The organism is Marivirga tractuosa DSM 4126, from assembly GCF_000183425.1.
GTDB classification, from domain to species: domain Bacteria; phylum Bacteroidota; class Bacteroidia; order Cytophagales; family Cyclobacteriaceae; genus Marivirga; species Marivirga tractuosa.
In genome coordinates, this window is the sequence record NC_014759.1 from 692055 (window position 1) to 807397 (window position 115343).

The 115343-nt window shown below is 35.1% G+C and carries 97 protein-coding genes and 2 tRNA genes (2 of these 99 cut by a window edge); 27 read left to right on the forward strand and 72 right to left on the reverse strand.

Translation table 11 applies throughout. From position 1 onward, the window contains the following. The 8 genes from FTRAC_RS19890 to FTRAC_RS02735 all read right to left on the reverse strand — a co-directional run. On the reverse strand, positions 1–3906 hold the 5' portion of the coding sequence (locus FTRAC_RS19890) for an Ig-like domain-containing protein (RefSeq protein WP_013452695.1). The gene continues 3357 nt to the left of window position 1, outside the view; only the first 3906 of its 7263 coding nucleotides appear in the window; it begins with the start codon at positions 3904–3906; its stop codon lies off the left edge, out of view. 39 nt (positions 3907–3945) lie between these two features. Continuing rightward, positions 3946–7173, reverse strand: coding sequence for an RHS repeat protein (locus tag FTRAC_RS02705; protein WP_013452696.1), 3228 nt, complete (start codon positions 7171–7173; stop codon positions 3946–3948). A 1-nt stretch (position 7174) separates the two neighbouring features. Then, entirely contained in the window at positions 7175–8401 is a 1227-nt protein-coding gene (locus tag FTRAC_RS02710; protein ID WP_041649449.1) for a hypothetical protein, read from the reverse strand. 551 nt (positions 8402–8952) lie between these two features. After that, a complete protein-coding gene (locus tag FTRAC_RS02715; RefSeq protein ID WP_013452698.1) occupies positions 8953–10209 on the reverse strand; it encodes a metallophosphoesterase in 1257 nt (418 codons plus the stop codon). A 72-nt stretch (positions 10210–10281) separates the two neighbouring features. Next, entirely contained in the window at positions 10282–13686 is a 3405-nt protein-coding gene (locus tag FTRAC_RS02720; RefSeq protein WP_013452699.1) for an efflux RND transporter permease subunit, read from the reverse strand. Between the two features lie 18 nt (positions 13687–13704). Beyond that, entirely contained in the window at positions 13705–14841 is a 1137-nt protein-coding gene (locus FTRAC_RS02725) for an efflux RND transporter periplasmic adaptor subunit (RefSeq protein ID WP_013452700.1), read from the reverse strand. A gap of 28 nt (positions 14842–14869) precedes the next feature. Then, positions 14870–16225, reverse strand: coding sequence for a TolC family protein (locus FTRAC_RS02730; RefSeq protein ID WP_041649451.1), 1356 nt, complete (start codon positions 16223–16225; stop codon positions 14870–14872). After that, a complete protein-coding gene (locus tag FTRAC_RS02735) occupies positions 16215–16829 on the reverse strand; it encodes a TetR/AcrR family transcriptional regulator (RefSeq protein ID WP_013452702.1) in 615 nt (204 codons plus the stop codon). The genes FTRAC_RS02730 and FTRAC_RS02735 overlap by 11 nt, the downstream gene beginning before the upstream one ends. Before the next feature lie 219 nt (positions 16830–17048). On the opposite strand from FTRAC_RS02735, the gene FTRAC_RS02740 reads away from it, so the two are divergent. The 9 genes from FTRAC_RS02740 (at position 17049) to pth (ending at position 26524) form a co-directional block, all read left to right on the forward strand. Next, complete coding sequence (locus FTRAC_RS02740; RefSeq protein WP_013452703.1) at positions 17049–17852, forward strand: alpha/beta fold hydrolase; 804 nt, start codon at positions 17049–17051, stop codon at positions 17850–17852. 203 nt (positions 17853–18055) lie between these two features. Next, positions 18056–21745: a phosphoribosylformylglycinamidine synthase gene (gene purL, locus FTRAC_RS02745; protein ID WP_013452704.1), complete on the forward strand. Its 3690-nt coding sequence runs from the start codon at positions 18056–18058 to the stop codon at positions 21743–21745. Positions 21746–21813: 68 nt separating this feature from the next. Beyond that, positions 21814–22371 (forward strand): DUF4136 domain-containing protein, encoded by a 558-nt coding sequence (locus tag FTRAC_RS02750; RefSeq protein WP_013452705.1) that lies wholly within the window; start codon positions 21814–21816, stop codon positions 22369–22371. A gap of 77 nt (positions 22372–22448) precedes the next feature. Further along, positions 22449–22521 (forward strand) — tRNA-Gln (locus tag FTRAC_RS02755). A 62-nt stretch (positions 22522–22583) separates the two neighbouring features. Beyond that, a complete protein-coding gene (locus tag FTRAC_RS02760) occupies positions 22584–23510 on the forward strand; it encodes a ribose-phosphate pyrophosphokinase (RefSeq protein ID WP_013452706.1) in 927 nt (308 codons plus the stop codon). A 33-nt stretch (positions 23511–23543) separates the two neighbouring features. Further along, on the forward strand, positions 23544–24188 hold the full coding sequence (locus FTRAC_RS02765; protein WP_013452707.1) for a 50S ribosomal protein L25/general stress protein Ctc: 645 nt from the start codon (positions 23544–23546) through the stop codon (positions 24186–24188). 152 nt (positions 24189–24340) lie between these two features. Then, entirely contained in the window at positions 24341–25072 is a 732-nt protein-coding gene (locus tag FTRAC_RS02770) for a pseudouridine synthase (RefSeq protein WP_013452708.1), read from the forward strand. After that, the gene (locus FTRAC_RS02775; protein ID WP_013452709.1) at positions 25062–25784 is read left to right on the forward strand and encodes an alpha/beta fold hydrolase; all 723 of its coding nucleotides are present in this window, start codon (positions 25062–25064) and stop codon (positions 25782–25784) included. Before FTRAC_RS02770 ends, FTRAC_RS02775 begins: the two co-directional genes overlap by 11 nt. Positions 25785–25963: 179 nt before the next feature. Then, positions 25964–26524: an aminoacyl-tRNA hydrolase gene (pth, locus tag FTRAC_RS02780; RefSeq protein ID WP_013452710.1), complete on the forward strand. Its 561-nt coding sequence runs from the start codon at positions 25964–25966 to the stop codon at positions 26522–26524. A 217-nt stretch (positions 26525–26741) separates the two neighbouring features. Here pth and FTRAC_RS02785 read toward each other — a convergent pair whose 3' ends face one another. Beyond that, positions 26742–29570, reverse strand: coding sequence for a M16 family metallopeptidase (locus FTRAC_RS02785; RefSeq protein WP_013452711.1), 2829 nt, complete (start codon positions 29568–29570; stop codon positions 26742–26744). A gap of 124 nt (positions 29571–29694) precedes the next feature. Between FTRAC_RS02785 and FTRAC_RS02790 the strand changes: the two genes are divergently transcribed. Next, positions 29695–30261 (forward strand): hypothetical protein, encoded by a 567-nt coding sequence (locus tag FTRAC_RS02790; protein ID WP_013452712.1) that lies wholly within the window; start codon positions 29695–29697, stop codon positions 30259–30261. 34 nt (positions 30262–30295) lie between these two features. On the opposite strand, the gene FTRAC_RS02795 is transcribed toward FTRAC_RS02790, so the two are convergent. Continuing rightward, positions 30296–32254 (reverse strand): M1 family metallopeptidase, encoded by a 1959-nt coding sequence (locus FTRAC_RS02795; protein ID WP_013452713.1) that lies wholly within the window; start codon positions 32252–32254, stop codon positions 30296–30298. Positions 32255–32489: 235 nt separating this feature from the next. Between FTRAC_RS02795 and FTRAC_RS02800 the strand changes: the two genes are divergently transcribed. Both FTRAC_RS02800 and FTRAC_RS02805 read left to right on the forward strand, forming a co-directional pair. Beyond that, positions 32490–33380, forward strand: a complete 891-nt coding sequence (locus FTRAC_RS02800) for a 3-hydroxybutyryl-CoA dehydrogenase (RefSeq protein ID WP_013452714.1) — start codon at positions 32490–32492, stop codon at positions 33378–33380. Next, positions 33380–33598 carry a DUF3820 family protein gene (locus FTRAC_RS02805; RefSeq protein WP_013452715.1) on the forward strand — a complete coding sequence of 73 codons (219 nt, stop codon included), beginning with the start codon at positions 33380–33382 and terminating at the stop codon, positions 33596–33598. The genes FTRAC_RS02800 and FTRAC_RS02805 overlap by 1 nt, the downstream gene beginning before the upstream one ends. A gap of 224 nt (positions 33599–33822) precedes the next feature. On the opposite strand, the gene FTRAC_RS02810 is transcribed toward FTRAC_RS02805, so the two are convergent. From FTRAC_RS02810 to FTRAC_RS02835, 6 genes are all read right to left on the reverse strand, one after another. Continuing rightward, positions 33823–34893 (reverse strand): IS110 family RNA-guided transposase, encoded by a 1071-nt coding sequence (locus FTRAC_RS02810; RefSeq protein ID WP_013452716.1) that lies wholly within the window; start codon positions 34891–34893, stop codon positions 33823–33825. Between the two features lie 320 nt (positions 34894–35213). After that, positions 35214–35594 (reverse strand): GxxExxY protein, encoded by a 381-nt coding sequence (locus FTRAC_RS02815; protein ID WP_013452717.1) that lies wholly within the window; start codon positions 35592–35594, stop codon positions 35214–35216. A 267-nt stretch (positions 35595–35861) separates the two neighbouring features. Next, on the reverse strand, positions 35862–36287 hold the full coding sequence (locus tag FTRAC_RS02820) for an exosortase F system-associated membrane protein (protein ID WP_013452718.1): 426 nt from the start codon (positions 36285–36287) through the stop codon (positions 35862–35864). Next, a complete protein-coding gene (gene xrtF / locus FTRAC_RS02825) occupies positions 36277–36801 on the reverse strand; it encodes an exosortase family protein XrtF (RefSeq protein ID WP_013452719.1) in 525 nt (174 codons plus the stop codon). Before xrtF ends, FTRAC_RS02820 begins: the two co-directional genes overlap by 11 nt. After that, on the reverse strand, positions 36798–37427 hold the full coding sequence (locus FTRAC_RS02830) for a NeuD/PglB/VioB family sugar acetyltransferase (RefSeq protein ID WP_013452720.1): 630 nt from the start codon (positions 37425–37427) through the stop codon (positions 36798–36800). The genes xrtF and FTRAC_RS02830 overlap by 4 nt, the downstream gene beginning before the upstream one ends. Continuing rightward, positions 37428–38030 (reverse strand): acetyltransferase, encoded by a 603-nt coding sequence (locus tag FTRAC_RS02835; protein WP_013452721.1) that lies wholly within the window; start codon positions 38028–38030, stop codon positions 37428–37430. A 458-nt stretch (positions 38031–38488) separates the two neighbouring features. Here FTRAC_RS02835 and FTRAC_RS02840 point away from each other — a divergent pair, with 458 nt between their 5' ends. Continuing rightward, positions 38489–38818, forward strand: a complete 330-nt coding sequence (locus FTRAC_RS02840; RefSeq protein WP_013452722.1) for a thioredoxin family protein — start codon at positions 38489–38491, stop codon at positions 38816–38818. Between the two features lie 457 nt (positions 38819–39275). On the opposite strand, the gene FTRAC_RS02845 is transcribed toward FTRAC_RS02840, so the two are convergent. Beyond that, positions 39276–41138 carry a M1 family metallopeptidase gene (locus tag FTRAC_RS02845; RefSeq protein ID WP_013452723.1) on the reverse strand — a complete coding sequence of 621 codons (1863 nt, stop codon included), beginning with the start codon at positions 41136–41138 and terminating at the stop codon, positions 39276–39278. A gap of 865 nt (positions 41139–42003) precedes the next feature. Between FTRAC_RS02845 and FTRAC_RS02850 the strand changes: the two genes are divergently transcribed. Together FTRAC_RS02850 and murA are read left to right on the forward strand one after the other, a co-directional pair. Further along, positions 42004–42645 carry a DUF4290 domain-containing protein gene (locus FTRAC_RS02850; protein ID WP_013452724.1) on the forward strand — a complete coding sequence of 214 codons (642 nt, stop codon included), beginning with the start codon at positions 42004–42006 and terminating at the stop codon, positions 42643–42645. Between the two features lie 3 nt (positions 42646–42648). Beyond that, positions 42649–43959 carry a UDP-N-acetylglucosamine 1-carboxyvinyltransferase gene (murA, locus tag FTRAC_RS02855; RefSeq protein WP_013452725.1) on the forward strand — a complete coding sequence of 437 codons (1311 nt, stop codon included), beginning with the start codon at positions 42649–42651 and terminating at the stop codon, positions 43957–43959. Between the two features lie 330 nt (positions 43960–44289). On the opposite strand, the gene FTRAC_RS02860 is transcribed toward murA, so the two are convergent. The 5 genes from FTRAC_RS02860 to FTRAC_RS02890 form a co-directional block, all read right to left on the reverse strand. Then, on the reverse strand, positions 44290–45051 hold the full coding sequence (locus FTRAC_RS02860) for a hypothetical protein (RefSeq protein ID WP_013452726.1): 762 nt from the start codon (positions 45049–45051) through the stop codon (positions 44290–44292). Between the two features lie 161 nt (positions 45052–45212). Next, a complete protein-coding gene (locus tag FTRAC_RS02865; protein ID WP_013452727.1) occupies positions 45213–45785 on the reverse strand; it encodes a hypothetical protein in 573 nt (190 codons plus the stop codon). Positions 45786–45788: 3 nt separating this feature from the next. After that, positions 45789–48794 carry a fibronectin type III domain-containing protein gene (locus FTRAC_RS02870; protein ID WP_013452728.1) on the reverse strand — a complete coding sequence of 1002 codons (3006 nt, stop codon included), beginning with the start codon at positions 48792–48794 and terminating at the stop codon, positions 45789–45791. 292 nt (positions 48795–49086) lie between these two features. Next, on the reverse strand, positions 49087–49488 hold the full coding sequence (locus FTRAC_RS02880) for a PIN domain-containing protein (protein ID WP_013452729.1): 402 nt from the start codon (positions 49486–49488) through the stop codon (positions 49087–49089). Between the two features lie 839 nt (positions 49489–50327). After that, positions 50328–50933, reverse strand: a complete 606-nt coding sequence (locus tag FTRAC_RS02890; protein ID WP_185094426.1) for a class I SAM-dependent methyltransferase — start codon at positions 50931–50933, stop codon at positions 50328–50330. Between the two features lie 470 nt (positions 50934–51403). On the opposite strand from FTRAC_RS02890, the gene FTRAC_RS02895 reads away from it, so the two are divergent. Further along, positions 51404–52036: an acetyltransferase gene (locus FTRAC_RS02895; RefSeq protein WP_013452732.1), complete on the forward strand. Its 633-nt coding sequence runs from the start codon at positions 51404–51406 to the stop codon at positions 52034–52036. 107 nt (positions 52037–52143) lie between these two features. Here FTRAC_RS02895 and FTRAC_RS02900 read toward each other — a convergent pair whose 3' ends face one another. The 29 genes from FTRAC_RS02900 to FTRAC_RS03040 all read right to left on the reverse strand — a co-directional run bounded on the left by FTRAC_RS02900 (position 52144) and on the right by FTRAC_RS03040 (position 82839). Beyond that, positions 52144–53292 (reverse strand): glycosyltransferase family 4 protein, encoded by a 1149-nt coding sequence (locus FTRAC_RS02900; protein ID WP_013452733.1) that lies wholly within the window; start codon positions 53290–53292, stop codon positions 52144–52146. Next, positions 53279–54469, reverse strand: coding sequence for a glycosyltransferase family 4 protein (locus tag FTRAC_RS02905; protein ID WP_013452734.1), 1191 nt, complete (start codon positions 54467–54469; stop codon positions 53279–53281). The genes FTRAC_RS02900 and FTRAC_RS02905 overlap by 14 nt, the downstream gene beginning before the upstream one ends. Continuing rightward, on the reverse strand, positions 54459–54815 hold the full coding sequence (locus tag FTRAC_RS02910) for an asparagine synthase-related protein (protein WP_041649461.1): 357 nt from the start codon (positions 54813–54815) through the stop codon (positions 54459–54461). Before FTRAC_RS02910 ends, FTRAC_RS02905 begins: the two co-directional genes overlap by 11 nt. Further along, entirely contained in the window at positions 54805–55911 is a 1107-nt protein-coding gene (locus tag FTRAC_RS19105) for a glycosyltransferase (RefSeq protein ID WP_013452735.1), read from the reverse strand. The genes FTRAC_RS02910 and FTRAC_RS19105 overlap by 11 nt, the downstream gene beginning before the upstream one ends. After that, positions 55904–56794, reverse strand: a complete 891-nt coding sequence (locus FTRAC_RS02920) for a sulfotransferase family protein (protein ID WP_013452736.1) — start codon at positions 56792–56794, stop codon at positions 55904–55906. Before FTRAC_RS02920 ends, FTRAC_RS19105 begins: the two co-directional genes overlap by 8 nt. Before the next feature lie 138 nt (positions 56795–56932). After that, a complete protein-coding gene (locus tag FTRAC_RS02925; RefSeq protein ID WP_013452737.1) occupies positions 56933–57733 on the reverse strand; it encodes an O-methyltransferase in 801 nt (266 codons plus the stop codon). 293 nt (positions 57734–58026) lie between these two features. Then, positions 58027–59445 (reverse strand): O-antigen polymerase, encoded by a 1419-nt coding sequence (locus FTRAC_RS02930; RefSeq protein WP_013452738.1) that lies wholly within the window; start codon positions 59443–59445, stop codon positions 58027–58029. Next, positions 59442–60575, reverse strand: a complete 1134-nt coding sequence (locus tag FTRAC_RS02935; RefSeq protein WP_013452739.1) for a glycosyltransferase family 4 protein — start codon at positions 60573–60575, stop codon at positions 59442–59444. Before FTRAC_RS02935 ends, FTRAC_RS02930 begins: the two co-directional genes overlap by 4 nt. Beyond that, on the reverse strand, positions 60568–61680 hold the full coding sequence (locus FTRAC_RS02940) for a glycosyltransferase (protein WP_013452740.1): 1113 nt from the start codon (positions 61678–61680) through the stop codon (positions 60568–60570). Before FTRAC_RS02940 ends, FTRAC_RS02935 begins: the two co-directional genes overlap by 8 nt. Then, positions 61677–62579 carry a sulfotransferase domain-containing protein gene (locus FTRAC_RS02945; RefSeq protein ID WP_013452741.1) on the reverse strand — a complete coding sequence of 301 codons (903 nt, stop codon included), beginning with the start codon at positions 62577–62579 and terminating at the stop codon, positions 61677–61679. The genes FTRAC_RS02940 and FTRAC_RS02945 overlap by 4 nt, the downstream gene beginning before the upstream one ends. 2 nt (positions 62580–62581) lie before the next feature. Further along, positions 62582–63049: a polysaccharide deacetylase family protein gene (locus FTRAC_RS02950; RefSeq protein WP_041649463.1), complete on the reverse strand. Its 468-nt coding sequence runs from the start codon at positions 63047–63049 to the stop codon at positions 62582–62584. An 86-nt stretch (positions 63050–63135) separates the two neighbouring features. Next, the gene (locus tag FTRAC_RS02955; RefSeq protein WP_041649465.1) at positions 63136–63438 is read right to left on the reverse strand and encodes a polysaccharide deacetylase family protein; all 303 of its coding nucleotides are present in this window, start codon (positions 63436–63438) and stop codon (positions 63136–63138) included. A 140-nt stretch (positions 63439–63578) separates the two neighbouring features. Then, positions 63579–64436, reverse strand: coding sequence for a glycosyltransferase family 2 protein (locus FTRAC_RS02960; protein WP_013452742.1), 858 nt, complete (start codon positions 64434–64436; stop codon positions 63579–63581). Next, the gene (locus FTRAC_RS02965) at positions 64436–65290 is read right to left on the reverse strand and encodes a glycosyltransferase family 2 protein (protein WP_013452743.1); all 855 of its coding nucleotides are present in this window, start codon (positions 65288–65290) and stop codon (positions 64436–64438) included. The genes FTRAC_RS02960 and FTRAC_RS02965 overlap by 1 nt, the downstream gene beginning before the upstream one ends. Further along, complete coding sequence (locus tag FTRAC_RS02970; protein WP_013452744.1) at positions 65283–66011, reverse strand: dTDP-4-amino-4,6-dideoxyglucose formyltransferase; 729 nt, start codon at positions 66009–66011, stop codon at positions 65283–65285. Before FTRAC_RS02970 ends, FTRAC_RS02965 begins: the two co-directional genes overlap by 8 nt. Position 66012: 1 nt before the next feature. Further along, positions 66013–67092, reverse strand: a complete 1080-nt coding sequence (locus FTRAC_RS02975) for a DegT/DnrJ/EryC1/StrS family aminotransferase (RefSeq protein ID WP_013452745.1) — start codon at positions 67090–67092, stop codon at positions 66013–66015. Then, positions 67089–67784 carry a sulfotransferase gene (locus tag FTRAC_RS02980; protein WP_013452746.1) on the reverse strand — a complete coding sequence of 232 codons (696 nt, stop codon included), beginning with the start codon at positions 67782–67784 and terminating at the stop codon, positions 67089–67091. The genes FTRAC_RS02975 and FTRAC_RS02980 overlap by 4 nt, the downstream gene beginning before the upstream one ends. Further along, positions 67785–69230 (reverse strand): lipopolysaccharide biosynthesis protein, encoded by a 1446-nt coding sequence (locus tag FTRAC_RS02985; protein WP_013452747.1) that lies wholly within the window; start codon positions 69228–69230, stop codon positions 67785–67787. Next, complete coding sequence (locus FTRAC_RS02990; RefSeq protein WP_013452748.1) at positions 69211–70146, reverse strand: hypothetical protein; 936 nt, start codon at positions 70144–70146, stop codon at positions 69211–69213. The genes FTRAC_RS02985 and FTRAC_RS02990 overlap by 20 nt, the downstream gene beginning before the upstream one ends. Before the next feature lie 2 nt (positions 70147–70148). Next, complete coding sequence (locus tag FTRAC_RS02995) at positions 70149–71597, reverse strand: MBOAT family O-acyltransferase (RefSeq protein WP_013452749.1); 1449 nt, start codon at positions 71595–71597, stop codon at positions 70149–70151. Positions 71598–72236: 639 nt separating this feature from the next. After that, on the reverse strand, positions 72237–72902 hold the full coding sequence (locus FTRAC_RS03000) for a hypothetical protein (protein ID WP_148230032.1): 666 nt from the start codon (positions 72900–72902) through the stop codon (positions 72237–72239). A 591-nt stretch (positions 72903–73493) separates the two neighbouring features. After that, positions 73494–74558: an NAD-dependent epimerase gene (locus FTRAC_RS03005; protein ID WP_013452751.1), complete on the reverse strand. Its 1065-nt coding sequence runs from the start codon at positions 74556–74558 to the stop codon at positions 73494–73496. A gap of 692 nt (positions 74559–75250) precedes the next feature. After that, positions 75251–75571, reverse strand: coding sequence for a type II toxin-antitoxin system RelE/ParE family toxin (locus tag FTRAC_RS03010; protein ID WP_013452752.1), 321 nt, complete (start codon positions 75569–75571; stop codon positions 75251–75253). Continuing rightward, positions 75571–75804, reverse strand: a complete 234-nt coding sequence (locus FTRAC_RS03015) for a hypothetical protein (RefSeq protein ID WP_013452753.1) — start codon at positions 75802–75804, stop codon at positions 75571–75573. Before FTRAC_RS03015 ends, FTRAC_RS03010 begins: the two co-directional genes overlap by 1 nt. Before the next feature lie 552 nt (positions 75805–76356). After that, positions 76357–76884: a hypothetical protein gene (locus tag FTRAC_RS03020; protein ID WP_013452754.1), complete on the reverse strand. Its 528-nt coding sequence runs from the start codon at positions 76882–76884 to the stop codon at positions 76357–76359. A 981-nt stretch (positions 76885–77865) separates the two neighbouring features. After that, positions 77866–80289, reverse strand: a complete 2424-nt coding sequence (locus tag FTRAC_RS03025; protein WP_013452756.1) for a GumC family protein — start codon at positions 80287–80289, stop codon at positions 77866–77868. Positions 80290–80295: 6 nt separating this feature from the next. Beyond that, positions 80296–81096 carry a polysaccharide biosynthesis/export family protein gene (locus FTRAC_RS03030; RefSeq protein ID WP_013452757.1) on the reverse strand — a complete coding sequence of 267 codons (801 nt, stop codon included), beginning with the start codon at positions 81094–81096 and terminating at the stop codon, positions 80296–80298. 499 nt (positions 81097–81595) lie between these two features. Further along, positions 81596–82432 carry an IS3 family transposase gene (locus FTRAC_RS03035; RefSeq protein WP_013452758.1) on the reverse strand — a complete coding sequence of 279 codons (837 nt, stop codon included), beginning with the start codon at positions 82430–82432 and terminating at the stop codon, positions 81596–81598. 8 nt (positions 82433–82440) lie between these two features. Further along, positions 82441–82839 (reverse strand): transposase, encoded by a 399-nt coding sequence (locus tag FTRAC_RS03040; RefSeq protein WP_013452759.1) that lies wholly within the window; start codon positions 82837–82839, stop codon positions 82441–82443. Positions 82840–83006: 167 nt separating this feature from the next. On the opposite strand from FTRAC_RS03040, the gene FTRAC_RS03045 reads away from it, so the two are divergent. Genes FTRAC_RS03045 through FTRAC_RS03055 form a run of 3 tightly spaced genes read left to right on the forward strand, consistent with a single transcriptional unit; the run spans position 83007 to position 85529 of the window. Continuing rightward, positions 83007–83396 (forward strand): rhodanese-like domain-containing protein, encoded by a 390-nt coding sequence (locus FTRAC_RS03045; protein WP_013452760.1) that lies wholly within the window; start codon positions 83007–83009, stop codon positions 83394–83396. Then, on the forward strand, positions 83393–84148 hold the full coding sequence (locus FTRAC_RS03050) for an EI24 domain-containing protein (protein WP_013452761.1): 756 nt from the start codon (positions 83393–83395) through the stop codon (positions 84146–84148). The genes FTRAC_RS03045 and FTRAC_RS03050 overlap by 4 nt, the downstream gene beginning before the upstream one ends. Positions 84149–84173: 25 nt before the next feature. Beyond that, on the forward strand, positions 84174–85529 hold the full coding sequence (locus FTRAC_RS03055; protein ID WP_013452762.1) for an NAD-dependent succinate-semialdehyde dehydrogenase: 1356 nt from the start codon (positions 84174–84176) through the stop codon (positions 85527–85529). A 308-nt stretch (positions 85530–85837) separates the two neighbouring features. On the opposite strand, the gene FTRAC_RS03060 is transcribed toward FTRAC_RS03055, so the two are convergent. From FTRAC_RS03060 to FTRAC_RS03070, 3 genes are all read right to left on the reverse strand, one after another. After that, positions 85838–86929, reverse strand: a complete 1092-nt coding sequence (locus tag FTRAC_RS03060; protein ID WP_013452763.1) for an MFS transporter — start codon at positions 86927–86929, stop codon at positions 85838–85840. Between the two features lie 589 nt (positions 86930–87518). After that, positions 87519–88820, reverse strand: coding sequence for an amidohydrolase family protein (locus FTRAC_RS03065; RefSeq protein ID WP_013452764.1), 1302 nt, complete (start codon positions 88818–88820; stop codon positions 87519–87521). A gap of 6 nt (positions 88821–88826) precedes the next feature. Next, the gene (locus tag FTRAC_RS03070; protein ID WP_013452765.1) at positions 88827–91850 is read right to left on the reverse strand and encodes an amidohydrolase family protein; all 3024 of its coding nucleotides are present in this window, start codon (positions 91848–91850) and stop codon (positions 88827–88829) included. 246 nt (positions 91851–92096) lie between these two features. On the opposite strand from FTRAC_RS03070, the gene FTRAC_RS19110 reads away from it, so the two are divergent. Continuing rightward, positions 92097–93671, forward strand: coding sequence for a GAF domain-containing protein (locus FTRAC_RS19110; RefSeq protein ID WP_013452766.1), 1575 nt, complete (start codon positions 92097–92099; stop codon positions 93669–93671). Here FTRAC_RS19110 and FTRAC_RS03080 read toward each other — a convergent pair. The 11 genes from FTRAC_RS03080 to FTRAC_RS03130 all read right to left on the reverse strand — a co-directional run bounded on the left by FTRAC_RS03080 (position 93668) and on the right by FTRAC_RS03130 (position 102573). Beyond that, on the reverse strand, positions 93668–94987 hold the full coding sequence (locus tag FTRAC_RS03080) for an MFS transporter (RefSeq protein ID WP_013452767.1): 1320 nt from the start codon (positions 94985–94987) through the stop codon (positions 93668–93670). The genes FTRAC_RS19110 and FTRAC_RS03080 overlap by 4 nt on opposite strands. 78 nt (positions 94988–95065) lie before the next feature. Next, on the reverse strand, positions 95066–95548 hold the full coding sequence (locus FTRAC_RS03085) for an ExbD/TolR family protein (RefSeq protein ID WP_013452768.1): 483 nt from the start codon (positions 95546–95548) through the stop codon (positions 95066–95068). Positions 95549–95551: 3 nt separating this feature from the next. Then, positions 95552–96118, reverse strand: a complete 567-nt coding sequence (locus FTRAC_RS03090) for an ExbD/TolR family protein (protein ID WP_013452769.1) — start codon at positions 96116–96118, stop codon at positions 95552–95554. Further along, positions 96118–96441 (reverse strand): hypothetical protein, encoded by a 324-nt coding sequence (locus FTRAC_RS03095; protein WP_013452770.1) that lies wholly within the window; start codon positions 96439–96441, stop codon positions 96118–96120. The genes FTRAC_RS03090 and FTRAC_RS03095 overlap by 1 nt, the downstream gene beginning before the upstream one ends. 24 nt (positions 96442–96465) lie before the next feature. Continuing rightward, entirely contained in the window at positions 96466–97329 is an 864-nt protein-coding gene (locus FTRAC_RS03100) for a MotA/TolQ/ExbB proton channel family protein (RefSeq protein WP_013452771.1), read from the reverse strand. 174 nt (positions 97330–97503) lie between these two features. After that, a tRNA-Ser gene (locus FTRAC_RS03105) sits at positions 97504–97590 on the reverse strand. Positions 97591–97780: 190 nt separating this feature from the next. Further along, on the reverse strand, positions 97781–98848 hold the full coding sequence (locus FTRAC_RS03110; RefSeq protein ID WP_013452772.1) for an asparaginase: 1068 nt from the start codon (positions 98846–98848) through the stop codon (positions 97781–97783). Between the two features lie 3 nt (positions 98849–98851). Continuing rightward, positions 98852–99607, reverse strand: coding sequence for a TatD family hydrolase (locus tag FTRAC_RS03115; RefSeq protein ID WP_013452773.1), 756 nt, complete (start codon positions 99605–99607; stop codon positions 98852–98854). Then, complete coding sequence (locus FTRAC_RS03120; protein ID WP_013452774.1) at positions 99604–100713, reverse strand: glycosyltransferase family 2 protein; 1110 nt, start codon at positions 100711–100713, stop codon at positions 99604–99606. The genes FTRAC_RS03115 and FTRAC_RS03120 overlap by 4 nt, the downstream gene beginning before the upstream one ends. Beyond that, a complete protein-coding gene (locus FTRAC_RS03125; protein ID WP_013452775.1) occupies positions 100710–101348 on the reverse strand; it encodes a polysaccharide deacetylase family protein in 639 nt (212 codons plus the stop codon). Before FTRAC_RS03125 ends, FTRAC_RS03120 begins: the two co-directional genes overlap by 4 nt. Next, positions 101341–102573: a PP2C family protein-serine/threonine phosphatase gene (locus FTRAC_RS03130; RefSeq protein WP_013452776.1), complete on the reverse strand. Its 1233-nt coding sequence runs from the start codon at positions 102571–102573 to the stop codon at positions 101341–101343. Before FTRAC_RS03130 ends, FTRAC_RS03125 begins: the two co-directional genes overlap by 8 nt. A 183-nt stretch (positions 102574–102756) precedes the next feature. Here FTRAC_RS03130 and FTRAC_RS03135 point away from each other — a divergent pair, with 183 nt between their 5' ends. Further along, positions 102757–105201, forward strand: coding sequence for a zinc-dependent metalloprotease (locus FTRAC_RS03135; RefSeq protein ID WP_013452777.1), 2445 nt, complete (start codon positions 102757–102759; stop codon positions 105199–105201). 82 nt (positions 105202–105283) lie between these two features. Beyond that, positions 105284–105712 carry a hypothetical protein gene (locus FTRAC_RS19115; protein ID WP_013452778.1) on the forward strand — a complete coding sequence of 143 codons (429 nt, stop codon included), beginning with the start codon at positions 105284–105286 and terminating at the stop codon, positions 105710–105712. Between the two features lie 11 nt (positions 105713–105723). On the opposite strand, the gene FTRAC_RS03145 is transcribed toward FTRAC_RS19115, so the two are convergent. The 6 genes from FTRAC_RS03145 to FTRAC_RS03170 form a co-directional block, all read right to left on the reverse strand. Beyond that, complete coding sequence (locus FTRAC_RS03145; RefSeq protein ID WP_013452779.1) at positions 105724–106059, reverse strand: YnfA family protein; 336 nt, start codon at positions 106057–106059, stop codon at positions 105724–105726. 5 nt (positions 106060–106064) lie between these two features. Continuing rightward, positions 106065–106427 carry a DUF3703 domain-containing protein gene (locus FTRAC_RS03150; RefSeq protein ID WP_013452780.1) on the reverse strand — a complete coding sequence of 121 codons (363 nt, stop codon included), beginning with the start codon at positions 106425–106427 and terminating at the stop codon, positions 106065–106067. An 11-nt stretch (positions 106428–106438) separates the two neighbouring features. Further along, positions 106439–106693: a hypothetical protein gene (locus FTRAC_RS03155; protein WP_013452781.1), complete on the reverse strand. Its 255-nt coding sequence runs from the start codon at positions 106691–106693 to the stop codon at positions 106439–106441. Then, a complete protein-coding gene (locus FTRAC_RS03160; protein WP_013452782.1) occupies positions 106674–107798 on the reverse strand; it encodes a glycosyltransferase in 1125 nt (374 codons plus the stop codon). The genes FTRAC_RS03155 and FTRAC_RS03160 overlap by 20 nt, the downstream gene beginning before the upstream one ends. Next, the gene (locus FTRAC_RS03165; RefSeq protein WP_185094427.1) at positions 107795–108670 is read right to left on the reverse strand and encodes a lysylphosphatidylglycerol synthase domain-containing protein; all 876 of its coding nucleotides are present in this window, start codon (positions 108668–108670) and stop codon (positions 107795–107797) included. Before FTRAC_RS03165 ends, FTRAC_RS03160 begins: the two co-directional genes overlap by 4 nt. Before the next feature lie 226 nt (positions 108671–108896). Beyond that, positions 108897–109484, reverse strand: a complete 588-nt coding sequence (locus tag FTRAC_RS03170) for a hypothetical protein (RefSeq protein WP_013452784.1) — start codon at positions 109482–109484, stop codon at positions 108897–108899. A gap of 141 nt (positions 109485–109625) precedes the next feature. Between FTRAC_RS03170 and FTRAC_RS03175 the strand changes: the two genes are divergently transcribed. Continuing rightward, complete coding sequence (locus tag FTRAC_RS03175) at positions 109626–110024, forward strand: hypothetical protein (protein WP_013452785.1); 399 nt, start codon at positions 109626–109628, stop codon at positions 110022–110024. Then, a complete protein-coding gene (locus tag FTRAC_RS03180) occupies positions 109996–110397 on the forward strand; it encodes a DoxX family protein (protein ID WP_013452786.1) in 402 nt (133 codons plus the stop codon). Before FTRAC_RS03175 ends, FTRAC_RS03180 begins: the two co-directional genes overlap by 29 nt. Here the strand turns inward: FTRAC_RS03180 and FTRAC_RS03185 are convergent. Continuing rightward, on the reverse strand, positions 110346–111188 hold the full coding sequence (locus FTRAC_RS03185) for an alpha/beta fold hydrolase (protein WP_013452787.1): 843 nt from the start codon (positions 111186–111188) through the stop codon (positions 110346–110348). The genes FTRAC_RS03180 and FTRAC_RS03185 overlap by 52 nt on opposite strands. A gap of 159 nt (positions 111189–111347) precedes the next feature. Between FTRAC_RS03185 and FTRAC_RS03190 the strand changes: the two genes are divergently transcribed. The 3 genes from FTRAC_RS03190 to FTRAC_RS03200 all read left to right on the forward strand — a co-directional run. Next, positions 111348–111761, forward strand: coding sequence for a hypothetical protein (locus FTRAC_RS03190; RefSeq protein ID WP_013452788.1), 414 nt, complete (start codon positions 111348–111350; stop codon positions 111759–111761). 42 nt (positions 111762–111803) lie between these two features. Continuing rightward, a complete protein-coding gene (locus tag FTRAC_RS03195) occupies positions 111804–113153 on the forward strand; it encodes an MATE family efflux transporter (protein ID WP_013452789.1) in 1350 nt (449 codons plus the stop codon). 123 nt (positions 113154–113276) lie between these two features. Next, positions 113277–115343, forward strand: the 5' portion of a protein-coding gene (locus FTRAC_RS03200; RefSeq protein WP_013452790.1) for a TonB-dependent receptor domain-containing protein. The gene runs 411 nt beyond the window's last position; the window shows 2067 of its 2478 coding nt (coding positions 1–2067); the start codon lies at positions 113277–113279; its stop codon lies beyond the right edge, outside the window.

A 115343-nucleotide genomic window follows, 5' to 3' on the forward strand; every position in this document is an offset into this window, starting at 1 on the left:
GGTATGAATCTCGACCAAGTCAAGATTCTTCGGTAGCGAGTTGGAGGTATACCCGTATTTGCTTCCGCCCAAGGTTTCAAAGGCATCATAGTTTTGAAGCCAGTCGCTTCCATTTAACAAATCCCTCAAATTAGGAATGGAATTATTGATTTCCGTTTCGCCAGTCATGATGGTTCGGTTGAGGGCATCGTATTTTGTAAAACTAAACAAATTGTCTTTAGCCTGTTCTCCATCTTGCGTTAGCACCAACCGGTCGCGATCGTCATAAATCATAACAACTGGTTCTGCTCCTGGTACCTTTTTCCATTCCATACGATCTCTGTTGTCATATTGGTACTGAAAAACAAACTGATCCAATAAATCGGATGGAAACTGACCTGTGCTTATGTCAAGCTGGTGAATGGCTTCTGGTGGAATGACAAATCGTAGGTTATCATAGACATCATAAGCATAATAGGTATCAAAGTTCATTCCGCTCGCAACATTTCTTTTTAACACGGTTTTGTTAGAAGCATCAGTAAAGGTGATACTCTGATTTCCGTTTTCATCGATCACTATTGTTTTTTGAAACACGCCACTGCCATATTCACCATCAACTAGCAATGAATTGCCATCAACATTAAATCTCATTACAGAATCACTTTCGGAGCTAATTTGGTATTCAGTAGCAACAGCCTTTGCACCCTCTTCTTTTGCCCAGTTTTCGCCAGGTGCATATTGCGCTACTGGGCGGTTTAACGGTGAATTTTCATAAACTGTCTCTGCGAAAGGTGCTGTTGTATTTGCAATCTCATTAGTACCACTTCCAGCATAAAAAGCATATTGGCTAGATTGTAAATAATCATTACCTGCCCCTCGTAAAGCCGTTGGATGTATCAAGCCATCTTTTTTATCGGCTGCATAAGGAAGAAATCTTTTATTCGGTCGTCCTAGCTCATCATACTCAACTGGTGAAATCAAGTCATTCTTATTAGGTGAGGCTTGAGTTGCCACAGTTTGTGTGGGTCTCCCTAATCCATCGAAATAGGAAATCTGTTCGTTTACTTCTCCAATTTCCTTAACTGATTCTCCTTCTTTCTTTGGAGTCTTGTAAATGATGGTTTGGACAAAATTTTCATTTTGTTGGGAAGCTAGATTGATAAAGTTAATTGGGTCGAGATTTAGAGTCGCTCCTGAGGCAGCGGTAATTTCCACATGGTATTCACCGATTGACTCCACAGTATATGAATTCGATGTAGCGCCATTTATGGCCTCCGCATCTTTGTACCATTGATAGCCTGAAAAGCCAGGATCTACGGTAAGTTCTCGGTCTTCTCCCCAAACAATATCCAATGTGCCCTCTACTGTCATTTCAGGATTAGCTAGAACAGAGAGTGTTTTGGTAGTGCTTGCAGAGCAGCCATCGGAGTTGGTGTAGGTATAAGTAACTGTAAAATCTCCTACACCACTTTGCGATATATCAAAGGAGTTATTATTTACATATGCCCCAGAATAAGTACCGCCTGCAGGAGATTCTCCTGTTGAGTTTAAACTCACTGAATTTTCAAATTTGTGAAAAGAAAGATTAGCACCAGCATCCACGCTAGGAATAGAATTAACATATGCATCAACCGCCACTCTGTCACTTTCACAACCCGTTGAAGTATTGAAGGTGCTTATATAGAAAGTCTGATTAGCTGAAAGACTTGGTGAGTAGCTAAGAGATTGCCTAAAATGTACTCCTCCGCTCATATCATTGTACCATCTTACAGTATTTCCACCTGAACCTGCAGTACCACTTAAGCTGACTATTCCTGATCCACATCTTGAATCTGAGTTCGGACTTGGAGCATTGGGTATAGTCCTAACAATAGCTCCTACACTCACACGAGCACTCTCACAACCAGTGTTTGTATTATAACTGCTTATATAATAGGTCTTAGAACTGCTTAAACTAGGATTATAGCTGGTTGATTGACGAAAATGGCTTCCGCCACTGGAGCTAGTATACCATCTAATCGTATTTCCATTTGAGCCTATTGCTCCTGCCAAAGAAAGTGTTCCAGCTCCACATCTTGCATCAGAGTAAGCAGTGGGTAGTGCAGGTATTGGATTTACAGTTGCTGAAATACTTACTCTTGAACTCTCGCATCCGGTACTGGTATTATAACTGCTTATATAATAAGTCTTAGAACTGCTTAAACTAGGACTATAGCTGGTTGATTGACGAAAATGGCTACCTCCACTAGAACTAGTATACCATCTAATCGTATTTCCATTTGAGCCTATTGTTCCTGATAATGAAACTGTTCCAGCTCCACATCTGGAAGAGGAAGACGCTGTTGGGGTGGAAGGTATAGAATTTACAGTAGCCGAAATACTAACCCTTGAACTTTCACAACCAGTACTTGTATTATAACTGCTTATATAATAAGTTTTAGAACTGCTTAAGCTAGGACTATAGCTGGTTGATTGACGAAAATGGCTGCCTCCACTGGAACTAGTGTACCATCTAATAGTATTTCCATTTGAACCTATGGATCCTGATAGTGAAACTGCTCCAGCTCCACATCTTGAAGCAGAGGAAGCAGTAGGCGTAGCTGGTATTGAATTTACAGTAGCTGAAATACTAACCCTTGAACTTTCACAACCAGTATTTGTATTATAACTACTTATATAGTAAGTTTTAGAACTACTTAAACTAGGACTATAGCTGGTCGATTGACGAAAATGGCTTCCTCCTTTCAATGCAGTGTACCACCTAATGGTATTCCCATTGCTACCAACAGACGCAGATAAAGAAAGAGTACCACTACCGCATCGTGAAACAGAATTTGCTGATGGCAGACTTGGTACCGTGTTAACTACCACAGAAACAACATTAGAGTATGCAGTTTTCCCGCAAGAAATAACTCTTCTTTGAAAGTCCTTTGACGATGATAGGGATGAAGCTTGATAATTTTTGTTTGTGGCACCACTAATATTACTCCAACTTCCTCCTGGAGACCTCATTCTCCATTGATATTGGTAAACACCATTTCCGTGAACCGCCTCTGATCCCGTAAACTGAGAAGGAGTTTCACCGCCACATATATTCTGAGATGTACTAATTGATCCTCCTTGAACCTGTGAGTATATTGTGGCCGTAACAGGCGTCCTACTAGCACTATAGCAGTTAAAAGCTGATTTGGCCTGAACATAATAAGTTTTAGTTGACGAAAAACTTGTGGTGTAAGACGATCCTGTATGAAAAGGAGTACCCGAAGTTGCAGATGTATACCATAAATCAGAACTACTAGTTGAAGAAAGGGTTACACTCCCTGGTTCACACCTAGATCGACTTGTGGTTGACGGAGCTGGTGGCACTTCATGATCCGGCCATGATAGATTTAGTATTGCAGCACTACTCCATCCAAAATCATTTTTCGCCCTTAAGTAATAATAATTTGTACCAGTACTAGGACTTACTATTCTTGTAGAACTGCTATTGCTAACAGATGTGCCATTAGAACTAGATTGCCAATACCATGTTTCACCGGACGATGGGCTACCAGAAAAACCAATATTTACTTGATCGCAAAGATACTCATTGATTTGAGGTGTATTAGGTGCTGAAGGGGCATATCCTCTAGCAACATTGAGCGTTACATGATTTGTTCTACCGACTCTCCAGGAAATACTTCCCGATCCTGCATTTGAATCCCATTGCACACTTACAGAGTTATAATTAGAATTGGAACCCACTACAGTTCCTCCTAAAACAAACCAATAACCAGATCCTAAATACAAATGGCATGAAGAACATGAATAAGATTCAGTGCTACCAGGCAATACTTTGTTGGGCCCTTGGATACTTGCTTCGGCCAAAAAAGAAACCAATAGTAAGCAAATACTTATTAAAATATATTTTAGGTAATTTTTTTTCATTTCACTATGCTTAATTTCTTGTAGATCATTTATAGCAGATCAGTTTGAGTCCCCCTCTTCTGACTTGTATTTGTAGGTCACTTTCTTTAATATATTCTCATCTGCATCTTTAACCATGATAAGATTACCAAATTCATCATAATCATAGGAAGTATCTCGTCCATTTGCATCTATGATTTTTTTAATTCTACCGAGTGTATCATATTCATATAATTTAACATCATACACTCCTTCCATACTATTAGGATCATTTAACATCGACATTGAAAAGTCAATAGGAAAGGCACTTTCAGCTACACCCGATAAGGTTACTTGATAATTTGACCAGCCAAAAGAATGCACCCGCCCATCCTTTGCTACATAAGAAGTAGGCAAGCCATTCGGATCATACGACAGGTATTTTAAAGAAACTTCGAAAGGAGAAGTACCTTTTGAAGTAAGAACCTCATCCAGTCTGTAGTTTGAATTGTATCGGAAAAGTTGTCTATTTAAAATCTCATTTTCTGAAATATTACTAACTTTTTTGTAGTATGGGACAATAATATTCCTTTGTTGATACATTTCCTGCAGAGTATCATAATCGGAAGCACTTAGAATGCCTTGAGCTTCATTAGTATCACTAAAATTATAGAAAAACTCTTTTTTTCTAGTCGTCCCATCAGGGTATTCAACCTCTTCTGAATCAATGACCTGGTGATCGGGATTCCAGTTATATGTAGTTGTAATTTCACTTTCTATCCCATCTTCAATTTTTTTCTGCATCTGTTGGTATACATATCCCCTGCCTGAATAAATAGAGTATAAATTTATAGAAAGAGGACAAGCACCCTCTTGACAATTCCCATATACACGAACTCCAGGGATTGAATTAGACTGTTGACCATCGTTTTGGTACATTATGAAAATAGGATCTCGAACATACCCTGAAGATTCTTGATAAGTTCCCATAAAAAATGATGAATCTTTTTTTAATAATGAAGAGTCATACTTAAATATATTTCTATTGAAAATTTTTCCTCTTAGATAATCCCTTGTGGTATGTGGTGACCCAGGCCAAACATCAATCCTCTCTCCTGTATTGGTAAGATGGAATGCCCCAAATTTTACATCCTTAAGAAATTCTGGTGAAGCATAAGAAGTAACAATTTTACCATTTTCAGCTTGATTAATACTTTCAGTTACTTCTGAATAGCCAACATTACCCCCCAAAGTGGTGAGCGTTGGCTCGTTAGAACTGTATGTTCTGACCCAAGTTGCTGGATATGAACTGCCAAAGTGATCCGATAAAAAAGCAAATCCATAAGTGGGAATAGATACCAAATAGCCACTGGAAGAACCATCCGTTCTTAAATAACTATACGAGCGTGTCACACAATCTATACTATCAGAACAATTTACCAAGGATGCAACACGACCACCACCAACTTCCTTTTCAAGGGTTTCAACCTGATTCTCCCAAGTGAAAAAAAGCTGAACCACATCGTCAAAACAGCTACCACCATTGGGGTCATTTATATCGGTTGGACTAATGGTGACATCGTACGTCCCAGGATGTAGAAGAATGTTGTTAATGGCAGAAAAATCGATTCTTTTTGTTTGTCCTGTACTAACATTCTCGAAATCAATAAAAACGTTACATTGTTCTGTTGGAAAATATGAAAGTGCTGTAACCACCAATTCTGTAAATGGTCTTTCAATTAAATCTATTGTGATGGAGGTGGTGATTTCATTCGGAGCATCTAAAGTAAATGCACGGTTTTGAGAAACCTTATCACTCTCTATTTCAGGATTTGAACATGTATTGGCTTCATATTCAAGTTCTGTATAACCTCCTGTGGGATATGTTATTTTAGTAAGTATGCCTGCTTTCCCAAATTCGAAATTGCTATCCCTATCTGCACTCCCATATTTGACAAAAGGCTTAGAGCTATGAGATAAATAGCCTGTAAGGTCTATATATTGTACTGGCTCAAGTGTTGTATTGTTAACTGCACCATTATAATACCCCCAATGGTCTCTTGCCTTTGAATATCGACTTGGTAAATACTTTGATTCTTCATATTCAAATTGATGTGGGTTCATCTCCTTCACACCATCACTTCCAATTTTGGTTACCTTATCTAACTTCAACCTCCATTTGTGATTACCATCATCAAGTGGCTGTGAATTAATAGAATAAGGAACATAACTACAAGGATCTGAAATTGGAACTGTACCATTTTCGGTAAAATATGAGTAGTCAAAATCATATGATTTTACTCTTTGACCATTATAGTCAATTTCAATTTTATCAAGAAATTTGGTGTTTTTAAAATCGCATCGATCTATAGAACTTTGAATAAGATTGACCTCATATCCCCGACTATCATAAATTCTAATAGGTTTTAGCTGTCTTACTTTTGTTCTGTTAACAGCAATTAATTCTAGAGCCTCTGACTGGCTATTTGTTCTTGTCTCACTAAAAATATCCACTATGGAGTTGGTGCCAACATCGTACGGATTACCATCTTCATCAGCGTATTCAATATTTATGTAGGCAGTACTATCATGGTTCGTAATCTGAGTCAAGTACCAAGAAGAGACTTTATATCGGTTATCAGGACTTGTTCCTGAAAGACTAGTGCTAATCATCTCCTCCATAGCAGAAAATTTATAACGAATACCTTCAGGATTAATAACAGTGAATTCAGTAAATCTGTGGAATCCATTTGTGCTATGTGTAAACTCAATTTTGTTATCAGAATACGGTATATGAAGTATAGACGGATCGTGATGATCTTTATAGATCATAAATGATCCACTTATACCAGGGGCACTATACCTGAAGAGATCAGGCTCCCCATCAATTAGTCCGTAATAAATATCATCAAAATAAGGTTTGTTTTGGATAGATAAAGCAGGAATATCTGGTTTGAGATAATATCCTTCTTGAAAATCATCCGGCCTGTTTCTAATCTCCCGTGACACAGCACCTCCCGCACTTAAAGCCCATCCTAAACCAACCCAAGAGGCTCGTTCCTGAACTTTCACTCCGTTATTAGCTACATAGCTTAATTTAATAGGGAGTGACAAATCTTTTACCTCGAAGTTAAATATATCTATTGAAATATCTGCTGAGCCTGAATAATTATTGATGTTGGATACTCCACTTCTGTGAAATGACATTGCCTCTGGAGTTGGAGGAGTAATATTAGGATCAGCACTTTGTGCCTGCAAAAAGCTAGGCAAATTAAATAATAATGTAAAAACTAGATACTTGTATTTCATATCAAAAAATTAAATTTATCCTGATGGTCCATCTGTTTTCAGGGGCATTACTAAAATCAGGCTCTATTAAATTATACAAAATTTGAGTTTGTCCCTTAATGTCTTTATATAGACCATATTGTAAAGCCAGCCCTACCCAAGCCCTCGACTTTTGTGGCGCTAAGTTATACCACGAACCTTCCTTGTTTTCAGCTGGTTTCTTATAAGGCAGTTCATGTTCTAAATGCAAGAAAAAATTTCTGTAGAAATTGAACTGATTGAATATTCTGTGAGATAACTCTTGATTTGGTAAAAATGTAAATGAACTGTCTATGTCCATTATTCTCATTTGATAACTTATTCCAATACCACCTACCCATCTTTCATGGAGCTTATAGCCTAATGAGGGAGCAATTTGTATGGAAATACCATTTTGAAATTTAGAGCTAAAATTCAAGCTGAACTGCCATGGCTTGGAGGGTTTATTGCTTATCTTCTTTAAAACTGGCCCCTTAGGATTCAAGAGATTAACTTTACTGTACTTCCCTTTGAGGTCCTTCATTTTCTCCATACCCGCTTGGACAGTTTCCACATTTTCACTTAAGACCTTGGCGACATTTTTTGATGAATTGATTTTCGATTTATCCCACTTTAAATCATCCATTTGCGAACGGGCATTATTAGCTGCCCCTTCCATTCTATCTAGTTCTTGAAGTTCATCTATATTATCTTTTGCTAACGTCCCTGCCTTTTTTTCAATATCCTCAATAGTTAATGAATCTAAGTTTTGCCTTAAATTTAGATTTGAATTAATAGTTGATTTATCTTTTAATATTTTTTCAGGTATGACTTTTATAGGTTCTAGCTCAATTTTATTTAAGTCTGGTAGTTTACTTAATGGGATATTTGGTACATCATGCGTTTGAGCATGATTTAGAATATTTTGATTCTCAAATATAATACTTGATCCTAGATCTGATCCTTTAGGAAGGACCTTATGAATATCGGTACGATGAATTAAGGTATCTGCTATTTTATTGTAGCTGGTTAATTGCTCTCTATCATAACTACTAACAGAATCCAATTTTTTACTAAAATCTCTACCAACAATCTGATTATCAATATTTTGAATCGATACTTTTGAATGCTGTATTTCTGAACTAATTACATTAAGGCTATCTTCAACAATTTCAATAATGTTTAAGGAATCAGATTGTTCTTGACCAAGCAAGCTTAGAGGACTTGTCATGCTTACCAGCGAGATCACAAAAAGTCGAATGAGTTTAAAGGTTTTGTCAGGTTTTGGTTTCAAAACGTTCTTAAATATTACATTATCCTACAAGGATAAAACAGGTAAATTTAAAAACAAATTATTTGTTATTATTTTTCATCCCTTTGTAATTATATTCTATTAATATTACTATATTTATTACAATAGTTATATACGAGAATTAGAAGTAAATTTGATCTGGATGATGAGACAAGGTAACAAGTTTTATATCAGTCTCATTTTGTCTTGCTGTATTTAACAACGAACAGAAATTTCGGTAGTGAAGTAATTTTTTGCAAGCCTTTTGTAAGGAATATCAATCCATGGTTGAGAAATTTGTTTACTGGGTATTATCATCTCTATATCCTTTCTTTAGCCCTACAACAGTTCAGATATTTTAAAAGCACAGAGTTTTATCTAGCAAAAAAAGTCCCTAATTAAGAATCTTATTTAATAAAAATAATGAAAGTGTATAAAAATACAAGGCTTAAGCGGCCGCTTAAGCCCTTTACGATAGAGTTATAGATAAATCACCCCTGCCTCAACTCCAAAATTGTAATCTCAGGTGGGATTCCAATCCTTCCAGGATAACCAAGATAGCCATATCCCCTATTCACATACAGACTTTGATTTCCTTCTTGGTAAAGTCCTGCCCATTGCTTGTAAACATATTGAGATGGACTCCATTTGAAGCCTGGGATTTCTATTCCAAACTGAAAACCGTGAGTGTGCCCGGCAAGCATCAAATCAATATCTGGATAGTCTTTTCTGATTTGGGCATCCCAATGGCTAGGGTCATGGGAAAGTAATATTTTGGTTGGTAAACCTTCGGTACCAGCATAAGCTTTGCTAATATCTCCATATTTGGCAAATCTTCCTGCTCCCCAGTTTTCTACTCCTAAAACTGCCAAAGGCTCTTTATCCACTGTCAGGATTCGGTTTTCATTGGTTAGTAAATCCCACCCCATGAGTTTATGAGCTTCTTTTAAATCCTGCAGGTTTTGAGCTTTTGCTTTTTCACTACTCCAGTTTTTATAATCACCATAATCATGATTCCCCAGGGTAGAATAAACTCCTAAATCAGCTTTCAACTTTGAAAAGATAGGGATATATTTCTCTACTTCCTTGGCTTCATTATTCACCAAATCACCTGTAAAAAAAACCATATCAGGTTTTTCGGCCATCAGCATATCTATTCCGCCTTCAACTGCTATTCTATTCCAAAAACTACCACTATGAATATCAGAGAGCTGAGCTATTTTCACTCCGTGCCAAGCTTTCGGTAAATTGGGTATCACAATTGATTTTCTTCGGATGCGGTAATCATGTGCTCCTGAGATTATTCCAAAACTCATAGCTGCCAAAGGCAGAGTACCTGCGACCAATGCAGACTTAGCAAAAAACTCAGATCTACTTATTTTTTCTCCCTCAATACCACTTTTTGAATTATTTAAAAGATCAGTGATCTTATAAAAACTCCATTGTCCGAATCGAATTACATCGCCAATCAATAGCACCAATAAGGCAATAGTTTTTGAAAGGTAATTCATAAATACCAGCACCAACATAAACTGCCGAGCCACACGCGAAAAGAAATCAGGATTTCCAAAATGGTATAGGAAAAAGCCCAATAGCGTGATTGCAGTAAACCCCCAATAAATACCATAAGCAATGTTTTTCCCTAATTGAGAGAAATTTTGCACTCCTATTTTCAGTGCTTGAAAGACATATAGGTCAATCAAAATGAAAATGACAGCAACTAGCGGTATGAGGATTAGTTTGGACATGTGGTGGAGTTGGAAGTTGGAGGTTAGAAGTTGGGAGCGGAAACTTCGAGCTTCCTACTCCCAACTTCTAACTTATCGCCCTATCCCAAATTTAGCATTTAATTGATTTGCAATAAGATACATAACAGGTACGATTACCAATGTTAAAAAGGTTGCGAATGTCAAACCAAATATTATAGTCCAACAAATCGGTTCCCAAAACATAACGGAATCTCCACCTAAATAAAAATCTGGATTGTAGCTGGTGAATAACTGTATAAAATCAAAATTGAATCCAATTGCCAAAGGAATTAAACCTAGAATGGTTGTGATAGCAGTCAACAATACTGGTCTCAAACGAGTTTTTCCCGCTAGCATCACTGCCTCTTTTACCATTTCATAAGTTAAACTTTCACCTTCTTCCAAATTCAACTTCTTATTGGCCTTACTGATTTCAATAAAGTCAATAAGAACGATAGCATTATTTACTACTATACCTGCCAGTGAAATAATCCCTATCATAGTCATTACAATTACAAAATCCATCTGGAAAGCAACCAGTCCTAAGAATACACCAATGGTACTGAAAATCACAGAACTCATGATAATAAATGGAGCTGTCAATCTATTGAACTGAGCCACTATAATTAAGAATATCAAGAATACGGCAAGCAATAAAGCTATGCTTAAAAACTCTAGTTCCTCAGCTTGTTCTTCCTGTTCACCTGTAAATTTAATTTCATAGCCTGCAGGAACTTCAAAGTCCTTCATGGCTGCTTTTAATTGATTATTGACATTAGTGGCATTATATCCATCTAAAATATTGGAATAAACCGTCACCACTCTATCCAATTCTTTACGATTAATAGAACCATACGTACTGGTATATTCCACATCTGCTACAGCACTAATCGGCACTTGATTAACTTTTCCTGAAGATTGATCTCTATAGGTTATCTTTTTATTAATCAATGCATTTACATCATAACGATATTCATCATTGTAGCGCAACTGGATTTCATAGTCATCTTCACCTTCTTTATATTTAGAGATTTCCTTTCCGAAAAGCCCTGTTCTGATTTCATTGGCGATAGTTGCAGTACTTAAACCAAACCTTCTAGCACTTTCTCGATCAATGTTGATGGTCAATTCTGGCTTCCCTACCTCTAAATCTGTTTTTAAATCTTCAATACCTCCAATATTTTGATTATTAATAAAAACAGTTAGGTCTTCCGTAATTTGAATTAACTTATCATAATCTTCCCCACTAATTTCGATATTAAGCGGCTTCCCAGTTGGTGGTCCTGCCTGATCTTTATCTACGGTAATAGAAACACCAGCATATTTATCTGCCACAGCCTCCCTTATCTCATTCATCACTTTTGTGGTTGAAATTCCATTTCTGTATTTGAATTCCACAAAATTGACCGTAATTCTGGCTTTATTTGGCGTATCGGATTGCCCCATAGCAGTCGGATCACTTGGGTCACTCGCCCCTTTTCCTACATTAGCCACAACTGATTCAACTATTTCAGAATAAGGTTCAATCACTTTTTGAACTTCTTTCTCAATTTTAGTAGAGAATTCATTAGTATGTTCCACATCAGTTCCAACCGGAAACTCTACAAACACATTGACATATTTTGGTTCGTTTTCAGGGAAGAATAAAACATTTGGGGTAAAAACTCCCAATAACATTACGGAACCAAACAATGCTACAACTGTCCCTCCTAGGAATAAATAAGGATTTCTTCCTTTTATCGCAAAAGCAAGTGTACGTGAATATAAGCCTTCAACCGCAGGTAAAAATCCTCTTTGAAATTTTCTAGAAAGTGGAGTAAGAATATAGGTGTTGATTAAACCTAATGCACCAAACAAAATTGCCAGATTACCTAGCGCATAAACTTTCAACAGAATAAAAATTGCTCCAATGGCAAATGAAATTCCAGCAATTCTCCAAACTCTTTTATAATTCAATCTACCGCCTTCATCTATTCTCATGAATGAAGCTATAAATACCGGATTTATAACCAAGGCCACAAACAAAGAGGAACCTAAAGTAATTATTAAAGTAATCGGCAAGTATTTCATAAACTCCCCAATTAAACCAGGCCAAAATGCTAATGGCAAGAAGGCTGCTAAAGTGGTAGCTGTGGATGAAATAATAGGCAAGGCTACTTCTCCTACTCCAATTTTAGTGGCTTTGATTGGAGAATATCCTTCTTCCATTAAACGATAAACATTTTCCACTACCACAATGCCATTATCAACCAACATTCCCAATGCCATAATTAAAGAGAATAATACAATCATATTAATCGTAATTCCTAAGGCACCTAAAATCATGAAAGCCATAAAAATTGACATCGGAATAGCAATCCCCACAAAAAGTGCATTTCGAGTTCCTAAGAAGAATAACAGCACTAATACCACCAATATAACACCAGAAATAATGTTATTTTCCAAGCTACTTACCTGATCTCTTGTTTGTTGCGATTGGTCATTTGTAATTGTAACCTCCAATCCATCAGGAAATACTTCTTGTTTGGCTTTTTCAATTACCTCGTTAATTTTTTCAGTTAATATCAGTAAGTTTTCACCACTTCTCTTTACCGCATCCACCATTACAACCGCCTCGTTATTTAATCGAGCATAACTTTGCTTTTCTTTATAATCAAACTCAATTTCAGCAATATCTTTCAGGTATACGATGTTAGCATTTTCATTTTTAATGATAAGGTTTTCCAATTGCTCAGGATTATCATATTCACCAGAAATTGAAACTGTTCTTCTGATTTTACCCATTTTAATATTACCACCTGACATGGTCATATTCTCTTGCTGAACCGCTGTTTCAATATCGTTAAAGCTAATTTTACGAGCTTCCATTTCCAGTGGATCTACCATAATCCGAACTTCCTTTTCGTCTACTCCTCTAATCTCTGCTTTAGACATTTCTGGAAATTTCTCCATTTCCTCTTCCAGATACTCTGCATAGGAATTTAAGGTCTCTACACTGTAATTACCTGAGAGATTAATATTCATAATTGGAAATTCCGATACATTAAGCTCAAATACATTCGGATCATCTTGCAAATCAGATGGCAACTCTGATTTTGCTTGATCCACTGCATCTTTTACTTCTTGTAAAGCCTCTTCAACATCTGTATCAGTAGTAAACTCAACTATAATTGTTGAGAAATCCTGTACTGAGGTTGATTTAATATTATCCACTGAAGAAATGGTGTTAATTTCTTTTTCAAGTGGTCGAGTAATTAATTTCTCCATATCAGCTGGAGAGTTTCCTGGGTGTGGCGTACCAATATAAATAGTGGGTTGAGCTATTTCAGGAAAATTCTCTTTTGGTAAATTTATATAAGAAAAAATACCTAACACCACTATTAAAAAAGCCAATACATATACAGTAGTTCGGTTGTTGACCGAAAGGGTGGTTAGTCCAAACTCCTTTTCTACTTTCTTTTTATTCTGATCGCTCATAAATATCTTTTTTCGGAATTATTGTGCAATACGAACTTCTATTCCATTAACAGCTTCTCGGTAACCTTCTGAAATAATCACATCCCCATTTTTAAGACCGTTTAAAATTTCAGTTCTATCATTATAAGTCTTTCCTCTTTCAACTCTTACTTTTTTAGCTTTCTTTTGATTACCCTTGTTTTCAACCACAAAAACAAAATCACCTACATTATCTTGTTGAACTACATAAGAAGGAACTACTATGGCTTCCTGATTTTCATAATCCACCAAAGTTAGACGTGCAAACTGGTTTGGTTTTAAATTATCAACGAATTCATTGACTTTCACTTCCAATTGAAAAGTTCTGTTTGCCGGATTTATGACATAGCTTACTGCACTCACTACTGTAGAGAATGATTTCTTTATAGAAGGCAGATATACCTCTACTGAATCACCCTGATCAAAATCATTAATATATTCTTCAGAAACATCCGCTTTAAGGTACATTTCTTCTTGGCTTACCATGCTTAGTACGGGCAAGCCTGGCTGCACCATTTCTCCCATATTAACATTCACATCATTAATTCTTCCATTAAAAGGAGCTTTTAGATAAGCCATATCCAATTGAGATTGAGCAGTAGCTAATTGTCTTTCTAGCGTTTCCTTTCTGTTTTTAGCTTCCAAATACTGCACTTCAGTTCCAATTTCTTGTTCCCAAAGGTTTTTTTGCTTTTTGTAAATAGTGGTAGCTAAATCTAAAGCCGTTTTTAATTCTTTAATACTATTTTCTGTAGTAGAAGCATCCAATTTTACCAATAGTTGATTCCGCTTTACCATATCTCCAGGCGAGACATTGATCTGTGTAACCCTTCCCATGGTTTCAGCTCCCATTGTAATATTTTTTCGAGATGCCACTTCACCTTGAACATTGATTTTATGTTTAAAATCTTGAGGTTTCACAACCGCTTGCTTTATTAATACAGATTGATCTGTTTTTTTAGCAAATTCTGGGTCAAGTTTGGCAATTTCTTCTTGCAACTCGTTTGCCTCAATTGTTTTTTCTTGAATATCTTTCTCTATTCTTTCTAGTTTTGACTTCAATTTCTCAACATCGGAATTTCCTCCGCAAGCTGCCATGAAAACCGTAAGTGCAATTATTAAAAGTGAATTTCTCATTTTTATAGTTATTCTCATTTTTATCAAATCAATACAATATTCCTAATGCTTTTTCTAATTCTATTTTGGCAATCACCGCATCGTAAAGTGAGCTATAATAATTGGTTTCAGCCTCTTTCTTGGAAGTTTCAGCATCCAATAATTCACGACTGCTTGCTAAGCCATTTTTATATTTAGTTTCAATTTGCTCGTAAACAGATTGCGCCAAAGCCATATTTTGCTTTTGTACATCCATACTTTCTTTGGCCGACTTCAGATCGTCTTTTGCTTTTTTGATTTCCATGTCAATGGAGCTTTTCAATTGCTCCTTCTGAATTTCAATTTGCTCAATCTGAATTCTGTTTTTTTCCATTTTGCTTGATCGATTTAATCCAGTAAACAAATTCCACTGTATGCTAATACCAACAGCTCCAAAACTCAACCAATTATTACTGAAGTCAAATAATTCACTGGTGCCATTTACTCCCGAGTTCCATCCATAACTAAAATTTGCGTGTAACTTAGGAAGGTGGGTGGCTTTATTATTTCTCAAATCCAAATTGGCCAAATCTTGGTTAACTTGCAGGATAGAGAATTCACTTCTCTCTCTATAATCGAAATTTTCAGATTTATTCAAGTATTCCTCTGCCTCGAGGGTTAGGTTTGATATGCTACCAGAGAGTTCCAAAGGTGAGTTAATAGGCATTCCCATTTGAAATTTTAACATATCCATGGAAACGTCAAAGCTCCTTTTAGCCTTGTTATTTTCTGTCTGAATATTATTGTAATTCACATTGATTCTATCTACATCAATTTTCTCTGCAAATCCATTTTCATATAAGACTTTCGTTTCCTTGAGTACTCTTTCTAATTGCTCTTGATTAGCATCCAGCAATTTCAAACGCTCCTCGGTAATCAATACCAAATAGTAAGCTTTTGTAATAGCTTCCACGGTTTCCACCTCCGATTGATTAGATTCCTTTTGTCTTAATTCTCTTAAGGTTTTGGCTGCTTGAAGACCCACGAAGTAAGAGCCATCAAACAGAAGTTGCGAAACAGAAAAAGCAGCATTACCATCATATTCGGGACTAAATTGAACAGGGGTAAAACCTGGCTCAGGATTTCCTAAAATTTCATTGGGTAAAAATGCCTTTTGCACTTCATAATTATAATTCATCCCACTTTGAAACTTTACTTGCGGAAGACCCATAGATCGTGTTTCTCCTACTTGAGTCTCTGCAATGGCTTCTTCCATTCTCGTAGTTTTCAAATTTCGATTATTTTCCAATGCGTAATTCACACATTCTTCCAAACTCATAGGTTTGGTAATTTCCTCTTGCGCCAATATGCTAATAGGCATAAAAAAGGCAACTGCACAAAAAATTCTGATTTTGTTAAGCTTCATGCTCTTCATTTAAATATTGATTATATTTTTCTTTTCCTTTTTCAGTTAATATTCCATGAATAAAATGATCAAACAACTGTTCGTGAACTTCCTTGAAATCGAATTTATCCCTTGGGAAAACTTCATTATTAAAAGCCAATTGAACTTGTTCAATTCTTTGAATAATTAGAATTTCAGTATTAATTTCTTTTCTGAAATAGCCAGTGGAGATTCCATTTTCAATGATTTGACTCATTCTATCCTTCATAAAAGTGTTTTTAAACTCCAAAAACCTTTTATACGCCTTGGGGAAATAACGCTGTAAATCATAAAGAACCGTTGGATTTATTGCCTCTATCTGTACCTTCATACATTTTGAAATTCTATAAATAGATTCTATTGCGTCTTTACTGTTCTCTAAAACATTTTCTATTTCCTTGCGGTGGTCTGAAAAATGTTCATGAACAGATTTGAATACAATGCTATTTTTGTCATTAAAGAACTGATAGATTGTTTTTTTGCTTACCCCTACTTTTCTGGCTATATCATCCATTGTGATAGACTTCAAGCCAAATTGCATAAATAAGTTCTTTGCTCCCTCTAATATATTTTTCTCTGTACTCAAATTATTATATTGCGATTAATACTTCGGAAACTTTAATCAGATTGAAAGTTTCCTCGGTTTCCAACGGGCAAAGGTAGCTTTTGTTTATAATTTTTTAGAAAAATCATAAATATATTTTAACCTATTGAAAATTAAGCCGTTGGGTAGATTTTGCTATTTGCTAATTAATAATTTTAAATTTGGTTTTTAACAGCCACATAACCCATTAGTTTTTTCTAAATGAAGTACGACCATATAATATTTGGAGATAATATTTTAAATTATTCTATTAATGGAAATGGTAAAACACCACTTTTAGCCTTTCATGGATTTGGGCAATCAAAAGAAGTATATCTTCCCTTTTCTGAATTATTAGGGGATGAATATACTGTTTATGCATTTGACATCTATTACCATGGGAATAGTGAATGGAAGGACAGAAACCAAGCCTTGGAAAAGCAAGATTGGGAAGTAATATTAAAATCTTTTTTGGAAAAACATCAAATTGAAAAATTTGCAGTTGTAGGTTATAGCATGGGAGGAAAATTTGCTTTAGCTAGTTTAGAGCTATTTCCAAGAAAAATAAAAGAGTTTTTATTAATTGCACCAGATGGAATTAAAACTTCATTTTGGTACAGTTTGGCAACCTACCCTAATTCTTTTAGAAGATTTTTTAGAGCAATGATAGTGAAGCCGAAATACTTCTATCAGATTTTAACTTTCACAAAAAAAATGGGCTTGGTCGATAAAAGTTTACTGAAATTTGCCAATACCCAAATGAACACTAGAGAAAAAAGAAGAAGAGTTTATTTAACTTGGGTAGTTTTCAGGCATTTAAAATTTGATTTAAAATTAATAGCCTTCCTTATCAACCAGAATAAAATCCCGACAATGATGTTTACGGGCAAATATGATAAAATCATCACTGCCGAGAATATGATGGATTTATTAAAGCATGTAAAAGAATATGAGCATGTAATTCTGGAAGCGGGGCATAATACCTTGATTGCTGATACGGCTAAGCATTTGGCCAAAGCCCCTTAATCCCCAAAGGGGAAACTGGGCAGAATCAATTATTGAAATATAGTAGTAATAATTTAAAATAAATATTCTTGAATTTAAAGATAGAGCACCCTTATCTTGATTCTTGACTCTTGATTCTAGATTCTAGGTTCTTGGTTCTAGGTTAAATAATGGATAATTTCTAACTTTGCAGCTTTATTAATTCCACCTACATAAAACACATTATGCTTAGCTTTTTTCAGGGTAAAAATCATCAAATCTACGCTTTAGGACATCAAAATCCATTTTCAGAAACTGACTTAGAAAAACTTTTATGGTTGCTTGATGCAGAAAAAACAATCCCTGCTTCTGACTTAACAGGCATTTATGTTGGCCCTCGGAAAGAAATGGTGAGTCCTTGGAGTACCAACGCAGTGGAAATTACGCAAACCATGGGCTTAAACGGCATCTTCCGAATTGAGATGTTCGAAGGCATTGAAAAGCTCAGCGATATAATTGATCCAATGCTTCAAGCAAAATATCAAGGCTTGAATGAAGATATTTTTACGATCGATAAACAACCTGATCCAGTAGAATTAATTGAAGACATTGCAGCCTACAATGAAAAAGAAGGCTTAGCCCTGAGCAAAGAGGAAATAGATTACCTTGAACAAGTAAGCAAAGAATTAGACCGCCCTTTGACCGACAGTGAAGTTTTCGGATTCTCGCAAGTAAATTCAGAACACTGTCGACACAAAATATTCAATGGGACATTCGTAATTGACGGAAAGGAAATGCCCAATACGCTTTTCCAGATGATCAAGAAGACCTCAAAAGAAAACCCAAACAGAATTGTATCGGCATATAAAGATAATGTGGCTTATGTTGAAGGTCCTGAAGTAGAACAGTTTTCATCTCAAAATCCTGAAAAGGCAGATTATTTCCAAAAGAAAAAATTCAAATCCGTAATTTCCTTAAAAGCAGAAACTCACAACTTCCCTACTACCGTAGAGCCGTTTTACGGTGCTGCAACGGGTTCAGGCGGTGAAATCAGAGATAGAATGGCGGGTGGTAAAGCAGGAATTCCTTTAGCGGGAACAGCCGTTTATATGACTTCCTATTCACGATTAAAAGGTAATCGTCCGTGGGAAAACCACATGGGAGAAAGGCCTTGGCTTTACCAAAGTCCAGTAGATATTTTGATTAAAGCTTCCAATGGAGCTTCTGATTTTGGAAATAAATTTGGTCAGCCCTTAATCTCTGGTTCTGTACTGACTTTTGAACATGAACATGCTGGTAAAAAATACGGCTACGACAAAGTCATCATGCAAGCCGGTGGAATTGGCTATGGAGTTGCCGAACAAAGCAAAAAAGATGTTCCGCAAAAAGGCGATAAAATTGTGGTAATGGGTGGTGATAACTACCGAATCGGCATGGGCGGAAGTGCCGTTTCATCAGTAGACACTGGTTCTTTTGCCAATCAAATCGAATTGAATGCAGTTCAGCGTGCCAATCCAGAGATGCAAAAAAGAGTAGCCAATGCAATCCGTGCTATGGCTGAATCTTCAGAAAACCCAATCGTTTCTATCCACGATCATGGTGCTGGTGGACATTTAAATTGTCTTTCAGAACTAGTAGAAGATACTGGTGGAAAAATTGATTTAAGGAAGCTTCCAATTGGAGACACTACCCTATCGGCCAAAGAAATTGTAGGGAATGAATCGCAAGAGAGAATGGGCTTAGTGATTAAAGAAAAAGATATTGCCAAGCTGGAAAAGGTTTCACAGCGCGAGAGAGCGCCATTTTATGTAGTAGGAGAAATTACGGGTGACCATCATTTCAGTTTTGAAGATACTGAAACCGGTACAAACCCAGTAGACTGGCCATTAGCTTCTATGTTTGGAAGTGCTCCAAAAACGATATTGGCGGATCAAAAACAAAGCACAACTTTTACTACCTTACAATACGAGACTAAAGAAATTGAAGGATATATCAGAGATGTTCTGAAATTAGAATCAGTGGCTTGCAAAGACTGGTTAACTAACAAAGTGGATCGATGCGTAACCGGAAAAGTTGCCAAACAACAAACTACGGGTCCCATCCAATTGCCCTTAAATAATGTTGCGGTAATGGCGCTTGATTACAAAGGTGAGAAAGGAATTGCTACTTCTATTGGTCATGCTCCAGTGAGTGCATTAATTGATCCGAAAGCTGGTTCTGAATTATCTATAGCAGAAGCCTTAACCAACATCATTTTCGCTCCTATTCAGGATGGATTAAAAGGAATATCCTTAAGCGCCAACTGGATGTGGCCCGCAAAAAATGAAGGAGAAAATGCCAGGTTATATGAAGCTGTGGAAGCCATAAGTGATTTTGCGATCGAACTAGGCGTTAATATCCCTACAGGTAAAGATTCACTTTCCATGGTGCAGAAATATCCATCAGGTGATAAGGTTTATGCTCCTGGGACTGTAATTATATCCGCAGCAGGAGAAGTTTCTGATATTCGTAAAACCCTAGAAACTGCATTAATCCCGCAAGAAAATAGCCAATTGATTTATATCAATATGGGAAAAGGAAATTTTGAATTAGGAGGTTCTGCATTTTCTCAAACTCGTGCTTCCTTAGGAGAAGAAACCATAAAAATTAATTCAGTAAGTCATTTCAAAAATGCTTACGAGACTGTTCAGAAGTTAATAAATGAGGAAAAAATCTTATCTGGCCATGATATTGGATCAGGAGGATTAATTACTTCCATCTTAGAAACTACCTTTCCGCATCAAAATATTGGATTAGACATCAATTTCGATGGATTCAAAGAAGATGATTTAGTAAAACTACTATTCAGCGAGCAACCTGGCTTATTGCTTCAAATCGAAGACAATTCTGTAATCGAAGAATTGAAAAAATCTGAAATTGACGTTATTGCATTAGGTTCAATTACTAAATCAAACAAAATTCAGATCCATAAAAACAATCAAACTATTGATCTTGACATAGCAAGTTTAAGAGACGAATGGTATGAAACCTCCTATTTATTGGATGAAAAGCAAAGCGGAAAAGCGTTAGCTAAATCACGTTTTGATAATTATAAAAATCAAGCATTGTCATTTGACTTTCCAAAGCATTTTAAAGGCACTTTTGAGTCTTTAGGATTAGACTCCAACAGGAATTCAGAAAGTGGAATAAAAGCAGCTATTATCCGTGAAAAGGGCGTGAACAGTGAGCGTGAAATGGCTTATATGATGTATATGGCAGGCTTTGATGTCAAAGACATCCACATGACCGATTTAATGAGCGGTGAGGAAGATCTATCAGATGTCAATTTCATTGTGTTTACTGGAGGATTCTCAAATTCTGATGTATTAGGTTCTGCAAAAGGTTGGGCAGGTGCTTTCAAATACAATGAAAATGCACAAAGAGCTCTGAAAAATTTCTATGATAGAAAAGATACCTTGAGTATGGGAGTTTGTAACGGATGTCAATTAATGATCGCCTTGGATCTAATTTATCCTGCACACAAAGAGAAAATTAAAATGGCACATAATGATTCTCATAAATTTGAATGTGGTTTTGTGAATGTAGAGGTACCGGAAAATAATTCAGTAATGCTATCGAGTCTTAAAAATAGCAAGCTAGGTATTTGGATTGCTCATGGAGAAGGAAAATTTGTAATGCCTTTAGCGGAAAAAGAGTACAAAATTGCTGCTAAATACAGTTATAATCAATATCCTGCAAATCCAAATGGATCAGATTATAACACCGCTGCAGTTTGTTCTGAAGATGGTAGACATTTAGCCATTATGCCGCACCTAGAAAGAAGTATTTTCCCTTGGAACTGGGCAAATTACCCTGCTGAAAGGAAAGCTGATGAAATCTCACCTTGGGTAGAAGCTTTGGTAAACGCTAGAAAATGGGTTGAGAAAATGTCGTAAAATTGACTTTTTATAAAATTTAGCAAAACTGCTTAACAATAGTATCAAAATCTTGTTAAATTGGTGATATGAAAAAGTTGTGTCATATTTTACTAGTTGTACTACTGTTTTCAAATGGATGTTTTATATCAAAAGAATATCCAGTCGAATATGATTATAATTTTTTGGGTGATTTTGATAATTATAAGTCATTTGATTTTTTTATGACCCCAAAAACTATGGAGGACGATCAAATCGATCTAATCCAGTCAACTATTAAATCGCATTTAGAATTAATAGGGTACAGCTACAATACTGAGAACCCAAGTTTTTATGTAAATTTTCTATACCTAAGTGATTCTTTAAGATACCGTGGTTATGAACAACCCAAAATGGAAAATTTTGTATTGTTCAAAAACAAAAATCAAAAAGAGAAAGAAGAGTATTTAAAGAAAGACTTAAACATTACAAATGGGACTTTAGTCATTAATTTTACTGAAACCTCAAACTATTCCATGATTTGGCAAGGATATACAACTGATCTGTATTCAGAAAATATTTTCGATGACCCTAGAAAAGTGAGGGTTGCAGTTTTAAGTATTCTGAACAACTATGCTTACCTACCGATGGAAGAAAAAAATAATTAATTTTTTTCACCTCTTTGTTTGCAAATAATAAATCCGTTTTTACCTTTGTATTCCCTTAGCGATAAGGCAAACAAAACTGCCCGATGGTGTAACTGGCAACACGTCTGTTTTTGGTACAGAAGAGTCTAGGTTCGAGCCCTAGTCGGGCAACAAAATCCCGTCCAAAAAGTAATAGGACGGGATATTTTATTTTAAGCGCAAAAAATAAAAACATGTCTTCCGTTAAAATCTTCTCTGGTTCTGCTTCAAAATATTTATCTGAAAGAATAGCTGCTAGCTACGGCAAACCATTAGGAGATGTCGAATTGCAAAAATTTAGTGATGGAGAGCTTTCTCCCTATTTTACAGAATCGATTAGAGGTCATCATGTATTCTTAATCCAATCTACCTTCCCTCCTGCTGATAACATTATGGAATTGCTTCTAATGATAGATGCAGCAAGAAGAGCAAGTGCTTATAAGGTGACTTTAGTAGTTCCCTATTTTGGCTATGCTCGTCAGGATAGAAAAGATAAACCGAGAGTTGCAATCGGGGCAAAAATGTTAGCTAATATTTTTGAAGCAGCTGGTGCAGACAGAATTGTAACTTGTGATTTACATGCCGGGCAAATTCAAGGTTTCTTCAACATCCCTGTTGATCACATGGATGCATCTGCTATTTTTGTACCTTATTTACAAGAAAGTATCACTGAAGACACCATTTTTGCTTCACCAGATATAGGAGGTTCAGCAAGAGCAAGGAAATATGCAAAGCACTTCAAAGTAGATATGGTAGTTTGTGACAAACAAAGAAAAAAAGCAAACGAGGTTGACGCAATGCAGGTGATTGGTGATGTTGATGGTAGAGATGTAATTATTTTTGATGACTTAGTGGATACAGCAGGAACCTTATGCAAGGCTGCAGATATGCTGAAAGAAAAAGGCGCTAAATCGGTAAGGGCAATTATTACGCATCCTGTCTTATCAGGAAATGCTTATGAAAATATTGCCAACTCTACTTTAGATGAGTTGATCACCACCGATACTTTGCCTTTAAAGCAAAAATCAGATAAAATTAAAGTGCTTTCGGTAGCAGATATGTTTGCCAAAGCCATTAGAAAAATACACGACAATGAATCTATTAGTTCATTGTTCATATAAATAGTAATTATTCACTTTTAACAAATATATATTATGAAAACTGTTGAGATTATAGGGTATAAAAGAGCAAATCTTGGCAAAAAAGAGGCGAAAAGATTAAGAGCGGAAGCTATGGTTCCTGCCGTATTATACGGTGGTGATGAGCAAATCCACTTTTATGCGCCAATGATTCTTTTTCGCCCACTAGTATTTACTGCTGAAGCACATTTCGTTAACATCAATATTGAAGGCGATGAGTACCAAGCAATATTACAAGACGTTGCATTTCACCCAGTAAGTGAAATCATCTTACATGCTGATTTCTTACAATTACACAAAGGAAAGAATATCAAAATGAATATTCCTGTTCATTTGGAAGGTACTGCACCTGGTGTAACTAAAGGGGGTACATTGATTCACAAGAGAAGAAGCCTTCTAGTAAAAGCCTTACCTAAAGATATGCCAGAGCATATTACATTAGACATCAGTGCACTAGATTTTGGTAAATCAATTAAAGTAGAATCAGTTTCTGTTGAAAATTGTGAGATATTGGATACTCCACAAGCATCAATTGCCGTTGTTGAGATTCCAAGAGCACTTAGAGGAAAAGCAACAGAGGATGAAGGAGAAGAAGTTGAGGGAGAAGAAGGAGCTGAAGGAGAAGGTGCAGACGCACCTGCTGAAGGAGCAGAAAGTTAATTCTCAAAAATCTTATAAATTATTCAAATCCTGTTCATGTTTCATGGACAGGATTTTTTTGTTTATAACTTATCCGTTACTATTTAACGCTAGTTTTAATATCTTAGCAAGAAAATGCTAAGTAGATTATTAATTGATCAATCTTCAAAGTTTTGGACACACAATTAAAAAGAATCAATAAATTCCTAAGTGAGGCTGGATACTGTTCCCGTAGAAATGCTGATAAATTGATAGAGGAAGGAGCTGTTACTATAAATGGAAAAATTCCTGAAATGGGCACTAAAGTTGGGCCTGACGATGAAGTTAGAGTAAAAGGTGAGTTAATCACAGAACCTAATTCTAATTTTGTCTATCTGGCTTTCAATAAACCTAGAGGAATTGTATGCACAACTGATACTCGCAGGGAAAAAGATAATATCATAGATTACATCAATTATCCCGAAAGAATTTTTCCTATTGGAAGATTAGATAAATATAGCGAAGGGTTAATTCTGCTAACCAATGATGGGGATATTGTCAATAAAATTTTACGAGCCCGGAATAATCACGAAAAGGAATATATCGTTCACTTAAATAAACCCATCAAAGGAGATTTTATTCAAAAAATGGGTGATGGAGTTCCTATTTTGGATACGGTCACCAAAAAATGTTTCGTGGAACAAATAGGCAAAAGCTCCTTTAAAATTATTCTAACGCAAGGTCTAAACCGCCAAATCAGAAGGATGTGTGAATATTTCGATTATAAAGTGGCTGGTTTGAAGCGAATTAGAATCATGAATGTGAAATTAGATACTGAGAAAGGGAAATGGAGACATCTTACTCCAAATGAATTAAAAGAAATCCAGGAATTAGTCAGTCATTCTGATAAAACCCATGATAGTTAAAGGCTTCATATCAATCATATTTTTTAGCCTTTGCAGTTATAACATTTCATTCTCGCAAGAGACACCCATTATCTATTTATTTCCCGGGCAAGGTTCAGATGAGCGATTATTTGATAGCTTAGAATTCAAAAATCATACAGAAATAGTTCACATAAAATACCCTATTCCTGAAAAAGGAAGTTCTTTGCCTGATTTTGCAATAAGGATTTCTCAGCAAATTGACACCTCTCAGCAATTTGTTTTGATTGGCGTTTCTTTAGGTGGAATGATAATCACAGAACTCAATGAATTTCTCCATCCTTATAAATCAATTATCATTTCCAGTGCCAAATCTCGCTCCGAACTCCCCTTCCGCTATCGATTCCAAAAAGTAATTCCTCTTTATAAAATAATACCTCCGAAATTGATGTTGGCTGGAGCCAAATTTTTGCAGCCAATAGTAGAGCCTGACAGAAATACCAATAAAAGTACTTTTAAAAGTATGCTATCAAGCAAAGACCCCATTTATATGAAACGCACTGTTGAAATGATCATTAAATGGGAAAGGGAAAATGCTAAGGAAAGCATTATTCATATCCATGGAACTAAGGACCATACTATCCCCATAAGAAATGTAAAGCCCACCTATATCGTTGAAGGAGGTTCGCACATGATGACTTTAACACAGCCCTCTCCTATTAATGAAATTATAATGAATTATTTGAATCATTAAAATACTCGGCACTCCCATAAAAATCATTTATTTTTGCGTTTTGAAAACTGAAGAGCATTAAGAAATAAGCAAAAATAAGTGAAGACGAATTTACACCAACCGTCTGATAAATATTTCTTGCGAATTGCATCCCGGGAAATACGGGACAAGTTGTGACAATAAAAAATAAACATAAACACATGAAATACCTGATTGTAGGTTTAGGAAATATTGGAGCTGAGTATGAGATAACCCGTCATAATATCGGTTTTTTAACTCTGGACAGATTAGCTGACCAGCAGAAAGTGGCATTTGAAACCTTGAAACTTGCCATGAAAGCTGAGTTCAAATATAAGGGAAGGCAAATCCATTTAATTAAGCCAACTACGTACATGAACCTATCAGGAAAGGCGGTAAACTATTGGATGCAAGAACTTAAAATACCAAAGGAAAACATCATGGTGATCACAGATGATATTGCTCTTCCTTTCGGTAAATTGCGACTGAGGGCAAAAGGTTCATCAGCAGGTCACAATGGGTTAAAAAATATTGAAGACTTAACAGGGGGACAAAATTACGCCCGATTGAAATTTGGCATTGGGGATAATTTCCACAAAGGACAGCAAGTAGATTATGTATTAAGCCCTTTTACTCAGCAAGAATTTGATGAGTTGCCGTTTATTATGGATAAAGCTTGTGATATGGTTCTAGGATTTACGACCATTGGGGTCAATAGAACTATGAGCGAGTTTAATGATTAAATCCCCTATCGCTAGCCTCCGGCTAGTGATGGTTACTTGTGCCTGGCACGTATTGCAGGCTAGACTGAAAAAGTGATTTTAATTGTAAAAGCTGAAAACCGCCGGAGGCGGTAGTAATTTCCACTAGCCGGAGGCTAGCGAAAGGATATATTTGAAATAAAAATAAGGCTGTCCCAAAAAATTTGAGACAGCTTTATAAAAATGAGTCAATAATAATTTACTCTGCAGATTCCTCTTCAGGAAGTAAAATAGCTTCTACAAATTGATCTTCATTTAAGAATTCATTTGCCGCCATTTTCAGATCATCTGCCGATAAAGACTGAATCTTATCTTCTGTAACGATAAAATTGCTTAAATCGTCATCATAGTAATAGAAGCTATACAATCTGTTCAACCAATAATCATTCTTTTTCAAATCCTCTTTCAATCCTTTCAACTGAGCTTCTTTCACCTTATCTAGATCTTCTTCCTTTACACCATTGGCCTTGATATCAGCTAAAATTTCATGGGTAGTTTTAACCAACTCATCTACATTCTCAGGTCCACAAGGGAAGGCAATTCTAAATGAATAACGACTTTCCGGTAGTCTTGACATACTTCCAGAAGCACCAACTCCATAAACACCACTTTTCTCTTCTCTAAGGATGTCAATCAATTCATTTGTGACTAGCTCTCCTAGTGATTTTAGATAATAACTTTTTTGCTTATCATATTCTGTATCACCGTGATATAAGATAGTAGCATAACTTTTTTGATCAGTTCCTTTAATAATTTCTTCTTTCACTATTCCTTCAGGAGGTCTGATACCTAAATCTACCCAATTATCTTTTCTTTCAATTGTTGGCAAGCTCCCCAAATAAGTTTCCAACATTGGAGTGATCCCCTCAACATCAAAGTTTCCAACAAAAACAAATGTAAAATCACTGGCATCTGCAAACCTTTCTTTGTAAATGTTGTAAGCTCTTTGAAAATCAATTTTATCTAAATCTTCTGCCTTTGGAAATCCGCCACCTCTAGGGTTGTCTTGAGAAAGAATCATGCTCAATTTATCACTGTAGTAGAATTGAGGATTTGACATTAAATTACCAAATAACATTTTATTCTTACTCACATAAGAACCAAAGGCTTCTTCATCCATTCTTGGAGCTGTAAAGTAAAGATGAGTAAGCTGGAACATCTCTTCTAAATCCTGTGGACTTGCTTCTGCTCTAAAACCTTCTGATAAACTTGAAATATAGGGACTTACCCTTACAGTTTTACCAGAAAGCATTTTTTTGATCTCGGTATTAGAAAAATCGGCAACTCCCGCTTCAGTAATTAAAGAAGTCGCATTAGAGGCAGAATAATAGTCTTCCATTTCGTATTGGCTATGACCACCAAAACTATAGGCCCGCATCTTAACTTCATCATTTTTGAATTGCGTTGGCTTAAGTATTACCCTAACTCCATTATTTAGCTCAAGTTCTGTTACACCAAGCTCATCATGCACGACCCTATTTTGCACTTTCCCTGCTTTTGGAGCAGTAGTCATGAAGCTTTCAGCTACATCTTCATCTTTATAAGGTTCCAAATCAGAATTTTCGACTTCCTCTAAAATGGAAAGTATTTCTTCCTCACTTGGCATTTCCACTCCTTCTTTTTCAGCTCCTGTAAGCACTACAACCCTATTTTCATCTGTCACCCATTTGCTAGCCAGCATATTGATCTCAGGTAAAGTGATAGTGTTAATCAAGTTTTGATAAAATTCGAATTCAAATTCTGCACCTGGAATAGGGTTCTCACTTAAAAAATGCTGAATATAGGCACTTGCAAATCTGGTTGACTCGGTCTTGTCCAGCTCTTTAACTCTCTTTTCAGCATTATTCAAAAAAGTCTTTTTATAGCGATCGAGTTCAGATGCGGTAAATCCATGCTCTTTGATTCGCTTGTTCTCTTCGGCCAACACTTGTACTCCTTTCTCAAAGCCATTCTCACCAACAACAGCAAAAGAAGAATAAGCACTTTTATTTCTAACCATTTGGGAAAAGCTGGTACTAGCAAATAAAAATGGTGGATTAGCTGATTGCCTCAACTCATCTAATCTTTGACCTAGCATTCCATTATAGAGGCTATAAACCAAATCTCTTCTCATATCCGATAATGTTTTCATTTCTTCATTATCATGCTTATAATAAAGTTGAATCTGATTGAAATTAGCTTCTTTATCCGTTACAATGCTAACATAGGTTTCTTCATGAGCAGGCACTTCATATAATTTTTTCTTTTTTGCCTTTTTAGGATTTTGCAAATCACCAAATCGCGCTTTGATTTCCTTCTCCATTTCTGCTGGGTCTATATCTCCCACTGCAATAACTGCCATCAAATTAGGTCTGTACCAATCCTCATAAAATGAACGGAGAGTTTCATATTCGAAATTCTCTAAGATCTCCTTTTTGCCAATCGGTAGTCTTTCAGCATATCTTGAATCTTTAAATAAAACAGGAAAGTATTCATCTCTCATTCTTTGACCTGCTCCTTGTCCCAATCTCCATTCCTCCAAAACAACCCCTCTTTCTTTATCAATCTCATCTCCAGTCATCAGCAATCCTCCTGCCCAATCTTCTAGTACAGTCAGACCATTATCCAATGTTTCTTCATCTGTAGGAATTGGCAGAATGTATACTGTTTCATCAAAACTAGTATAAGCATTTAAATCAGCACCGAATTTTACACCTGCAGACTGTAGATAATCTACTAATTCGTTCTTTTTGAAATTTTCGGTTCCATTAAACGCCATGTGCTCAGTAAAGTGAGCTAGGCCCAATTGTTTGTCATTTTCCTGCATGGAACCTGCATTAATAACCAAACGAAATTCTACCTTATCTTCGGGTTTTTCATTTTGGCGAATGTAGTAGGTCAAACCATTTTCTAATTGTCCTACTTTCACCTTAGGATCCAATGGAATCGGTTTCTCTAAGGCATTGTTAAGTTCTGAATTTTGTGACCATACTGGACTTACTGCTAAAAACAGCAAGAAAGCGATCACTAAAGATTTCATTTTAAGCATAATTTTAAGTTTTTATTTTGTTACAAAGTTTCAAATTATCATAAAAATTATCTCTAAGCAACTATCCAGTTAGTTTTGTTCCTTAAAATAAACAATCAGAAATTCAGATCGTTATTGAAGCTATATGAAGGTAAATTTCGAGAAAGTTAAAAGTGATAAAATAAAGAATAGCTTTTTAGAAGCATTAAGTAAATTTGAAGACTTGCATGAATACCCTATTACCCTTTATCAGAAAAGGGTAAAATCATCCACCATGCAGGCACAGCCAATCATATCTTTAAAAAATATATTCAGTGGTGTTAAAAGATATAGGATAAAATTAGGCGTTTATGTAAGCAGTAGTGAGCGCTTAAAAATAGAGGAAGTTCCTCAAAAAGTAATGACAGGATGGTTTGCACATGAATTAGGTCACCTAATCGACTACCTCTCCTACTCGAATTTTGGAATGATCAAATATGGGCTGCAATATGTACTTTCGAATTCATTCAAAATAAAGGCAGAACACGAGGCTGATTATATCGCAATCAAAAAAGGTTTTCGAGACGAGATCATTGCAACAAAGGAATGGGTTCTTAATCATGATTTAGTAGGCCAACGCTATAAGGACAGACTTAATAAGTACTATTTATCCATTGAACAAGTTGAGCTTTGTAATGTAAACGAACCACCATTTGTACCCATAATAGAATAAAAAAAGCTCCCCATTTGGAGAGCTTTTTAGTACATTATTTATCTTCATAATATGGACTTGGCCATACATCGTTACTTCCATTAATATCCGGAAGAATTTTATTAGGATCAAGTTCGATTTTCTCCACTTCTTTGCCAGTGCTTAACAAATGATTCCATGAATTTCCTCTTTGCCAGATTTCAACTGGAAGTTCAACCATTTCGTCAGTTCCATCTGCGTATGTAACTTTCATTTTCACTGGCATTGGTACTTCGCCTTTATTAGCTAAAACCAGTAGATAGCTGCCTTGATAAGGGTAAACACCATCTAGAGCAATGTCAATATTGCCATTTCCGTAGAACCATGTTTTCCAGAACCAAGATAAGCTTTCACCTGAAACATTCTCCATTGTATTAAAGAAGTCTCCTGGAGTTGGGTGCTTATAAGCCCATCTGTTTATATAAGCTTTGAAAGCATTGTCAAATCTCTCATGTCCTAAGATGTACTCTCTTAGCATTAAAAGTCCCATTGCAGGCTTCATATAAGCTATCATACCCAAATTTCGAGTATCTGCAACATCAGGGTAAGTAGCGATTTTCTCTCTGCTTTCGCTTGTCAACCATCCTACATAGCTCCTTGTTTCATCCAAATCATCTGCAAATTCGCCATCATTAAATTCCTCTGAAGAATAGAAATTAATAAAGGTATTGAAGCCTTCATCCATCCAGGCATAAAGTCTTTCATTACTTCCCACTATCATTGGAAACCAGTTATGGCCAAATTCATGATCTGTAACACCCCATAATGATTTGTTTTTTGATTGATATCCACAGAAATTCAAACCAGGATATTCCATTCCTCCAATATCCGCTGCCACATTCACTGCATTTGGGTAAGGATATTCGAACCACATATTAGAATAATGCTCTACTGATGCCTTAGAATATTCCGTTGATCTACCGTAACCATCTTCACCATCACTTTCTTTAGGATAAGCAGATTGAGCCATTGCTTTTTTTCCACTTGGTAAGTCAATTTTAGCTGCATCCCAGATAAAAGCTGGTGATGAACCCCATGCTACATCTCTAGCATTTTCAATTTTAAATTTCCAGGTTAAGTTTCCTGATTGCTTTGGTCTTGTAATAGAAGGATCACCTACCTCATCAGCCGTTATAATATGAACCGTTTCATCACTTTTGGCTGCTTTAGCCATTCTATTTTGCTGTTGGCTGGTCAATACTTCTTGAGGATTTAACAATTCTCCAGAACCCACTACAATGTGGTTGTAAGGAACTGTTACATTATATTCAAAGTCACCATAATCTAAATAAAACTCACCTGCACCTAAATAAGGCTCAGTATTCCAGCCTCTAACATCATCAAACACAACCATTTTCGGATACCATTGAGCCATAGCGAATATAGTGCCATCATCAACTTTCAACTGCCCCATTCTATCCATACCTTTTACAGGAATTTTGTATTCGAAATTCATGCTTATAGTAGCAGTACCGCCTTTTGCTTCAATTGGTTCATCGAAGAAAACCTGCATTCTAGTATCAGTAATAATATATTCGCTTGAAGGATTCCCTCGTCTTCCACTTACTGCTTTTAAATTGGTGATATTATAACCACCATCCATATCACCTGCATAGCGATTTCCTTGGATTGGAGTGGTCAAAGTACCTCTAGAAGTTTCCGTAAAACGATTTTGCTCTAAATGCAACCAAACGAATTCTAATGCTTCTGGACTATTATTAGTATATTCAATGGTTATATTACCATTTATCATTTCATTTTCTTCATCCAAAGTGACGTTAATCTTATAATCAGCACTGTTCTGCCAGTAGTTATATCCAGGTTTACCCGATGCTGATCTGAACTCATTTCCACTTCTGTCGCCAAAAAATTTGAATAGATCCTGATTGGTTTCTTGAGGTTCTTGTGCAAATAGGCTGCTCATTACGCCTAAAAACATCAATACCGATAGTTTTAATACTCTCATATATTTCATTTATCGTTTAAATTCAATTAAGCACGAAATTAATATATTTTTATTGCCCTGCACAGATTTGTTTGATGAATGGGCTACAAGTTGGCAGGTTTTCAGGTTGACATCTTTGAAAGTTGACAAGTTTGCAGGTTGGAGGAATAACTTGAAATTTTTCAACATCTTTTACCAAAGCGGGTTATGGGTACTAAGTAGATTTTATATCTTTGCCACAGCTAAAAATAAATTAAAATATACTATGGAAAATATAGCAGTAATTGGTTCAGGAACGATGGGTAACGGCATAGCGCATGTTTTTGCTCAAAATGGTTTTAAAGTTTCTTTAATTGACATAAGTGAAGCTGCTCTTGAAAAAGGAATGGCTACTATCGCTAAAAACTTGGACAGACAAGTAAAAAAAGAAAAAATAGACGAAGCCAAGAAAACTGAAACGCTTAATAATATCACTACTTTCACATCAGTAAAAGAGGGCGCAAAAGGTGCTGATTTGGTAGTGGAAGCTGCAACTGAAAATACAGATTTAAAACTAAAAATCTTTAAGGAACTAGATGAGGTTTGCGATGAGAAAACAATCCTTGCTTCCAACACTAGTTCAATTTCAATTACAAAAATTGCGTCAGTTACCAACAGACCAGAAAAAGTGATTGGAATGCACTTTATGAATCCAGTTCCTGTAATGAAATTAGTAGAGATTATCCGTGGATATTCTACTTCTGATGAAGTGACAGAGCGAATCATGGAGATGTCTAAAAAATTAGGCAAAATCCCTGAGGAAGTGAATGACTATCCTGGTTTTATTGCCAACAGAATATTAATGCCTATGATCAATGAAGCGATCTTTAGCTTATTCGAAGGTGTTGCAGGCGTGAAAGAAATTGATTCCGTGATGAAATTAGGTATGGCTCACCCAATGGGTCCATTACAATTAGCTGACTTTATTGGTTTGGATGTTTGTTTAAGCATTTTAAATGTATTGCATGATGGTTTAGGCGATCCTAAATACAGACCTTGCCCGCTGCTTATCAATATGGTGCAAGCTGGGAAATTAGGCGCTAAATCTGGGGAAGGGTTTTACGATTACGGCCATGGAACAAAAGATTTGGTAGTTGCAAGCACTTTCAAAAAGTAATGGAAGGTCTTAATCCTGAAATTTTAAAAGATTTAGTCAGAGTAAAGATGCCCTTCGGTAAATACAAGGGCACTTTACTTTGTAATTTACCTGTCTCCTATCTTGAGTGGTTCAAAAGAAAAGATGGTTTCCCTCCTGGAAAATTAGGCATGCAAATGGAAACACTCTGGGTTATTAAAACCAACGGACTGGAAGACTTACTGAAACCACTTCGATGATTAACCACAAAGTTTTTTTTTACCACAAAGTTACGCTAAGTTGTTCACGAAGACCACAAAGTAACAGCTAAAGCTGTTGAAGGATACTCGTCTTACCAATTTGCTCAATTAGAATACTTCATTTTTTAATGACTGTAAACATACGAGTTTCTTTAAGTTGTTCGCAAAGATTCTGTGTTGAAAACCAAATGATTTTTCATTAAATTTACAATTAGGAAAACAAATCAAGAGCGGACTTGATCCAGCTCGGTTAGGGCGGCCTCTTGGGGCTGCTCTAATAAAAATTTATCTTTGCAATATTCTGGATTATATCTTTCTTCTTTTTTCCATAGTGTATAGATCAGTATCAGCAATTTTCTTTGCACGGCCACATAGCTTTTCATTTTAATCTTTTGTCTGTCGAACAGACGGTTATAAAAATTACTTAATGGCTCATCATGTTGGACTGCCGTTAATGCTGGGAAGTAGAGTGCTTTTCTAATATGTTTATTTCCTTTGTGGGAAATTCTAGCTTTGGTGTTAACCGATGTTCCAGATTGTTTGTTGTTGATGTCATAACCGGCATAACATACCAATTGACGGCTGTTTCTGATAAGGTTAAAGCCATTTGTTTCTGCTATTACAATGGTTGCTGTAATAAAGCCAACTCCTTTTAGGGAGCATATGTAATTAATTTTCTTTTTTAACCATGGGGTTTGATCGACTATGTCTTTCATTTGAGTTTCTACTTGGTCAATCAGCTTATCCAAGAACTTAATGTGTTGCTTGGCTCTTTTTAATGTAAACTTATCGACTTCTGCCATGTGTTCTTTGGCATGTTGTTGGTTCTTGGCCCTGGTTCTTTCATTGAGTAATTGCTCTCGTTCTCTGCTCAGACCTTTTAATTTCAATAAAGAGGCATCTGGTTTTGTCCAGTTGTCTATCTTTTTTAATAACCCAAATTCAGCGATGTGCCTTGCACTGATTTTATCGTCTATGCGTCTCACATCAGTGCTACGGCCATAATTAGCTACTTTGTTGGGCAGAACAACGGCAAGTTCAAAACCATTATCGTAAAGCGCGTAAGCCAATTGCTCATGATAAACACCTGTTGCTTCCATGACTACTTGAAGAGGAAGATCATTAAGTTGATGTCTTTTAACCCAATTCATCAATTTCTTAATATCCTTTTTGGTATTGGCAAACTGACCACTTGATACAATTTTTAATTCAAAATCCTCTTGGAGGGTCATCAAAACAACATCCAGAGCATCCATTGAAACATCGATTCCACAGCATTGTCTAAGTACTTTCATGGCTTTAAAGTTTAGTTCCACAATAGCAATAAGATACTCTTCTGGCTCCTGTCTCGTGTTAATACAAGATATTTCAATTGATGAAATTCTTTTGATTCTGGTTCGGAATTTAAAAAGAGTAAAAACAAAGTGAGGAATATCTTTGCGAGAACATAGCTCTTAGCTTGTTTGTTCACAAATACTGCTCTCACTTTGCCTAATTGCTTTATTAAAAATACTTATATTTTTAATAATTCTTGAACATACGAGATTACTAAGGTTTTTCGATATTAAGCATAGGGTAAATTTCAAATTTCTTTGCGGTTAAATCTTTTCTTTGATTAAATGTAGCCGTTTATCAGCCTTTTGATGCCAGATTTTAAAAAAGAGACATTAAAATTGATTAATAATCCTAATTTATAATGACCCAGCTTCATATAAGTCAAAGCTTGAGCTTTGTGAACATCATTCAGTTTATCAACGCTCTTAAGTTCAATTACCACTTTATCTTCAACTAATAAATCTATCTTGTACCCACAATCCATTTTGATTTCTTCATAGATAACAGGCATGGATTTTTCTTTTATAACAGCTAGATTTTGATTTTTGAGTTCGTAGAAAAGACATTCTTGATAGGCATTCTCTAATAAACCAGGGCCTAAAGATTGATGTACTTTGATAGCAGAGCCAATGATTATCTTGCTTAATTCATTTTCATTCATAATTTATAAGGTTTGGTTAAACCACTAAAGTATAAATTTCAAATAAATATTAAAAGAACAGAACCTATTTAACTACAAAGAACTTTTTAAACACAGAGACAAATTTAACCATGAAGTTTCTGTAAGTCTTACACAAAGGTCGCTAAGGTTTTCTTTGTTGTGTATATCTCTATGTCCATAGTGGTTAAAAAGTCTCAGTGTCCATTGCGGTTATATGTCTTCTTTGTGAAACTTTGTGAAAATCTCCGTGTTCTTTGTGGTTAAAATTCAGTGCTGACTGTGGTTAATCCGTTGGATGTAGATTGCAGGGATTAACAGCACCATTAAGGTAGGATTTATAATCAGCCTATGGATAAAGCTGATATACATGTGATCAATTGAGGTGTAATACCTCAAAATAAAATAGGGAATCAGTAAAAAGAAAAAGCCCACCGCTTCAATTGCTAATCCAAACTTTACGTATTTATAATCATAAAAAATAGCGTAAATTAATAGCAATACTAGATTATCATTCAACAAAAATCGGATTATCCTATTGATAATAAATTGATTTTGAGTACTAAAATCATCAGAAATCAATAAACTATAATCAAAACGTTGAGCAATAAAAATTATTCCCAAGCCTGTTAAACTGATAAATATCAACAATATTCTAAGTCCTTTATTGGGTTGTAACCAATCGTTATTTTTCATTGACCTTAAAAATCCAAAGTGCCCACATACCTAATACGCCTATGTAAATGAATGCCGTAAATAAATATTTATGACTAAAATAGAGGAAATCAGGCATTGAAATGGTGACATGAAACAACAAAAGAATCCTTAAAATATTGAAAAAATGAATTACTAATAAACCTAAGGGAATAAACCATAACATTCTTGTTCCAATTTTGCCATAGGCAATCAAGAAGGATACAAAAATCACCATTACATTTAAGCCATTGCAGCCTTCGTAAACAGATAGAATAGCCTGGCTTTCTTTAAAAATAAAAATACTTTTCAAATCATCTTTTGGGCCTGTAGCGATTTTATCTTCATACAGATCGATGACACTGGCTGTTTGTTCTGTTACCCATTTCGTCATGATATCTGCTTCCCCTTTTGAGGCATCCAAATAAAAACCATAGAGAATATTGAGCACTACATATAGACCGATAAACTTGGCTAGAAAAAAAATAGAGGGCTTAAAATCCTGATATAAACTCATTTTTCAATAGTTTTAGCAGGAACACCAACAGCTGTTTTTTCTGCATCTAAATTTTTGGTTAGAACTCCTCCAGCTCCTAAAATAGTGTTTCGCTCCATTACAACTCCATTTAAAACCGTTGCTCCGCTCCCTACAAAAGCACCTTCATTTAGTTTCACATCTCCTGCTAAATTGGCTCCCGGCATCACAGAACTAAAATCCCCTAAACGACAATCATGTCCAATCGTAGCATTCAGATTAACTACAACAAACTCTCCAACCTCTATATTTGTGGTTAAATTTGCTCCTGCACAAATAATACTACCTTTTCCGATAGAAATGATGTCATTAAAAACAGCATAAGGAGAAATTACTTTTGAAAATTCAACTCTCGGATTCCTTATTCTATCGACTACTTTCTTTCTGGTTTTCCCATTTCCTATTGCTAATGCAACAGAAATTGGGGTTTTCCAATGGTTAAGCGCTGCAGTATTGCCTAAATATAATTTTCCTAATTCAGAGGACTTATCTTCATCATCAAAAAAACCTAAAAAATGATACGGGTAACCTTTCTTAATAAGCTGTTGCACTATCAAATTCACTTCTCTGCCAAAACCTCCTGCTCCGTATATTGCAATTTCCGTCATTTAAACTGTTGTTTTAATAATTTTGGCTGGATTTCCAACGGCTATAGAGTTGTCAGGCACATCTTCTACCACCACTGCTCCAGCTCCAATGGTACACCACTTCCCAATTTTAACTAAAGGAATAATGGTTGCCCCAGCTCCAATCAAAGTTCCTTCACCTACTTCTACTCCACCACATAAGGATGAATTGGGTGCAATATGGGCAAAATCGCCAATCTTGCAATCATGATCAACACTAGCTGCAGTATTGATAATTACGTGCTCTCCAATCTTAGTATCTGCGTTAATAACGGTACCTGCCATTACTACTGTTCCCTCCCCTATTTCAACATGGGAACCTACTATGGCACGGTCATGAATAGCTGTGCCAAATTCCGCCTCAGCTAATTGTTTCACTACCTTTTTGCGCGTATCATTTTTACCAATAGACACAATACATTCCTCTATTGGATCATTAAAATCTTTGGTCTTACCTACAACAGGAATTCCCCATAGTTCCTTTTTTGCTTCGTCCTCATCGTAGAATCCTTTAACCTGAATTCCCTTGGAGAGCAGGATGTCCACTATCACTTTTGCATGTCCACTTGCACCGAATAATAGCATTTTTGAAGTTGTAAGTTTTAGGTTTTAAGTAGTAAGATTATAAACAAAGCATAAAATTACTAATTTTAGTAATAGAATCTATTGCAATGCTATTACAAAATGAGTGAAATGATAAAATTCTTAACTCATAACTAATCCAGCTTTGAAAATTTCAACTGAAAATCAATCTTTTTCTTTAAATAAAAAAGTTCAAAAACATACATTTTGACATAATGCATTGCGAACAATTTTGAAACTTTAATATGAATAAAATATTCATAAATAAAAGATAAAAACCGATGAGTACTGTGATCTATTAGATAGAATTTATCTTAAATATATACTAAGCTATTCTTTTTAAGATTGAATCGCAATATTTAGTATTTTAGTACATCACAATTTTTTTTTCATCATAAAGATTTATAAACAATGCCAGATCCTAAATGGTCTATCTGTCTATAAACAAAATTTTTTAAGAAATGATTGAAACAGTTACTGACATTAATTTAGAAGAAACGTTGATGAAAAACGAGAAAGTGGTAGTGAAATTTTTTGCAGATTGGTGTGGTGTTTGCAAAGCATTTGCTCCACAGTTCAAGAAAATGGCTGAAGAAGCTGACGAGAATATAAAATTTCTCGAAATTAATGCCCCTGATAATCCAAAAGCCAGATTGTCGGCAGGAGTCTACAGTTTGCCATTTTTTGCCAGTTATGAAAATGGAGAGCTTAAAGAGAAAATATCTTCATCAGATCGAAAGGCAGTGCAACAATTGATTGATGGGTTTAAAAACAAGGAAGCAGCAAATTAAGATCTCTATCTATTTTTACTAAATTTTACATAAAAGTCCGATTGAATTAATTTCTTTCGGATTTTTTTAGGATGGCTTGGGCAGTTATATCGCCCTTTCAGGGCTGGGTTTAGTTTATTTATCTATGAAGTAGGGCTTTACCCTACTTTAAGATATGACGTCCTTTCAGGAGTTTAGTATATCCATTAATACAAGAATTTTCCAACTATAAATCAAGGAGTTTGGTGAAGTTTTCACAAATGTTCTCCTAGTAGTTTTTAAATGATATATTTTAAAAGCAAAAATCAACCACACTTTTTTAACTGCAATTATTTTAGTCCTGAAAGGACGTCATATCACAACACAGGGTGAAGTCCTGTGTTATAGATATATAGCTCCAAAGCCCTGAAAGAGCGGAATAAAAAAAGCCCGCATTTTATAAATGCAGGCTTTTCCTAAATACAGGCTTTTAAACCTATTATTCTTCAAATGTTGGTTTCAAATGCTTTTCAGCATTAAAAGAGTTATTCTCTCTGTCTACATCCGCCATGCCTTCTGCTTCATCTATAACCATGCTTTTAATACTCGAAGCCGGTTTATTTAATTCAAAAGTATAAGTAGGTAATACCCATGGCCAATCAGCCAAAACTTTTACATTTTGATTTGCATCAAATGACTTTTCACCTCTCATTATTCTTAATGGAATATAAACCATTTCAGAGCTACCGTCATTATAAGTAATAGAGACCTCTAAAGGCATTGGCATTTTACCTACTTTCTCTAAAGTCACAAATGATTTTCCATCTTTCTCCAAAACAGCTTTAATCCCATAATCAATCCTCTTAGTAGAATAAACAAAATATTCTTTATACCAGTCCAATTCTAAACCTGAAGCCTTCTCCATAATTCTAATGAAGTCGTTATCATTAGGGTGCTTGAATTTCCACTCGTCAAAATAAGTTCTCATTGCAGGGTAGAATACGTCTTCGCCCATTATGTAGCGCAACTGCCCTAAGAAAGTAGCCCCTTTTGAATAAGCCGCTCTTCCATAAGCAAAATTAGTCACATAATGATCTGCATGCGTACTCATCGGTTCTTCATATCCACTTTCTGCGAGTGCCAAGTACCCTCTGTAATTCCCTGATTGAGGATTTTTCTCACCCTGCTCCATAATCACATTCATGGTTTCAGCAGAACCGAAAGAGGTGAAACCTTCATCCATCCATTCATATAAAGCTTCATTAGTAGCCAAAACTCCTTGATACCAGCTGTGGAACATTTCGTGAACTGTTACACCTACTAAGCTTCCTAAGCTTCTTTCCCCTGTAATTAAAGTAGCCATAGGATATTCCATTCCACCATCGCCACCTTGAATTACAGAGTATTGATCGTAAGGATATTTACCAAAAGTCTTATTGGCATATTCAAAGGCCTTAATAGTATACTCAGGTAACTTTTCCCAATTTTCCTTCGTTTTATCGTTCATTTGGTATAAGAAATGCAATTCCGGTCCATTAGGAACTTGCGCTTTCACATGGGTAAAATCAGGATCAGCTGCCCACATAAAATCAATTACTTTAGGAGCTTTAAAATGCCAAGTATGTTTGCCATTTTTCCCCTTACCTGGCTTCACACCTTTATCCTGATAACCATGTCCTACTTCATTTGGATTCTGAAGATAACCAGTACCGCCTAATACAAAATCCTTGTCAATCGTAATTTTCACATCAAAATCGCCCCATATTCCGTGAAATTCTCTTCCGATGTATGGATTTGAATGCCATCCTTGATAATCATATTCAGCCATTTTAGGATACCATTGCGCCATTGAGTAGCTTACCCCTTCAGCATTATCACGACCTGTTCTTCTGATCTGAACCGGAACTTGTGCTTCAAATTCCATTTCAAAAGTAGCGGTTTCACCTGGATTGATAGGCTTATTTAAGTCAACTTCCAAAATAGTACCCACTACTTCAAAGCTTACTTTTTTCCCATCTTGTTTCAGGCTTTTGATTTTTTGATAGCCAATCTCATCTTCAGATAATTTACTGATTCTATCCCCTACTCTTCTGTCTGGATCTTTAATTGTTCTGGAACGAACATCCATCATGCTGTTGGGCTGAAAAGCATTAAAATACAAATGATAAAACACCTTACTCAACTGATCTGGTGAATTATTGGTATAAACTGCTTTTTGTTTCCCTTCAAATTGATGCGTTTCCACATCCATATCAATTTCCATTTCATAGTTAATAGCTTGCTGCCAACGGTCTGTCTGCCCAAAAGCAAAAACAGAACTCATCAACATAGCCATTACAAATCCTAAAACTTTTATTTTCATAATGATTATATTTTGGTTTTACTTCAACTTCAAAAATGGTCATTTCTAATTAATATGCCAATCTATTTTATATAAGCTTTATAATTTCACTGATGAAAAGAGTTTAAAGCGGTTATTTCGAAGGCGAATTTTCGTTTTAAGAAATAAAGAAATAAAATTGAATAGTATGTAAATGGTATTCCAGAAAAGAATTAGTAGATGGTCGGTGTGCCACCGACCATGGATTCTAAGATTTTAGTGTTTTGCTCCCGAAGAGCTAGTAGCCATCACCATCCAGAGGATGGCGATAGAGGAATACTCCCTTCCTTGCGTCCCGCTAGTGAAAATTCCCACCGCCTCTGCGGATTTATTAAAATTACCTTATTTAGGGCTTGCTTAAAAACAGAATTACGTAATAAAAATGAACATCTAAGGTATTTTATCAATGATTATTGAGTAATAGTTTTTAAGCAAGTGCAAGCTTTTTTAAGTTAAAACTACATATTGTTTGCACTAGTAAATCAATATTTGATTTACTAGTGCTCTAGCCTCAAGCACCTCATCTACTTCTCGGGCTAAAGCTCGAAGTATTACAATACTCCGTCACTTAGCCCGATTGTATATGAGGCACTTGAGACTTTTTAAGCAAGCCCTATTTAAATTTGGGGGCAAATAACCAATTTTGATCACGAATAATTTTATTCGTTTTTAATGTTAAATGAACAAAATTTTTAATGACGTGCTGAAATTTTATTCTAGCTTGGCAATCTGAAATGCTTCTATAGAGACTTTTGGATAAATGAATATTTTATTTTTACCTGATAAAATTGTAATGCCTGTTATTTCTTTCTAATTTTCTACCTTTGTGAAAGAATAAGCTAAGACTATGTTAGATTATAACACCCAAAGACCCGAAATGAAATTAAAAGAATATGGACGCAATGTCCAAATGTTGGTCAAACATTTGCGCACTGTAGAAGATAAAGAAACGCGTAATAAAATGGCTTACACTGTAGTGGATTTAATTAAGCAGTTAAGCAGCGGGCCTAAAGACCATAATAATGACAATATGCAGAAGTATTGGGATGACTTATATATCATGTCCGATTTCAATTTGGATGTTGACAGCCCATACCCAATGCCCGAAAAGGAAATATTAGGTAAAAAACCTCAGCCAGTGAAATATGCTTCTGATGAAGTGAAATTCAAGCACTATGGTAGAAATATTGAATTATTGGTAGAGAAAGCAATCAGCATTGAGGACGAAGAAGAAAAACAAGCTGCCGTTTATTATATCGGCCGATTGATGAAAACTTTCTACACCACCTGGAATAGAGACAATGTAACCGAAGAAGCTATTGCAGATAATATTGTACAATTATCAAACGGAAAATTATCGGTTGATATTGACCATGTGAAAGCTACAAATGGTTTTGATGCCATCTTCAAAGATAACAGACCAAGAAATAATAATAATAAAGGCAAAAGAACTAATAAAGGAAGCCACCAAAAAAGAAGAAAAAACTAATCAATGGCATCATTTAAAATAACCGGAGGACAAAAACTCTCTGGTGAAATTCATCCTCAAGGTGCAAAAAATGAGGCTTTACAAATTCTTTGCGCTGTATTATTAACTCCCGAGAAAGTGACCATTCACAAAGTCCCCAATATTGTGGATGTCAACAAATTGATTGATCTTTTAAGAGATTTGGGGGTTGAAGTAAACCAAATCGGAGAAGAAAGCTATGAATTTACTGCTAAAACTGTAAATCTTGATTTCTTCGGAACTGCTGAATATACTAAAAAGGCGGCTTCATTAAGAGGCTCCATAATGCTACTAGGTCCCCTTTTGGCAAGATTTGGAAAAGCCATGATCCCTAAACCCGGGGGAGATAAAATTGGCAGAAGAAGACTAGACACCCATTTCATAGGATTTCAAAAATTAGGAGCTAAGTTCCTATTCGAATCTGAAAAGAACTTTTATCATATTGATGCTTCCAGTCTGAAAGGCGCCTACATTCATTTGGATGAAGCTTCCGTTACCGGAACAGCCAATATTGTGATGGCCGCTTCTATGGCCGAAGGAAAAACTACCATTTATAATGCAGCTTGCGAGCCTTACTTGCAACAATTATGCAAGATGCTGGTGAGAATGGGGGCAAAAATTGACGGTATAGGTTCTAACCTATTGCATATTGAAGGAGTTAAAGAATTAAAAGGCACAGAACACACTATGTTGCCTGATATGATTGAAATCGGAAGTTTTATTGGCCTAGCAGCCATGACACAGTCTGAAATCACTATCAAAAATGCGGGTGTTGAGCACTTGGGTATTATTCCAGAAACTTTCCAGAGATTAGGTATTAAGATGGAATTTAGAGGGGATGATATCTTTATTCCTTCCCAGCAGCATTACGAAATAGAAACATTTATTGATGGGTCGATCATGACTATAGCTGATGCCATTTGGCCGGGCTTCACTCCCGATTTATTAAGCATAGTATTGGTTGTGGCCACGCAAGCCAAAGGAACTGTCTTAGTGCATCAGAAAATGTTTGAAAGCAGGTTGTTCTTTGTGGATAAGCTAATAGACATGGGAGCTCAAATCATCTTATGCGATCCTCATAGAGCTACCGTGATCGGTCTTGACAGGCAAATTAATTTAAGAGGCATTTCCATGACTTCCCCTGACATTAGGGCTGGGGTTTCCTTATTGATTGCCGCTTTATCAGCAGATGGCGAAAGTACCATTCATAATGTGGAACAAATTGATAGAGGCTATCAGAATATTGATACTAGATTAAAAGCATTAGGAGCTAAGATTGAAAGGGTGGAGAGTTAGAAGAGGGAAGTTAGAAGTGGGAAGTAGGAAGTTTGAAGATGGACGTAGGAAGTTAAGGTCAGTACCGAAGGACAGACCGGCTATAGCTCAAATGCATTAACAAGTTAGGACTTTAAAAAAAATACCTATCGCCAGCATCTTGCTGTTGATGGTTACTTGGTGCCTCTGGCATAGAATAATTGCTTGACCTAAAAGGAAAATTGGCTTTCCATAGCTGATATCCGCCTGAGGCGGTAGTAGTTTCCATCAGCCGGAGGCAGGCGGAAGATCAAGCTTACCAAAAAAGGTTCCTTAACCTTATAAAGTGAAAAGATTTGAGGACATTATATTTCAATAAACCTCAAGATTAAAGCCATAGGTTTCATTTTCATTAAACCACCTTCTTAAGTCTTGAAGGGCTTTTTCGTAATCGTCCACCATTAACTCTCCAAATTCATCCGTGGGAATAGGGAAATCTTTAATAGCATGAGGTAATGCTTCCATAATTCGGTAGGCGCATGTGATTTTTTGATTGCTATTTGGGTTGGGCACACTGCAATTGGCTTCATTAGATTGAATTTGGGTTTCTAAAAATTCAAATATTTTTGGTTGCCGGGTATAGATTAAATCCGGAACTATGTCATAAGCGAAGGCATCATTTATTGGTGCTTTTTGCAAGCGGTTGCTGATGTAATTGATAGCAGTTTCATCTTCCATTCGGGCTAAAGCTAATCTTATATGCCATCTTGTGACCGCGCTTTTCTTTAGTGTTAAAAGGCTTTCAAGTTTTGGGATTGCAGATTTGATTTGTAAAAAGCCTATGAGCTTTACAAAATCATTAAAATGAGGTGTTTCAGTATCTAGTTGGCTTAGAGTTCGAGTCTTTTGGTCTTCTGTGAAGATGGTATTATTGAAATTGGTCATAGCTGAGATCGCATTTCCTGCTATTCCTCTATCCTTATCATTTAATGCATTTATTTGCTGATCAATTGCTTTTTGTTTTACTGCTTCATCATCCGAAACCTGAGCAAATCTACTGCTTAAACGATATGCCTTCGCACGAATCTGGGCTGTGCTATCGGATTGATATTTTTCCAGTTCTGAGAATGGCAAATCAAAATCATTCTCTTGATCAAATAAGCTTTTGGGGGCTGTTGCGTAGCTACCGTTTTTGGCTTACCAACGTATTAGATAAGTCTTAAAAAGCGATACTTATAAAAATAATTAGATAAAATCTTTACAAATCAACTTACAGACTAAAGATCTGAAATATATTAGTTCCAAACCAATTTAATATTGTTGATTTTGAGTTCATCATCCCTTTTAGTCAGTAAAACATGGGAACGAACAAAAACCTTGTCTTCAATTAAGATACTGACAATAACTGAAAAATCGCCTGAGTTTTTCTGGACTTTTTCAATTTTATACCCGTCAATTCTCTCACCTTGTCCTCCAACCCACTGATTACCCCATAAATAGTTACATGCATCAATATTAAACATAGGCTCTGGCTTATAGTCCCATTTAATTTTCCGCATTTCTGAATTACAGTTTTCCAGCCTGCCAACTAGTTTCTTCTTATAGTCCTCAGAGAAGTAATCAATAGTATTTATCCTTTCTTTAAACTCTCTTAAATCAAAAACATAAGTAGTTTCATCTAGCTTTTCAAAAGGTGGCACCTGATAATAACTTACGCTTTTGGGATAGGCATCATTTATATACCAATCATAAAATTCATTGACAGTTTTAATTGCAACTGAATCCTCATTAGAATCAAAATTTAAACTAGTTGACTTACAACCTAAAGAGTAAATGATCATTAATAATATTAAATAAAAGTTTCTCATAATTTAATCATTTATTTCTTCACTTGGTCGAACCATGGTCACGGTATAAGTTCTTTCGTAAACACTACCTTCCCGGTATGTATCTGTAAGCGTATAATCATCTTGCTCACACAATTGATTTTCAGAACTAGTTCCTATTGTTTCATGTGCCGTTTGCGCATCATAATATCTATAACAAGTTTGATTATTGGTTGTGGTTCTTCCCACTATAACTAGCCAATGATCAGTAGTTTCATCCAAATTCCCAGGGTGTCCAGCTCGATAGTCCACTCCATCCATAATTGGAATATCATCATCAAGATACTCATTAATTAAATGAATACCATCAACTATATTATCTTGAATTTCTAATATATCATCCTCATTATTTCTAGTCATTTGAACAATATCTTCATGATTAGGTGCTACTGTTTCATATCCGGCATTTTCTAGCATATCTGCAGCTCTCCTAAAGCATCCTGCAGGATCGCTACTATCAAAACCTTCAAATTCTACATCATCTGTAATTGACATATCAAAAGGAAATATTCTAATTTCACTTGAATCTTGGAAGCCATTGGAATAACTTGAGTCAATAGACGCCACTATATTAACTAAATAATCTCCAGCTTTTATATAATCGCCATTAATATCTTTTCCAGACCATCCAATACTATCCTGATCTTGGGTATCTATAAAACTATTTTCTTTTCCAGTATCCAAATCACTATAGTTGTTAACTAAAACAGTATCATCTTCGGTAAGTTGAAAAATTTCAAACTTATTATAGCTTAAAGATAAGGTGTCCAGAATTGTATATGTAAAATTATACCTATTTTCTTTTAGTTGATAAGAGTTTGGTAAAGATTCAAATGCTACAAATTCTAAATCTTCACTCAAACCCTCAATATCTATTTCCGGAAGTAAATATGGGCAGACCATACCGAGCAATTCGCTCCATTCATTATCTGTCAATCCTTCAACATAAGGTGGCTGTTCACCATTTAATTTATCAACTAAAAATTCGAATCTATCTATAATAGATTCATTCTCTTCTATCAAGGATATCAATTCATCTTTATTGCTTTCATAATATTTTATCTTTTCTAAAACGTCCTGTAACTCGTCAACATCATCTGGCAAACAATCAGGAAAATCCGACATCTGCTTTATGATTACTTTGTCTAACGGCCCCTTCTCGTAGTTCTCTATCCATGCGTTAATTTGTTGCTTATAAAACACTAATACTTCCCTAATTAATTCTTCTTGGACATTTTGAGAATCTTGTGCATTTTCTCCTTCACCTACGTCACCGTCAGGATTATACGGCCCACTCAGCTCTCCATCCTCATCCACCACATACACATTCCCCTCTTCATCTTCTAGCACAGTTTCCCCATCTTGATTTTCATCTGCTGTTTCTGGATCTATTTCAGTAGTATTGCCCTCCGTATCGGTCACGGTGATGGTGCCCTCTTCTTCATCATATTCCACATCCGCTATTTCTCCTTCTATATCGATATCGGTGTCGGGTAGCTCCTCGAAACTATTATCCGCATTCTCTGTCTGTTCGCCTGTTCCTTCTTCGCTGAGTTCTTCAATCACTTCATCCGTATCCAAAATAAAAGGACCGTTCGGATTGAGCGTGCTTTCCACATTCCCACCTATCAATTGCTTGTCAGTGTTTACCTTGATATCATTCAGTACTGCTTCCACTCTTGCGGAGTTGAAAAGCGGGACTTCGATCAACCCCATGCCTGTATAGGTTTCACCTGTTTTGATCACTTCCGTCAGGATGACGGTGAAGCCGGCTGCCGTTATCTGGTCACCTGCGTTTAGTTCTGCTATGGGCTCCCTGTTCTCTATTAAAGGAAGATCAGATTCTGCTCCGCAATCTAAGTCTTGTACATCCTGTTCTGGAGTGGAGAGTGTCAGGGTGTTTTCTGTCGTTCCCTCTAGGGCACCACAACTAGGCAATACTCTAATCTGGTATTCTGTATTGACTTGTAGATCATAGACCACCTTGGTTTCTATGTTGGTGCCATAGTTGATCCATTTTTCTTCTCCTTTCTCTCTGATTTGGGCTACATAACGATTGTGGTTCCAGCCACCTTCCCAAGTGATGCGGATCCGGTCGGTGCCCAGTGCCTCTGCCCCCAAATTGGTAATAGGAAGGCACTCATCCCCATATTTAAACCAGCGCACTTCGCTCTTGCCTTGGTTTTTAAATAAATCCCTTCCGTTAAGGTTTATTGCTTGTACCTGCCAGGCATAGCTCCTTCCAGGGATCAGCATGGCATCGTTCAATCCATAAAAATAACTGGTGGTCATGATTCTCCTTTCAAACAGTGGACGGGTTGTCCTTGCCACTTCGTTGGCATCCCGTCCTTCTGGCCAGATCTCCCAAAGCTTGAAGATATATTCGGTTTCGAAGGCACTGTTGGGAGAGGAAGTATGTCTTGGCGTCCATTGGAACTGTACTTGCTGCGGGTCTTGTATGCGGATTTTTTCTTGAAAGGGAAGATTCAGCAATGGCGGATCGTTGAGCACCAGCCACGCTATGGAAGTACCGATATTGCTGACCCTATTGTTTCTATTATAATCCAATACCTCAATCTTAAAATGATAAAAGCCTTCTGGCAGTTTCTGGGTAGAGGCCAGTTTGTTGCGATTGATGCCGCTGACTTCCATATTTTGGATGCGGAGGTATTGGGTCAGGTCGGTGGCATCCACTTGGTAGGGGATTCCGGGGTTCAATCTGATTGGCCCAGGACTGAAGCCTTGCCTGGTTCTGAGTCTAATTCCTGCCCCTTCTATGGTGATTCGGAGTTTTGCTTGATAATCGGTCTTCGTAAAATCCTTCAACAACAACTGGATGTTCCACTTCTTTTGGCTGGCATCGCTGTAGTCTGAGAGGTACAGGCTATAAGGAGTCATCAGGTTGGAAGTGACTTGGACGGGGTTGGAGGCGTTTTGGGCCTGTGCCGATACTGATAATAATAAAGTAATGGTAATTGATAGTAAGCACACGCGGTGCGTTAGCTTTGAAATGTACTTGGAGCACGAGCTAGAAGCTCGCGCTAACATTTTGGTGCTGGAAGCTCGCGCTATCAGGTATGGTTTTGGTTGAAGTTTAATGTCTGGGGATTTCTTTGGTTCTTTCTTTATTTTAAGTCCAAAAGTATGGGTTTTGGGGCGATTTCAAAAAATAATGTTGGAAAAATTAATTGGAGGGGGATTTTAGCGGGAAATGAAATGATGAATGATTAATGATTAATGATGAATTGATTTGAGTCCATCTCTGTACCTTGTCGGTTTTAAATTAAATTCTATTCCAGTTGTCAATAATTAAGCCATCCAAAAAGCGGAAATCTTTTTCATTATCTGTGACAAGAGTTAAATTATTTTTCAATGCAGAAATACCAATAAGAAGGTCAAACTCATCATGCATTGGTGTACCTTGTTTTCTTAGACGTGTTTTCTCTTTTGCATAAAGATCTACGCATTCATAAATTGGTATTATTGATAGCCCTTTTAGAAAATCATTAACAGCCTTATGTGATTTTTTTGGGTTATTACTATTTTCAGCCCCATATTTTAATTCAAAGACACTTATTTCTGAAATAAAGCAATTTTCTCTACCGATTTGATAAATTCTATCTTTTAAATCTAGTTCTCCTCGTAAGAAGAAAATACATATACTCGTATCAAGCAAATATTGCATCAAAAATTTAGGTCTCTTGATTTAAAATTTCTGTTAGCTTTTATTTCAGAAACAATTTCCTTGGCAGATTTATCTGAGACAAATCCCCCAAATGAATCATAAAAAACTTTATCATCATTGACCGTGTTCTTAGATAGGGACTTCTCTAACTTTTCAATCAATTTAATTTTAATCCGCTTACTGAGCATATCAAATATTTTCGAATAAGAATTCACAATATGTTTTTCCACTATTGTCATATAAGTATAAAGATAACTTTTATCAGATTCTTGAGCAAACTTAAAATACGAACTATTGCTTTTTGATAATAAAAGATGGTGAAAGATGGAAATATAAAAGCACAGAGGGCAGAGGGAAGTGCTGTTTGAAGTTTGAAAAGGGAAATTGAGATTAGGACGGAAACAGCTTGAAGTGGGAAGTCCCTAGTCTGTTAATTGGGGTGGGGATTTAAGTCAGTACCGAAGGTCGGACTTTTGTGTGAAGCCTTGCTATTAAAATGAAAGATGAAGACTGAAATACCTATCGCCAGCAACTTGGTGGTGATTTATACTAGGTGCCTCTGGCACGAATAAAAGCCCCCTAGCTCCCAAAATAATTTGGCATTCTATAGCTGATATCCGCCTGATGCGAAAGTAATTTCACCAGCCGGAGGCAGGCTGACGGAAGTAAAGGTCAGCACCGAAAGTCAGACAGGAATTACCTAAGAAAATACAGAAGGGGAGTTCCAAACTAATAATTGCCAATTATAGGTGAAAGCTATTTTACTGAGCTTAGATTATGATATTCTTGTAATATCGCTTTCCAAACTTTGTATTCATTGTTTTTTTATAAATCTAAATTTATTGCCCTCTTCTTTGGATTGCAAAACTGGCGTTATTGTCATTTTCCATTGTCAAATAAATCAGTTCCCAATCATATTTAACACAAAATTCAGAAACTGCTTCAATAACTCCAAATCTACTAAATCCATCCCTTGACCATCTTACAAAATCATGTCCAGTTAAAATACCATTTTCTTTAACCTTATTCCTGTAATCTACTAATTCTTGATATGTTACCTTGTAACTATGCCCAGTATCAATATAGACCCAATCGAAGTATTGGTCAGGAAACTCATTTACAACCTCTACTGATAAACCAAGGTTTATTTCAATTTTACCTGATCTAATTTCGCTATCAAAAGTTTCTTCTACAGATTTTCGTTTTTTTTGATTATACTTGTTAGTTCCCCAATAATCAACTAAATGTAGTTTTTTTGGTTTACATTCTTTTAGAATAAGTTTTGAAAAGTGTCCCTGATCAACACCTAATTCAGCCACAATTCCATTTTCAGGCAATAATCGTAGTAAATCTAACCTACTTGGTAGTAATTTTGCATTTTCTAAAAGTTGATCTGTGAAATTATATTTAGGTATTTTCTCTTCTTGCTGCTTTCTTAATTGCAAAAGTTTTCTTTTAAAGAGCTTAAAAATTGATTTCTTTATAATCTTTGGGCCAAAGATTGTCATTCTAAATACCATAAATTGAATTTAAATAGTCTATTTAACGAAAAGAAAGTTAAGATTTTTAGCTATAATTTTCACAGATTGCTATTAAAAATAAACGACAGTAAGAAGTTTGTGTGGAATATTTTATACTTAATTCAATAAATGATATACCATCTCAGGAGAAAATAGTATGATCTTTTTTATCAGAAATAGTTACTTTTACATAAATGAAATATATAAATATGATTTTAAAAGCATTAAAACTTAGGATGACTAAAATTACCCATCGTAAAGTTTCAATATCAAAAATCAAATGGAAAGTCCAATATCAAGATACAAGATTAAAACTTTCTTGATAAATTAGTTTACTTTGCAACATTATAAAATCCGTTGAGAATATTATAAAAACTATTAATTTATTCTGTAGTATGAAAAAAAGAAATGTGATTTTTGGAGTTGGGGGATTTGGAAGAGAAGTTTTAAGTTGTATGCTTGATTCATATAAAGGAACTGGCATAGACATTTCGAAAACCACAGTTTTTATGGACGAGGATCCAAAATGGATCAATCAAACCATAAATGGTTTAAAAGTTATTTCAAAGGAAGAGTTTAATGTGAAAAATGATGAATTAATAATTGCTGTTGGTGATCCTAAGACTAGACAAAAAATTGCAAATAGCTTTCCAAAAGAGACAACTTATTTTTCAATTATTCATCCTTCAGCAATCATATCACCGTGGACTAAAATTGGGAAAGGAGCTATAATTACAGCTGGCACAATTATCACTTGTAATATTGAAATTGGAGACCACTGTCATTTAAATTTAAATACCACAATTGGTCATGATTGCAAAATAGGAAATTACTTTACAACTGCTCCAGGAGTTAATATTAGTGGCAATTGTATAATTGAAGACAATGTATATTTCGGAACAGCCTCTGCTATTAGACAAGGAATAAATGTAGTCAATAATGTAACTATCGGTATGGGTTGTATGGTTGTTAAGAATATTGTAGAAAGTGGAGTCTACATCGGCAATCCAGCTAAAAAATTGAAGTAAATTACGAAATAGGCACTTCCGCTTTATTTCGTCAAATCCTTCTGTTATGTATTTTTTCTTAACAGGTCGCTATGATTAGCTTGAAACAATAAAATTCTATTTATTTTTTACACTAGCTCATTTAAATACACAGTTTCCAATTCTCTCCAAATTGTTTGACTACTAAATTGTTTAGAAAAAGAAATTCCATTTTGAGACATCTTTTCTCTTAATTTTAAGTCTGCAATTAATAAATTAATCTTTTCAGCCAATTTCTCAACGTTTTTCTTCGGCACAATAAAACCATTAAAATTATCCGAAACTGCATCCCTACAACCTGTTACATTATTGGTAATGGCAGGTATTCCTAAAGCAGCCGCTTGAATTAACACATTACCAAATCCTTCTCTATAAGAGGGCAATACCAATACATCGAAATTTGCCATAAAATATTCGACAGAGCTTTGAAAACCCACATAAATTAAGTTTTTATCCAGATCTCTATTTTTAAGCTCATGAGCAATCTCATCTGATTCCAAACTTCCGACCAATAACAATTGAACCTTTGAATGCATTCTTTTAATCATATCATAAGCTAAAAACAACTCCTTTAATCCTTTATCAGGATGTAATCTTCCAGCATAACCTATAGTGAAGTAATCTTTGTTAATACCGTAATCAGTTATTACCTTATTTAGTTTTGAATTATTTAATTTAGTTCTGTTAAATTTTTCTAAATTAATGCCATTACTACTTCCTTTCCCTAATACTACAGTTTTTACCTCTTTAAAAACCCCCTCACTTACTGCCAATTCTTTCAGACTTGGACTGATACAAATAATTTGATGTGCAAATCTTCCACAAACTGTTTCTAAGGTTTTTAAAATTTGTTTTTTTAGTCCTAATTCCGTCTCAAATCGGAATCCTCTACAAGTGTAGATACGGTTTGGCACCCTTAAAAGCCAGGAAGCTGTCATTAAAATTAATGAGGCTTTAGGAGTACCAGCGTTGACGATAGTTGGTTTGATTTGCCTTAACAATCTTATGGAGGAAAAAAGTGACTTAATATCTTTTAAAAGTGAGATTTCACGTTCAAAGTCAATAGGATGTGTAATGCCACCCTCTCTCTCTACCAGTGCTCTTGTCTTTGCTGCAACTTTTGTAATAATATGTACTTCATAACCCTTATCTTGAAAATATTTAACCTGACCAGTTATAAGTATAGCACTGACATCTGCAGTATACGCTAAAACAATTTTCTTTTTATTCTTTAACATTAGCTATTATCGATTGAAAAAAAGCTTTTCGTCTGTCATTCAATTTAAAGTATTGATAGTCCTTAGCTCTTTTAAAATTACGTATACTTTGATCTCTTAATAATTCCGGAGAATTTAAGAAGCTTTTAAGCTGATGTGACAAAGTATTGTAATCACCTGTTTGATGTAATGCCTTACTTGACAATAATTCAGGAATTCCACCTGTTGTTGCTCCCAAAACTGGACATGCCCTGCTCATGGCCTCAATGACAGAACGAGGTAAACCTTCTTGCCGCGAAGGATGAACATAAAGATGAAGCTGATCCAAAAAATTTAAAATCTCTGCTCCGGATTTCAATTTTCCAATTATTTTCACCTGTTCTGATACATTATATTCAATAGCTAATTTTTTTACCCAATCAGCATTACCCGGACCTACCATTCTTATTTCAAATGGAGGTAAATCCTTTTTTACTTTTGATAAAGCTTTAATTATTTCTTCATGACCTTTATATCGAACATTAAAGGAACCAATTAATCCAATAATACAGGTGGATTTATTATCTGCTTTCGATAATAAATCCTGCTTATTCAGTAAAGCAGTTTCATTCATATCCGGAATAATTGCATTAGTAGCATGAATACTTTTTCCTTTAGTAGGGTATCTTTTTTGCAAGAATTTTTCTGTCACATAAACAGCATAGTCGGCATTTCTAACTGCCCATTTCTGTCGTAAATAAGCAAAAGGAGCAATAAATCTCCCTAAAACACTTCCATGATTCCAGTAGGCATCCCATGGACAACCCACCACCTCCACCCAATACGGTTTTTTATGTTTCTTAGATATTCTGATGGCATTATATGGCATTTCGCCCGGCACTCTGGCAGCAATTGCGGAAACTTTCCTAAGCTCTTTTTCAAGCTTTTTATTGATAAAAAATAGATTTTTCAGAAATGCCTTGAGGCTTGAAATGTATTCAAAGGATTTAAATTCCACATCTGGTAAATCCGACTTACTAAGATTCTTAATTTGCTCAGTATCCGGTTCCTCTATCAGAGTTCCCATTACCACTAAATTATCAGCTACTTCCAGATACCGCTTCCACGCTTCCGCAGCCATTGGGCCCGAAGAATAAACATCTGACTTATTTACATAATATCGATGATCGTAAATAAATGCAATAGAATTAACCTTCATGAAACCGATATTTATACCATTCTAGTAAAACGAAAATATTCCAAAGCTTATCAGCATTTATTGGCTGGCCTTTAGACATTTTTCTATTTAATTTAAAGATCTCTTTTGGATTTGATATTCCTAGATCTGCCCATTTTGCAGATCGAAGTAATTCCTTCCACTCAGTGTTTAATTCTCCTAGCATCCATTTATATACAGGAATATCGAACCCCTTTTTCGGCCGTTCAAAAACATCTGGACTAATAAATCCTGAAAGATATCGCTTCAACAGTATTTTAGATTGATTTACATAATCAAGATCATCAAGATCATCAAGATCATAAATAAATGCAACCTTAAATGACACCTAAAAATACCTTTTCGTACTGACGGGAAACTACTTCTGTATTATACCTCCGCGATTGATTTAGTGCTGCTTTACTCAAATTAGCATAAATTACGTTCCCCTTTTTTAGGTCTATGATCTTTTTCGCCATAGCTTCATGATCACCAACGGGTACTAAAAAACCATTTTTACCCTCCTCAATAATTTCCGATGGACCATAAGGACAGTTTGTAGCTACGACAGGAAGACCATATGACATTGCTTCCACTATCACATTGCCAAAGCCCTCCCATCTACTAGATAAAAGCAATATATCAGCTGATATATAATACTTCCCAGGATCTGAAACATATCCTTCAAAAAATACTTGTTTCTCAATTCCCATTAATTTCACTTGGTCTTTTAGGCTTTCCTCTAATTTTCCATCCCCTAATATTCGCAGATTAAATTCAGTTCCTGATTTCTTTAAAACCTCAACTGTCCTCAACATGGTAGGGTAATCTTTTTGCTCCACTAGTCTACCAACCGCTAATAAAGCTATTGGGTCATTCAATCTATTTCTCGCGGATTCTACAAAGGTATTGGTGTCATCAATACCAATATTAGGAATAATAGAAAAACTACCAATTGTAGCAGGTATCATTCTTTCATAGGCTTTCGCAACTCCTGCTGATAAAGAAATACATTTAGAAGCGGAACCGTATGTCTTTTTAGCCAGCTCTTTTACAGAGGTGCCAATTACACCAGATAAATGATTCGGATTATTCTGCACCCCAATAATCGATGGTATCTCAATCTTTAGCGCTTTCATTAAGGACAGTAAAGCAACGTTGGGGCCATCCTGTAGTGAAAAAATTAAATCCGGCTTATATGATGTGATCTCTTTTTTAAGCCTGGGAATAGATTTTAGGAGTGATAGCGTATATGATCTAATATTTCGGTTAGGATATGATAGCTCTATTTCATCATTTAGCAGTGACTCATATCCACCTCCTCTTTGTGTTACTACAATTTTCACCTTCCAGCCTCTTTCCCATAGACCATTGCACAACCTCACCAGATGCTTTTCCGCACCACCTCTATGAATCTTTGAAGAAAAAATCAGGATCTTATTCATCGAGTCTGACAATTAATTTTTTACACTTTTCAACTTCCTCTTTGAAATAATCCCGAAGTGAGTCTAAGGCAACCATACTATCCCCGGATAGCTTTTGTTTTTTAGAATCTCCATGTACAATTTTTTTATAGCGGCCTTTTATTGGTGTCAAGAGCGGGGAATGTCTCAAAGACCCAAAGGCACTTTTCAAAAAACCATGTAATTGTGGATACTTAATTGATAAGGTTTTATTCTTGCTTGATTCCTTTATTGATATAGGGTCTAACCCGAGCCAGCTGAAAATAAGAGATGTGGTTTCTTCTTGTCTTTCTATTAAATCCTCAAATGAAATAAGTAGTACATTACTTGATCCAAGTTCCTGCTTCCATCTCTTCAAATGATCAGAATATGTTGAAATATGCAGTTCCTGTTCCAGAATATACTTGCTTTTTCGATGAGAAACATAATCAAGACTATTTCCCTTAAGTAGATCAGTGACATATTGACTAAAAGTGATAGACTGGGGTAATCGCCCGAGCATATCTCTTGTAAAAAAAAAACTTGACATCACCCGATCTGCAGGATCTCTGTAAACAGCGATTGCTTTAGACTCCCCACCCATGCTCGCAATAACTTTTAATGTCTCCTCTTGATACAATAAATGAGTTGTACCCTCTAAGATGTATTCCGCCTTTTTGGTGGAAAGTTCAAAAAACTGCGTCCATCCCTCTGCACCTTCTCTCCAATAATTAGAAGAACTATTTAACAGACCAAATTCTTGATCCAGCAAATAGAAGGTTTCCTTCGGTGATGAACTTACTACGGAAGGATGTTGCGAAAGAAGTGAAAAAAGAGTGCTAGTACCTGCCTTAGGTGGGCCGATTAGCCAAAGATTGGGAAACATATTATTTACTTGTTATAAGCTTTCTGCTTTTTCTAAATTAATTTTACCTTTTTAAGAGCTATAATAGCTTCTTAGGCAGGCTAGTTTAAACTAAATTGCCAGCCCAGTGTTGATCAAAAAACTATTTAGAATAACTTCTTAAATACTATCTTTAACTAGTATGCCAACATATCGGTCTCCAGCTGAAGTAATCGAGTGAGAAACATAAGGTTTTTTTCCAATATCTTCGGCAAATTCCTTAAACGCCATATTGTCCCCTATATCATCAGAAATAAAAATACCTCCCGGCTTTAGGCTTTTCCAGAGTTTGGGGTAGGTTCTCATTCTACCTTCATATGATTTATCGCTATCATAATGACAAAGATCATAGGATGGGTGTAACTTAAAAGCCTTTTCAAGCCCTGAGATATCAGCTTCTTTGTATAAAACCCAATTTTCTCTCAGATCATTCGGAACTGCAATCCCAATATATCGATTTGTCTCTTTATCCGGCACAGGTTTATCTGTACTGACTAATCTACCATTACTATTTTTAATTGCAGAAAGAATAACTAAAGAAGACCAACCAAAGGCAACTCCGGTTTCAATGATTCTATTAGCCTTAGATAAGACAATCAAATTGTACATTAAGTGTAAATTACCTTCATCCCCTAACACTACATCAGCGCTATTTAGATCTTTCTTCTTTTCTTCTATGTAATTCACTAAATCAGATGGCAAAGCCACAGAATCACTATTTGTCGTATTTCTAATTATTTCATCATCGGCTATCTTCATTTCTTTACACCACTTTTCAGCTTCAATACTTTTATCAAATTTTTCTCTACCAACTATTAACCAACGAAATCTTCTTTTGATTGCAAAAAAGAAATGATTCCAGTGATTAGGATTCCTTAAATACCATAAAAGCCTCTTGACAAACGAAAAATTCTTAACCATACCCTTTTTTTAATAAACTTGATAATTATTGTGCCCTTGATGAAACCTCAAAGTTTAGGGCAGTATTTTTTGACTTTGTAAACATAGCAGATAAGAGTGAGTTTTCCTTACTCCCACATCAAAAAATCAGATCATAGATTTTTGATTTGCTCAGGAATTGTGGAACGCTTATCTAAAAACAATGGATCTCTATAGTGGTATTCAGGAACTTAATGAAGAATTTTTGAAAAATTGAAAAATATACCTTTGGCACATTTTAGAAAGCCTACAATAGAAAAAGATTACTCGTTAACTTAAATCAGTCTTAAATATTTCAATACGAGAAAAATAAAAATAGAGCTCTGTAATAGTGCAGTTAGCACCAATGTAGACATACTAAAGCCTGAAATCAATATAAAAACATAAAATATAACGACACCCGGCACAAAATAATACTGCCTAAAAGTATTTACGATAAGTTTGGATAATACACCTTGCACAAAGGCTATAATTATCACTCCTAAATATCCGAAATTCCAAAAAGCTTCCGCATTAGGAGGAGGGGGTACGCCTCCCCCACTATTAAAAATTTCTCTCCCTGTATAATATCCAGCACTGTGTGGTTTATCAGACCATATTGCACGAGGGATCCAAAACATGATAAAAGCTACATAACTCTTCCCATACAAATAATCTATTTCATCTGGAACCTTATCATAAATAGCTATTGAAGTACCCAAACCTGCCCATGCTTCAGCTTCCTGGCCAGCATCCTCTATGTTTTCTTTAATATCGAACTCAATATTCTCCCATGCAAATCGACCTTGATTATAGGTTGATTCAGACCTTATCTGACCTAAAAGACCAAATAAAAACACTGCTACAAAAAAACTGATGACAGGTACTACTTTTGGAATTTTATGCGTTTTTATCATATACACCACAAAGAATGCTAAAATGACAGTAATAACAGATGACCTAGAACCAGTAGAGAAAAAACCAACGGAAATTGTCAGGAGTAAAATCAGCAAAAAAACAGGATTTCTAAAGACTTTAGTTCCTTTCAGCAAATACCAAATTAGTGGAATAAAATAAGCAACCTTAAGCAATCTCATTATGGGACCTAATCCTTCAGCTGCTTTATCTCTGCCTCCAGCCAAACCCCAAGTTGAAATCCAACTCGTGACGCCTCCTACGCTATAAAAGAATACCATGATTACGATAACAGCAACTAATGACAATAAGTAGAATCTCTTTTGTGACGCTGTTTTAGCAATACCTTTTAGCTGCAAACTTAGCTGTGGATTAGAATAGAAATAACCAACATAAACAAAAATTATCCAAATGAATGTTAAAAAGGTAGATTGTAGGTTAAGGTCAATCAGTGAATACGGTGGAATATAGCCAGCACTTGTAGTGTTAAGAATCACGCCATTCTCGTAGCTTAATTCAAAAAAGCCAACTGGGTTTTTGGCAAATCCTTTAAATAACCCTATTAAATCCGGGAAGATAAGCAGATGTAGTAAACCAAAACCGCGGAGAAAGAAAGGAAATATACCTAAAGCGCCAGTTAGTATATTCAAAATTACTATAGTAATAATGGCAACACTAGGTTCCTTTTCATGTGCCAATTGCAATAGATTTTCAGTTAGTACAAACACTACAAAGTATAGTACTATTAAAAATTTAACCAGAACTGGTATTTCAATGAAAACGTTCAGTTTTTTATTCAAGAGAAATAAATTGATTTATATTGTTCAATATTATGAATTTTATCAAATTTCCCTACTGCAAGCACTCTACCATTTGCTGCATATTCTTGATACATTTTGGTATTGGAAGATAGTTCCAAAACTTTATCAAAGAAAGATCGGTAGTCACCTTGTTTAGCAACCAACCCACATCGATTTTTTTCTAAAATTTCTTTGGCACTAGTTACATTGAAAGAAACAAAAGGTTTGCCACATGCTATGCTTTCAATCATACACCTCGCCATACCTTCTCTTTTGGAGGCTAAGATCACCAAATCAGCAGCATAGTAAAATTCATGAATATCTTTTTTAAAGCCATGAAAAGTATAATGATTGTCTGCCTTATTTTTGCTTACAATTTCCTCACATTGCGTAGCATATTCATTAAAGTCACCAACAAAATGAATATGAACATTATTCTTTTTTACAAATTCAAGTGATTCGGTTATGAATTCCTTTTGATTCTTCACTTCTTTAAAAGCTGCTGGGTAAACTAGATTTAATTGATTTTCATCAAAATTAAATTCGCAGGCTAGTTTATTTTTCACACTATTACTAGCTGGTTTAAATTTATCTAAATCTACAATACTGTAAATTACACTTGACTTCTTCTTTAGACTATTTTGATTTTTCACAGGTAGCCGAGTTAAAAGTTCATTTTTCATTTCACATGAAAGAGAAACTATATAATCACAAAGATCTACAATTTTCCATTTAAGACTGTAAACTTGGTTTGGCTCTTTTACTGCTCTAATATTAAATAAAATTCTTTTTTGAAACAATTTTGATAAAAAGACTCCATTTAATAAAACCAAAATATCATTAAAATGTGTGACTTTAATATTATGGCTCAAAAAGACCTTAAGCATAATGAATTGAAAAAGAATCAAATTAAATAGTCTATTAAATAGACCGAAATTTTCGTTTTGCTTGAAAAGGTAAACTTTTAGGCCTCTTGATTTTGCTTTTCGGGTAATATCAGAAGCCCTATTCGTCAATAGAACTGGCTGATATTCTTGAAGTCCTTGAATCACTTCCCATAAACTATTTACTCCACCATTGGCCTGATTTGGAGTTTGATAAAAAACATATAAAATCCTCTTTTCATTCATAATCTTTGTGAATAACCTGCATTATATTTTTTGCTCTTTTATCCCAAGTGTATTTCTGCTTGAAGTCTTGATATGCATGAAAGGCAATTAAATCTCTCTTTTCTGAATTTTGTTTTAATGATTCTATGGCTTCAACCCACTCATTTGCATTTTCTGGATCACAAAAAACAGCATTTTCAGTATTTAATACTTCATGCAGAACTGGTAAATCAGAAATAATTATAGGCTTTTTGGTTGACATATATTCGAAAACCTTCAGCGGACTCATATAATCTACAGTATTTTTTAGTCCGCCCCATATCTTCACCTCCTTCTGGTAGGGAGCAAGTAATATATCCATTGATTTTCGAAGTGCTCCTACTTTAGAAGGTGGTAAAAATCCATGAAAAATAATATTTCGAGGGGGTCTATTTCCTTTATGCCTTTTGATATCTGTGTCATTCCCTCCAATCAAATGAAAATAATATTCTGGTAGCTGCTTAGCCATTTCAAAAATCAACTCTATCCCCCTACCTTCGTACAGATGACCAACATAACCAATATGAAACCCGTCTACTAATCTTTCAGGTATATGTTGACCTTCAGAAGCAGCATCGTGTGCCACCAACATACGTTCCTTTGAAATGTCAGCAGCCATAAAAATTTTTTTTAAAGCTTCTGATATCACAATAATCTTCCTTAATCTAGCATTGCTATGAAACTTTCTGGATAGAAAACCACGCCAACCTCTATATTCTGGCAAAGGTTGATGAAATTCATGATATACATTTAAACCAAAAAGACAAGCAAATAATGCCCCCCAATAATCTCTACTATAAATAATTGCTTTATTTTTTTTAGCAAAAATAGCAGCCTGTATCGCGCGGATATACACCCCCCCAGTTATAGAAGGTTTTTTTATGAATTTAATTTTGAAAGTTTCAGGAACACCGTAGAACTTAAATACATTAGTTACTTCCCGTTCAACTTGATTATTAGTAAATTTCGGAACTACAAGGGTAATTTGATTTCCCAAATCAGACATGGCAGCACACATCTGCATTACGTGAATGCTATTTGCAGCTCTTGATGGGATAATTGATTCGGCTAAATAAAATATTTTCACAAACTCTTTTTTAATTGATTGTTTAAATCTTTTAAAATATCATTAGTGTAAAATAGAAATTCATTAATTTCTTTCTCTGACCACTCAGGAAAACTTGAGTAAGCACCTTTACCAGGTTTCTTAGTCCGTATTTCTTCAAACCTATTTTCAGTAATTTCAGATACTCCTAAAAACTTACAACAATTTTGATAACTTGAGTAATCAAAATCTTCTAGCTTCACTAGATAAATTTTAGCTGGATGACTCTTCAATTCAGAGAGCCCCGTTTTATATACCTGCCTCCACATCCAGGATATTTTCCCTACTCTTGTTAATGTTTGCCAACCATCCAATTCCCTTCTCGTATTTGGATGAAATCTACCAAAAAAATGATTGGGACTTTGATACTCATATTGATACCCTGGCAACCGATGCTGATCAATTTGAAATGCTAACTTATGGTCTAAATACCAACCCTTATTATAATGTGATTCAATAACTTTTTTAGGATCTCTATATATTAGAATAACTTTAGTATTCAAGTGTTTAATGAAATCAGAAATATGTAAGGACAGGTATGGATTTGACTCAAAAAATATCTTATTCTCTGATTTTGCCTCCTTAATTAAGTAATTTCTAGAAGACAATAAAGGATAGGTATCAACATCAAGACCATACCATTTTGCATATTGATAGAAGCTATCTGCAGTAGAATTACCAACTTCATCTAAGTGAAGTGCATCAACATTTTTAGAATTATCAAATAATTTTGCCATGAAGTGAGTGCCACTTCTACCCATACCTGTGCAAAGGAGAAAATTGTCATTGACGAAATCATTATAATAAGACAATGATTTGAACGGATTATCATTAATAGCCTTTGGTGAGCCTAGTAGTAATTTCTTTATTGAATTTAACATATTTATTTCGGCAAGTATCGATTATAAACTTTAATCTTTCCAGCAGATTTTCTTACATCTAATTTTAAATTTTGCCTGCCATTTGTTAATAACAGAACTTCATAACTATTACTTCTTAAGATTTTAAATGTATCTTCATTTACACTATCATAATTACCAAATGGAGCAGCAAATACTTTTGAGATTGGTAAATCTAAATCCACCAAATCCTGAAAACCACTTTCAATTTCTGTCAATTGTTCTTCATAAGATAATGAGGAAAGAAAATAATGGCTTTTTGTATGATTTCCCAAATGAAAAAATTTGACCTCTGCCAATTCCTTTAAATCATCTTTATTCATATACAAATCATTTTTGTGGCCAATCCCCTTTCTATAAATAAATTGATTAAGTTCAGATTCTACAGATTTTGATGAAATATGAGGTGATTTAGAATCTTTATACAAAGAAAAATTAGCGCATAAAGTCATATTTTTTCTAAGCTCTTCTAAAAATTCGTTCTCTAAATTATGATTATATAGTAGACGAATTTTGTCTCTCCATAGTATGTCACCATTTAAAGTCTTGGAATTAATAAAAAAAAAGCCGGTATTTTATGCTTTTTCAATATCGGAACTGCAGTTTGTAATAAACTTTTATAACCATCGTCAAATGTTATAAAAGGTTTAATCAAATTAAAATTCAATGACAAATCTCCCCAAATTTTAGGGATAGTAGTAATCTGCTTCTTAAATTTATCTACACTTACATTATGTAAATATTGATCATCTAAATCTGAAATGTTAGAAACGGAATGATAGCATAATCCACACTGTCTATAAAAGGTCTTAAATAAATCAATTAAATGTTTTGAATGCATATTTTTATTATATTATTTCCATTAATTTATTCATCCGATACTAGGGAACTTCTGTTTTATACCGATATCTGCATATTGGAGCTTAATATTCTAATGGAATACCAAAACATTCCATTCTTATTCGGATAGCATATTCAAAATCAATGGATTCCAATAATTGACTTGAGTTTTCTTTCAAGATTATATAGTAAAGGATAACTATTTTTCCTTTTCTTCACTTTCCATTTAATATAAAAATATTTAGCCCAGTCTGATTTTTTATTTAAAATCATCTTTTCCTCCTTGTATTTATTTCTTTCCTCAATTGATAAATCCTCACGGTGGAAATGCATACTGTCAGGGGAGAACGCAAGCTTCCATGGTGATTGTTTAATTTGCAACATAAAGTCCTCATGTTCGCCATGAAAAGGTAAAGACTCATCCCATGAAATATCATTAAAAACTGAACGTCTTATCATTAAAAAATTTCTTGAAAAGTCACAATAAGAAAACCTATGATTCTTGTTTGTTTTATTAAATTTCCAATTTTTTACAGGAACATTGTTCTTAATTAAAACTTCATCTTCAATTTTAAAAAAACCTTGTCTTGGACTTATTTCTCCGTTCAAAACACCTTTACCCGTTCCAATTTGTTTTTCAATACCAGAAATGACTCCAATTCGAGAATCAAAATCTAAAATTGAAATTAAAACTTCTAATTTTGTATCTTTGTTAAATTCAAAATCATCATCTATTCTGAGAACATATTTTTCATCTTCTAAATTTTGAACTAAAAAATTTCTTGCCGCTGTTACAGAAGTTTTACTTTCCGTACAATAGATAAAATGATTACTACATTTTAGCTTATCGTAATAAATGATTTTTTCATTACTTATTTTATTACTATCATCGAAAATGTACAGTTTATACTCTATATTTTTGCAAAACTTAGAAATGCTTTCTAAAGTATTAAATAAAGTTTTTTCTCGATTATACGTTTTAATCAGTATTGCTATCACTATTTCAGAAAAATTATCTTAATTGAATAAATTGTTTTTTTAATATTAAGTTGCTTAATGGAACTCTTTAGCATATAAAATTTCCTGGTTCTAATTTTCTCTTTATAGAAGGAGTAAATATCTTTATCTTTTTTATAGTACGCTTGAATGTATTTAAAAGTATCTAATCTTTTGGCATTTCTCTCAAATTTATTTAAACTAGAGTAAATACCTAAATCATGAATTCTATACCTACTTGGCTCTACAGTATCTAAATATTTGGCACCTCCAAATTCTCCTAAAATAGCCCAAAGAAATGTATCTGCGTTAAGCACTTTATAAAAACCGTCAGGAATTAAATCAATATTAAACTTTCGAAATAAAACTCCTGATGTGGGTAATGTGACAATTCTTTTTAATTTTTCTCCTTCAAAATCTTTGCACTCAGATTTATTTAACTTAAGACCAAGGCTATTTGAATTATCCTCATTTATACACATAGCATTATGGTAGCTTAATACAAACTCTTCATCATTTTCCAATAAATCTGCTTGCTTCTGCAGTTTAAGAGGGTCTGTCCAATAATCATCTCCTTCGCAAAGAGCTATATATTTACCGTTACAATTTTTAATAGTATCTACCCAGTTTCCATTCATACCCAAATTCTCAGTTCTTTCGAGAAGTCTTATTTTATCAGGAAACTTTGAAGCATATTCTCTACAAATTTTTAATGTTTTGTCGGTTGATTTATCCTCTCCGATAACAATTTCATAAGGATATTCTAATTTTTGCTTTAAAGCTCCCAGCAAGCATTCTTCAATATAAGCTTCATGATTATAAGCAATAATACAAGTGCTTACTAGTGGTTTATCCATTCTCCTTATTCAATTTTATTGACACAAAGACTTTATCACCTTTTTTATCTATGAAGTAGGCATTTTTATAGTCACCATGTGTCATTGCTCTTAAAAAGTCTAAAGCCTCTCTAAAACTAACCTTCTTATCTAAATCAATTTCAGACAGGTTTTTAAAATCCTCTTTATCAAAAAAGTGCGAATTTTCTCCCGCTATTGTAATTGTTTTATAGGTGTTACTAATAATCTCTTTAAAATTTTCTTTAAACAATTTTAATTCTTCATTGATCACTCTGGTATAAATTTCCAGTGAGGTATCTTCTTCATGTTTCTCTATCATTGCTCTTGTAATAATTGGTCCATGATCTAACTTTTCATCCATTTCATGGATTGTTGCTCCAATTGGCAAATCATTTACTATAGCAAATACTTGGGGATACCAACCTCTGTTAATTGGATTATAACCAGGATGAATATTTATACAGCGAATTTGATTCACTAATTTTTTGGGGAAAAATTGTTTACAATGACCGGAAATGATCAGATTATAATTGTTAATAAGGAACTCCTGATCTTGCTTAACATTGATTGCTTTATCAAATCCTCTAAAGTCCTCATGACTCCAAATATCAGATTTTATATGACTATGCGCAAAATCAACATGATCATAATTGTAATCATCAAAAATTTTTTTTAGACCTTCGTAAATGATCACATTATCAGTTAATACCAATGTCTTCATTTTAATTATTTTGAATTCTCAGTAAAATTCGACAAACCATATCTTGTTCCTCCTTACTAAGCGTGTGAAAAACCGGTAGGCAAAGTATCCTTTTGGAAATAGAATTAGAACTCGCTACACTTTGTGTGCCGACATATTCCAACTTACTTAGTGAAGGATAAAAATATCTTCTAGGGAATATTTCATTTATTTCTAAACCTTTTTTTGTAGCTAAACAGATTTCCTCAGATTTGAAGACTATAGGATAGTAAGCAAAATTAAAGTCACACTGCTCTTGTATTTTCTGATATTTAACTTCTAAATTAGATAATTTCTCGTCATAATACTTTGATTGCTCCCTCCTCCTTTCCAAAATTACTTTTATATCATCTAATACAGCTAAGCCCATAGCTGCATGAAATTCAGAATTTTTTGCATTTATCCCTACACCGTTAAATTTCTCGGGGCCATCATGCCCAAAATTACGCATGTAAGCCATTCGCTTTAATAAATCTGGATCCTTAGTAACTACCAATCCCCCTTCTATGGAATGCATCAATTTTGTTGCATGCAGACTACAAGTACTAATATCACCATATCCAAAGATACTTTTACCTTTATATTGAGTACCAAAACAATGAGCTGCATCATAAATAACCTTTAAATTATGCTTTTTAGCAATACCGTCTATAGCATCTATATCACAAGCATTTCCAAAACAGTGAGTAGCTAAAATAGCTGATGTTTTACCTGTAATAGCATCTTCAATTTTTTTTGGATCGATATTTAATGTTCCTTCATCGATGTCAACATAAACAGGAGTACAACCCTCCCAAACTATACTACTTGTAGTAGCTACGTATGAAAATGGAGTTGTGATAATCTCTCCTTTTAATTTCAGAGCTTTAATAGCAATTTGCAAGGCTATTGTACCATTACTAACATATAGCAAATGATTCTGTTCCAGATAATCTTTCAACTGAAGTTCAAATTCATTTACCAGAGGCCCGTTATTGGTAAGCCATTGTCGCTGATAAATGCCTTCAACGTACTTTTGATACTTTTCAATAGGTGGAAGATAAGGTTTAGTAACAGGAATCATTTATTACTTTTATTAGCGTGAATATTATAACCATCCTTGACTTGAAAATTTAAAAATTTTCCAATTTTTTTCCATTTATCTTGATCTTCTAATCGAGTATGAATTAATCTATCTTTACCAAACTGATCAAAAAATTCTAAAATCTCTCTATTTCGTAAAAGGTAAACTTTTTTATAATGTTCTCGATAACTCTCATCTAATTCTAATAAATTATCAATTTCAGGAGAATACAATTTAGTACTTTGAATATTTAGATCATAATAATCAATCTCCCTTCCATATAATTTACTGTGGCTGTAGGTATTCCCTAAAGTTTTACCTCCTGAATGGCTTATCATTGAGTCAAACCATTTATCAGCATCTCTTTCTAATAAGATAAACTTCGAATTTGGGCATCGATGGAATAACACTTTATAAAAATCACCACACCACCATGGATCATCTTCAAATACCTGATGGGATTTAAATTCTAAAGAATTAAATATTTTTTCAAAATCTCCTTTGAACCATTTTAAGGTCCAATTATTTCTTTTTGATATAGAATATGTAGCTACTCTATAATTATGGTCAGATAAAAATCTACCCGTTGAAGTTGTTCCTGTCCTTTGGAAAGAAATTACAAAAATCTTCGGTTTGCGAATTAATTTGATTGCGATTAATTCTTTTTTGATTCTTTTTAAGAAAAATTTCATTTATTGATTTAATTTTAATCTGATCTTATTGACGATAGTATTCATTTCATCTAGAATTATATTGCCTGAAATTTTGAGATACAATAAATAAATAGCTGTATAGCCTAGTAATTTTAAAATAGTATTAATCAAATTTCTGTCGATATTCAACCAATATTCAATTATAAAAAGCAAAACAACAACTACCAATAAGTTAGGTAAAACCACTTTAAATTGATCCTTTAAAGATATTTTCAAGGAAATATGAACGAATATATTATTCAAAATCCAGGCTAAGATATTAGAAGCAACTGTAGCATACAAAAAGGCATTAAATCCATATAAAAAAGCAAAAATCATCGGAGTCAATTGTATTACTTTACGGATGTTTCCGTAGTGGAAATTTTGTTTAGATTTACCCTTAGCCATAAAAGCGTTTACTATCATTGCGCTGATTGGGTAAGTAAACCCATTAATTATTATAATTTTAAAAATAAATACAGATGGCTCCCACTTAGCACCAAATAGACCTATTACTAGTTCTTCTCCTGCTATAAAAAAAAATCCAGTCAAAAATACAGATAAAACAGAAACCAAACTTATCACTTTCAAAAAAATTGCTTCAAACCGTTCATCTTTATCTTGTATACTTGCTAAAGCTGGAAAGAAAACTTTTGCTATGCTACTAACAGAATTCTTGTTTATTAAGCTATTCAAGGAATTAGCTCTAGAATAAAAACCCAGTGTGGCAGGGGAAAATAATTTACCCACTATAAGAGTATCTGCTTGTTTAATCAATTGATTTACAGATTGGGCTGCAAATACATAAATTGAAAAACTTGACAGTTGTTTAACTTCTAGCCACGAAAATTCAATTTTTGGATGCCAATCAGATATTTTCCATAACAAAACAGTACTTATTAAAGCTGCGGTAATTTGTTGTATTATTAATGCATAAACACCAAATCCCTTCCAAGCAAAAATAATAGCTATAATACCTGCAACGATTTGACTTGATAATTGCCTAAATGTAAGACTTCTAAAATCAAGTTTTTTTCTTAAAATGGTGATTTGAACAATATTAAAACTGCTAATAAAATAAGTAATAGATAACAGTCTTACTAAATCCGTTACCTTTTGATTCTCATAGAAGCCCCCAATAAATGGTGCTAAAAAATAAATTACAACAGTAAAAATTATCCCCGCAAAAACATTTAAATAAAAAACAGAGGAATATGTTAAGCTAGTATTTTCTTTATTCTGAATAAGAGCAGAAGCAAACCCCATATCCTTAAATATTTGCAAAACAGCAATAAACACCATAGACATGCCTACCAAACCAAATTCTTCTGGATCTAATAAACGTGCTAAGAAAATAGAAATAATAAATGAACTGATTTGTCCTCCGTAATTACCTAATAAATCCCAAGCTAAGGCTATGCCAGTCCTACTCCTTAAAGAGCTCATTAATCTTGCTATTTAAAACTAACGTAAACTCTTTAGCTCCAAAATCATTAAGGTGGTCTGGATTTCGGAAATACTTCTTATATTTAAATAATTCTGTATAATCTTGATAGGTGACGTTTGGATTCACTGAATCTAATAAAAATAAAGTACTATCTATTAAATCAGTTTTCTTAATATCTCGAATATCTTGAAATTCATTAGTTTTTGGAGTTTCAATTAAAAAAACTTTGATATTTCTGGCTGATGTCCATGCTATTATTCTATTTAACAAAATCAAGTTATTTTTAATATCATAGCTATTATCATCTTTATGTAGAAGAGCTGCTTCATTGGCTGCTGTTAAAAATGATAAAGAGTCTTTTACTAACAATCCACCTTCACCCATATATCCATATCTATTAGTTTCAATTTTTCTTTTCTTACCAAGCACACAAAATTTTATGCAATTTACCGTAGCTTTTTTGAATCCGACTGATGGCAATACAGTATAGCGATTAAGATTATAATGTGATAATAGATCTAGCTTATAAAAATGTTGATAGTAAGGTACCCTTTTAGCAATTCTACCCTCACTAATATTCGTGCTTAAGGTAAAATGAGAGATCGAAATAATTAATACCTTCAAATTGTTTAATTGCTTTTTATACTTATCAAATATCTCAAAGTCGATTTGCATCGGTTGACCAACCATTCCCATATTAAAGGAATAATAATCTGTAAAGTAGTCAGGATTTATCCCTCTCAAAGCATGAGAACTGCCAAATACTAAAACTTCAATATCATTTACTGATCTCTCGAAATTCTCAATCTTGGTTAAATATTCATTTGGAATATTCCGATTCGCATATTCTATTAATAAATATGCAGATAATAGAGGTATTGAAAAATAAGAAAATTTTAAAAGAAATTTTTGCATTTCTAGAACTGAAAATATATAAATTCTGATTTATCGAAAGCTCCAAAAAAGAATATTATTACTACTATAGCATAGTAAAACCCGTATTTAACTAACTTGTTTGCTCTGTCACCAAATAAATTTTCTATACTGTTCTTACGTATTATCCATTCAATAAATATCCAAAAAATTATAATTAATGGAAGAGAATAACCAATTAATGAGGGTCTTTTTAAATCAAAAAAGGAACCCTCAAAATTGAAAATATTTCTGATGTAAACAAATGCATTTGTAACAGTCTCAGCTCTAAAAAACACCCAAGCCAAACAAGTCAATGCAAATGTGGATCCCATTTGCCAGATTTCTACTAAATTCGGTAAAAATCTATTTTCAGCTACTGTATCAGTATTTTTTCTGTTTTTTCCCAATAATAATAGAGGCAGAAAATAAATTGCGTTTAAAGCTCCCCAGATAATGAACGTCCAGTTTGCTCCATGCCAAAAACCAGAAACTACAAAAATCACAAAAGTATTAAAAACTGCTCTGCCCTTTCCTACTCTGCTACCGCCTAAAGGGATATAAACATAATCTCTAAACCAGGTAGAAAGGGAAATATGCCACCTACGCCAAAATTCTGCCATATCTCGAGAGAAATAAGGCGTTCTAAAGTTGGTCATTAAATTAAAGCCAAATAGCTTGGCGGTACCTATGGCAATATCCGAATACCCTGAGAAATCTCCATAAATCTGAAAAGCAAAAAATACAGCTCCTAATATAAGTTCCATCCCACTGGCACTTTGGTAATTGGCAAAAATCTCATTTACAAAAATTGCACAGTTATCTGCTATGACGACTTTTTTAAATAATCCCCATAAAATAAGACGCATGCCGTCTGCGCCTTGTTCATAGCTAAACTCTCGTTTAATTTTAAACTGTGGCAATAAGTTTACCGCCCTTTCAATGGGTCCCGCCACCAACTGCGGGAAAAAGCTCACATAAGCAAAAAAAGCAACAGGGTCTTTTTCTGCTTTCATCTGCCCTCTGTAGAGGTCAATAGTATAGCTCATGGTCTGAAAGGTGTAAAAGCTAATCCCAACCGGCAATATCACATTTAATGACCAAGGGTTGGCTTGCATGCCTATCATGGTCACCATGTCAGCGAAAGACTCGGCAAAGAAGTTGAAGTACTTAAAAAAGCCTAGGAAACCTAAATTGGTACAGATACTAATCCACAGAAAGAACTTCTTTCGAGCTTTAGTATTGCTCTTTTCTATTTGCTGACCAGCTATAAAGTCTACCAATGAGCTAAAAGCAATCAGAGATAGAAAACGCCAGTCCCACCAGCCATAAAACACATAGCTAATGGCTAATAAAAAGAAATTTTGTGCCTTTAAGTGCTTTTTAAAGACAAACCAATACAGTAAGAAACTGAATGGCAAGAATAAAGCGAATTCTGAGGAATTAAATAACATTTTTATAAAATCAATTATACTAGGAAAAAAACTTACCTACCTAATTATCAAAAGTTTTATTAGGTCGATTATTACAATAATCAACTAGTAATTTAATATATATCTAACACCATCTATCTGCAAATGTAGTTACTCAGATTCTGCATCTATGCTCTTGGCTTTCGCAATACTTTTTTACCATTTAAATAGTAACTAGGTGTTTTATAACCTCAACACAAATTATGTAAGCAGATCTTGGACTTATAGAAACTAAAGGATGGCTACCATTTTCTTTGTTTCCTTCAACAAAATTACCCTAGGTAGTCATATTGTATCCAGAGTCAATAAAAAAGGTCTGTACATTTCTATTTTCATAAATTAAAATCTTTTCCTGTTTTTCTGGATGATTTCCTAAAAGAAGAATCCAAGCCTCTTTTTTTATTTAATTCAAATTAACTCTATCAATGTAAAAGATAATATAACTCTATTCGTAGATGTTTCTTTCTATTCTCCATTCTTGATATTAGGTGATTAATTGTTTTTTCATTTATTGTATTTTTTAGGCATTTACTTTAAATAATAAGCTGATATTTTCACCTTGATTTAGCGAAATACATCATTTAAAGCCTTAGTTTAAATCTTGATACTCAACCCTCAAAATTATTCCCCTTCATAGGAATTAAGAATTATTGCTAAATCTTTAGAGGCTTTCTTAGCTCCAATAGAATTCATATGGTGATAATCTTCAAAGTCAAAATCAGTGTAAAATGTTTTTGACTGATAATTTAGATCATAAAATGGTATCTGATTCTTATTAAAATAGTTTTTGAAATACATGTGCGCAGTATCTTGTGTTGATTTCAACATTCTTGAAGGTGGATAGGGCGCCCGCATACAGATTAGTTTGATATTATTTTCTTCACAAATGCTTTTTATTTTGCTTAAATATTTTTCTATTGTTGCTATTGGTAGTAGATCGGTGTTAGAAAACGAATAAATTGGAGGGAATTTTTTTATATCAATGGAATCATTAACTCTGTTAGAGGGTCTATGACCTTTAATCCATGACGATTCATAATAAGATTTCTTTTGATTTCCACGTAAAATATTTATTGCTTCCTGCTTAAGATATGCCTTATACTTTATTACAGGAAATAATAGATCAAGAAATTTTTCAGTTAAAAACTCATTATATATCATTTCATTTGCCATAAATTCAGCATTTGAAAAAAGATTATTAAAATCATAAGAGTTTTTAAATGAAGGGAGAAATGCTTCATATACCAGATATTTTGGTTTCTGAAATTTTAAAATTTCTTTAAACATATAAAAGCTTTCTTTAATATGTTGGGATCCAGTGCACATATTATAAGAATTAAGTTTAGAAATACTATCAAGAATTAAAGGGTTATACGCACTAGAGCCCCTACTAGACCCTAGTATAATTACGTCAAAACTATTCTTTTCAATTTTGATTGAATTCCATTTGTTAAGTTTAATATTTGTCCCATTTTTATAAGTTAAACGTTTTGGTTTTTCATAAACCCAAACAATTATATACGAGGAAATAATAATAGTTATAAAAAAAGTCAGTACCTTAATTAGAAACTTCTTCATTTTTAAAATTAGAAATAAATATTTTGAATGATTTTCATCACTAAACTAGCTTTTTTTGTTTTTTAGTTTTATAAAATCACGCTGCTCATTCCCACTACTTTATTAAGCTTTATCGCATCCGAATCTGGCTTTGTTATTTTCTTTTTTCAAAGCATTTACATTGATTTCACTTATTATTGATAAGGTTTAATGACTTCTAAAACGATAGATAAATTTCTATGTAATAAGTTTTAATTGAAAAATTTCCTTTTATTTATTTGGATAGCGAAGGCTAAGCTTCTTTGTGAGAGTAATCTTACCTCATGCTTTTTTTTTATTCTTATATTCTATAAACCACGACACAAACTCCTCTATCCCTTTTTCCAATGGAGTATTCGGTTGATAATTAAAATCATTAATTAAATCTTGCACATCTGCATAAGTTTTTTGAACATCACCGGGTTGCATGGGTAAAAATTCCTTTTCAGCTGTTTTGCCCATGGCTTTTTCCAATGCTTTGATATAGTCTAAAAGTTTAACTGGTTGGTTGTTGCCAATATTATAGAGTCGGTAAGGTGCATTGGAGCTGCCAGCATCAGGTATATTAGTATCAAATGCTGCATTACTTGTAGCGGGTTGGTCTAGTGCTGCCATTACGCCTTTAACTATATCTCCCACATAGGTAAAATCCCTTTCCATTTCCCCCTGGTTAAAAACCTTGATCTTCTCTCCTTTTCGAATGGCTTCCGCAAATAGGAAAAGTGCCATATCAGGTCTGCCCCAGCTACCGTAAACGGTGAAAAAGCGTATGCCTGTAGTGGCTATATTGAATAAATGGCTGTAGGTATGCGCCATCATTTCATTGCTCTTTTTGGTGGCGGCATAGAGTGATAATGGGTGATCAGTATGGTGGTGCACTGAAAAGGGCATTTGGGTATTGCTGCCGTAAACAGAGCTAGAAGAGGCGTAAACTAAATGTTTTACAGGGTAATGCCGGCAAGCTTCTAATATATTTAGAAAGCCTTGGATATTGGCATCGATATAGGCTTGGGGGTTTTCTACGGAGTACCGAACTCCTGCTTGTGCTGCTAAGTTGATTACATGGTCAAATTGCTCTTCTTCAAATAATTGGTAGAGGTAATCTCTATCGCATAGGTCGGCTTTTACAAATCGGAAATTCGGGTATTGCTCGCTGAGTACTAATTGGTGGTTTTTGACCAGTTCTCTTTTGATTCCTAATTCGTTGAGGCGGCCGTATTTGAGGTTAACATCATAGTAATCATTGATGTTGTCGTAGCCGATTACCTGATCTCCACGCTCAAGGAGGGCTTTCGTGAGATGATATCCGATAAACCCCGCTGAACCTGTTACTAATATTTTTTTCAAATCAATATATTTTTTTATTAACAGCTAAAGCTGTTTAATTTAACCACAAGAGAAACAAGAGAACACAAAAGGACAGCCGAAGGCTGTTAAAAATCTCACGCAAAGGCGCGAAGGCGCAAAGTTTACGCAACGTTAATTAAATTCAATATGTAAACACTATTTCCAATCTCAGAATTTTTCCTTTTAATAATTCTTTGCGAGAGTTACCCAAAAGCCTTAGGCTTTCAAACTGTGTAATATGTAAACATAATAAATCAATTTGAGAAAATTTCACGGGATGAACCCCGCTGAACCTGTTACTAATATTTTTTTCAAATTTCTAATATTTTATTTACAGCCAAAGGCTGAGTTTAAATCAGCTAAAGCTGATTAATTTTTTACCACTACTTGTCCCGCATTCATCGGGAAAAGGGACAAAAGAAAACAATAGACAGCCTAAGGCTGTGAAAGTTTAACCACTAAGTTTCTCTAAGTTTTTCACAAAGGGCACTAAGGACAGCCTAAGGCTGATTATTTTTCTCGCGAAGGCGCGAACCTGTCCCGCACTGTAAGTCGGGAGGCGCAAAGTTTACGCAGAGAAAATACTTTCTTTACTTTGCGACTTTATGTCTCCCGACTTACAGTGCGGGACAGGTTAAGCGGTTCAAAAAGCCTTCCCGAAGACGGGATAAATAGGCTTTTAAGCTTATACATTAAGTGTCGTTTTCTAGTAATTTATCAGGATTCTGCCTGGTATCAAAAACATTGGCTATTTCTATACGATTTTGATCAGTGTTTATCCAGTAAATGATTTTATAATTTCTATAAATTAGGTATCTGAATTTTTCAGGTCTCGTATTTAAGTTTTCTTCAATCTGACCTACAAAAGGCTGATCAACTAATTGGAGGGTCTTATCAATTATCCCATCTACTAAGCATTTTGCTGTTTTCCGACTGGCTTTAAATGTGTAGTAATCGTAAATATCGTCTAATTTGCTCTCCGCTAATTCAAGCCAGTAAACCTCTAATTCCATTACTTATACTTCGCTTTCAGTTCAGATGCTTTAGTCATTCTTCCATTTTTAGAATCGTCCATTGCTTGGTCAATTTCTGAATTTAGCTGCTCAACACTCATAGGTTTTAAATTTTCATGATATGATTGTAGCTTTCCTTTTTTCAAAATTTGCTCTAAGCTATTGATGATATCTTCATTCTGTAACTTCAAAAATTCTTGAATAAACGATATTTTTCGTGCTTCAATGTTCATGACCCTTAAATTTAATTAGTTCCAATAAATCTATAAATTACAATATTTGAATCAACCGTAATTTTCAATTTCTATAACTTTCTTTCTTTAATTTCTTCCACATGGAGGCATTAACGTCCATTGCCAGCTTATCAACATCAGGCTTTAGCTGACAAGGATTGAGCCAAATCTACTGTAGAAGAAACCTCACAATTCCCCCATTGGGGGCTAGGGGGCTTTTTGAGGTTGATGTTAGCTCCTTGCACCTCAAATAATCTAACATATCCTGCAATTCCGATAAATCAATATTTGATGGGAGCCTCACCATTCTCTTTAGATTCCCCCTTCGGGGGCTAGGGGGCTTATTTCCATGATTGAATATACTTAATTTCTATAATTAGAAGCTGGATTAGCTTGGAAAAGTTCTGATTTGGTAGAAGTTTTAAGTAGTAAGTTATAGGTTTTAAGTTTTAAGTAAACAGTATAAGCTAGATTCCAGCCTCCCGACTTGCTGTAAAGCATATATTTTTGTGCACTGCCCAAATTCCCCGCCAGCTGGCGGGTTAGGGGGCTTTAGCTTTCCCAAAGCAGCAAACCCGCCTCAGCAGTAGGTACCTGTCCTACCAGCTCCTTAGGCTTCATATAGAGGAACCTTATCTTGCGATCTATTTTCTTTTCTGCTATGCCTGTCATATTAGCTATATAATCGTAATTAAAATTATCGCCTACCAATAAGAAATCAATGATGCCTCCATCCACACCTTTTGCATAATCTCCTATCAAATATACTTTTTCCAATTGCCCAACATTGCCGATGATTTGCTCAATTACTCGGTCGATTCCAATATATTTTTTAATAATACTATGTATATCTTCAAATAATGGATGTTTTATATTGGCTTGGTAGAGTTTTTTATTGCCTTCAACATCAGCCTTTAGCATGCCGGCTTCTTCAAATTTATTGAGCTCTAAGCGAATCGCATTGGTGCTCTCCCCAAACTCTCCTTCCAACGAACGCAAATAGCTCTTGGTCTGCGCATTCAAGAAGAATTTCAGCAGGAGTTTTATTCGGGTTTTAGAAGTGATTAAGGTATCTAACAATTTAAGTTATCAAGTTTACAGGTTGTCAGGTTAGGAAGTTGTCGTGTTGTCAAGTTAAGGCAGATGGTAATAGATTTATTATGGAAATATGGTTGATGTATAATTGCAATAACTGGAAATACAATTGCAATAAAGCCGGCCATTAGCCAACGATAGTTAGAACTCGAAAGTATCAATTATTAAGTATAAATTACTAATAACTAATCACTAATTAAAAGCAGTCTGACTTGTGATACTGACCTAGTAGGGTGCCAATACGGTGCTAGCCCAATTATTAATTAACCAATTCCTAATTATTAATTAACTACGGCTCCGCCCTTTCAGTCCCACACAGGAACCTAACAAAAAGGCTAGTTAATGCATTTTCCTTTACATCCAATTCTTTGCAGCCGACACCCCTCAAGGAACACCCCTATAATCTCCGCCAGCTGGCGGAGATAGCTCTCACGGATTATTTTACGCAGAAAACAATAAAGTTAGTGCTGTTAACTAGTAAGTTGAAAATTCATAACAGTATTATGAAAACGAGTAAAATAACTACTCAATTATAAATTTATGGGATTTAATTCTGTTTTGCAATACGCAAATGAAAAAATATAATTGATAAATAGTTGAATCAGCTAAAGCTGATTGGAGGAACCACAAAGTAAGAAAAGAAAACAAAAGTTATTCAGTTAAGCTGAATTGGGTAAGCACAGAGATTTACACAAAAGTCACCAAGAAAATAACTGTTGAGGCTAATTGATGAGGGGTTTAAGTGTGACGCAAGCTAAAATTGATTCCGAGAATCGTGCTAATCCTTTTTTTACACTTACCAGTCAGACCCGTAATGCGTTAGACTGGAGGGCTAGCCATTTTCTTTTTGAAACTTAGTAAAAAGCTTTGTTTCCTTCGCGATTAGGTCGGGACAGGTTGTGGTTAAACCAACAGCCTTCCGCTGTCCAAATCGTAATTCCAAAATTCATAATTCGTAATTAAGCTTTAGCTTTCTTGGTAGTAGCCGTATCCGTCTTTTCTCTTTCCATAGCCATAGCCGTAACCATAGCCGTAGCCGTAGCCGTAGCCATAGCCGTAGCCATAACCCGGTCCGGCTTTTTTGATGTCATTGAATAGAATGCTGAGGTTTTTAATTTTGCCCTTAGTATATAATTCATTTGCCGCAGTCACCGCTTCTTTAGGCGTATAATCTTGTCTTACCATGAAAATGGTGTGATCTGCAAACTTTGATAATACAAAGGCATCCGTTACCAAAGCAATGGGAGGTGAGTCAATAATAATGAAATCATAGGTTTTAAAGGCTTTGTCTAAGCTTTCTTTCATGAGATCTTTCATTAATAGCTCACTCGGATTCGGAGGAATGGGGCCTGCGCTTAGTAAATCCAAATTATCAATTTCAGTCGTTTGCACTACTTCTCCCATTTCAGCCTGCCCAGAAAGTAAATTACTTAATCCGAAGTCATTATGTAGATTAAAATCATCAAAGATTTTAGGCCGTCTCATATCGGCACCAATTAGTAAAGTTCGTCTTCCAGAAAGTGCTAAAACCGTGGCTAAATTTATAGTTGTAAAGGTCTTCCCTTCACCAGAAATGGAGGAGGTAACCAAAAACACTTTTTTCTCTTTGCCTTCAGTATAGAAGTTTAAATTTGATCTTAAAGCCCTAAAAGACTCCGCCACGGCAGAACGCGGTTTACGGTAAACAACTAAATTATCTTGAAGCTTCTTATGTCCAATACCACCTATCACCTGTATGGAGGTAGCCCTTTCAATATCCTCTTTAGATTGAATTTTATTATTAAACAGCTCTAAAATGATGAAAAAGCCGATTGGAATGATTAAACCTATTACTAAGAATATCAAATAATTCTGCGTGGTTTTAGGAGTAATAGGACCACCAGCTAGTTTAGGAGGGTTTACCGTCCTGATATCGCTAGTAGTGGAAGCTTTAGAAATAGCGGCTTCTGCCCTTTTTTGCATTAAAAAAGTATATAAACCTTCTCTAAAAGAATAGTCTCTTTTAATATTAATGAAATCCTGCTGCAAGCCAGGCAATAATTTCAGCTGCTCTTCTAAAATTTGCTGTTGCCGCTTCACTGACCTTTGCATAATCGCCTTGGTTTCTTCCAGCGTTTCAATACTACTTAAGATATTGGTTTTTAAGGCCTGCATCTCCTGTCTTTTATCTTCCAGCACAGGGTTAACTAATTTATCTTTCTGTTGGAACCGTTTAATCTCTATATCAAGCTGCAAAAGCTTTCCTAGCATTTCGGCTATCACCTGATCTTCTATACCTACACTTTCAGGCGTTACGACTTGGTCTAACTCATTTTCCCGATTTTGTAGAAACTTTCTTAAGTAGCTATAATATTGCTCCTGCACCTTATATTGAACGGCATCCTCCTCGATTTTCTGAAGGTTTTCATAGACCCTTAAGGCCTCGCCATCCATACTGGTGACTACATTTTCTTTCTTAAACTCAGTTAGTTTCTGCTCGTAATATTTTAGCGTGTCCGAGATGCCTGCTAACTGATCATCAATAAACTGAATGGTTTGACTTGCCTCTTGGTTTTTCCGATCCATGTCAAGTTTTTGATATTTCTTTATGAATGTATTCAGAAAAGCGATTTCTTTGAGGGGTTCGGATCCATTCAAACTTAAGTTTAACACTGACGATCCCTGCTCAGCCCATTTTGCATTAAGTTTGGATTGGTATTGCCCCGTAATGCTTTCAGGATCGGAAAATCTCACCACATAATACTTATTCAAGTCTCCCTCTGCAATCACTCCTCTATTACTGAAAATAACTTTATGACCGTTGATGGGAACTAGCTCCTCAAATTGAAATACTTTTTCTCCTTTGCTCTCTTCTCCTTCATCTGCAGGAGAAATATTGGAAAGCTTAAATTGCTTTTGGTTCAAAAAGGTAATACCTACTGATTTTCCGTATGGCAACTTAAAACCCTGCTCAGGCATCACCTCAACGGGAAATTCAGGATTATAATATTCTGAACTTTTGATTTCACCTTCCCGATAATAGGCCACCTCAAACTGAAGCTCCTCCACCACGGACTGAATCAAAGGAAAAGATTTGATGACGTACATTTCATTAAAATAATTCCGGTACGGATCTGAAATGGCATTGGTATATAAAAACTTAGCCCCCGCTTCCTCCTGATTCTCTTTTATCATGATAGAGGCATTCACTGGATAGATCCGGGTGCTATAGCGGTTAATAATATAAGCTACAGATAATGCTAAAAGAGAAGTAATCACAATGATGTACCAAAATTTTATAACCTTGTACAGCACCCTTTTAAAGTCAATTAATTGACTTCCTTCGGATGCAGAGGTACCCATGCTTGGGTCGGCAAAATCAGAACTATATGGGTTAAATTGATTATCCAATATTTTTTATCTTGTAGCGCTTAAACCAAAAAAACTTCCTATAAATAATACAGCCGAAACAGATGAAAGCAGTAAACTTAAATTCTGGCTGTAATAACGTCTGATTGGTCTTTGTTGCAAAGGTGGAACAATTATAATATCATTTTGATAGACATAAAACTTTTCTGATTCCAAAAACTCTTCTTCTAATAAATTAACATAGAAAACTTCTGCTTTATCTCCTTTTTGACGAATAACCTTGACATTATCTCTACTGGCTAATTCTGTCAGACCACCCGCCATTCCTATAGCTTCCATAAAGGTTACTCTTGTATTTTGAGTAGTGATTACACTTTCCCCATTGACTTCCCCTAAAACGGTAAACCTATAGTTTAATAAACGAACTTTAACTACAGGATCTTCCACATACTGAGACGCTATGCTTTGAAGTGTATCCTGCACTTCAAAAACAGTCATGCCCTGTACCTTAATTTTTCCAACTACTGGGAAGCCAATTTGCCCTTGCGGATCAACCAATTCACCCCTCAGTGCAAGGATAGCCCCTCCGCCTCCAATATTTCCACCGCCCAATCCAAAATCACTGAAGATATCGAAATCCTCATCCGTTATGCTCTTGAATTGAACTGAAAGTATATCTTGTGGTTGGATTTTATAGTCATGATAAGTTAAATCATACTCCCTTAAAACCGTGTCTTTGGGTTGATTTTCATGCAAATCATCATTTTGTAGATACACCAATCGTTTATTGCCAACGCATGAGGCAAAAAGTATGGCTACAAGAATAAATAATGTAATATTTTTAATCAAGATTTCTATATTTCAAATAACAAAACTAAGAAAATTTAATTAGGAATTAATAATTAGAGAATTAATAATTAGCAATTACGAATTAGGAATTATGAATTAAGAAAACGACATCAAGCAGCTTCTAGCTAACACTCCCTTTTTCTCCGGCTGGTGGAAACTACTGCCCCCTCCATCCTACATCCTACATCCATCATCCTACTTCCTACTTCCAGCTTCGAGCTTCGAGCTATTATAGAATTACGAATTAGGAATTACGAATTAAGAGAATGATATCAAGCAGCCTGAGGAAGAATACAGCATCTTTAGGTCTATCTCCGGCTGGTGGAAACAACTGCCACCCCTCACCCAACATCCATCATCCTACTTCGAACTATTATAGAATTACGAATTAGGAATTCAGAGAACGACATCTAGCAGCTTCTAGCTAACACTCCCTTTTTCTCCGGCTAGTGGAAACTACTGCCATGCACTGCACTTCCCTGAATAGAGTTGACCGTTTTTAAACATTTATTTCATTATTGAATATAGTGATTGATTGTTGATGAAAAGTACTTTTCATCAACAATTTTTTCTCAAATTCTTCTGGACTCATTTTTCCAATATGGTTATGTGGTCTTACATTATTGTAGTGCTGTACTGCTTTTTTCATTTTCCTTTTTAACTCATCAAAGCTGGAGGGCTGCCATAATTCGATATAATCATTTTTGATTGTTCGATTGATTCGCTCTGCATAAGCATTATCCTGTGCAGTTTTAGCCATACTTATTTCACAATTTTCACTTCTTAGAAGATCAATATACTGATGATAGATATACTGGCTACCTCGATCTGAATGATGGATCTTAGGTGGTTTATGATCTTTAAATGCCATTTTAAGCGCCTTAATATTGGCAGTCGCTCGCATATGATCACCTACATGATAGCCGACTATTTTCTTTGTATAAACATCAATGATAAATACAGCATAATAAAACTTTTCACCTATGCGGATATAAGTGATGTCAGATTGCCAAATCAGAGAAGGACCTTTTATCTTCATTCCTTTGATGAGGTTAGGATAATACACATCTGAGGAATAAGTAGTCCTTCTGTAATTTCTTTTAGCTTTTAAACGGTAGCCTAGTGCCATGAACAGAGATACAAAGCGATCTCTTCCAATGAAATCAGGACGTAGTGTGTCATACATTTTCTCAACCCCACAACCGGGATGGGCTTCTCTTAACTGATCAGCCTCCATAACTAAATCTGCTACTTTCTTATCAAAGATAGCTTGACGCTTTGCATACTGATGTACAGCCTGCTTGCTAATGCCTATGGTTTCATACAACTGGTTCATGGAAAAGTTTATTTTCTTCTGGTTGTTGCTGAACCACTCGATTGTGGGGTGTTGGAGTTTTTTTTGATGTCGATATCTAATTCAGTCTTGGCTACATCAATCATCTTTTCAAAATAATCAATCTGTATCTGCTTCTGACCAACTGTTTGCTCTAACTCCTTGATGCGTTGCTCCAAAGCTTTCAATTTTTCTGTACTACTGTCTTTCATCTCTACTATGCGTTGACCACGTTCATTATGGTTCGAGTATTTATAAATCCATTTATAGATACTCTGATTAGAAATCTTGTGTATGCGCTCCAATTGGCTCACACTAAATTTACCACTTTCAAAATCATCGACAATAGATTTTTTAAAGCCTTCCGAATACTTACGGTACTTCTCAATTAATTTTACCTTCGCTTTCATATATATTGACTTATATGGTCAACCTATACCAGAGACGTACACACTTCCCTCTTCCAACTCCCAACTTCCATCTTCATTAAGCCATTAACTCTTAAAATCCGTAACCATTGCTACATTGAATTTTATTAATTGCATTACGTTTGTATATTCGAATTAAAAATAAAGATATGAAAACCTTATTCACCTTATTAATTTCTGCTTTTCTTATAACTGCTTGTTCGCAGGGAAATGCTCAAGAAAATATGACTGTTAATGATTTACATGCTATTCCATTCAATGATGATGAAAGCAAAGTAGTACTGGATGTTAGAACTGCCCAGGAATATGCTGAAGGCAAAATTCCAGGAAGTGAAAATCTTGATGTTTTAAAGACAGATCTATTTACTACATCCATTAAAAAACTAGATAAAGATAAAACCTATTATGTGATTTGCAGATCGGGTAGCAGAAGTTTAAAAGCTGCAACTCAAATGAAGGAGGCAGGTTTTAAAAATGTAATCAACATCACAGGGGGAATGCAAGCTTGGGGAGCCGCAAATTTTCCTGTTGAAAAATGAGGCAGTTTTTCAAGGAATTTAGTCAATCGACTTTAACCTATTATGAAGCCTTTCAATTTGTGCGAAAACACCAACTGAAAGGCTTCATTTTGAGTGCTGCTTTTTTCAATCTTTTCGCCTTCCTATTTGTGGGCGTTTTTGCCTGGATCTATACAGGTAAATTGATTGATTTCATATACAGTACTTTCAGTTTTCCAGCTGATTGGGAAGAATGGGGTAGTTTTCTCCAAATCCTTACGGCCATTTTTATCCGAATCCTGCTAATATCATTTTACATTAATCTGTACAAATACATTGTCTTAATAATATTCGCCCCTGTTCTGGCTATACTTTCAGAGCGTACTCAAAACATCCTCAACAATCAGAAGAAAACAATTAACCTAGTTAGACTCATTTCTGAAATTGGAAGAGGTATGATGATGGGTTTGATTCTAATCAGTCTCAACCTAATCATTTATCTCGCACTCCTCTTATTAAGTATCACTATCCCTTTCCTCTCTCCTGCTTTTGTGATTTTAGTTTTTCTTGTGGAGAGCTTTTTCTTTGGTGCTTCTATGTTGGATTATAGAAATGAATACTATCAATTAAGTGTAAAAAGGAGCTTAAAGGAAATTTTTAAACATAAAGGCTTGGTTTTAGGTAACGGTTTGGCTTTAAACCTGTTTATACTAATACCCATTGTTGGCGTTTTATTTGCACCCTCTTTTGCTTTAATAGCTGCAGGGATCCATGCAAATAAAGTGATTAGATAATTTTTTAATAAAACCACAGAGAATTATGGCAATTGAAAGCAGAAATCCATTCAATAATGAAGTTATAAAAAGCTTCAAAGAAGAGACAGATCAGCAAATAGTAGATAAAATTGAGCTTGCTGAAAAATCTTATGACGATTGGAGAACTACCAATTTTACTCAAAGAAAGGAATTGATGCTAAAATCTGCAATTTTGCTTAGGGACAGAAAAGAACATTATGCCAGCTTAATGACTATGGAAATGGGCAAAGCAAAAAGAGAAGCTATTGCTGAGATTGAAAAGTGCGCATTAGCTTGTGATTATTATGCAGAAAATGCGGAGAAATTTTTATCTGATAAGCCATTGGAAGTACCGAAGGGTGAAGCTTATGTAGCGCATGATCCTATTGGAATAGTTTTAGCCATAATGCCTTGGAATTTTCCTTTTTGGCAAGTTTTTAGATTTGCAGCACCCAATTTAATGGCAGGAAATGTGGGATTGTTAAAACATGCTTCCAATGTACCTCAATGTGCTTTGGCAATAGAAGAAGTCTTTGTAGATGCAGGGTTTCCCAAAGGTTGCTTTCAAACTTTATTAGTTTCCTCTTCTAAAGTCAATATGATTTTAGATGATAAGCGGGTAAAAGCTGCAACATTAACTGGAAGCGAAGCAGCAGGAAGTAAAGTAGCCGAAAGAGCTGGAAAGAATCTCAAGAAAACGGTTTTAGAATTAGGTGGAAGCGACCCATTTATTGTTTTAAAAGATGCCGATATTCAAGAAGCTGCCAAAACGGGAGTCAAAGCCAGAATGATCAATAATGGACAAAGCTGTATTGCTGCCAAACGATTTATTTTAGAGGAATCTATAGCTGATGATTTTCTTAAAATATTCCAGAGCGAATTTGAAAATATCAAAATTGGGGATCCATCAAAAGATGAATTTGATTACGGCTCTATGGCTAGAGAAGATCTAGCGAAGGAACTGGAGGAACAAGTTCAAAAATCAGTAGAAAAAGGGGCTAAAGTATTAATTGGAGGAAAAAGAGATAAAGCCTTTTTTGAGCCTACTGTCTTAACTGATGTAAAACCTGGCATGCCAGCTTATGAAGAAGAGTTATTTGGTCCCGTGGCTGTAGTTCTAATTGCAAAGGATGAAAAACATGCCATAGAATTAGCTAATGACTCCAGGTTCGGACTTGGCGGATCATTATGGAGCAAGGATATCAAAAAAGCCAAAAAGCTTGTAAGAGAAGTAGAAAGCGGGGCTGTTTACATCAATAAATTAATGGCTTCTCATCCAGCAGTTCCTTTTGGCGGAATAAAAATGAGCGGTTATGGTAGAGAATTATCTGAAATGGGAATTAAAGAATTTGTCAATCAGAAAACGGTTTGGGTTGATTAGTCATAACCTAAAAAAATGTCTGACACTAAAAAAGTATCAGACATTTCTAATAATAGCTTCTCCCCTTGACTTAATAAATGAATAATAACTCAGATTAACATAAGATCTAGCGCCTGGTCGGTGGCTCACCGACCGGAAGCAGAAAGAAAGCTATCTAGGAGAGATGGTCGGTGTGCCACCGACCATGGAATCATTGTGCTTTAATTAATAATAGCTAGTTAATCAAGAGGAAGGATTTAAAAATACTCCTCTTTCAAATACTAATATGTAAATACTTTTAACTGGAATATTTTGTTTTTGAAACAAAACTAAATCAACATCACATCAATCACACTATTAGGTATTTCAAATCCGCAAAAGAACACTCCTACGCCAAACACCTTTTCCTTTACTGATGTATTTTGAAGCGCCAATGGCAATGCTGTAACATTCACCATTGCGTAAAATATGGCAAATACTGCTAATAATATCAGTATAATCGTGTTGCTAGAGATTGTAAAAACACCTACTGTGCTGATTCCTGCAAATATTAATCCCATTACTAATAATTTAATAATGTTGTCTTTTGAAACTCTCCTACTGATAATAATTGAAAAAATAGCAGTAAGAACCAATACAATGGATGAAATCCACTGACCACTAATTCCCACAACCGATTCAAGTTTATTCAAATAATCAGGAAAAACTTCAATTATTAAACCTGAAAACAATCCCATTCCCACTCCCAATAAAATCACTTTAGGCATATTGGATTTTGGGTTTTTATCATCGGGTCTTTCTTCCTTCCCGGTAATTGTCAGCTGCAATGAATTTTTCCTCAATAGATATCCAGATATAGAAACAATAATACCCCCTACAGCAAATGTTGCTGCTCCACCAAGGAAATCAATAATATCTACAATCACAGGCTCCAAAGAGTACAATAAATCCGAAACAATAGTCAAAGCCGCTACCGTAATCGGCAATTGTGAACTGGGTGAGAATATTTCAATCGTTGATATTGCCGGACTTGTAAACAAACTCATGGCAAACAACCAAAGAATGACCAAAACAGGTAATGCATACAATACGAATGACTGAGGAGGATTTACTATTAAAGTAAAGGCAACGGTCATGAAAATCATAGCTGCAAAACTTACACCCAGCGTGATGATACGCAAACGGTTTCCAAATCTATCTCTATATTTATCCCCCAAATAACCTGCTAATGGTGGTGTTAAGATCAATATTATCGCTTGAGCCCAAATCAAAAGTGGCTCAAATTCTGTCATATCAAAAGTATCTAATAAAGCAGGCTGGTAACGGTGATAAGCAATCCAACCAATTATTACTGACGCATATAAAGCCAGTAAACTAGCGGTCTGCTTCCATTGAATTGATGAATTAGATTGATGTTCCATGATTCTATTTTTTCAGTTATGCATAATGTACGAAAACTATAATGAAATCGGATTTCAACAAATTCATTTTTTTATCTAGTGTATAACATGAATTATCCTCAGTCGTCTTTGACGCAAAAAATGTCTCGCATAAGCTTTCCGCATTTTACATCGGAAGCCGCAGACCTGCCTGATCGGCAGACAATGTTAATAAGTTAAACTTAAAAGTTTCGTGTTTCACTGTATTCCAAAAAATTACCTTGGTTATTTTCTTATCTATTGTCTCTTTTCCCGATAAATACGGGACAAGTTGTGTTGAGAATTTGCTAATGTTGGTACAGATTAAAAAACATTGTTATATACCACAAGAGATACAAAAGAAAACAAAAGTTTTTTCGCTTTAGCGAAAAACTCCTTAAAGACATTTTCTTAACTCAATAGCATTGGATCGGCAGACAGAGCTGCAAAGTGTCCGCAAAGGAAACTTATTGTTATCTCCCTTGAAGTTTAGTTTATAAGACTGAGCATCTTATTCATGATCATTTGCATAAAAAAGCCCGTATTTTTCGATACGGGCTTTAAAATAGTTGATTTCAACACAAATTATTTATCAATCTTCATACTTATCTTTAAACTTCTTATACAATCTTTGTTGATGAGCATCAAGTGTTACTTGTCTTCCCTCAATGAAAACATATTCGGGCTGATTTCCATCCATATCTAGAATATCTCCTTTTGAAACCACAATAGAAGCAATTTTACCTTTCTCCAGACTACCAATTTTATCATCCACTCCCATAATCTCCGCTGCATTCAAGGTGACCATTTTCAAAGCTTCTTCCTTTCCTAGTCCGTAAGCTGCTGCGGTACCTACACTAAAAGGCAAGTTCCTTACTTGCATTACCTCTCCCCACTGACCAATAGCCACTTTTATGCCCGCCTTATGAAGCAAATTAGGCAGTTGATATGGCATATCCACGGGGTCAGCAGTTCTGCTCGGTAATCGTAAAGTTTCTTCCAGAATAACCGGGATTTCATTTTCTTTAAGGAAATCTTTAACGTAATAGGCCTCATCTCCTCCAACTAACACCACTTTTTTTACACCCATTTCTAAAGCAAACTGTATAGATTGAAGAATTTCCTTCGCTCTGTCCGTATGAATGTAAAGGCTTTTTGATCCATCAAATAAGCCCTTCATGGCTTCTAATTTCAAATTAGTTGTTTCAGGATTACTGATCTCTTTATAAGACACAGCATCTTTAAAAAATCCTTTCACTTCCTCATACTCTTTATCATAATCCTCATTTTCTCTCCACTCGGTTTCTCCTAACCACCATCTCGGATACCTCAATTTTGAAGGCCAGTTTAAATGAATTCCTTCATCATTTTTCAAAACGGCATCTTCCCAATTCCAGGCATCTAAGTCCATTACAGAACTACTTCCTGATATTCTTCCACCTCTAGGGGTAGTCTGGGCATACAAAACGCCATTAAATCGAGTAGTGGGAATTATCTCAGAATCTGTGTTGTAGGCGATCAACGCTCTTACATTAGGATTAAACTCTCCTGTTTCATCTTGATCCCGTGTAGCTCTAACAGCTGCAATTTCTTCCAATCCTATGATGGTATTGCTAGCGATTAGCCCTGGATATATATGCATTCCTTCTGCATCTATCACTTTGAATTTGGATAAATCTATTCGAATAGTGGTAGCATCTCCCACATTTGTGATGATTCCATCTGCAAACGTGACCACAGAATTTTCGATCACCTCTCCATTTCCAAGGTGAGCATAGGCATTCATTATAGCAATAGGCTGCTTTTGTTCCTCTCCTGGTGCGGGCACCTGAGCTATAGCCGAAAAGCTAAAAAGACTCAGTAATAATATTCCTAAATAGTTATATATCTTCATTTCAGCTTATTTTAAAGATGAATAATTTTCAATTTCAGTTTCGCAGTGATAGATAATCTGTGATTTTGGCTTGGCCTTTTGAGTAGGTTTACCACTAGACTTCTCACCTTGCATTTTAGCCACTAATCGAGCTCTTTCAGCTTGTATAGCATCCAGTTTTTCTGCTTGCTCATCTCTATCAAAATAAACCGCTCCTTCTATGATGGTTTTTTCTGCTTTTGCATAAATAGAAAGTGGTTCATCACTCCAAAGTACTACATCAGCATCTTTGCCAACTTTTATACTTCCCATTCTGTCATCAAGATGTAATAGTTTAGCAGGGTTTAAGGTGACCATTTTTAAAGCTTCTTCAACAGCTACACCACCATATTTCATCGTTTTTCCTGCTTCCTGATTTAATCTTCTTCCCATTTCGGCATCATCTGAATTAATGGCTGTAACCACTCCTTCTCCATGCATTAAAGCTGCATTATATGGGATAGCGTCATTCACTTCGAATTTATAAGCCCACCAGTCTGAGAAAGTAGAACCCCCAACACCATGCTCTTTCATTTTATCAGCTAACTTATAGCCTTCCAAAATATGAGTGAAAGTATTAATTCTAAAGCCATATCTTTCAGCAACTTCCATCAACATATTGATCTCTGATTGCACATAAGAGTGACAAGAAATAAATCTTTCACTATTCAAAATTTCAACCAAAGTCTCTAATTCCAAATCCTTTCTAGGAGCCGTTGCATTTGCTTTATCTCTTTTTGACAGACCATTATAAGCTTTCCATTTTGCTTCGTATTCTCTTGCTCTTGTGAAGGCATCCTCAAAAACTTGCTCCACTCCCATTCTGGTCTGAGGGAAACGAACGGTGTTTCTATCGCCCCAATTGGATTGCTTCACATTTTCACCAAGAGCAAATTTGATGAATTTATCAGCCCAATCTATTTTCATTTCCTCTGGACTATAGCCCCACTTCAACTTAATAATAGCTGAACGCCCTCCAATAGGATTTGCCGAACCGTGTAACAATTGAGAAGCTACTACTCCACCCGATAATTGACGGTAGATATTTATATCTTCTGAATCTACAACATCTTCAATATTCACTTCAGCCGTTACCGCTTCAGACCCTTCATTCACTCCTCGGCTTATAGCAATATGTGAATGCTCATCAATAATTCCAGGCGTTAGATGTTTTCCGGTTCCGTCTATTTCTCTAGCCCCAGATGCAGAAAGACCCTTTCCTATTTTTGAAATTTTTCCGTTTTCCAACAAAACGTCAGTGTTTTCCAAAACTCCATCTGCTTCATTGGTCCAAACCGTAGCATTTTTAATTAAGATGGTTTCTGCTTTAGGCTTTTCTTCATTTCCGTGAGCTACAAAGGGATAAACTAAGGAACCAATCTCAGCCTTTTCCTCTTTTTCTTCCTCTTCCTTATCTTCTTCCTTTTTCTCTGGCGAATCACCTTCATTTAATGTAGCGTTCCATTCTTTCCAGCTTCCATCAGGCATTTTGGCATTCCCGCTTAATCCGCCTTCTTTCAACCAACCAGACAACCTGATTTTTCCTATCTCTTCTTTGCTTTCGTCTTTGAAAGACAAAGTGATCAATTGCTTGGAAATTTCAGATTTCACATCGTAAGAGGTCGTATCATTTACCACAATTTTAAATTTCTCTTTCCCAGGCAATCCTGCAACTTCCAATTGATAATCATCATCACCAACATTCAATATATAATTACCAGCCAATTCAGGCAAGGTATAGTCTTGGTATTTGTATGGATTTCCCTGCACCCAGTTTTCATATATCTTAGTATCTTTTTTTACTGGGCTTCCATCTGTGATGATAAAGTTGGCAATTTTACCTTTAGTCAAACTCCCTAGTTTATTACCCATTTTTATGAATTGAGCAGGATTATAAGTTAGAGCTTTTAAAGCCTGTTCCTCAGACAAACCAGCATCTAAAGATTGTGAGATCATATCGGAAAGCTTTGAAGCATCTTTTAAACCATCAGAAGTAATAGAATAATTTATACCCTTATCCGTCACCATTTTCAAATTATGAGGTGCCATCTCCCAATGTTTCATTTCAGCAAGACTTACATTAAGCGCATCAAATGGATCCTCTACATCAATAGCTTCTGGGTAATTTACAGGAAGAATTAATTGTGCATTAGTTGCTTTAATTTCATCCAGCCTCTGGTACTCGTCACCATTTCCTTTTATAATGTACTGAACACCAAATCCATCTCCCAATTTATCCGCTCGAAGAACATAAAGTTTATCTCCACCAGCATCAAAAAACTGCGGGTAATTCATGTTATTATTAAAAGCAGCTAAAGACACATCTACCATTTCATTTTGCTTAGCATACCATTTTGCATCAAGATATGTTTGTTTGATTAAAGCAATAGCACCCATTAAAGAAGAAGGATTATCTTGGGTAGAGCTTCCTTTATCAAAAGAAAAATGTTGTGAAGCTGATTCTTTCAAAATAATTTCATTTTCGGGACCATTATGCAAAGCAACGACTGTTCCTGTTCCTCTAACTAGGCCATCTTGATTATGAGTCAAGACCACTCCAAATCCCGCTTTACGCATTTTATCGGCATCAGAATCTTTGGTTTCAAAAGCCTCATGAGCTTTAAAGTAGGCTCTAATTGCATCATTGGCATTGTAAGCCCCATCCTTTTTAGGCCCCAATTGTGGCCCAGGACTTCGACTACTTTCTGACTTAGGCATTCCAATATTGCTAGACAATTCTATAAAAGAAGGATAAATATGCTTTCCTTTTAAATCGTGAACAATTGCGCCATTAGGTATTTTAACATCTTTACCGGATGCAACTACCTCACCTTTCTGAATCACCAAAGTAGCATTTTCCAGAATAGTTTGATAATCAACATGTAAAGTTGCATTAATAAAGGCATGCAAGCCTGGTCTCTCATCCTTTACACCATTAACCGTATAAGTTTCCTGTGCATAGGAGGAAAATAACCAAAAGCTAAAACATACTAAAAGTAATTTTCTCATCATTGTATGAAATTTTAGTTTAAGAAATGAAAATAGTACTTTTTACATAATTAAATAAAAAATATTGCATCTATTATTTTACTGGTGCTTTTCGATTACCAATGGAAATCAAAATACTAAGTAATATAGATATTCAAAAAATTGTCAAAAAAGCACATCTTGGTATAATTTATAAATGAATCAGCCCTTTGTTTTGAAAGAATTATATTATAATTTAAAGTAGTTAATCATATTATTTTTTAAAGAATCATGAGGAAATTCCTGAATAAACACTTGATATCCATTGCTATCTATACAGTTTCAGCACTTATCTTATTAAGTGTTACGCTTTCCTTTTATAATAAAAGCGTGATGAGTGATGCCCTAGAAACCAAAGAACAAACTGATATGGTTTTTAGAGTTGCTGAAAATACACTACTCAATATCCGTCAAATGGACATTAGTGGTAGAGGGTATGCATTAATAAGGGAAGATGGTTTTTTATTTTGGAGTGTGGCAAATGCAAGAAGAGAAAATCGACAAAATTTCAAAAAATTAGATAGTCTATTTGCTATTCAAGGCTATTCTGATCCTGTAAACTATCCCAAATTAAAAGCAGGTTTTAAAAAATATGCTGATATGTATGAAGAAATGGTTGGTCATTTAAAGAATGATGACTTAGAAGCCTACAAAGAATTATTGAAGGACGATTATGGAAGGACTTTTTGGCCAATAAATGATGCCTTTACTACAAGATTATATGAATTTGAAGAGGAACTAGTGGAAAAGGCAGAAGCTAAGTATGAAAGAGCTATTTTTCAAAATACAATAGTTCAACTTTTGCTGTTACTCATTGGCTTACCAACTTTAATCTTTGTTCTCTTCAAATTGAAAAAAGAAAATAAAGACAGAACTGCACTATTGATTAACCTAAGAGAGAATAATAAAAAGTATTTGTTTAATGATGGAGACACGCGCTTTCGAGGAGCTGCAAAAATACTAAATGGTTCGATTGAAAACCTTAAGAAAGCTGCTCACTATGTTAGAAAAGTGGCATCAGGCGAATATGATGTGGAATGGGAAGGCATGACAGAAGAAAATAGGGAATTGAATCAGGAAAATCTTGCTGGCCAGCTAATTGAAATGAAAAAACAAATGGAATTAGCTGATGTAGAAAATAAAAAGCGCATTTGGTCTACTGAGGGTCTTTCTAAATTGAGTGAAATCATCAGGAATAGTGAGCAAGACACTAAAGACCTGACTTTTCAATCCACAAAATACTTAACGGAATATTTGGGAGCACAACAAGGTAGTTTATTCATCTTAGTTCAAGATGAGGATGACCACAATGAAAAGCACCTTGAACTATCAGCGGCCTATGCTTTTGACAGACGTAAATTCTTGAATAAAAAGATTGAAATTGGGCAAGGCTTAGTGGGTCAAACCTATAGAGAACGAGAGACCTTGTTGCTTACCGAAATCCCTCAAGATTATACATTTATTAAATCTGGTCTAGGTGATGCAACCCCTACTTGCCTGGCTGTTGTACCTATGATGTATAATGAAAATGTCCAAGCCCTGATAGAATTAGCTTCCTTCAGAAAATTTGAAGACCATGAAGTTAAATTTCTTGAAAAGGCTGGAGAATACGTTGCTTCAGCTATTGCCACTACCCAAAACAATGAGAAGACACGAATATTGCTTGAACAAATGCAGCAACAAGCAGAGGAAATGCGAGCTCAGGAGGAAGAGCTAAGGCAAAACATGGAAGAACTGGAAGCAACTCAAGAAGAGATGAGAAGGAAAGAAAAAATGATGGAGGAGAAAATGCAGCAAACTGATTAAGTAGTTCTTGATTCCTTGGCTTTATTATAATTTAACTTGGAATGTATTCGCACCATCAATAAAAAACCAATGCCCACTGCAAAGAAAAGCCCTAATGCAATCGTACTATTTCGCATGCTTCCCGTCCATTGTTCAATAAATCCATAGGAAAAAGTACCTATGACCACTGCTAATTTTTCAGTTACATCATAAAAACTGAAGTAGGAAGCTTCGTCATTAGTTTTCTGAGGCATTATTTTGGCATACGTACTTCTAGATAAGGATTGGATTCCGCCCATAACTAATCCTACTACAAAAGCCAGAATGTAAAATTGATAATCTGTGTAGACGAAATATGCATAAACACATATACCGACCCAAATGGCCAACATATTCAGCAAGGAAAACTTGTTAGAGCTTCTTTTCGAGAGATATGCAAAGCCATATGACCCGATAATGGCCACAGCATTGATTATAATAATGGTTATTATTAATTTATCCCCTGGAAGATTAAGTTCCTTGCTCCCAAATGAAGCAGCCATGTACATTACTGTCTGCACACCCATACTATAGAAGAAAAAGGATGTCAGAAAATACTTTAAAATCGGATGTCCCTTTATCTCCTTAAATACCTTAAGAATTTCCTTATAACCATTTATAATCAATGAATTAGAGTAATTAATGGATACTTTAGGCTCCTTTAAAGCCTTAAAGGTGATTTGAGCAAATCCCATCCACCATAACCCCACAGTTAAAAATGAAAAACGTGCAATTATGGCTGTGCTTTCTACACCAAACCATTGCGGGTTAGAAATACAAATCAAATTCACTACTAGCAACAATATGCTTCCAACATAACCTAAAGAAAAACCTTTAGCACTAATCATATCATGCCTATCAGGAGTAGCAATTATAGTTAAAAAGGAGTTATAGAAAACCAAACTCCCTGTATATCCTATACTTGCTAAAATGGAACAGATTATGGCCCACTCAACATTTTCACCAGTAAAAAAGAAAAGACCAATACAGGAAAAAGCGCCTAAGTATGTAAAAAACTTCATAAAGGCTTTCTTATTGGAAGAATAATCTGCTATGCCAGACAATAAAGGAGATATGACAGCTACCACAAGAAAACTAAAAGAGATAGCAAATGAATAAAGGGCGGTATTAATAAATTGAAAACCAAAAAAATCTACTACGTCTCCATCAAAAGCATTTTGAGTGGCTGTATTATAAAATACAGGGAAAATGGATGATTTAATAACTATGGCGTAGACGGAATTAGCCCAGTCATACATACACCAGGCATTGATAGTTTTAGATTGATTAATTTCCAAAAAGTGAATTCTTTAAACTATAGCAAAAAAAAACCTCATTCCAATTTATGAAATGAGGTTTTCTAAATCATTTTAAAATTATAATAAGGAATTATCTTTATCCTTACTAGTCAATTTTAACGTATTATACATCAACTTTCTTGCATTTGCTTTTCTTAGCTCTTGCTGAACATCTGAGATAATACCCATTTTAGCTTCACTATCAACTTTCATAGCGATGGTAATTTTATCTCTTTCAGCCTCAGCTAATTTATCTTTTTCTTTTGCTACCCACAAAAGAATATCTCTAGGTTCAATAAATACATCATTAGCTTGTATTTTAGCTTCCCCACCAAACTTTTCAGTTTGTTTAGGTTTACCAATGTATAAATAGCTTACCAAAGATTTTCTTTCAATCTTTTTCAATTGTTCGGCTTTAGGTATCGATTGTTCCACCTTAATTTCGGTTTCACGCAATACTGTAGTCACCATGAAAAAGAATAGGAGCATAAAAATAATATCAGGTAATGCAGCGGTAGGAATATCCTGACTTGCACTCGTTTTTTTCTTAAACTTTGACATATCTTAGTTCCCTCCTATGTTAGTTGGTTCCGCAATAGAAATCGCCATCGGAATATCTCCTTTACCTTTTTCGTAAAGAGCTTTTTCCTTAGGATCTTTCAAATTCAACGCTCTGTATTCTTCAGCTGTAACTCCTGCCCTATCAGCATAAATCTGATAATAGGCACCTTGCAACTGATCTAATACATTTATATAAATCTCATAACTTGTTCCTCTATCTGTTTTAAAGGAAACAATTGCATCTTGTGGACTTTCGGCCAATTCAGGATTCTCAGTTGGATTTAAAATATGTTCAATCAACATATCCTTTATCTCAGTGTAGTCGTCCATACGTTCACCCTCAACTAAAAGTCTATCGGCTGAATTAATAGCAACCTTAAAAAGATTTCTCTCTTTAATTTTAACATCAATTTCTTCAGCGTCATCCTTTTCAGGAGGCAAAGTTAATGTTAAACCTTTATCAGATGCAATGGTAGTAGTTACAAGAAAGAATATTAACAATAAGAATGCTATATCGGCCATTGAACCGGCATTCACTTCTGATGTTGCTCTTCCTTTACTTCTAGCCATTAGTTTAAAAGTTTTCTGATTTCAGAATAAACAATAGATATTACGGCTATGCCCATCAATAGATACGTGGTAATTAACACACCACCTATTACTTGAGATGAGGTACTCGTAATATCAAATTTTATGTATCTAGCAGTTACTTCATCACCGGAAACTCCCCAGCTGACCAAGTAAATCACACCGATTATCACTATCCCCAAAGCAGACTTTAAAAGACTTTTTGGGTTACTTAGTGCATTAATAAGCGGTAAAACAATTGCTCCCAAAGCAGCAACAATTACCAGCAAATATGCACCATATAACATTATATCAACAATTTCCATTTAGTTAAAGTTTAAAGGTTAAACTTACTTAGTAAGATTGTGCTTTACTAATATATCAACTAAAGCAATAGAAGCATCTTCCATTTGGTTTACTAAAGAATCTACTTTAGAAACGCAATAGTTGTAGAATAATTGTAAGATTACCGCAACAATCAAACCACCTACTGTTGTCAATAGGGCAACTTTAATACCACCAGCAACCAAAGATGGAGAAATATCACCTGCTTCTTCAATAGCATCAAATGCACCGATCATACCAATTACAGTACCCATGAAACCTAACATTGGAGCAAGAGAAATAAATAATGAAATCCAAACTAGTCCTCTTTCTAAACGACCCATTTCAACAGAACCGTAAGAAATCACTGATTTCTCAACCATTTCAACACCTTCTGACATTCTCATCAAGCCTTGTGTAAAGATAGAAGCTACTGGACCTCTTGTGTTTTTAGTCACCTCTTTTGCAGCTTCAACACCACCTTGGTTTAATGCATCTTCTACATTAGCCAATAGTTTATTAGTGTTAGTTGTAGCTAAATTTAAGGTAATAATTCTTTCAATAGAAATAGCCAATCCTAAGATCAAACAGATTAATACTACTGACATGAATTCCCATCCACCTTCAATAAACTTCTCTTTTACAATTTGGTGAAAGCCTTGCTCTTCTACAACTTCCTCCTCTTCAACAACTGCAGTAGCTGTAGTATCTACTTCAGACTCTTCCATTGCAGCAGAATCAGCATCTGCAGAAGCAGAATCACTTTCCATAGCTGTTGTGTCATTTTCCATCTCAGAAGTTGCTTCCTCCTGATCCTGAGCAATTGCATTGCCATTAAAACCGAATGCCAAAGCTCCGGCCATCATCATTAAAACAAATAGCTTTTTCATAGTTAAGTTGTTTGTAATTTTCTTTTTTAGTTATTGTATGTTAGTTAATTGAAAAACTAAGTCCAATTTTACACAAATATCGACAAACAGAAAATTTTTTTGGCAATTCTTTAAGCCTGAAACTTAAATAATATATAATTATCTAAGTTTTTAGGTTCAAAATTACACAAAATGCGGAGAAGGAGGGATTCGAACCCTCGGTACCCGTGAAGGCACACTCGCTTTCCAGGCGAGCCCGATCGACCACTCTGGCACCTCTCCTTTGTCTGCTTGTATTTATTTATCGACTGAACTTTTTTCAAACGTGCACAAATAAATTAATAATTTATTCTTCATGCAAGCTCATTTTGCCAAATGGTAAATATTAATTAATTATTAACATGCAATTCAGTTGCAAATAGAAGGATTGCAGTTTAATATTATATTATTCCATGTAAAGCCCGATATTCATTTATTCCATTTCTCCTCGAAGTGGCTTAATTAAATATTTATGTTGCATTTCTTTGGTATCAGCATGACTCAACACATACATCAATTTAGTGATAGCAGCCTCAGTTGTTATATCACTACCACTTATTACACCAATGGATTGTAAGTCCTTACTGGTTTGGTAACGGCCTTGTATCACCTTCCCTCCCATGCATTGCGAAACGTTCAATATTAAAATGCCTTTTTCTATGGCATTTTGCAGTGCATCAATAAACCACTTCTCTGTTGGCGCATTGCCTGAACCATAAGTTTCGATCACTAAGCCTCTTAATCCATTAATAGACAAAATACCTTCCACAAATGCCTTTGATATTCCTGGGAATACCTTTAAAATGGCTACTTCCTGTTGAATATTCTTCCTTACCTTCAATTCAACTTCCGCTTGATAAGGTCTTAGTGCTGAAAAATCATATTCAATTATGACTCCTGCTTCTGCTAACACAGGATAATTTTCACTCTGAAATGCATCGAATTGGACACTTTCCACTTTCTTAGCTCTGTTTGCCCTTAAAAGAAGATTATCGAAATAAATGCAAACCTCAGACACTATAGGTCTATGATTTAATTTCTGACTGGCAATTTCTATGGCCGTAATTAAATTTTCTCGCGCATCTGAGCGAGCTGCTCCAATAGGTAATTGTGCCCCAGTAAATATTACGGGTTTGTTCAAGCCCTCTAGCATAAAGCTGATGGCAGAAGCTGTGTAAGCCATGGTATCGGTGCCATGTATCACAATAAAGCCATCGTACTCATCATAGTGATCTTCAACCAAGCCTGCAATATCATCCCAATGGCTAGGATTAACATTAGAAGAATCAATTAATTTATTAAATGAAGCAACAGTAATCTTCAAATTGAAATTTCTCAGTGAAGGAACCTCATCCAGTATGTTTTGAAAGTCGAAAGGGACTAGCGCTTGCTCCTCATTGTACACCATTCCTAGTGTTCCGCCTGTATAAATGATCATCACAGCACTTTCTGGTGCTTTAGGTGTGGCGGTTTCTATATGAATCAATTCGTATGGCTTCATTAATTAAGCAAATAATTTATTGGCATTATTAGAAGTAATCTTGATAAGTTCTTCCTTAGGCATCTGCTTTAAATCTGCAATTTTCTGTGCTATCAATTCAAGGTAAGCAGGTTCATTTCTTTTCCCCCTTTTTGGAGTTGGTGCTAGATATGGCGAATCTGTTTCCAATACTATACGATTGATATCCATCTCAGGAATATGCTCAGCTAGCCCCCCATTTTTAAAAGTTACTACCCCTCCTATTCCTAAATAAAAATCAAGATCAATCACTTTTTGGGCCGCTTCTGCATCACCAGTAAAACAATGAAAAACGCCTTTTAAGTTTTCGTCTTTCATCTCCTGCACAATTTCATAGGTTTCTTCAAAAGAGTCCCTACAATGGAGAATAATGGGAATTTGATGTTTTTTGGCTAAATCAATTTGGATTTTAAGGGCTTCCTTTTGTTCTTTCATTAAGCTCTTATCCCAATAAAAATCCAATCCTATTTCTCCAATCGCTACAAAATCTCTTTTATTCAGCCAATCTTCAATTTCGTACAATTGCTTTTCAAATTTTTTTTCAACCGAACAAGGGTGGACACCCATTGTTGCAATTGTATTCGAGTATTTTTCCTCCACTTCCATCATGGGCTCAATGGATTCATGATCAATATTGGGCATATAAAACTTTTCTACTCCAGCTTGAGCTGCCCTATCCATCATTTCTGCTCTATCTTCATCAAATTTTTCCGCATATAAATGCGCATGTGTTTCAATCATCCTTTAGCAAATTTTCTTCCTTTCCATTTTACTGGCAAAGGTAAGAGATAATAGAAAAGAAGTGCAATAGAAATGAAGCCACTATAGAATTCAAACACAAAAAGATTACCTAATGGAACGTATTGATTAAGTCTCTCGAGGATTTTATTAATAAATAGACTTTGTAAAGTGATTTTTAAACCAAAAAGAGGAATCGCAACAAAAGGGTTGACAAAAATCATGGCAAGCATCGCTGGATAATATAAAGCTTGGAAGACCAGAATAGCCACCATAAAAGCAGGCAGTTTTAGTGCCCCACTCATCCATCTTTTGCGCTGGTTCATTAAATTCCAAAAACCCTTAATTGCAAAGGTTTTAACCAAACTATCTTCATTTGCCAATTGCTGGTAACGATACCCTTGTTTAGCAACTGCCTGAAATAAAGCAAAATCTTCAGTTACGGAAAATGGAATGTTTTTATAACCACCTACTTTGTTATAAGCTTCCTTACTAACCATCATATTATTCCCAACTGCAGTGACAGGGATTTTCCATCCGCTTACAATTTTCACCATGCCCAATGCAAGACTCCAGTCGATCATTTGCATGCTAGACAAAAAATCTTTCGCCTTGATAATAGTAAAGCCACTTTGAATACCGGACCCGTCTTTCCAACAAGCCAGTTGTTTCATCAGCCAGCTCGGGGGAACTTCCACATCGGCATCAGTGATCATCATAAATTCACCTTTGGCTTTTTCAGCTAATTGCTCTAAAACATTGGCTTTAGCATCTAAATGAGCAACTTTATCTTTGATGGGCATATAAAAGAAATTATTTTCTTCCTTATCCCATTCTTGCATGATTTTACTACTACCATCGGTAGATCCATCATCGCCCATTAAAACCTCATATTTATCATCAGGATAATTAAGCTTTTCTAGTGAGTTTAAGGCATAGTTTACCGTGTGCACTTCATCTCGGACGGCCATTAGAATAGAAATAAAAGGCAACTCACCTTCGAAAGGCTTTGGGTTCTCTGCTTTTGGTTTCCAGGCCATCCATAATATTAAGTCCACGAAGATTACAATCAGAATAATCGTCAATAGCCCTAAAAATAGATAGGTCATAGTTTTTCGAATTTGTATCCAATATCGGAAAAATGTTTGAGATACAAAGGTAGGAATTGCAATATTTTCTCTTTTGCTTTTAAATTATCATGAAAAACTATAATACTACCGTGCTCTGATTTTTGAACAGATTTACGAAGTATCGTTTCTGCAGAAATAGATTTGTTATAATCCTTAGAAAGCACATCCCACATTACTAACTCGTAACCAACTTTCTTAAGCTTTCGAGCTAGACTAAGGTTAAATTGACCGTACGGAAACCTGAAAAGCTTATTCTTTTGAGCTATGTGTTTTTCAATTTCAGCTTGACATAATTGAACATTTTGTAAATACTCCGCATTATTTGTTTCCCAAGCTTTTAAATGATTAAAAGTATGATTACCAACAGTATGCCCTTTCTTTAAAATTGATCTAAATATTTCAGGATGCTTTTTGATGTTCTCCCCCACGCAAAAAAATGTTGCTTTGGCACCATAATCGTCAAGAATGTTTAAAATATCATGGGTAAGTTCAGGGATAGGACCATCATCAAAAGTAGGATAAATCACTTTCTCATCAGTATTTACCCTCCATCTTAAAGAGGGGAAAACATTTTGAATGAAATTTGGAGTTTTATAAAATGCCCAATCAGACATGGTATTGGCAAGCTAACAATGTAATGTCATCGGATAAAGCTCTTTTTCCTATGAAAGCATCAATTTCATTCAAGATACTGGATAAGATTAAGCTTGGTTTTGCAGTGATATTTTTATTTAGAATATCCATTACACGCTCTGGGCCAAACTCTTCCTCTTTTTCATTAAATGCTTCTGTTAAACCATCAGTGTAAAGCAATAAAGTCTGAGTTTTATCAATATCAGTAGTTCCGATTTCTAAAAATGGTATTTCTCGTAAAGCTCCTAGAACCAAAGTCCCGGTCTCCAATTTTTCTATTCTCCCATTTGAAGACATCAAAAATGGAGGATTGTGCCCCGCATTAACATAAGTGAGTTTCTTTTCTTTTAAATCTATTAGCGCAATAAAAAAAGTGATGAAATTTTCTCCATTGGCACTTTCAAACACTTGATGGTTTAAATCATGAATAACCTCTTCTAAATCTGAAGTTTTCCGCAATAACGTTCTCAAAGAAGCTTGAAAATTAGACATTAATAAGGCAGCAGGAACTCCCTTACCTGAAACATCAGCAATACAAATTATTTTACGGTGTTCATCAATAGACAGCCAATCATAATAATCTCCACCGACCGTATGATGGGGAGAATAATGTGCATCGATACTAAAATTGCTGCTTTCAGGCAATGATTTAGGGAAAAGCAATTGCTGAACTTTCTTAGCAATTTCCATTTCTTTCGCATAAACTTCCTGTTCAAGCCTCTCTCTTGCCATTTTTTTATTTTCAATGGCTACCATGATTATATTGGTCAGCGCCTGAATAAAATTCAAATGATTTTCTATTAATTCCCTCTCTTCGGAATTAGCAACACCTCCTAAAAAAACAACCGCTAGCAATTCATTCTTATGAAAAACAGGAATTGCAACTTCAAATTCATCAAATGGTGAATCTATCAGGTCAGCGGGAAATAAAATCTTTCTCTTATCCACTAATTGATAAGCACTTTCATCAATCTTGGTGTAATCTTTGTCAGTGCCAAAAGACAACTTTAACTCCCACTCCTTTTTATCCTGCACTACCAGCATCAATTTACCCAGCTTTAAATTAGCCCTCAAGGTAAAATTGTATATTTTGTATAAAGAATTTTCCGGCAAATTCTCGTTTATCGCTTGCGTAATTTCAAGCAGTGCATTAAGCTCCAGTTCCTTGAGCTCATATCGGTTCGCTATGTTTAAGGCAGTATTCATAATCTGAGCGTGAAGTTAACAATTAGTATCGACAAAAGGAAAAAGGACAAGAGCCATGAGACAATAGTGAGTAAAGAATAGAGAATAGAGAATAGAGAATTTATTTTAAATATTTGACCATCTAAAAAAATCCTTCTACATCTTTTGAGATAATTTTTTACCTTTCAGAAAATTAAAAATACCATGAAGCAATATTTCTATATTTTCATTCTTCTGTTTGCGGTCTCTTGCAGTGCTTTAAAAAGTAATAAAAGTAACGAGCCTGAGTTATCTAAATTTGATAAACTGATTTCTGGAAAGGAAAAATTCAGTGGGTTTTTCAACTTTTACTGGGATGCGGAAAAGGGCAAAATTTACCTTGAAATTGATAAACTAAATGAAGAACTTATTTACGTAAGCTACCTGTCTGCAGGCCTAGGTTCAAATGATATTGGACTGGACAGAGGACAAATTGGCAATAGCAAAATCATCAAATTCGAGAAAATCGGGAATAAAATCATGGTGTTTGAGCCTAATTATAAGTTTAGAGCAAGTTCAGACAATGAAGCAGAGAAAAAAGCAGTTAAAGATGCATTTGCCCATTCCATTATCCATGGATTTGAAATAGAAGCCTCAAATGACTGGGCGCATTTAGTGGATGCAACAGATTTTTTTATTAGAGATGCACATGATGTAAGCAAAAGGTTAAAGCAGTCAAATGAAGGCTCTTACAGTTTAGATAAAAGTCGTTCTGTATTCAATAAAGAAGGTTCAAGAAATTTCCCTGAGAACACAGAATTAGACTTTTGGATCTCTTTTAAAGGTGAAGCTAAAGGAAGAGAAATTTATTCAGTAAGTCCAGATGCAGATAATATTACTGTTCGTCAGCATCATTCATTTGTTCAATTACCAGATGATAATTTCAAAACTAGAAAATTTGACCCAAGAGCAGGTTATTTTGGCACTACCTATAAAGACTATGCTGTTCCAATTAATGAGGATATCAACCAAAGATTAATAAACCGCCATAGACTGCAAAAGAAAAATCCTGAAGCAGAAAAAAGCGAGGCCGTGGAACCTATCATCTACTACTTAGATCCAGGAACTCCTGAACCAGTACGTTCTGCATTATTGGATGGTGCTAAATGGTGGAACCAGGCTTTTGAAGCAGCTGGATATGAGAATGCTTTTCAAGTAAAAATGTTACCTGAAGATGCTGATCCATTAGATATTCGTTACAATGTCATTCAATGGGTGCACCGTTCCTCCAGAGGATGGAGCTATGGGGCAAGTGTAACAGATCCAAGAACCGGAGAAATCATCAAAGGACATGTTAGTTTAGGGTCATTGCGCGTACGACAAGATTTTTTAATTGCAGAAGGGCTTCTCGCTCCCTATGGAAAAAGTGAAGAAAACAATGCTATGGAAGAAATGGCATTAGCACGATTGCGACAATTATCTGCTCATGAAATTGGACATACAATTGGTTTGGCACATTCGTATGCTTCAAGCACTGAAAATGATGCATCTGTTATGGATTATCCTCACCCAAACATTGAATTGGATGAAAAAGGCAATATCAGTTTAGCCAATGCCTATGCTGAAAATATAGGACTTTGGGACAAATATGCCATTCGATACGGATATGAAGAAATTCCTGCCGAAGAAAATGAAGAGGACTATCTTAACAGCATTTTAGCAGAAGCCAACGATAAAGGCTTAAGCTTTATTTCGGACAGAGATGCGCGAGCAACGGGTGGTGCACATCCTTATGCGCATTTATGGGATAATGGAAAAGATGCAGCTGTGCAGCTAAACCATTTGCTGCAAGTCAGACAAAAGGCACTATCTAATTTTGGTGAAAATGTAATAGAATATGATAGACCTTTAGCCCAGATTCAAGAAGCTTTAGTTCCAATTTACTTCTTGCATCGCTACCAAGCAGAGGCTGCAGTCAAATTAATTGGAGGTTTAGACTATTCTTATAAAGTTAGAGGTGATAACTTAAAAAAAATGAGCATTGTTCCAGCTCAATGGCAGATTGAAGCCACAAATAGTCTCGCTAATGCAATAAAAGCGGAGAATTTAGCTTTGCCAGAACCATTATTGAACTCTTTATATCCAAGACCATTGGGCTATTATGACAATAGAGAATTACTAAATGGTAAAACGGGGGTAACTTTTGATGCCATTGGAGCAGTAGAGCAAGCCTCATCAATGGTCTTTGAATTGCTCATGAACCCACAAAGATTAAGCAGATTAGTAGAATATCATGCTAGAGACAGTAAAAATCCTGGAATTCAAGAAACAATGGATATTTTTGAAGAGGTACTATTTAATCAAAAAGTAAAGAATGGTTACCATGAAGCAATTCAATTGACTACACAATCTGTTTTTGTTAACCAAATGATGAAAGGGATTCAAAATGGAAATCTTTCAACCTTAGCACGAGCGGAACTAATGTCGGTTCTTAAAGACATTTCTTCTAAACTTTCTAAATCTAATTATAGAGATAGCGAATTGAAAAAATCGCATAACCAGATGATAGTTTCTCAAATAAAACTCTTTTTGGACGAGCCAAAAGAATATGCTGTAGCTCCTACTCCATCATTACCACCTGGCAGTCCGATAGGGAGTTGTGATTATTAAATTTAGTAATTCAGACAAAATATTTCAGCATAGACTAACGTTTAAGTTGCAATATTTTGTCAAGCTCGTAATTTGAACCACAATGAAATTTATTACAACTTTAGTCCTAGTAATTATACCTTTCCTTTCATTTTCTCAATCTATTGTGAGCTACCATCAATCACATAATGGAGGGCAAGTAGCTTACGCTTATGAAATAAATGAAAATTTTAGACCTGAAATAAGATTATATGCAGATACATTCATTGACGACTTCCTTGTAAAACTCATGTTCAATTATGATTGGATAGAGGAAGAAAATTATGAATTCTATAGCGGAATTTCTTTATTAGGCTCAACAGTTGGTGGTGCTACCCTGGGTTTACCATTAGGTTTAAATATTTACCCTTTTGAATATAAAAATTTCGGCTTCCTGATGGAATTTTCTCCAAGCTTTCCAATAGATGAGGCAAATGGAGCTTATTTCACAGGCAGCTGGGGAATTCGATATAGGTTTAATAGAAAAGAATAGAGATTATTCCTCTATCCATTTCTTGGGGCGTACATTATAATCAGCATTCCGATTAAGGCAATAGCGCCACCTAGCAAATCATAGCGATCAGGAACAATACCATCTACCTTCCAACCCCAAATTATCGCCATTATGATAAATATCCCTCCATATGCAGCGTAAACTCTACCAAAATTAGCGGGCTGCCATGTGGCTACCACTCCATAACCTATCAAGATTATTCCTCCTAGCACTCCCACCCACCATGGTTTTTCTTCTCTTAAAGTTAACCATACCATATAACCACCACCTATCTCACAAAGACCTGCTAAAACAAAAAGCGATATAGATTTTATAATAGCTAGCATGAAGATTAAGCTTTTGCTAAAATAATTTTCAAATCCTCCGGGATTTCCATTGGCTGTAATGGCGGGACATTAGCACCTCCTGTGTTCCCAACAGGAATTTTACCCACGAAGGATTTTACACCACCAACCAAAAGTCTTGGGATTTGACCAATTACTTCTCTGTAATTTTTAATTCTAAAACCAAACTTCAACATAATCCAATGGACACGGAAATGTTGTATTGGATAAGCTTGTCCAATTATATGGGCTCTTTCGAGATGCCTCCAGGCAACCTGATAATGAGACGATTTAAGTTGAAAATTAAATTCTTCCAACTCTTTTTCATAATATGGTTTTAAGCCTTTTGGAAATCTGTAATTAAAGTTCATAACTCATATAGTTAAAACCCATTATGCTCAAGCAATCCCTTTTTAGTTGCCAAGAAATATAAATCTTCCCAAGGGATTTTATCAAAGTCTTTGATGCCATCATATTCTTCATCCTGATTAATCAGCATTTTGATATACTCCTTCTGATTCAATGAAAATAAATATTTTTGTAGTTGAGCGTCCTCCCAGTCCAATGCAGTTTTCACCTCTTTGTAGGATTGGACAAAATATAACTCATCTAAAAGGTCAATTTCCTGATCGTTCATTGCTATTATATTTTCTTTCTTTCCAAGTATAGCTACCAAAATTAGCTAAGAAGCCAATTATCAGTACGTAAAAGCTATAAAACATTTGTAAAACGACAAATGGAATTAACTTAAACCGCTGCTTTTGTGAATTTAAAATTAATGAAATAAAAACTCCTTCTGAAATAATTTTTAATAATAAGACAGGAAGCAAAATTAGATACTCCGCTGTAAATAAACCGTAGATAATGGCAGTAATATAAAGCAAATGAAAACACCAAACTGCTAATGCTGGCAAACTCTCACTTAAAGTAGAAGTCGCTCTCCATTTAGCTGCCCAACGTTTTCTTTGCTGATAAAAGGATGAGAAATCTTTAGGTGCTTTACTTTCCACTACTGCCTGCTTTTGGAAAAAAATTCCTTTTGGAAAATCGGCCTTTATTTTTTTCAACAAAAACACATCATCTCCAGATGGGATAGCTAAATTATCCGTATAAGGATCAAGTTCTTCAAAAGTCGATTTTCTGAAGGCTAAATTTGCGCCATTTGCCATAGTAGGGTTTCCCAGCTCTATACTGACCGCCCCCACTCCTACTAAAGGAGCAAATTCCATTTGATAAATCTGCGAGACAACATTTCGAGCTGTGAAGACTACACAACCACTTACCAATTGAAGATCATCAATTTCAAAAGGAGCCTGCATTTTTTGAACCCATTCTTGAGGGAAAGTGCAGTCTGCGTCCGAAGTTAAAATGATTTCAGCATTGCTATTTTTAACACCCGCATTAATAGCGGATTTTTTACCAGTCACTTTCTCAGGCAGGCTCAAAACCGTCAATCTAAACGGAAAACTCTTTTCAAAGGATTGAATAATTTGATTAAAATTATCTTCTGAATGATCATTCACCAAGATTATTTCTAATAGCTCTTCAGGATATTCTAAATGAGCAAGGCTCTTCATTAACTCAGCGAGATGCTCTTCCTCATTTCGAAAAGGAATAATAACAGCAACTGATTTTAATTCTCCACTTTCGCTTATTTCTGGTAATTTTCCCCAGATTTTTGATGCAAACAGCAATGCAAATCCATAAAAAAGTAGAACTGTGGAGAAAAAAGCTAAAATCATGTGTTCTTCAATTTAAGCTTTGGAATGAAAAAAAGCCCTATAAAAGCAGGTAATGCAATATTGATCAACCACAGTATTAATCCTGAGGCTATAATGGGTGCTACCTCCAGTTCCATACTCTCAAAAAACAAAGCTACGCTAAACTCTCTTATGCCTAAATCACTTAAGAAATTGAAAGTGGGTAATATTGATTTTGCCAAAAACATAAAAGCTACCCCCATAAACTGCATGAATAAATTGATTTTCAAACCCAATACTGACAACAAAATTAAAAATTGGGCACTAAAAATTAGATACCTTACAACCGATAACCCAGCTAAAAGGCTTACTAATTTAACCCCCATCTTTCGTACTGGCATTACATAGTCCTGAATTTTTGGATGATTTCTATGCAAAAACATGATGACTAATAGAACTACTAAAACCAAACCCAATAAGCTTAAAATTGGAAATGAAAATGAGAACGGTATATCGTGTTTGCCTATATTTCTACTAGAAAAAATATAGAAGGCAATTAAACCAAAAATAGCAGTGGGCAGCATTTGCATCATTCTGGAAATCAAGATAAGACCTAGTGCTCGTTTTCTATTATGGTGACTTAGGGAAAATACTTTTGCGAAATAGTCACCCACAGCGTGAGGGGTTACAAAACCTAATGCAATCCCAGCTAATACACCCACAGTGGCAGTTGAAAAGGGAATTTGAGTAATGGGCTGAATAGAGTATTTCCATTTTAATACTTCTATCCACCAATTGAAGGGCATCAAAAGAATTACCAGAAATACAAGGCTAATATTATTACTAAAAAGTCGAAATGCAGACACAAAACCATCTATATCTTCACTGATTTTTTCATATAGAAATAATAGCACAAGAATAGTTACAAAAAGTTTAACAATAATAAGGAAAGACTTTTTCAATGTATTTGCTATAAATAAAAAACCACCTTACAATGATGCACATTAGAAGGTGGTTTTCAAAATTTAAGTAACTAATTAAATGATTTGAGGAAGGCACCAATACGAGCTTTCGGTATTGATAATCTGCCCTTGATTGTACCTAATCAAGCAAAAAATCATCATCTTTAACTTAAAAGAACTAGCGTCTTTGTTCTTCAAGTTTATTTAATGCGGTTTGCAACTCTCTTTTTATCTTCACTTGCTTATCATGCGAGCGCTTCCTTAAATCTTCCAACTCTTGATCTACCAATTCTTTATCCTTTTTTGCTTGTCGGGTCATTCTAAAGCTATTCAAGAACATGATATAGACGATTACCAAGCCTGCTATCAAAATAACTACAATACTCCACATGACAACATTATAAGTAGTCTTGGACATTGGAATACCTAATAATGGCATCTGATTTACTTCTTCTTTTGCCGCTTCCAATTCACTTGACAATCTATTCATTTGAGATTTAGCCGAATCCCTTTCAGTTTCAGCTTTCATCTTAGCACTTTTGGCTGAAGCTACATTTCCTTTTAATGCTTGGACTGAATCATTCATGATCTGACCAAATTCATTCACTTTTGTAATAGGAATTACTTTATATTTTTCAAAAGTCTCACTGCCGTCTATCATATTTTGATATTGCTCTGATAAATTGTCATTATCTTGTGATTTTGCATTAAACTGAATAGCAAAAGCAGTCATTAAAATAATAACCAATACCTTAAATCTCATCATAATATATTTATCGTAAAAAATACCCCATTAATTTGTTGTAAATATAGTTTGAACGAATGGAATTAAAAAAACTTATACCAATTTGAATTATAAAATCGCTAATTCTTTTAACATTTTCAATTAAAGAAAAGTTGATTGGACATGAAAAAAGAACATCAAAAATTAACTTTAAAAATTGCTGCAATCTATAATGTTTTGTGGGGCGCTTGGGTGGTATTATTCCCACAACATTTTTTTGAACTTGTTGGCATGGAAAAAATCAATCATCCAGTAGTGTGGCAAGGTATGGGAATGGTAATTGGAGTGTATGGATTAGGCTATTGGTGGGCATCGTACAATCCAATTCGCCACTGGCCCATTATTATGGTAGGTTTTTTAGGTAAAATTTTTGGCCCTTTGGGATTTTTATTCAATTACTTAAATGGTCTAATTCCATTTGAGTTTATTTACACCTTATTCACCAATGATTTTGTATGGTGGATTCCATTTTTCTTAATTTTAAAAGATGTTCATGTTAAAACAAATTGGAAATTATCTTAAAAGCAAAGCTTCTGTAAGATTAATGACGGGGTTCTACTTGGTGGCAGGCTTTAACCATTTCCTCAATCCGGATTTTTATATAAGTCTAATCCCACCGTTTTTCACAAATCCGGAAAATATTAACGTACTAAGTGGATTAGCTGAGATTTTGTTAGCCACCGCAATTTTGTTTTATCCAAGTAGAAAATATGCTTCTTATGGCATCATCGCCATGTTGATAGCTTTCATCCCTTCCCATGTCTATTTTATACAAATTGGTTCTTGCATCTCTGATGGGTTATGCGTTCCAAATTGGATTGGATGGATTCGATTAGTACTTATTCATCCTGCATTACTTTTCTGGGCTTGGCTAGTAGGTAAATCTACTGCTTGAAAATACTTGTTTTCGAGAGTGAAATTTAGAGCTAAATTATTGAAGATTTCAGGCTGATCTATATTACAAATATGTCCAGCCTCAAAAATCCGCTTAAAAAGCACACGACTATGCTTTTCAGAAAATCTTTGGGCTGATTTCAAAAAGATGTAATCTGCCTTTCCCATTACAACCATAGCTGGAAAATTAATCTTTTGATTATAGAATCGGTCTAAAAGCTTAAAGAACTCCTTATAAAGCCCTACCCACTTCATGTATTCCTCTGGAGACAATTTTTCTGCCTGTTTCCTATAAATCCTCCTAGAATTTTGATGCTCTTTGTACGGCATTAATAAATAAGAAAAGATGCTATACATCCATTTATAAGGTAAAATAAGGTTGAAGAATCTTGCTAACTGTACAAAAGCTTTAATCCATGCATTAGCTTTAAAAATACCGCCAGCAAATATGGCGCTTGCTACCAGTGCAGGATACTTAATACTCAAATCCTGCATAATAACACTGCCGAAACTAAGTGTGATGAAATGAGCCTTATCAATTTGATACTGATCCACTACTGCTTTAATATCCTCAGTAATAATATCAAAATTATAATTACCGATTTCTGGTTCCATATTTTTTGACATACCATGATCTCTTAAATCAATCAGAAGTAAATTGTAATAGGGCTTAAATGCTTCAACTTGATATTTCCAAGTGGCAGTGCTTCCTCCTGCACCGTGAATAAAAACGATCCATTCCTTCGAGTTTTTATTAGGATAAACAATTGCATTAAGAGTTGTTTTTTTCATAATGCTTAAACATCCACTATCCACTATTGTTATAAACCTGAGTTTGACATTAATTTGGAAATTCAGGTTATAAGCTGTTTACTTTACAATGGTTAAAAGATGTCATTTACTAATTGCTTAATTTTCCAATCTTTAAAAATGCTACTATAGCGAAAGAGAATGCTTCAATACCTAAAAGAATTATCAGATTTCGGCTTATTTATTTTAATCTGGATGGTACAACTGATCATTTACCCTTCCTTCACCTACATGCAAAAACCCGATCTAATCAGTTGGCATCCAAGATATACAAATGCCATTTCTATAGTAGTCATGCCTTTAATGTTAGTTCAATTGATCGCTACCTCTTACCTGACCTATAGCATCTTTAATTGGGTACTTCTAATACAATGCATACTAATTATTGCACTTTGGGCTTCCACTTTTTTCCAAGCCGTGCCATTACATAACCAGATTGCTTCTGGAATTAGGATTAAGGATGCTGCAGAAAATTTGGTGCAAGTAAATTGGAAACGAACTATTATGTGGACAGTAATTGTAATATTAAATTTCATTGATAGATTTACAACATAATTCAATTAATGTAGTTACATTAATCCGCATTAAATACATTCAATGACCACATCAGATGAGTTTGGCACCAAGCCAATCAATTATTTGCTAAGAAAACAAGCTATTCCCTCTGCGATTGGGATTTTGACTCTTTCCATTTATGGCATTGTAGATACCATCTTCGTAGGAAATTTTGTGGGCTCAGTTGGAATAGCAGCTATTACTGTGGTGATCCCAATTACATTTTTAATTTCTTCCATAGGAATGGGTATTGGAATTGGCGGAGCTTCCATTATTTCACGAGCTTTGGGATCTGGAAAACCCGAAAAGGCCAACAAGACCTTCGGAAATCAATTAACACTTACCTTTATTTTAGGAATATTCTTTAGTTTAAGTTGCTGGATTTTCATTGAGCCCATCTTGAAAGTATTTGGCGCCAAAGGAGATATTCTCCAGCCCACAATCGACTATTTCAGCATTATCCTTTTAGGGATTCCCGTACTGGCCTTTGCCATGATGTCAAATAGCATATTCCGAGCCGTTGGTTATCCAAAGGTGGCCATGGTCGTGATGATAGTACCTGCAATCGTCAATGTAATTTTAGATCCGATTTTTATAGCCGTTTTAGGATGGGGAATTGAAGGTGCTGCATGGGCTACAACATTTTCGTACTTATTTAGCGCTTCTTATGCTCTTTATTTCTTCTTGAAAGGTAAAACAGGTTTTAATATTAGTAAGTCTGACTTAGTATTGGATGTAAAGCTAACAAGAGAAATATTTTCTATTGGTTCGGTCACAATCGCCAGACAAGGAGTTGTAAGTTTATTGTTTTTGGTACTTAACAATTCATTATTCAAATATGGAGGGGAAAGTGCTATTGCAGTTTATGGTATTATCAATCGAATGATGATGTTGGTAAATGTGCCAGCTATAGGAATTACGCAGGGTTCGATGCCAATTATAGGATACAACTATGGAGCTGAATTGTTTAAAAGGGTTAGCCTAACCTTAAGAAATGCGATCATATCTGCCACTGTCCTTTCGTCCTTTATTTATGCAAGCATTTTAATATTTACTCCACAAATCGTGGGTGTTTTTACTAAAGACCAGGATTTGATCCAGCAAACGGTACCAGCACTACGCATTACTTTTTTAATGACCCCACTCATAGCGTTCCAATTGATTAGTGCGGCCTACTTCCAAGCATTAGGAAAAGCATTACCTGCACTACTTTTGACTTTAACGAAACAAGGATTTTTTCTTATCCCTTTACTATTAATTTTGCCAAACTTTTATCAACTGGACGGAATTTGGATAGCTTTTCCTATAGCCGATTTGGCAACTGCGATAGTTTGTATGAGCTATTTGGTTTATGATAGTAAGAAAATTGTACTTAATCCATCTTCAATATAACATATACCCGAATCCCTTTTATCATACTTTATCCAATCTAAAGACTACAGAATGACCTTCGGTGTATTAAAAATAACATTATCAACTTTAAAGTGTCTAACTTTGTAGCAATTAAATAGAATTATGAAATACAAAATCTTATTAGTATTACTTTTGATTAGTAGCCTATCTTTTGCACAACAAAGAGGTGGATATGGTGGTGGAGCTAGTTCTCAAATTACAGGGAAAATTACAGGAACAATAGTGGACGGAAGCAATTCTGAACCAGTTTCCTACGCAACGGTAGTTATTAAATCACCCAAAGATGGTGGGACCGTAAACGGTGTGGTCACTGGAGATGACGGGAGTTTTAAATTAGTTGGATTAAAACTAGGCAAATATATAGTGGAAGTCTCATTTGTTGGGTATCAAAAATTCTCGCAGGAAGTGGAATTAACGCCAAGAGAACCAGATTATGAATTCGAAAGTATTAAGCTCAGCACAGACACAGACCAACTGGATGAGGTGGTCGTTTCTGGTCAAAGGGAAACAATAGAAAACAAAATAGATAGAATAGTGTACAATGCGGAGCAAGATGTTGCTAATATGGGTGGTGATGCTTCGGATGTTTTAAGACGTGCACCATTACTATCAGTTGACCAAGATGGAAATGTATCCTTAAGGGGTAATTCAAATGTTCAGATTCTCATTAATGGTAAACCCAGCAGCATGTTTGGTGCGAATACAGGCGATGCTTTAAAAATGATTCCTTCAGACCAAATCAAAAGTGTTGAAGTGATCACCTCCCCTTCTGCAAAATATGACGGAGAAGGCACAGCGGGTATTATCAACATTATCACCAAAAAACAGACCCCACAAGGATTTGCAGGCAATGTAGATGTCACTGCTGGCACCCGTATCAACCGAGCAGTGGTTGGAATTAATGCCGGCAAAGGACGATTGGGATTTAATGCCAATGGTAGTTCCTTCTATTCTTGGCCGCAATACGCCACTACAGATTTTTATCAAAAAACTGTAGTAAATGGTCAGACTAATATCAGAGAGCAAAATGGGGAAAACCTTAGCAATAGATTAGGGTATTTCGGAAATATGGGTGCATTTTATGACTTCAATGCTTTTCATAGTTTATCAACAAGTTTACGTTTAAGAGGTTTTAACAGCAAGTCTGAGGGAACCAATACGGTTTCTCAAAATTTAGGGGGTGATGAAACTTCATTCCAGAGATTTCAAGATAACTTCTCTCAAAACTGGGGGTACGAATGGTCTTTAGATTACGTAATGAAATTTCCAAATCAAGAAGGACGAGAATTTTCTGCATCTTATAAAATCGATGGGAATGTTAGAGATCAAGAATTTGAAATAAATCAAGACACCCCATTGAATTATGAGGTAGCTCGAAATATCAATGACGGTAATAATAGAGAAAATACAGTACAGATTGATTATACTCATCCAATGGGTGAAAAATTCAAACTGGAAACAGGTTTCAAATCAATTATAAGAGATATTGATAGTGATTTCAAATATGAACAGCGGCCTGAAGGTTCAAATGACTATCAAGTTGTTGATAATAGAACAGATATATTTTACTATAATCAAGATGTATTTGCTGGGTATATTTCCACACAAACTAACATAACAAAAAAGCTTGGCGTAATAGCTGGAGTAAGGTACGAATACACAGGATTAGAGGGTAGTTTTGAAGAAGCAACTGAACGTGATTTTGATCCTATTTCTTACGAAAATTGGTTGCCAAGCATCATAGTAAATCAGAAATTTGGCAAGTTCAATTCAGTAAAATTATCCTATAATAGAAGGATTCAAAGACCTAGTTTGGGTAATGTAAACCCATATGAAGAAATCGGAAATATTAGAAATATTAGTTTTGGTAATCCTGAACTTAATCCAGAGCTATCGGATAATTATGAATTAGGCTTTAGTACCTTTTTGAAAGGGACATCTGTAAATCTATCATTCTTCTACAACGATATCAGTGAAGTAATTCAGTCGGTAATTTTTGAAGATGCTGAAAGAAATGCAACAGTAACGACATTTGAAAACGTGGGGACACAGCAAAATATTGGTTCTAATTTGTTTATCTCTACAGAACTATTTAAAATCTGGACTATAAGAGGTGGAGTAAACGCAAATTACTTTATGTCTGAAGGTTTAATTCAAGGACAGGAAGTA

What these genes read in the sequence shown, in the direction of transcription:
- FTRAC_RS02705 (WP_013452696.1), bottom strand. Translation starts at nt 7,173, where the DNA reads ATGAAATACAAGTATCTAGTTTTTACATTATTATTTAATTTGCCTAGC.
- FTRAC_RS02710 (WP_041649449.1), bottom strand. Translation starts at nt 8,401, where the DNA reads ATGACAAGTCCTCTAAGCTTGCTTGGTCAAGAACAATCTGATTCCTTA.
- FTRAC_RS02715 (WP_013452698.1), bottom strand. Translation starts at nt 10,209, where the DNA reads ATGTCCAAACTAATCCTCATACCGCTAGTTGCTGTCATTTTCATTTTG.
- FTRAC_RS02720 (WP_013452699.1), bottom strand. Translation starts at nt 13,686, where the DNA reads ATGAGCGATCAGAATAAAAAGAAAGTAGAAAAGGAGTTTGGACTAACC.
- FTRAC_RS02725 (WP_013452700.1), bottom strand. Translation starts at nt 14,841, where the DNA reads ATGAGAAATTCACTTTTAATAATTGCACTTACGGTTTTCATGGCAGCT.
- FTRAC_RS02730 (WP_041649451.1), bottom strand. Translation starts at nt 16,225, where the DNA reads ATGAAGCTTAACAAAATCAGAATTTTTTGTGCAGTTGCCTTTTTTATG.
- FTRAC_RS02740 (WP_013452703.1), top strand. Translation starts at nt 17,049, where the DNA reads ATGAAGTACGACCATATAATATTTGGAGATAATATTTTAAATTATTCT.
- purL (WP_013452704.1), top strand. Translation starts at nt 18,056, where the DNA reads ATGCTTAGCTTTTTTCAGGGTAAAAATCATCAAATCTACGCTTTAGGA.
- FTRAC_RS02750 (WP_013452705.1), top strand. Translation starts at nt 21,814, where the DNA reads ATGAAAAAGTTGTGTCATATTTTACTAGTTGTACTACTGTTTTCAAAT.
- FTRAC_RS02760 (WP_013452706.1), top strand. Translation starts at nt 22,584, where the DNA reads ATGTCTTCCGTTAAAATCTTCTCTGGTTCTGCTTCAAAATATTTATCT.
- FTRAC_RS02765 (WP_013452707.1), top strand. Translation starts at nt 23,544, where the DNA reads ATGAAAACTGTTGAGATTATAGGGTATAAAAGAGCAAATCTTGGCAAA.
- FTRAC_RS02775 (WP_013452709.1), top strand. Translation starts at nt 25,062, where the DNA reads ATGATAGTTAAAGGCTTCATATCAATCATATTTTTTAGCCTTTGCAGT.
- pth (WP_013452710.1), top strand. Translation starts at nt 25,964, where the DNA reads ATGAAATACCTGATTGTAGGTTTAGGAAATATTGGAGCTGAGTATGAG.
- FTRAC_RS02785 (WP_013452711.1), bottom strand. Translation starts at nt 29,570, where the DNA reads ATGCTTAAAATGAAATCTTTAGTGATCGCTTTCTTGCTGTTTTTAGCA.
- FTRAC_RS02790 (WP_013452712.1), top strand. Translation starts at nt 29,695, where the DNA reads ATGAAGGTAAATTTCGAGAAAGTTAAAAGTGATAAAATAAAGAATAGC.
- FTRAC_RS02795 (WP_013452713.1), bottom strand. Translation starts at nt 32,254, where the DNA reads ATGAAATATATGAGAGTATTAAAACTATCGGTATTGATGTTTTTAGGC.
- FTRAC_RS02800 (WP_013452714.1), top strand. Translation starts at nt 32,490, where the DNA reads ATGGAAAATATAGCAGTAATTGGTTCAGGAACGATGGGTAACGGCATA.
- FTRAC_RS02805 (WP_013452715.1), top strand. Translation starts at nt 33,380, where the DNA reads ATGGAAGGTCTTAATCCTGAAATTTTAAAAGATTTAGTCAGAGTAAAG.
- FTRAC_RS02810 (WP_013452716.1), bottom strand. Translation starts at nt 34,893, where the DNA reads ATGAAAGTACTTAGACAATGCTGTGGAATCGATGTTTCAATGGATGCT.
- FTRAC_RS02815 (WP_013452717.1), bottom strand. Translation starts at nt 35,594, where the DNA reads ATGAATGAAAATGAATTAAGCAAGATAATCATTGGCTCTGCTATCAAA.
- FTRAC_RS02820 (WP_013452718.1), bottom strand. Translation starts at nt 36,287, where the DNA reads ATGAAAAATAACGATTGGTTACAACCCAATAAAGGACTTAGAATATTG.
- xrtF (WP_013452719.1), bottom strand. Translation starts at nt 36,801, where the DNA reads ATGAGTTTATATCAGGATTTTAAGCCCTCTATTTTTTTTCTAGCCAAG.
- FTRAC_RS02830 (WP_013452720.1), bottom strand. Translation starts at nt 37,427, where the DNA reads ATGACGGAAATTGCAATATACGGAGCAGGAGGTTTTGGCAGAGAAGTG.
- FTRAC_RS02835 (WP_013452721.1), bottom strand. Translation starts at nt 38,030, where the DNA reads ATGCTATTATTCGGTGCAAGTGGACATGCAAAAGTGATAGTGGACATC.
- FTRAC_RS02840 (WP_013452722.1), top strand. Translation starts at nt 38,489, where the DNA reads ATGATTGAAACAGTTACTGACATTAATTTAGAAGAAACGTTGATGAAA.
- FTRAC_RS02845 (WP_013452723.1), bottom strand. Translation starts at nt 41,138, where the DNA reads ATGAAAATAAAAGTTTTAGGATTTGTAATGGCTATGTTGATGAGTTCT.
- FTRAC_RS02850 (WP_013452724.1), top strand. Translation starts at nt 42,004, where the DNA reads ATGTTAGATTATAACACCCAAAGACCCGAAATGAAATTAAAAGAATAT.
- murA (WP_013452725.1), top strand. Translation starts at nt 42,649, where the DNA reads ATGGCATCATTTAAAATAACCGGAGGACAAAAACTCTCTGGTGAAATT.
- FTRAC_RS02865 (WP_013452727.1), bottom strand. Translation starts at nt 45,785, where the DNA reads ATGAGAAACTTTTATTTAATATTATTAATGATCATTTACTCTTTAGGT.
- FTRAC_RS02880 (WP_013452729.1), bottom strand. Translation starts at nt 49,488, where the DNA reads ATGCAATATTTGCTTGATACGAGTATATGTATTTTCTTCTTACGAGGA.
- FTRAC_RS02895 (WP_013452732.1), top strand. Translation starts at nt 51,404, where the DNA reads ATGAAAAAAAGAAATGTGATTTTTGGAGTTGGGGGATTTGGAAGAGAA.
- FTRAC_RS02900 (WP_013452733.1), bottom strand. Translation starts at nt 53,292, where the DNA reads ATGTTAAAGAATAAAAAGAAAATTGTTTTAGCGTATACTGCAGATGTC.
- FTRAC_RS02905 (WP_013452734.1), bottom strand. Translation starts at nt 54,469, where the DNA reads ATGAAGGTTAATTCTATTGCATTTATTTACGATCATCGATATTATGTA.
- FTRAC_RS19105 (WP_013452735.1), bottom strand. Translation starts at nt 55,911, where the DNA reads ATGAATAAGATCCTGATTTTTTCTTCAAAGATTCATAGAGGTGGTGCG.
- FTRAC_RS02920 (WP_013452736.1), bottom strand. Translation starts at nt 56,794, where the DNA reads ATGTTTCCCAATCTTTGGCTAATCGGCCCACCTAAGGCAGGTACTAGC.
- FTRAC_RS02925 (WP_013452737.1), bottom strand. Translation starts at nt 57,733, where the DNA reads ATGGTTAAGAATTTTTCGTTTGTCAAGAGGCTTTTATGGTATTTAAGG.
- FTRAC_RS02935 (WP_013452739.1), bottom strand. Translation starts at nt 60,575, where the DNA reads ATGAATGAAAAGAGGATTTTATATGTTTTTTATCAAACTCCAAATCAG.
- FTRAC_RS02945 (WP_013452741.1), bottom strand. Translation starts at nt 62,579, where the DNA reads ATGTTAAATTCAATAAAGAAATTACTACTAGGCTCACCAAAGGCTATT.
- FTRAC_RS02950 (WP_041649463.1), bottom strand. Translation starts at nt 63,049, where the DNA reads ATGACTTTATGCGCTAATTTTTCTTTGTATAAAGATTCTAAATCACCT.
- FTRAC_RS02955 (WP_041649465.1), bottom strand. Translation starts at nt 63,438, where the DNA reads ATGCATTCAAAACATTTAATTGATTTATTTAAGACCTTTTATAGACAG.
- FTRAC_RS02965 (WP_013452743.1), bottom strand. Translation starts at nt 65,290, where the DNA reads ATGGATAAACCACTAGTAAGCACTTGTATTATTGCTTATAATCATGAA.
- FTRAC_RS02970 (WP_013452744.1), bottom strand. Translation starts at nt 66,011, where the DNA reads ATGAAGACATTGGTATTAACTGATAATGTGATCATTTACGAAGGTCTA.
- FTRAC_RS02975 (WP_013452745.1), bottom strand. Translation starts at nt 67,092, where the DNA reads ATGATTCCTGTTACTAAACCTTATCTTCCACCTATTGAAAAGTATCAA.
- FTRAC_RS02980 (WP_013452746.1), bottom strand. Translation starts at nt 67,784, where the DNA reads ATGAAATTTTTCTTAAAAAGAATCAAAAAAGAATTAATCGCAATCAAA.
- FTRAC_RS02985 (WP_013452747.1), bottom strand. Translation starts at nt 69,230, where the DNA reads ATGAGCTCTTTAAGGAGTAGGACTGGCATAGCCTTAGCTTGGGATTTA.
- FTRAC_RS02990 (WP_013452748.1), bottom strand. Translation starts at nt 70,146, where the DNA reads ATGCAAAAATTTCTTTTAAAATTTTCTTATTTTTCAATACCTCTATTA.
- FTRAC_RS02995 (WP_013452749.1), bottom strand. Translation starts at nt 71,597, where the DNA reads ATGTTATTTAATTCCTCAGAATTCGCTTTATTCTTGCCATTCAGTTTC.
- FTRAC_RS03000 (WP_148230032.1), bottom strand. Translation starts at nt 72,902, where the DNA reads ATGTTTAAAGAAATTTTAAAATTTCAGAAACCAAAATATCTGGTATAT.
- FTRAC_RS03010 (WP_013452752.1), bottom strand. Translation starts at nt 75,571, where the DNA reads ATGGAATTAGAGGTTTACTGGCTTGAATTAGCGGAGAGCAAATTAGAC.
- FTRAC_RS03015 (WP_013452753.1), bottom strand. Translation starts at nt 75,804, where the DNA reads ATGAACATTGAAGCACGAAAAATATCGTTTATTCAAGAATTTTTGAAG.
- FTRAC_RS03035 (WP_013452758.1), bottom strand. Translation starts at nt 82,432, where the DNA reads ATGAACCAGTTGTATGAAACCATAGGCATTAGCAAGCAGGCTGTACAT.
- FTRAC_RS03040 (WP_013452759.1), bottom strand. Translation starts at nt 82,839, where the DNA reads ATGAAAGCGAAGGTAAAATTAATTGAGAAGTACCGTAAGTATTCGGAA.
- FTRAC_RS03045 (WP_013452760.1), top strand. Translation starts at nt 83,007, where the DNA reads ATGAAAACCTTATTCACCTTATTAATTTCTGCTTTTCTTATAACTGCT.
- FTRAC_RS03050 (WP_013452761.1), top strand. Translation starts at nt 83,393, where the DNA reads ATGAGGCAGTTTTTCAAGGAATTTAGTCAATCGACTTTAACCTATTAT.
- FTRAC_RS03055 (WP_013452762.1), top strand. Translation starts at nt 84,174, where the DNA reads ATGGCAATTGAAAGCAGAAATCCATTCAATAATGAAGTTATAAAAAGC.
- FTRAC_RS03060 (WP_013452763.1), bottom strand. Translation starts at nt 86,929, where the DNA reads ATGGAACATCAATCTAATTCATCAATTCAATGGAAGCAGACCGCTAGT.
- FTRAC_RS03065 (WP_013452764.1), bottom strand. Translation starts at nt 88,820, where the DNA reads ATGAAGATATATAACTATTTAGGAATATTATTACTGAGTCTTTTTAGC.
- FTRAC_RS03070 (WP_013452765.1), bottom strand. Translation starts at nt 91,850, where the DNA reads ATGATGAGAAAATTACTTTTAGTATGTTTTAGCTTTTGGTTATTTTCC.
- FTRAC_RS19110 (WP_013452766.1), top strand. Translation starts at nt 92,097, where the DNA reads ATGAGGAAATTCCTGAATAAACACTTGATATCCATTGCTATCTATACA.
- FTRAC_RS03085 (WP_013452768.1), bottom strand. Translation starts at nt 95,548, where the DNA reads ATGTCAAAGTTTAAGAAAAAAACGAGTGCAAGTCAGGATATTCCTACC.
- FTRAC_RS03090 (WP_013452769.1), bottom strand. Translation starts at nt 96,118, where the DNA reads ATGGCTAGAAGTAAAGGAAGAGCAACATCAGAAGTGAATGCCGGTTCA.
- FTRAC_RS03095 (WP_013452770.1), bottom strand. Translation starts at nt 96,441, where the DNA reads ATGGAAATTGTTGATATAATGTTATATGGTGCATATTTGCTGGTAATT.
- FTRAC_RS03100 (WP_013452771.1), bottom strand. Translation starts at nt 97,329, where the DNA reads ATGAAAAAGCTATTTGTTTTAATGATGATGGCCGGAGCTTTGGCATTC.
- FTRAC_RS03110 (WP_013452772.1), bottom strand. Translation starts at nt 98,848, where the DNA reads ATGAAGCCATACGAATTGATTCATATAGAAACCGCCACACCTAAAGCA.
- FTRAC_RS03115 (WP_013452773.1), bottom strand. Translation starts at nt 99,607, where the DNA reads ATGATTGAAACACATGCGCATTTATATGCGGAAAAATTTGATGAAGAT.
- FTRAC_RS03120 (WP_013452774.1), bottom strand. Translation starts at nt 100,713, where the DNA reads ATGACCTATCTATTTTTAGGGCTATTGACGATTATTCTGATTGTAATC.
- FTRAC_RS03125 (WP_013452775.1), bottom strand. Translation starts at nt 101,348, where the DNA reads ATGTCTGATTGGGCATTTTATAAAACTCCAAATTTCATTCAAAATGTT.
- FTRAC_RS03130 (WP_013452776.1), bottom strand. Translation starts at nt 102,573, where the DNA reads ATGAATACTGCCTTAAACATAGCGAACCGATATGAGCTCAAGGAACTG.
- FTRAC_RS03135 (WP_013452777.1), top strand. Translation starts at nt 102,757, where the DNA reads ATGAAGCAATATTTCTATATTTTCATTCTTCTGTTTGCGGTCTCTTGC.
- FTRAC_RS19115 (WP_013452778.1), top strand. Translation starts at nt 105,284, where the DNA reads ATGAAATTTATTACAACTTTAGTCCTAGTAATTATACCTTTCCTTTCA.
- FTRAC_RS03145 (WP_013452779.1), bottom strand. Translation starts at nt 106,059, where the DNA reads ATGCTAGCTATTATAAAATCTATATCGCTTTTTGTTTTAGCAGGTCTT.
- FTRAC_RS03150 (WP_013452780.1), bottom strand. Translation starts at nt 106,427, where the DNA reads ATGAACTTTAATTACAGATTTCCAAAAGGCTTAAAACCATATTATGAA.
- FTRAC_RS03155 (WP_013452781.1), bottom strand. Translation starts at nt 106,693, where the DNA reads ATGAACGATCAGGAAATTGACCTTTTAGATGAGTTATATTTTGTCCAA.
- FTRAC_RS03160 (WP_013452782.1), bottom strand. Translation starts at nt 107,798, where the DNA reads ATGATTTTAGCTTTTTTCTCCACAGTTCTACTTTTTTATGGATTTGCA.
- FTRAC_RS03170 (WP_013452784.1), bottom strand. Translation starts at nt 109,484, where the DNA reads ATGATGAGATTTAAGGTATTGGTTATTATTTTAATGACTGCTTTTGCT.
- FTRAC_RS03175 (WP_013452785.1), top strand. Translation starts at nt 109,626, where the DNA reads ATGAAAAAAGAACATCAAAAATTAACTTTAAAAATTGCTGCAATCTAT.
- FTRAC_RS03180 (WP_013452786.1), top strand. Translation starts at nt 109,996, where the DNA reads ATGTTAAAACAAATTGGAAATTATCTTAAAAGCAAAGCTTCTGTAAGA.
- FTRAC_RS03185 (WP_013452787.1), bottom strand. Translation starts at nt 111,188, where the DNA reads ATGAAAAAAACAACTCTTAATGCAATTGTTTATCCTAATAAAAACTCG.
- FTRAC_RS03190 (WP_013452788.1), top strand. Translation starts at nt 111,348, where the DNA reads ATGCTTCAATACCTAAAAGAATTATCAGATTTCGGCTTATTTATTTTA.
- FTRAC_RS03195 (WP_013452789.1), top strand. Translation starts at nt 111,804, where the DNA reads ATGACCACATCAGATGAGTTTGGCACCAAGCCAATCAATTATTTGCTA.